This window comes from Rufibacter sp. XAAS-G3-1 (genome assembly GCF_013623775.1).
Classification (GTDB): domain Bacteria; phylum Bacteroidota; class Bacteroidia; order Cytophagales; family Hymenobacteraceae; genus Nibribacter.
Genome location: NZ_JABFAM010000003.1, coordinates 57,672 through 173,014, shown reverse-complemented (window position 1 = coordinate 173,014; position 115,343 = coordinate 57,672). Strand labels below are relative to the sequence as shown.

Annotated in this window: 101 protein-coding genes and 1 pseudogene (2 of these 102 cut by a window edge); 64 read left to right on the top strand and 38 right to left on the bottom strand. The window is 50.6% G+C overall.

The genetic code is table 11. The annotated features are described in order from the left end of the window. The 10 genes from HHO50_RS01600 to HHO50_RS01555 form a co-directional block, all read left to right on the top strand. Nucleotides 1-363, top strand: partial view of an NAD-dependent epimerase/dehydratase family protein gene (locus HHO50_RS01600; protein WP_181304258.1) — the final stretch only. Its footprint begins 591 nt before the window's first position; 363 of the gene's 954 nt are visible here — the last part of the coding sequence; the start codon falls outside the window, past its left edge; its stop codon occupies nt 361-363. Next, nucleotides 330-1,304 carry a glycosyltransferase family A protein gene (locus HHO50_RS01595; protein WP_181304257.1) on the top strand — a complete coding sequence of 325 codons (975 nt, stop codon included), beginning with the start codon at nt 330-332 and terminating at the stop codon, nt 1,302-1,304. The genes HHO50_RS01600 and HHO50_RS01595 overlap by 34 nt, the downstream gene beginning before the upstream one ends. A gap of 39 nt (nt 1,305-1,343) precedes the next feature. Next, nucleotides 1,344-2,528, top strand: coding sequence for a glycosyltransferase family 4 protein (locus HHO50_RS01590; RefSeq protein WP_181304256.1), 1,185 nt, complete (start codon nt 1,344-1,346; stop codon nt 2,526-2,528). A 194-nt stretch (nt 2,529-2,722) separates the two neighbouring features. Further along, entirely contained in the window at nt 2,723-3,499 is a 777-nt protein-coding gene (locus tag HHO50_RS01585; RefSeq protein WP_255478559.1) for a glycosyltransferase family 25 protein, read from the top strand. Between the two features lie 135 nt (nt 3,500-3,634). After that, the gene (locus HHO50_RS01580) at nt 3,635-4,894 is read left to right on the top strand and encodes a glycosyltransferase (RefSeq protein WP_181304254.1); all 1,260 of its coding nucleotides are present in this window, start codon (nt 3,635-3,637) and stop codon (nt 4,892-4,894) included. Nucleotides 4,895-5,154: 260 nt separating this feature from the next. Then, the gene (locus tag HHO50_RS01575; protein ID WP_181304253.1) at nt 5,155-6,393 is read left to right on the top strand and encodes a glycosyltransferase; all 1,239 of its coding nucleotides are present in this window, start codon (nt 5,155-5,157) and stop codon (nt 6,391-6,393) included. 60 nt (nt 6,394-6,453) lie between these two features. Continuing rightward, a complete protein-coding gene (locus HHO50_RS01570) occupies nt 6,454-7,584 on the top strand; it encodes a glycosyltransferase family 4 protein (RefSeq protein ID WP_181304252.1) in 1,131 nt (376 codons plus the stop codon). Between the two features lie 112 nt (nt 7,585-7,696). Further along, the gene (locus tag HHO50_RS01565; RefSeq protein WP_181304251.1) at nt 7,697-8,503 is read left to right on the top strand and encodes a glycosyltransferase family 25 protein; all 807 of its coding nucleotides are present in this window, start codon (nt 7,697-7,699) and stop codon (nt 8,501-8,503) included. Between the two features lie 598 nt (nt 8,504-9,101). Beyond that, nucleotides 9,102-9,890, top strand: coding sequence for a glycosyltransferase family 25 protein (locus HHO50_RS01560; protein WP_181304250.1), 789 nt, complete (start codon nt 9,102-9,104; stop codon nt 9,888-9,890). Nucleotides 9,891-9,968: 78 nt separating this feature from the next. After that, on the top strand, nt 9,969-11,033 hold the full coding sequence (locus tag HHO50_RS01555) for a glycosyltransferase family 4 protein (RefSeq protein WP_181304249.1): 1,065 nt from the start codon (nt 9,969-9,971) through the stop codon (nt 11,031-11,033). On the opposite strand, the gene HHO50_RS01550 is transcribed toward HHO50_RS01555, so the two are convergent. Continuing rightward, nucleotides 10,985-12,313, bottom strand: coding sequence for a hypothetical protein (locus HHO50_RS01550; RefSeq protein ID WP_181304248.1), 1,329 nt, complete (start codon nt 12,311-12,313; stop codon nt 10,985-10,987). The genes HHO50_RS01555 and HHO50_RS01550 overlap by 49 nt on opposite strands. A 17-nt stretch (nt 12,314-12,330) precedes the next feature. After that, nucleotides 12,331-13,599 carry a tetratricopeptide repeat protein gene (locus tag HHO50_RS01545; protein WP_181304247.1) on the bottom strand — a complete coding sequence of 423 codons (1,269 nt, stop codon included), beginning with the start codon at nt 13,597-13,599 and terminating at the stop codon, nt 12,331-12,333. Nucleotides 13,600-13,806: 207 nt separating this feature from the next. Here HHO50_RS01545 and HHO50_RS01540 point away from each other — a divergent pair, with 207 nt between their 5' ends. The 10 genes from HHO50_RS01540 (at nt 13,807) to HHO50_RS01495 (ending at nt 26,663) form a co-directional block, all read left to right on the top strand. Next, nucleotides 13,807-14,721 (top strand): aminopeptidase, encoded by a 915-nt coding sequence (locus HHO50_RS01540; RefSeq protein ID WP_181304246.1) that lies wholly within the window; start codon nt 13,807-13,809, stop codon nt 14,719-14,721. 273 nt (nt 14,722-14,994) lie between these two features. After that, nucleotides 14,995-17,241, top strand: a complete 2,247-nt coding sequence (locus tag HHO50_RS01535; protein WP_181304245.1) for a sodium-translocating pyrophosphatase — start codon at nt 14,995-14,997, stop codon at nt 17,239-17,241. Between the two features lie 112 nt (nt 17,242-17,353). After that, nucleotides 17,354-17,893, top strand: coding sequence for a hypoxanthine phosphoribosyltransferase (hpt, locus tag HHO50_RS01530; RefSeq protein WP_181304244.1), 540 nt, complete (start codon nt 17,354-17,356; stop codon nt 17,891-17,893). Nucleotides 17,894-18,194: 301 nt separating this feature from the next. Continuing rightward, nucleotides 18,195-18,788 (top strand): adenylate kinase, encoded by a 594-nt coding sequence (locus HHO50_RS01525; protein WP_181304243.1) that lies wholly within the window; start codon nt 18,195-18,197, stop codon nt 18,786-18,788. A 141-nt stretch (nt 18,789-18,929) separates the two neighbouring features. Next, complete coding sequence (gene obgE, locus HHO50_RS01520; protein WP_181304242.1) at nt 18,930-19,925, top strand: GTPase ObgE; 996 nt, start codon at nt 18,930-18,932, stop codon at nt 19,923-19,925. Between the two features lie 577 nt (nt 19,926-20,502). Then, complete coding sequence (locus tag HHO50_RS01515) at nt 20,503-21,072, top strand: nucleotide exchange factor GrpE (RefSeq protein WP_181304241.1); 570 nt, start codon at nt 20,503-20,505, stop codon at nt 21,070-21,072. Between the two features lie 6 nt (nt 21,073-21,078). Beyond that, entirely contained in the window at nt 21,079-22,236 is a 1,158-nt protein-coding gene (gene dnaJ / locus HHO50_RS01510) for a molecular chaperone DnaJ (RefSeq protein ID WP_181304240.1), read from the top strand. A gap of 1,145 nt (nt 22,237-23,381) precedes the next feature. Continuing rightward, nucleotides 23,382-24,296, top strand: coding sequence for an ABC transporter ATP-binding protein (locus HHO50_RS01505; RefSeq protein ID WP_181304239.1), 915 nt, complete (start codon nt 23,382-23,384; stop codon nt 24,294-24,296). After that, nucleotides 24,289-25,599, top strand: coding sequence for an ABC transporter permease (locus HHO50_RS01500; RefSeq protein ID WP_181304238.1), 1,311 nt, complete (start codon nt 24,289-24,291; stop codon nt 25,597-25,599). Before HHO50_RS01505 ends, HHO50_RS01500 begins: the two co-directional genes overlap by 8 nt. A gap of 191 nt (nt 25,600-25,790) precedes the next feature. Further along, nucleotides 25,791-26,663, top strand: a complete 873-nt coding sequence (locus HHO50_RS01495) for a ChaN family lipoprotein (RefSeq protein ID WP_181304237.1) — start codon at nt 25,791-25,793, stop codon at nt 26,661-26,663. Between the two features lie 889 nt (nt 26,664-27,552). Here the strand turns inward: HHO50_RS01495 and HHO50_RS01490 are convergent. Beyond that, nucleotides 27,553-27,903 (bottom strand): iron-sulfur cluster assembly accessory protein, encoded by a 351-nt coding sequence (locus tag HHO50_RS01490; RefSeq protein WP_181304236.1) that lies wholly within the window; start codon nt 27,901-27,903, stop codon nt 27,553-27,555. A 196-nt stretch (nt 27,904-28,099) separates the two neighbouring features. Between HHO50_RS01490 and HHO50_RS01485 the strand changes: the two genes are divergently transcribed. Then, the gene (locus HHO50_RS01485) at nt 28,100-28,636 is read left to right on the top strand and encodes a hypothetical protein (RefSeq protein ID WP_181304235.1); all 537 of its coding nucleotides are present in this window, start codon (nt 28,100-28,102) and stop codon (nt 28,634-28,636) included. A gap of 17 nt (nt 28,637-28,653) precedes the next feature. Here the strand turns inward: HHO50_RS01485 and HHO50_RS01480 are convergent, their stop codons facing one another. Both HHO50_RS01480 and dinB read right to left on the bottom strand, forming a co-directional pair. After that, nucleotides 28,654-29,463 (bottom strand): bifunctional 2-polyprenyl-6-hydroxyphenol methylase/3-demethylubiquinol 3-O-methyltransferase UbiG, encoded by an 810-nt coding sequence (locus tag HHO50_RS01480; RefSeq protein ID WP_181304234.1) that lies wholly within the window; start codon nt 29,461-29,463, stop codon nt 28,654-28,656. Between the two features lie 131 nt (nt 29,464-29,594). Further along, on the bottom strand, nt 29,595-30,656 hold the full coding sequence (dinB, locus tag HHO50_RS01475; protein WP_181304233.1) for a DNA polymerase IV: 1,062 nt from the start codon (nt 30,654-30,656) through the stop codon (nt 29,595-29,597). A 269-nt stretch (nt 30,657-30,925) separates the two neighbouring features. Between dinB and HHO50_RS01470 the strand changes: the two genes are divergently transcribed. Next, nucleotides 30,926-31,525, top strand: a complete 600-nt coding sequence (locus HHO50_RS01470) for a hypothetical protein (protein ID WP_181304232.1) — start codon at nt 30,926-30,928, stop codon at nt 31,523-31,525. 96 nt (nt 31,526-31,621) lie between these two features. On the opposite strand, the gene HHO50_RS01465 is transcribed toward HHO50_RS01470, so the two are convergent. Both HHO50_RS01465 and HHO50_RS01460 read right to left on the bottom strand, forming a co-directional pair. Further along, on the bottom strand, nt 31,622-31,807 hold the full coding sequence (locus HHO50_RS01465) for a hypothetical protein (RefSeq protein ID WP_181304231.1): 186 nt from the start codon (nt 31,805-31,807) through the stop codon (nt 31,622-31,624). Nucleotides 31,808-32,118: 311 nt separating this feature from the next. Then, nucleotides 32,119-32,505 carry a hypothetical protein gene (locus HHO50_RS01460; protein ID WP_181304230.1) on the bottom strand — a complete coding sequence of 129 codons (387 nt, stop codon included), beginning with the start codon at nt 32,503-32,505 and terminating at the stop codon, nt 32,119-32,121. A 257-nt stretch (nt 32,506-32,762) separates the two neighbouring features. Between HHO50_RS01460 and HHO50_RS01455 the strand changes: the two genes are divergently transcribed. The 8 genes from HHO50_RS01455 (at nt 32,763) to HHO50_RS01420 (ending at nt 40,962) form a co-directional block, all read left to right on the top strand. Beyond that, nucleotides 32,763-35,036, top strand: coding sequence for a Tex family protein (locus HHO50_RS01455; protein ID WP_181304229.1), 2,274 nt, complete (start codon nt 32,763-32,765; stop codon nt 35,034-35,036). A 605-nt stretch (nt 35,037-35,641) separates the two neighbouring features. Then, nucleotides 35,642-36,070, top strand: a complete 429-nt coding sequence (locus HHO50_RS01450) for a hypothetical protein (RefSeq protein ID WP_181304228.1) — start codon at nt 35,642-35,644, stop codon at nt 36,068-36,070. Nucleotides 36,071-36,093: 23 nt separating this feature from the next. Next, nucleotides 36,094-36,285, top strand: coding sequence for a hypothetical protein (locus HHO50_RS01445; RefSeq protein ID WP_181304227.1), 192 nt, complete (start codon nt 36,094-36,096; stop codon nt 36,283-36,285). A 10-nt stretch (nt 36,286-36,295) separates the two neighbouring features. After that, complete coding sequence (locus HHO50_RS01440; protein WP_181304226.1) at nt 36,296-36,556, top strand: hypothetical protein; 261 nt, start codon at nt 36,296-36,298, stop codon at nt 36,554-36,556. Between the two features lie 125 nt (nt 36,557-36,681). Then, nucleotides 36,682-37,359, top strand: a complete 678-nt coding sequence (locus HHO50_RS01435; RefSeq protein ID WP_181304225.1) for a response regulator transcription factor — start codon at nt 36,682-36,684, stop codon at nt 37,357-37,359. Beyond that, entirely contained in the window at nt 37,356-38,621 is a 1,266-nt protein-coding gene (locus tag HHO50_RS01430) for a HAMP domain-containing sensor histidine kinase (protein ID WP_181304224.1), read from the top strand. The genes HHO50_RS01435 and HHO50_RS01430 overlap by 4 nt, the downstream gene beginning before the upstream one ends. Before the next feature lie 842 nt (nt 38,622-39,463). Further along, entirely contained in the window at nt 39,464-39,904 is a 441-nt protein-coding gene (locus tag HHO50_RS01425) for a hypothetical protein (protein ID WP_181304223.1), read from the top strand. Between the two features lie 161 nt (nt 39,905-40,065). Further along, entirely contained in the window at nt 40,066-40,962 is an 897-nt protein-coding gene (locus HHO50_RS01420; RefSeq protein ID WP_181304222.1) for an SdiA-regulated domain-containing protein, read from the top strand. Between the two features lie 143 nt (nt 40,963-41,105). Here HHO50_RS01420 and HHO50_RS01415 read toward each other — a convergent pair whose 3' ends face one another. Then, nucleotides 41,106-41,474: a hypothetical protein gene (locus HHO50_RS01415; RefSeq protein ID WP_181304221.1), complete on the bottom strand. Its 369-nt coding sequence runs from the start codon at nt 41,472-41,474 to the stop codon at nt 41,106-41,108. A 191-nt stretch (nt 41,475-41,665) separates the two neighbouring features. Here HHO50_RS01415 and HHO50_RS01410 point away from each other — a divergent pair. The 6 genes and pseudogenes from HHO50_RS01410 to HHO50_RS01385 all read left to right on the top strand — a co-directional run bounded on the left by HHO50_RS01410 (nt 41,666) and on the right by HHO50_RS01385 (nt 45,967). Next, a pseudogene (locus HHO50_RS01410) lies at nt 41,666-42,517 on the top strand (SPFH domain-containing protein). A gap of 3 nt (nt 42,518-42,520) precedes the next feature. Further along, entirely contained in the window at nt 42,521-42,712 is a 192-nt protein-coding gene (locus tag HHO50_RS01405; RefSeq protein WP_181304220.1) for an Arc family DNA-binding protein, read from the top strand. Between the two features lie 273 nt (nt 42,713-42,985). Then, the gene (locus HHO50_RS01400) at nt 42,986-44,311 is read left to right on the top strand and encodes an inositol-3-phosphate synthase (protein WP_181304219.1); all 1,326 of its coding nucleotides are present in this window, start codon (nt 42,986-42,988) and stop codon (nt 44,309-44,311) included. Between the two features lie 7 nt (nt 44,312-44,318). Continuing rightward, on the top strand, nt 44,319-44,777 hold the full coding sequence (locus HHO50_RS01395) for a phosphatidylglycerophosphatase A (RefSeq protein ID WP_181304218.1): 459 nt from the start codon (nt 44,319-44,321) through the stop codon (nt 44,775-44,777). Next, on the top strand, nt 44,778-45,212 hold the full coding sequence (locus tag HHO50_RS01390; RefSeq protein ID WP_181304217.1) for a GtrA family protein: 435 nt from the start codon (nt 44,778-44,780) through the stop codon (nt 45,210-45,212). Next, the gene (locus HHO50_RS01385; RefSeq protein WP_255478548.1) at nt 45,185-45,967 is read left to right on the top strand and encodes a CDP-alcohol phosphatidyltransferase family protein; all 783 of its coding nucleotides are present in this window, start codon (nt 45,185-45,187) and stop codon (nt 45,965-45,967) included. The genes HHO50_RS01390 and HHO50_RS01385 overlap by 28 nt, the downstream gene beginning before the upstream one ends. A 100-nt stretch (nt 45,968-46,067) precedes the next feature. Here HHO50_RS01385 and HHO50_RS01380 read toward each other — a convergent pair whose 3' ends face one another. The 5 genes from HHO50_RS01380 to HHO50_RS01360 form a co-directional block, all read right to left on the bottom strand. Then, on the bottom strand, nt 46,068-47,036 hold the full coding sequence (locus HHO50_RS01380) for an alkaline phosphatase family protein (protein WP_181304216.1): 969 nt from the start codon (nt 47,034-47,036) through the stop codon (nt 46,068-46,070). A gap of 29 nt (nt 47,037-47,065) precedes the next feature. After that, nucleotides 47,066-48,355 (bottom strand): exo-beta-N-acetylmuramidase NamZ domain-containing protein, encoded by a 1,290-nt coding sequence (locus HHO50_RS01375; RefSeq protein ID WP_181304215.1) that lies wholly within the window; start codon nt 48,353-48,355, stop codon nt 47,066-47,068. 100 nt (nt 48,356-48,455) lie between these two features. Continuing rightward, a complete protein-coding gene (locus HHO50_RS01370) occupies nt 48,456-50,261 on the bottom strand; it encodes a glycoside hydrolase family 3 protein (protein WP_181304214.1) in 1,806 nt (601 codons plus the stop codon). 254 nt (nt 50,262-50,515) lie between these two features. After that, nucleotides 50,516-51,307 (bottom strand): dienelactone hydrolase family protein, encoded by a 792-nt coding sequence (locus HHO50_RS01365; RefSeq protein WP_181304213.1) that lies wholly within the window; start codon nt 51,305-51,307, stop codon nt 50,516-50,518. Between the two features lie 461 nt (nt 51,308-51,768). Further along, complete coding sequence (locus HHO50_RS01360) at nt 51,769-52,227, bottom strand: DUF2059 domain-containing protein (RefSeq protein ID WP_181304212.1); 459 nt, start codon at nt 52,225-52,227, stop codon at nt 51,769-51,771. A gap of 160 nt (nt 52,228-52,387) precedes the next feature. Here HHO50_RS01360 and HHO50_RS01355 point away from each other — a divergent pair, with 160 nt between their 5' ends. From HHO50_RS01355 to HHO50_RS01325, 7 genes are all read left to right on the top strand, one after another. Further along, nucleotides 52,388-52,936 (top strand): NUDIX domain-containing protein, encoded by a 549-nt coding sequence (locus tag HHO50_RS01355; RefSeq protein ID WP_181304211.1) that lies wholly within the window; start codon nt 52,388-52,390, stop codon nt 52,934-52,936. Nucleotides 52,937-53,341: 405 nt separating this feature from the next. Beyond that, nucleotides 53,342-53,890 carry a hypothetical protein gene (locus HHO50_RS01350; RefSeq protein ID WP_181304210.1) on the top strand — a complete coding sequence of 183 codons (549 nt, stop codon included), beginning with the start codon at nt 53,342-53,344 and terminating at the stop codon, nt 53,888-53,890. 267 nt (nt 53,891-54,157) lie between these two features. Beyond that, the gene (locus HHO50_RS01345) at nt 54,158-55,183 is read left to right on the top strand and encodes an SDR family oxidoreductase (RefSeq protein ID WP_181304209.1); all 1,026 of its coding nucleotides are present in this window, start codon (nt 54,158-54,160) and stop codon (nt 55,181-55,183) included. Nucleotides 55,184-55,659: 476 nt separating this feature from the next. Continuing rightward, nucleotides 55,660-56,046, top strand: coding sequence for a CZB domain-containing protein (locus HHO50_RS01340; protein WP_181304208.1), 387 nt, complete (start codon nt 55,660-55,662; stop codon nt 56,044-56,046). Nucleotides 56,047-56,208: 162 nt separating this feature from the next. Then, on the top strand, nt 56,209-56,463 hold the full coding sequence (locus HHO50_RS01335; RefSeq protein WP_181304207.1) for a hypothetical protein: 255 nt from the start codon (nt 56,209-56,211) through the stop codon (nt 56,461-56,463). A gap of 223 nt (nt 56,464-56,686) precedes the next feature. Further along, entirely contained in the window at nt 56,687-57,619 is a 933-nt protein-coding gene (locus tag HHO50_RS01330; RefSeq protein ID WP_181304206.1) for a membrane-binding protein, read from the top strand. A 159-nt stretch (nt 57,620-57,778) separates the two neighbouring features. Further along, a complete protein-coding gene (locus tag HHO50_RS01325) occupies nt 57,779-58,708 on the top strand; it encodes a M20/M25/M40 family metallo-hydrolase (protein ID WP_181304205.1) in 930 nt (309 codons plus the stop codon). Between the two features lie 976 nt (nt 58,709-59,684). Here HHO50_RS01325 and HHO50_RS01320 read toward each other — a convergent pair. From HHO50_RS01320 to HHO50_RS01310, 3 genes are all read right to left on the bottom strand, one after another. Beyond that, nucleotides 59,685-60,602: a DUF808 domain-containing protein gene (locus HHO50_RS01320; RefSeq protein WP_181304204.1), complete on the bottom strand. Its 918-nt coding sequence runs from the start codon at nt 60,600-60,602 to the stop codon at nt 59,685-59,687. Continuing rightward, entirely contained in the window at nt 60,602-60,739 is a 138-nt protein-coding gene (locus HHO50_RS01315; RefSeq protein ID WP_181304203.1) for a hypothetical protein, read from the bottom strand. Before HHO50_RS01315 ends, HHO50_RS01320 begins: the two co-directional genes overlap by 1 nt. Nucleotides 60,740-61,231: 492 nt before the next feature. Further along, nucleotides 61,232-61,675, bottom strand: a complete 444-nt coding sequence (locus tag HHO50_RS01310; protein WP_181304202.1) for a DUF937 domain-containing protein — start codon at nt 61,673-61,675, stop codon at nt 61,232-61,234. An 857-nt stretch (nt 61,676-62,532) separates the two neighbouring features. On the opposite strand from HHO50_RS01310, the gene HHO50_RS01305 reads away from it, so the two are divergent. Both HHO50_RS01305 and HHO50_RS01300 read left to right on the top strand, forming a co-directional pair. Next, on the top strand, nt 62,533-62,925 hold the full coding sequence (locus tag HHO50_RS01305) for a hypothetical protein (protein ID WP_181304201.1): 393 nt from the start codon (nt 62,533-62,535) through the stop codon (nt 62,923-62,925). A gap of 233 nt (nt 62,926-63,158) precedes the next feature. Continuing rightward, on the top strand, nt 63,159-63,839 hold the full coding sequence (locus HHO50_RS01300; RefSeq protein WP_181304200.1) for a porin family protein: 681 nt from the start codon (nt 63,159-63,161) through the stop codon (nt 63,837-63,839). 71 nt (nt 63,840-63,910) lie between these two features. On the opposite strand, the gene HHO50_RS01295 is transcribed toward HHO50_RS01300, so the two are convergent. The 3 genes from HHO50_RS01295 to HHO50_RS01285 all read right to left on the bottom strand — a co-directional run bounded on the left by HHO50_RS01295 (nt 63,911) and on the right by HHO50_RS01285 (nt 67,507). Continuing rightward, nucleotides 63,911-64,615, bottom strand: a complete 705-nt coding sequence (locus HHO50_RS01295) for a PA2169 family four-helix-bundle protein (protein WP_181304199.1) — start codon at nt 64,613-64,615, stop codon at nt 63,911-63,913. Nucleotides 64,616-64,948: 333 nt separating this feature from the next. Further along, nucleotides 64,949-65,500: a hypothetical protein gene (locus HHO50_RS01290; RefSeq protein WP_181304198.1), complete on the bottom strand. Its 552-nt coding sequence runs from the start codon at nt 65,498-65,500 to the stop codon at nt 64,949-64,951. A 336-nt stretch (nt 65,501-65,836) separates the two neighbouring features. Further along, entirely contained in the window at nt 65,837-67,507 is a 1,671-nt protein-coding gene (locus HHO50_RS01285; RefSeq protein ID WP_181304197.1) for a M28 family metallopeptidase, read from the bottom strand. Nucleotides 67,508-67,835: 328 nt separating this feature from the next. Here HHO50_RS01285 and HHO50_RS01280 point away from each other — a divergent pair, with 328 nt between their 5' ends. Next, nucleotides 67,836-69,011, top strand: coding sequence for a glycosyl hydrolase 53 family protein (locus HHO50_RS01280; protein WP_181304196.1), 1,176 nt, complete (start codon nt 67,836-67,838; stop codon nt 69,009-69,011). A gap of 231 nt (nt 69,012-69,242) precedes the next feature. Here HHO50_RS01280 and HHO50_RS01275 read toward each other — a convergent pair whose 3' ends face one another. The 3 genes from HHO50_RS01275 to HHO50_RS01265 form a co-directional block, all read right to left on the bottom strand. Next, complete coding sequence (locus HHO50_RS01275) at nt 69,243-71,891, bottom strand: carboxypeptidase-like regulatory domain-containing protein (RefSeq protein WP_181304195.1); 2,649 nt, start codon at nt 71,889-71,891, stop codon at nt 69,243-69,245. 32 nt (nt 71,892-71,923) lie between these two features. Further along, the gene (locus HHO50_RS01270; RefSeq protein WP_181304194.1) at nt 71,924-72,757 is read right to left on the bottom strand and encodes a GLPGLI family protein; all 834 of its coding nucleotides are present in this window, start codon (nt 72,755-72,757) and stop codon (nt 71,924-71,926) included. A gap of 771 nt (nt 72,758-73,528) precedes the next feature. Next, nucleotides 73,529-75,688 (bottom strand): S9 family peptidase, encoded by a 2,160-nt coding sequence (locus tag HHO50_RS01265; RefSeq protein ID WP_181304193.1) that lies wholly within the window; start codon nt 75,686-75,688, stop codon nt 73,529-73,531. Nucleotides 75,689-75,883: 195 nt separating this feature from the next. Here HHO50_RS01265 and HHO50_RS01260 point away from each other — a divergent pair, with 195 nt between their 5' ends. The 5 genes from HHO50_RS01260 to HHO50_RS01240 all read left to right on the top strand — a co-directional run bounded on the left by HHO50_RS01260 (nt 75,884) and on the right by HHO50_RS01240 (nt 81,753). Continuing rightward, complete coding sequence (locus HHO50_RS01260; protein WP_181304192.1) at nt 75,884-76,165, top strand: ATP-dependent Clp protease adaptor ClpS; 282 nt, start codon at nt 75,884-75,886, stop codon at nt 76,163-76,165. 14 nt (nt 76,166-76,179) lie between these two features. Next, nucleotides 76,180-76,788, top strand: coding sequence for a recombination mediator RecR (gene recR / locus HHO50_RS01255; RefSeq protein WP_181304191.1), 609 nt, complete (start codon nt 76,180-76,182; stop codon nt 76,786-76,788). Nucleotides 76,789-77,264: 476 nt separating this feature from the next. Then, nucleotides 77,265-79,172 (top strand): glycosyltransferase, encoded by a 1,908-nt coding sequence (locus tag HHO50_RS01250; RefSeq protein ID WP_181304190.1) that lies wholly within the window; start codon nt 77,265-77,267, stop codon nt 79,170-79,172. Nucleotides 79,173-79,391: 219 nt separating this feature from the next. Then, nucleotides 79,392-80,615: a pyridoxal phosphate-dependent aminotransferase gene (locus HHO50_RS01245; protein ID WP_255478547.1), complete on the top strand. Its 1,224-nt coding sequence runs from the start codon at nt 79,392-79,394 to the stop codon at nt 80,613-80,615. Between the two features lie 106 nt (nt 80,616-80,721). Then, the gene (locus HHO50_RS01240) at nt 80,722-81,753 is read left to right on the top strand and encodes a bifunctional heptose 7-phosphate kinase/heptose 1-phosphate adenyltransferase (RefSeq protein ID WP_181304189.1); all 1,032 of its coding nucleotides are present in this window, start codon (nt 80,722-80,724) and stop codon (nt 81,751-81,753) included. A gap of 579 nt (nt 81,754-82,332) precedes the next feature. Here HHO50_RS01240 and hemE read toward each other — a convergent pair. Further along, nucleotides 82,333-83,364 (bottom strand): uroporphyrinogen decarboxylase, encoded by a 1,032-nt coding sequence (gene hemE, locus HHO50_RS01235; protein ID WP_181304188.1) that lies wholly within the window; start codon nt 83,362-83,364, stop codon nt 82,333-82,335. A gap of 150 nt (nt 83,365-83,514) precedes the next feature. Beyond that, nucleotides 83,515-84,132 carry a MarC family protein gene (locus HHO50_RS01230; protein WP_181304187.1) on the bottom strand — a complete coding sequence of 206 codons (618 nt, stop codon included), beginning with the start codon at nt 84,130-84,132 and terminating at the stop codon, nt 83,515-83,517. Between the two features lie 297 nt (nt 84,133-84,429). Between HHO50_RS01230 and HHO50_RS01225 the strand changes: the two genes are divergently transcribed. Genes HHO50_RS01225 through HHO50_RS01215 form a run of 3 tightly spaced genes read left to right on the top strand, consistent with a single transcriptional unit; the run spans nt 84,430 to nt 86,618 of the window. Next, a complete protein-coding gene (locus HHO50_RS01225; protein ID WP_181304186.1) occupies nt 84,430-85,557 on the top strand; it encodes a 5-(carboxyamino)imidazole ribonucleotide synthase in 1,128 nt (375 codons plus the stop codon). Beyond that, nucleotides 85,554-86,081, top strand: coding sequence for a 5-(carboxyamino)imidazole ribonucleotide mutase (gene purE / locus HHO50_RS01220; protein WP_181304185.1), 528 nt, complete (start codon nt 85,554-85,556; stop codon nt 86,079-86,081). Before HHO50_RS01225 ends, purE begins: the two co-directional genes overlap by 4 nt. Before the next feature lie 3 nt (nt 86,082-86,084). After that, complete coding sequence (locus HHO50_RS01215) at nt 86,085-86,618, top strand: GNAT family N-acetyltransferase (protein WP_181304184.1); 534 nt, start codon at nt 86,085-86,087, stop codon at nt 86,616-86,618. Nucleotides 86,619-86,683: 65 nt separating this feature from the next. On the opposite strand, the gene HHO50_RS01210 is transcribed toward HHO50_RS01215, so the two are convergent. Beyond that, complete coding sequence (locus HHO50_RS01210; RefSeq protein WP_181304183.1) at nt 86,684-87,031, bottom strand: transmembrane 220 family protein; 348 nt, start codon at nt 87,029-87,031, stop codon at nt 86,684-86,686. A 284-nt stretch (nt 87,032-87,315) separates the two neighbouring features. Between HHO50_RS01210 and HHO50_RS01205 the strand changes: the two genes are divergently transcribed. Together HHO50_RS01205 and HHO50_RS01200 are read left to right on the top strand one after the other, a co-directional pair. Further along, nucleotides 87,316-87,504: a hypothetical protein gene (locus HHO50_RS01205; RefSeq protein WP_181304182.1), complete on the top strand. Its 189-nt coding sequence runs from the start codon at nt 87,316-87,318 to the stop codon at nt 87,502-87,504. Between the two features lie 115 nt (nt 87,505-87,619). Next, nucleotides 87,620-88,195: a histidine phosphatase family protein gene (locus tag HHO50_RS01200; RefSeq protein ID WP_181304181.1), complete on the top strand. Its 576-nt coding sequence runs from the start codon at nt 87,620-87,622 to the stop codon at nt 88,193-88,195. 51 nt (nt 88,196-88,246) lie between these two features. Here HHO50_RS01200 and HHO50_RS01195 read toward each other — a convergent pair whose 3' ends face one another. Then, a complete protein-coding gene (locus HHO50_RS01195; RefSeq protein ID WP_181304180.1) occupies nt 88,247-88,867 on the bottom strand; it encodes a 3'-5' exonuclease in 621 nt (206 codons plus the stop codon). 244 nt (nt 88,868-89,111) lie between these two features. After that, nucleotides 89,112-89,354: a hypothetical protein gene (locus HHO50_RS01190; RefSeq protein WP_181304179.1), complete on the bottom strand. Its 243-nt coding sequence runs from the start codon at nt 89,352-89,354 to the stop codon at nt 89,112-89,114. A 561-nt stretch (nt 89,355-89,915) separates the two neighbouring features. Here HHO50_RS01190 and HHO50_RS01185 point away from each other — a divergent pair. The 3 genes from HHO50_RS01185 to HHO50_RS01175 all read left to right on the top strand — a co-directional run bounded on the left by HHO50_RS01185 (nt 89,916) and on the right by HHO50_RS01175 (nt 92,487). Next, nucleotides 89,916-91,157 carry a hypothetical protein gene (locus tag HHO50_RS01185; protein WP_181304178.1) on the top strand — a complete coding sequence of 414 codons (1,242 nt, stop codon included), beginning with the start codon at nt 89,916-89,918 and terminating at the stop codon, nt 91,155-91,157. A 13-nt stretch (nt 91,158-91,170) separates the two neighbouring features. Further along, nucleotides 91,171-91,674: a hypothetical protein gene (locus HHO50_RS01180; RefSeq protein ID WP_181304177.1), complete on the top strand. Its 504-nt coding sequence runs from the start codon at nt 91,171-91,173 to the stop codon at nt 91,672-91,674. A 318-nt stretch (nt 91,675-91,992) separates the two neighbouring features. Beyond that, entirely contained in the window at nt 91,993-92,487 is a 495-nt protein-coding gene (locus HHO50_RS01175) for a hypothetical protein (RefSeq protein WP_181304176.1), read from the top strand. A gap of 143 nt (nt 92,488-92,630) precedes the next feature. Here the strand turns inward: HHO50_RS01175 and dnaK are convergent, their stop codons facing one another. The 5 genes from dnaK to HHO50_RS01150 form a co-directional block, all read right to left on the bottom strand. Continuing rightward, nucleotides 92,631-94,574, bottom strand: coding sequence for a molecular chaperone DnaK (dnaK, locus tag HHO50_RS01170; RefSeq protein ID WP_181304175.1), 1,944 nt, complete (start codon nt 94,572-94,574; stop codon nt 92,631-92,633). A 419-nt stretch (nt 94,575-94,993) separates the two neighbouring features. Further along, on the bottom strand, nt 94,994-95,599 hold the full coding sequence (locus tag HHO50_RS01165; RefSeq protein ID WP_181304174.1) for a pseudouridine synthase: 606 nt from the start codon (nt 95,597-95,599) through the stop codon (nt 94,994-94,996). A gap of 96 nt (nt 95,600-95,695) precedes the next feature. After that, nucleotides 95,696-97,783 (bottom strand): VWA domain-containing protein, encoded by a 2,088-nt coding sequence (locus HHO50_RS01160; protein WP_181304173.1) that lies wholly within the window; start codon nt 97,781-97,783, stop codon nt 95,696-95,698. Between the two features lie 398 nt (nt 97,784-98,181). Next, complete coding sequence (gene fabG / locus HHO50_RS01155; protein ID WP_181304172.1) at nt 98,182-98,928, bottom strand: 3-oxoacyl-[acyl-carrier-protein] reductase; 747 nt, start codon at nt 98,926-98,928, stop codon at nt 98,182-98,184. Between the two features lie 333 nt (nt 98,929-99,261). After that, nucleotides 99,262-99,993, bottom strand: a complete 732-nt coding sequence (locus HHO50_RS01150; protein ID WP_181304171.1) for a tetratricopeptide repeat protein — start codon at nt 99,991-99,993, stop codon at nt 99,262-99,264. Nucleotides 99,994-100,325: 332 nt separating this feature from the next. Here HHO50_RS01150 and HHO50_RS01145 point away from each other — a divergent pair, with 332 nt between their 5' ends. Then, complete coding sequence (locus tag HHO50_RS01145) at nt 100,326-100,925, top strand: histidine phosphatase family protein (protein ID WP_181304170.1); 600 nt, start codon at nt 100,326-100,328, stop codon at nt 100,923-100,925. Between the two features lie 294 nt (nt 100,926-101,219). Here HHO50_RS01145 and HHO50_RS01140 read toward each other — a convergent pair whose 3' ends face one another. Next, nucleotides 101,220-102,437: an MFS transporter gene (locus HHO50_RS01140; RefSeq protein WP_219921413.1), complete on the bottom strand. Its 1,218-nt coding sequence runs from the start codon at nt 102,435-102,437 to the stop codon at nt 101,220-101,222. A gap of 123 nt (nt 102,438-102,560) precedes the next feature. Next, the gene (locus tag HHO50_RS01135) at nt 102,561-103,586 is read right to left on the bottom strand and encodes a phosphotransferase enzyme family protein (protein ID WP_181304169.1); all 1,026 of its coding nucleotides are present in this window, start codon (nt 103,584-103,586) and stop codon (nt 102,561-102,563) included. A 135-nt stretch (nt 103,587-103,721) separates the two neighbouring features. Between HHO50_RS01135 and HHO50_RS01130 the strand changes: the two genes are divergently transcribed. Beyond that, nucleotides 103,722-104,612: an SDR family oxidoreductase gene (locus tag HHO50_RS01130; RefSeq protein ID WP_181304168.1), complete on the top strand. Its 891-nt coding sequence runs from the start codon at nt 103,722-103,724 to the stop codon at nt 104,610-104,612. Nucleotides 104,613-104,884: 272 nt separating this feature from the next. On the opposite strand, the gene HHO50_RS01125 is transcribed toward HHO50_RS01130, so the two are convergent. Then, nucleotides 104,885-105,769 (bottom strand): carbohydrate kinase, encoded by an 885-nt coding sequence (locus HHO50_RS01125; protein ID WP_181304167.1) that lies wholly within the window; start codon nt 105,767-105,769, stop codon nt 104,885-104,887. A 257-nt stretch (nt 105,770-106,026) separates the two neighbouring features. On the opposite strand from HHO50_RS01125, the gene lpdA reads away from it, so the two are divergent. Together lpdA and HHO50_RS01115 are read left to right on the top strand one after the other, a co-directional pair. After that, the gene (gene lpdA, locus HHO50_RS01120; protein ID WP_181304166.1) at nt 106,027-107,421 is read left to right on the top strand and encodes a dihydrolipoyl dehydrogenase; all 1,395 of its coding nucleotides are present in this window, start codon (nt 106,027-106,029) and stop codon (nt 107,419-107,421) included. A 253-nt stretch (nt 107,422-107,674) separates the two neighbouring features. Beyond that, the gene (locus tag HHO50_RS01115; protein WP_181304165.1) at nt 107,675-110,143 is read left to right on the top strand and encodes a TonB-dependent receptor domain-containing protein; all 2,469 of its coding nucleotides are present in this window, start codon (nt 107,675-107,677) and stop codon (nt 110,141-110,143) included. A 647-nt stretch (nt 110,144-110,790) separates the two neighbouring features. Here HHO50_RS01115 and HHO50_RS01110 read toward each other — a convergent pair. Together HHO50_RS01110 and HHO50_RS01105 are read right to left on the bottom strand one after the other, a co-directional pair. Further along, nucleotides 110,791-111,093 (bottom strand): YMGG-like glycine zipper-containing protein, encoded by a 303-nt coding sequence (locus HHO50_RS01110; RefSeq protein ID WP_181304164.1) that lies wholly within the window; start codon nt 111,091-111,093, stop codon nt 110,791-110,793. A 258-nt stretch (nt 111,094-111,351) separates the two neighbouring features. After that, nucleotides 111,352-112,131: a thermonuclease family protein gene (locus HHO50_RS01105; RefSeq protein ID WP_181304163.1), complete on the bottom strand. Its 780-nt coding sequence runs from the start codon at nt 112,129-112,131 to the stop codon at nt 111,352-111,354. Nucleotides 112,132-112,488: 357 nt separating this feature from the next. Here HHO50_RS01105 and HHO50_RS01100 point away from each other — a divergent pair, with 357 nt between their 5' ends. Beyond that, nucleotides 112,489-113,799: an ammonium transporter gene (locus HHO50_RS01100; protein ID WP_181304162.1), complete on the top strand. Its 1,311-nt coding sequence runs from the start codon at nt 112,489-112,491 to the stop codon at nt 113,797-113,799. A gap of 495 nt (nt 113,800-114,294) precedes the next feature. Here the strand turns inward: HHO50_RS01100 and HHO50_RS01095 are convergent, their stop codons facing one another. Next, nucleotides 114,295-115,343 carry the 3' portion of an AAA family ATPase gene (locus HHO50_RS01095; RefSeq protein WP_181304161.1) on the bottom strand. 2,620 nt of this gene lie beyond the right edge of the window, so the window shows 1,049 of its 3,669 coding nt (coding positions 2,621-3,669); its start codon lies off the right edge, out of view — the gene reads right to left on this strand; it ends in the stop codon at nt 114,295-114,297.

Genomic DNA, 115,343 nt, shown 5'->3' with positions numbered 1-115,343 from the left:
GGTGAACCTATTCATGTCTTTGGCAATGGTTCGCATGTTCGGGATTATCTGTATGTAGATGATTTTTCCAAAGCATTGATAAATGTCATAGATCAAGGGGAGCCAGGAAAAATATACAACATAGGTTCTGGATTGGGGGTATCCATTCTAGATATAGTAAATCAGATTAACCGGGTTTTAAAAGAAGATAACACGGAGTTGTCAGTGTTGTCGCTTCCTGAACGGCCATTTGATGTGCACTTCAATGTGTTGGATATAAAAGAAATAAGTCAGCTGAATGGTTGGCAACCAGAAGTAACATTACACACCGGTATTGAAAATACTTGGAAATGGATCAAAGAATATCTGAAACAACACCGTTAGTAAGTGTGATTATGTGTGCCTATAATGGCTTGCCATACATCAAAGAAGCCGTGCAATGTATTATAGACCAAACCTACACTAAGTGGGAATTAATCATAAGTGACGACGGCTCCAATGATGGTACAAGAGAATGGCTGAAATCATTGCAGGATACCAGAATTAGGCTATTCCTTCAAGATAAGAACCTGGGTTACGTCGCTAATAAAAATTTTGCCCATCAACAAGCGCAAGGAGAGTATATTACTCAGTTGGATAATGATGATCTGTGTACAGTAGACAGGTTGGAACAACAGATTGCCATAGTCAGGCAGCAGCCAGATATAAAATTAGTCGCTACAGGATATCATAGAATAAATAATGAGGGCAAAATTTATAGTACGGAGCAGGAAGCCGGTGATCTTATTATAAATGAGTTTCCTGGAACCTACCCTTTTTGGTTCCCATCTTTGTTAGTCCATAGAGATGTATTTGCTGACATAGGATATTTTGACACTTATTTTTCCGGGCTGATGGGAGATGATATTTACTGGACTTTTAGAGCTAACGAGAAGTATCCTATATATTTTATAAAAGACCCTCTTTACGTTTACCGGAATAATCCAAACTCTATTACTAATGTATATGATAATAAGCGTAAATTAATCATAATAAAAGTAATTGATGAGTTGTTCCACCAAAGAAAAGAGAATAGAACTGATTGGTTGCAAGAAGGGAAATTAGATGCCATACAAGCTTTTGAAAACCAGCTGTTGGATAATAAATTATTTATGGCCGAACAATACAGGATTTGGGCAGCAAAAGCAATTGATAAAAATAACTGGGATTTATCTATAAAGTTATTAAAGCTATCTTTTAGTACCAACCCTTTTAATTTGAGTTGGTATCGCACTTTTAGTTATTATTTAAGGCAAATGGTTATGCCTAGAAATAAATATTCCTAATAATCACTTTTTTTAATAAACTGACTAAAGGTGCTGGCAATGAAAGTTTTATTAATATCTGATACCTTACATGCTGGAGGGGCAGAAACCTTTGTGTTGCGTTTAGCAACTAAACTGAAGGAATTTGGTATTGCAGCTGAAATTCTATCTCTTAATCCTGATGTTGAAGATAAAGCTTTAATTAGCCGGTTTCCTAATGTTATTATCCATAGGGTCTTTATAAAAGGTTTGCGATGGATAAAAAGGTTAGATAGATTATTAAGAATAGTGGGGATAGATTTTTCCTTACAGTACCAACTTACTAAAAAACAAATTCTTGAAAAGCATCTTCACTATGATGTGTATCACACGCATTTATTTCCAGTGGATCTGCTTCTTTCCAAAATTAAGGAATTGTATCCAAAAATTGTCCTTATATCAACCTTGCATGGTGATTATAATGAGTTTGAGGAACTTTGGCAGAATAGTAAGGCTCATAAAAAACTTAACTGGCCTGTTAAAGTGAATTTACTCAAAGAAAAGATAGATGCCTGGGTGTATATTTCACAACAGCAATATGAATTATTTAGTAAGGGATATTTGCTTCCAGATTATAAATTAGTCCAGATTTATAATGGATATGAGTCAGATATAATGCCCCTTTCACGTCAGAGAGTGCATGGTAAAAATGAATTAACCTTTATTATGGTTGCTAGGGGTATTCAGCCAAAAGGATGGGAATATTTAATAAAGGCATTCAATAGATTACCAGGCAATCATAAGTTAGTTCTTGTAGGGAAGGGTGACTTTCTTGAGAATTTGAGTAATGTGTATAGTGAGAATAGAAGAATAGAGTTTATAGGTTTTCATCCTAATCCAGTAGAGTTAATCAATGAAGCCGATGTTTTTGTTTTCCCTAGCGTTTATAAAGCTGAATCACTTCCTACGGTTATAATAGAGGCTTTGTACTGCGGATTGCCTGTTATTAGTACAAGAATTGGAGAAGTTTCGGAGATGCTCAAAGGAAATGAGGCGGGTGAGCTTGCTGGAATCTTGATTGAACAGGATGATCAAACAATTATTGATGACTTAGTAGAGGCAATGAGCCTTTATGTTCATGATATTGGAGTATGGCAGTATCATGCTAGTTTGACACGTCATGCTTTTGAAAAGTTTAACATGAAGTCTTGTGCCAAACGGTATATAAATTTATATGAAGCTCACCTCGTGAGTGATATTGGTTGATTTTTCTTGTCTAAGCGTTTTGTTGTTATTCTAATGAATTGTTAATGCTTGCACCTGATTCATTAATAATTATTTTATAGGTATAATAAGGGATTATATTCTATATTTTAGAATAAATTGTAATCTCTATTGTTAGGAATTTAATAGTATACTTTAGTATAATATTTTTGTTGTGTTTAATACTGTCTATTGTGATGAAAGTTTTTTTGATTAATTTAGATCGTTCTCCAGATCGGCTTCACTTTATGAAGCAGCAATTAGATAGTTTAAATCTGCCCTTTGAACGGATATCTGCCGTAGATGGTAAGAATTTAGATATGGGTAAATTAACCGAGTTCGCAGATCCATCAAGGGTTGAGGAGTGGAAAGATCTGTTAACTCCTAATGCTATCGCTTGTTCTTTGTCCCATCATCAGATATACAAGAAGATGGTAGAAGAAGATATTGAGATGGCTCTTATATTAGAAGATGATGTTGTGCTTGATGCCAATTTCCCTTTTGTGTTAGATCAGATTGAAAAAAATGGCTTAAATAATACTGATGTTTTTTTGGTCTATTTTCATGGCGATAAGAAATTGTTTAGTGATAATAGGGTAATTAGTATTAATGATAAGCATAAGTTCTACGCAGCTAAGTCGGTTTGGGGAGCATATGCTGCAGGAGGGTATATCATAAGAAAGGATGTAGCTAAGAAGCTATCTGAGTTTGTTTTTCCAGTAAAATTTACTGCTGACAGTTGGGGGGTTTTTCACAGGGATGGAGCCATCAATGGTCTATGGGCGTTATTGCCTTTATTAACATCGTCCGCCAATTTTGGTAGTGATATTGGATATACTAAAATTAGTGGTTTAATTAGATATATTGAAAAAATGCCTTTTTCTCCTTTTCGTAAAATTCTTAATTTTATCAAGAAAAGACTTAAGAAGAAGTCTCTAGCTTACGAAATTGTTCCAGAAGATCCAGAATGGTAGTGAATAATAAAAACCCTTTTATTATTTATTTTACAGGAGTTCTGTATGTATTCACTGGATCTTTAGAAGATTACCAGTTGCGATATTTTCTAATGAAAGTAGTAAAGCAAGGAGTAGTTTCATTCCTCAAAACACATGGTTGATAATAAAAAGAGGAATATTCTCCTGATCATCCCGGCTTTGGGGTTCGGGGGGGCCGAGCGGGCGTTCTACTACATGAGCCGGGAGCTGGGGCGGCACTTCAACGTGGTGGAGTGCGTCTTCAACCGGGAGGAAGAGGTGGTCTTCTCCTCGGGCAATGAGCTCATCAGCCTGGACGTGCCCGGCGGCGGCAACCTCTTCAGCAAGCTCTACTATTTCCTGCTCAGGTGCTGGAAGGTCAGGAAGATCAAGCAGCGGTACCGGATAGACGCCACCGTGAGCCACCTGGAGGGAGCCGACTACGTCAACGTGCTCTCAGGGGGCAAAGGAAGGGTCTATCTGTGCATTCAAGGCTCCAAATCACATGATAAGCATATCAGCGGCTTTGTGGGCTGGATAAGGAAGAAGATACTGATTCCTAGGCTTTATAATTTAGCAGACCGAGTGGTGTGTGTAAGCCAGCAAATAACGGAAGAACTGAAGCATGACTTTGGCATTGATGCCACTAAGTTAGAGGTAATTTATAACGCCTGTGACCTGGAGATGATCGCAGCCTCAATCCAGGAAGAAATAAGGCCTGAGTACAAGAGCATTCTAGCCAATCATAAGGTGATCGTAACCACGGGACGGCTCCATGAGCAGAAATGCCAAGAGCCTTTGCTGGATATTATGGTTGAATTAAAGAATCAGATAAATTGTAAGCTGTTTATCTTAGGCGACGGCCCAAAACGTGATGGGCTTTTAGCAAGGGCAAAAGAACTGAAACTGCGTTTTCACCATCCTTGGGGAAATAGCCCCATTACGGCTGAGTACGATGTTTACTTTCTGGGTTTCCAGAAGAATCCATTCAAATATATTTCCCATGGCACCCTGTTCGTCTTGCCGTCCTCATGGGAAGGATTCTCGCTTGCCCTTGTAGAGGCCATGGCGTGCGGCCTGCCCGTGGTCAGCACCGATTGCCCTACTGGCCCCAGGGAGGCAATCGCGCCGGGCACTGCCAACAACCAGAACCTGTCCCAGGCGGAGAAAGCGGAGTTTGGTTTCCTGATGCCCTTGCTGAACAAGACCGGCGAGGAGCAAGGCGCAAGCGTCAGGGAATGGGCGGCGCTGCTGCAGGCCCTGCTGGCGGATGAGCAGACCCGCGGGGAATACAAGCAAAAGTCCCTGCGGCGGGCCCAGGAGTTTTCGCCCGGTAAAATCTACGGCCAGTGGCTTGAGGTCTTAAATCTTGAAGTTCCTCCAGAAAGAATTTAAGCGTGTAAGTGCTTGTTTAAATTTGAGGTTTGCAGCGCGAAGAAGAAATTTAAACAAGCTCTAAGGACGTGTCTGCCATGGATATAATAAGCATGGATACAGAATACTTTCTATTATTTTGTCCACCTGAAAGGATATTGTGGGAAAAATAGAAAAGCAACTGGATAACCGTAATTACCGTTCGCCACTAAGATCCTTTCAGGTGGACAGAGAGCAGATAGTTTGTATTAATTTAGTCTTGCTACTTGGTAGACGTATAGATGAGTAAGAATAGAAGGAATATTCTCCTGATCATCCCGGCTTTGGGGTTCGGGGGGGCTGAGCGGGCGTTCTACTACATGAGCCGGGAGCTGGGGCGGCACTTCAACGTGGTGGAGTGCGTCTTCAACCGGGAGGAAGAGGTGGTCTTCTCCTCGGGCAATGAGCTCATCAGCCTGGACGTGCCCGGCGGCGGCAACCTCTTCAGCAAGCTCTACTATTTCCTGCTCAGGTGCTGGAAGGTCAGGAAGATCAAGCAGCGGTACCGGATAGACGCCACCGTGAGCCACCTGGAGGGAGCCGACTACGTCAACGTGCTCTCAGGGGGCAAAGGAAGGGTCTATCTGTGCATTCAAGGCTCCAAATCACATGATAAGCATATCAGCGGCTTTGTGGGCTGGATAAGGAAGAAGATACTGATTCCTAGGCTTTATAATTTAGCAGACCGAGTGGTGTGTGTAAGCCAGCAAATAACGGAAGAACTGAAGCATGACTTTGGCATTGATGCCACTAAGTTAGAGGTAATTTATAACGCCTGTGACCTGGAGATGATCGCAGCCTCAATCCAGGAAGAAATAAGGCCTGAGTACAAGAGCATTCTAGCCAATCATAAGGTGATCGTAACCACGGGACGGCTCCATGAGCAGAAATGCCAAGAGCCTTTGCTGGATATTATGGTTGAATTAAAGAATCAGATAAATTGTAAGCTGTTTATCTTAGGCGACGGCCCAAAACGTGATGGGCTTTTAGCAAGGGCAAAAGAACTGAAACTGCGTTTTCACCATCCTTGGGGAAATAGCCCCATTACGGCTGAGTACGATGTTTACTTTCTGGGTTTCCAGAAGAATCCATTCAAATATATTTCCCATGGCACCCTGTTCGTCTTGCCGTCCTCATGGGAAGGATTCTCGCTTGCCCTTGTAGAGGCCATGGCGTGCGGCCTGCCCGTGGTCAGCACCGATTGCCCTACTGGCCCCAGGGAGGCAATCGCGCCGGGCACTGCCAACAACCAGAACCTGTCCCAGGCGGAGAAAGCGGAGTTTGGTTTCCTGATGCCCTTGCTGAACAAGACCGGCGAGGAGCAAGGCGCAAGCGTCAGGGAATGGGCGGCGCTGCTGCAGGCCCTGCTGGCGGATGAGCAGACCCGCGGGGAATACAAGCAAAAGTCCCTGCGGCGGGCCCAGGAGTTTTCGCCCGGTAAAATCTACGGCCAGTGGCTTGAGGTTATTCGCCAAGAGTAAATCCTATAAGATGAATGTTGAATTAGAGTTTAATAATTACACCTATATAATAGCGTAGCTTTGCAACCGGAAGTAGATACTATTCTTATCATTGATAATTCAGTTGCCGTTACGGGAGCTATAAATGCTAGTCTAAATGCCAGTTTTAATCTGAAACGAGATTTTAACTTTATTTATATACTTCCCAAAAATACTGCCGCCGCTAAACTAGTTCAGGAGAAAGGGTTTAAACTATACACCTTACCTCTTATTGAAATTAGCAAGAGGCCCAAAAGTTTGCTTTTATACCTTCCCTATTTATTTATCAACGCTTTAAAAGTAAAGAAGATAGCAAAGCAAAACCAGGTAAGAATTATTCACATGAATGATTTCTATAACTTGACTGGCATCATTGCTAAAATTTTAGGGGCTAGAGTACGTCTAATTACACATGTGCGGTTTATGCCCCAAAGATTTATGCCAGCTTTGTCAAAGGTTTGGTCGGTTCTTAATTTAAATTATGCCGATGAAATTATTTGTGTTTCTGGAGCAGTTAAATCTTACTTCAGGGATTCAGCTAAAATTAGGATTATTCCTGATCCTGTTCCCCAGTTAGAAAAACACGCCGAAAAGGAAGTCAAGGTGGAGACTCGGGAAATTGAATTTTTATATTTAAGTAACTTTATACCCGGGAAGGGTCAAGATTTTGCATTGCAAGCTTTCAGCAGGGCTTATGGGATAAATAAGAATCTCAGGTTGCTGTTTGCCGGAGGTGATATGGGACTAGAAAAGAACAAGCAGTTCAGGCAGCAGTTGGAAGAGAAAATAGCCCGTTTAGGCCTTTCTGGCGTTGTTCGTTTTGAATCCTTTATCACCGATGTGGAGAAAAAAATAAAAGAAGCTGACATTGTCCTCAATTTTTCTGAGTCAGAATCCTTTTCCTTAACCTGCCTAGATGCATTGTTTTATGGTACGCCTCTGATTGCAACAGATTGTGGGGGGCCAGCAGAATTATTCGAAAATGGTATTTCAGGTATTCTGGTGCCGAATAAGAATGTTGATGCCATGGCTGAAGCTATGGTGACCTTAGCTTCAAACTTTGAACTAAGACGTGCATTCTCCCGAAACGGTAAATTGTACGTAAGGCGAAAGTTCAATCCCCAAAATACGTATTTAAATATGGCGGAAGTTTACAAAAGAATAGCCCATTAGGCCATTCAATTGTATGCGGCTACCAAACTTATAAAATAAAGCTTTAAGCTTCAGTAATGCATATTTGGTGAGTTGAGTAGGAAATTTATTTTTTGATTATAGTTACATACTTATGAAAGTTCTTGTTATCAGCTTAGCCCGAGCGATAGAAAGAAGGCAATTTATGGCAAAACAACTTCAGCGGTTAAACCTTGATTTTGAAATCATAGATGCTGTTGATTATCAGAACTTATCTGAAGCTGAATTTAATAATCTGTCAGATCAAGAAGCGGTAAATTCAAATCCTTTTCTGACAAAGGGAGCAATAGCCTGTGCCTTATCACATGTAAAAGTATATCAGAAAATTGTTGATGAAAAATTAGAAAAGGCATTAGTGCTTGAAGATGATGCAATATTGCCTGAGAATATACAAATGTTACTGCACAATATTGAAAATGAAATACTTGAAGATGAAGTGATATCATTGAATTACTATAGCCACCCAAATAAAACTATAGAACTAAGTAAGCATGGTGCCATGCAACTTAATAAAGAAGAGCAATTGGTGTATCCTGTGGACTTGAAACAAGTGGTATCTGCAATGGCTTATGTCATTACACATGATGTAGCAAAGAAAATGAGTGAAAAGCTTTTGCCTATCTCCATACAAGCTGATCATTGGAGCTATCACTTTGACAAAGGCGCTTTTAATTCTTTCAGGTGCTTGTACCCAGTGGTAGTTTATCCTGCCATTTTCAGGAGTACAATAGATTATACTTCTGGTAAATCCATTTTAAGTAAGCTTGCTGCTTTTGTACGGGAGTATAGAGTTCCAATTCTTCTTTCTTATCTCGTACAAAGAAATGATAAGATTCAACAACAAAAATACATATCAGATTTTACTGAGGATAAGCCTTTCTGTCACACATTTTCTAATTAAAGGTAGGTATTCTAGTACAACTTATACGGTACTTGTCGGCTAGTCCTATAGCCGTTACCGTGTGTTTTCACTGGCAACAACTATCTGAAAGGTATTCAAGACGATATTTTTCTTAATGAAGTAATAGGAATAAGGTCATGTGCTCTATTTAAGAATCAGATTGAATAAAACGGGCTTCTCGAAAGTAAAGAGTTAATTAATTATTTTGTTCAGTTTGATAGTGCTTGGGGTATTGCATATATATACCTTTCTATTAGGCGAAGGAAGAAGAGGTAGTTTAAAGTGGTTTTAAGAGTTTGGGTTGGGAAGCAGTATAAGGTCAGCTAGAAAAACCTATGAGTATACTTAAAGTTTAAAGGTTCTTGTTGCGGTGTGCTGGAAATGTTATACTCCTCTTCCTCAAGAGAAGGATAGGTTTAGCAACAGTCTCTATGTAAAAGCTAATGTGCTAACCAGCATGTCCTGCCCTAGTGAGATGAAGTTCAAATGGTATTTCTTATCTTGTAAATTATCGTAGTTGTTTTTTGTTGACTTTATGCAAAGCTAACGTGCTAAAAACAACATGATTTAATTACTGGCATTAAAATTAAGCATGACAATGAAGGCTTTTGTGATTAACCTTGAAAGGGTTGCAGATAGGAAGAGATACATGTCTGAGCAATTGAGTTTGCAGAATATCGAACATGAGTTTATTAGGGCAACTGACTATAAGGAAATTGCTGAAACTGATTTAGACCAACTGTGTGAACCAAATAAATTAAATCAGCCATTTTTCACAAGAGGGGCTTTGGCATGTGCGCTTTCTCATTTAGAAGCTTATAAGCGTATTGTTGAAGAAGGATTGGATGTGGCTTTAGTTTTGGAAGATGATGTTGAGTTAGGTAAAGATTTTAAATTATTACTTGCCAAAGTTGAGAAAGAAATTGGGCAGGATGAGATTATATCGTTTATTTACTTTATGCATAGTGGCCAGCATTCCTTTCTTAGTAATGTAAATAGCAAAAAGATTGATAGCCAATATGGCTTATTTTACCCAGTTGACATTGAAGGTGTTGAGTGTGCTATGGCTTATGTAATCACTAGGAATGTTGCAGAAAAAATGCTAAAGGTTAACTACCCTGTATTTGGGCCTGCAGATTATTGGGGAGGCTTTTATACTAGGAATGCTTTTTCAAGTTTTAGATGCGTATTTCCTTTTCCTGTTGGTGTTGCTCCGTTTAGGACTACAATAGATTACGCAAACTCTAAATCGTTGAAAAGTAAACTCGCAGCTATTGTTCGGAGGTACAAGTTTCCCGCATTATACTCTTACCTTCTTAAACGAGATAAGAAATTACTTGAGCAAAAGTCATTCTCTTTTAGCGATGATCCGCCATTCTTAAAATGATCTGGTCTGTAACTGAGTACTTGAAAAGTAAGGTTTATATTTATTCTACTTTGTTTTAGGTAGATAACTCGTTTTGTAATGAAAGTTATTTTTGTAGTTCCTTATCCTTTGGGAAAGGCACCATCACAACGATTCAGATTTGAACAATATTTACATTATTTAGATGATATAAGTTGGAATTATGAATTTGCCCCTTTCTTAGATGACAAAACATGGGGTATCTTATACAAGCCAGGGCATTCTGGGGCTAAAATCAGAGGTATTTTAAAAGGCTTTTTTAAAAGGTTCCTTTTAGTTTTTTCAACACTAAGTTACGATTTTGTTTTCATTCATCGTGAAGCTACTCCAATAGGACCACCGTGGTTTGAGTGGATTATAGCCAAGGTCTTTAAAAAGAAGATTATATATGATTTTGATGATGCCATCTGGATACCGAATACCTCTGAAGCTAATAAGATAGTGGCGGGTTTAAAATGGCATCATAAAGTTGGACAGATCTGCCAGTGGGCTTATAAAGTGAGTTGTGGTAACACTTTTTTGCAGACGTATGCGAAAGCATATAATGCTAACTCTTTTGTTATTCCTACTACCATAGATACTGTTGGACATCATAATAAGTTAAAAGAGCAGGGTGATGAACCAGTGGTGATAGGTTGGACAGGGACACATTCTACTATGAAGTACCTTGAACCGCTGGTGCCGGTATTAAAAAAGCTTGAGGAAAAGTACTCTTTTATATTTTTGGTGATTTCAAACAAAGAGCCTGATTTCCATCTAAAGTCTTTAGTGTATTTACCTTGGAACAAAGAATCTGAAATTGAAGATTTGTTGAAAATGAATATTGGCGTGATGCCTTTGGTGGATGACCCTTGGGCAAACGGGAAGTGTGCGTTTAAAGCGCTCCAATACATGGCGTTAGGTATACCTGCCGTTGTCTCGCCGGTAGGAATGAATACAGAAGTAGTAGACCATGGTATCAATGGCTTTGTCTGCAATAGTCCCCAACAGTGGTATGCAGCCTTGGAAGAATCTTTGTTAAGCACTAACAAAAGGATTGAATTAGGTGAAGCGGCAAGGAAAAAGATTGAGGGTACTTATGCCGTAACAGCTAATCGCCTTAACTTTTTAGGTCTTTTCAAATGAGCTTGCATCATGTACAAAGCGGCAAGATAGAAAGGCATTAAGGGGATTTTATAGCGAACCAACGTCCCAAAGTTCCCGCTGTTAGTCCCTACTCCAAATGCAAAGACTAAAGAGAAAAGTATACAGAAGGTAAGGATAGGTTTTGAGCTTATTAGTTGTACTGTCTTCCAAAAGCCAGTTCTAAAAATAAGACGGAGCGTTAAGAATATAAACATGCTTGCCTCTAGTGCTGATAATAGCATAATAGGGTTTCTCACTTCCCACAAGAATGGGCGGTACAGTGCCACAATAATGGCTTGTGGGGCTACTGTAAGCATGCTACCTAGGCTTCCGTCAAAAGTACCTATGTTGTAAGCTGAGCCTGAGGTCACGTACTCACTAAGGTACTCGCTATTTATTTTGGTGCGTTCCCCAATTTTCTCAATATCATATCTTTCGTCTCCTGCTGTTAAGGTGGTAGCTCCTATGTAGGCTACTATTAGCCCAAAGACAATGAATATTGGCTTTGCAATGTTACGTATAAGTTTATTTTTGATTCGGTTATTGTTTTCAAGGAATACCCAAAACAGGGCTGGAGGCAAAAAAGAAAGTAAAATATATACTTTGACTGATAAAATTAGGTAGGCTGCTAGTAGGGTAAGAGTTATGGAACTGAATAATTTTTTCTTTTCAATAAAAGACATATAAAACCCATAAAACAACAGGCCTAATGCCCCAATTGTGATGGAGTCCTTCATAAAACCTGATCCCCAGAAAAAAACAGATGGAAGGAAAAAGCAAGGGACGGCTAATTGTTTATGTAAGGAAGGATAAATCTTTAAGAAGGTAGTGTATAAAGCCCAAATACCTATAAAGCTAACGGAAGCAAAGAATAGAGCTATTACGCTGTAGGTATTAAACCCAAGGATACCAAAGAAAGCGCCTATTTTGATAATGATGAATTCAGTTGGAGATTCATACCAATACATTCTAGAGGTGTACTGAATTGTTGAGGGATCATACTCTCCATTAGAAAGCAAGATTTTTATACCAACACCTGGATTGTCATAAAAAGCCTGGGTTGCGATTTTACTACTGTTGAAATAATTAAAAGTGTCACCGCCTCCATAATAGAACTGGTATATTATCCCAAGTGAAAGTGCCCCAACAATTTTTAACGTTAAGGCAGGAATAAAGTACTTCTTAGTGTATTTATTTGTGAATGTAGGCCTAAGCTGGAACGCAATTGCGTAAATAATGATCAGATAAATAGGGGTGAGTAGTAAGTCCTTTAATTCCATTTTTCTACGTTAAGCAATTACTTCACCTTCCTGTTCTTCCTCAGATAAGCTTTGGCTTCTTTCTCCGCATCAGACTTTGAGCCTGCTAATTTTATCACAGTCTCGTAGTACTGCTTTGCCTGCCGTACGTTCTTCTCTTTGTCACTGATTCTGGCCAAATTCACAAAAGAAGAGATATAATACCCTGACTCCACTTCCCCTATTTGCTCGGCAAAGCTAATGCATTGTTGGTAATAGCTTTTGGCCTTAGCGTAATCCCTGTTCCGGTACTGGTGGATGTAGGCCAAGTAAAAGCTGGCGTAACGGCCGCTGATGGCTTCGTAGCCAAACACCTTCCGGTTGATTTTGTCTAAGATTTGGGTGGAGAGTTGTTCGGCTACGCCGAAGTTCCCTTCGGTGAAGGCCATACGCGCATAGAACCGTTGGAAATACGGGTTGTCTGGGTAGGTACTGGCTAAGTACTGGGCCAAAGACATGGCCGAAGCTCCGTTTTTGGCGTCATTTGCGTAAATCTTCATCAAAAAGAACTTCGCCTCGGTGCCGGTGTAAAAGCCGTTGAACGCTACCTGCTGCAATTGTTTCAACCCCAAGTTCTTGTTTCCTTTCGGGAAGAAGTAGAGAATAGGGCGGAGGAGGGGGTAATTCTCGTGAATCCAGACGGCGTAGTAGTTGAAGAGGGCCTCGCCGAACAGGAACTCATCGCTTAGGCCATTGGCTTTTTTGCTTTTCTGGAGATAGTCCAAGGCCCGGTTACTCATGATGGCGGCTTTGCGCCAATTCTTCCGTTCGGCGTGGAGACGGGCCCCAAAACCATTGGCGGCGGAAAGAAAGAAAGCGGCTTCCAGGTTTTTGTTATCCTTATCGTATAAATCCTCAGCCAGGGTGATGGTGGTGTCCATGTAGGCCAGGAAGTAATTGTCGTAGCGGGTGTCAGTGATATTGGAAGGTACCATTTTCCACCATTGGCTCAGGCCGATGAGAAAATAGGGCATGGGGTGCTTGGGGTATCTTCGGCGCAGTGATTTGAACTGCTTTTCGGCGGTCTCAAACTTGAAATTGTACATGTTGTCTACCGCCCCGCCCAGTTCATTCATGATACTCTCGTTCAGCAGCAGCCAGCCTTTGATGTCTAGGGCCTGGGGCAACACGTCAATAGAATCCAGAAGGATGCTGGCCTGTAAGGAGTCCAGAAGTTTCTGGTCAATCTGTTGGGTGGAGTCAGGTACCTGCGCCTGCGCCCGGAAAAAGCTGAAAACTAAAACAAAGAAGAAAAGAATCTTTTTCATCAAATTCATATACTGCCTAAACTGCTATTGGCGTATTGCGGCGTAAAGGTGATAACGGTAGTAGCCCCTACAACATGCACCAGCTTGGGTAGGGTTCAATCTACGTAGAAGTACTGAGGCCGATTTTAGTTTGTTTTTCCAAAAATAAGCCAAAAACCTCCTTAATAGCTAGAAAGAAATCTGCTACTTTTGAAAAAACGCACAACTATGCAATTATTGCGCACGCTCTGCCAAATTCACGCTCCCTCTGGGAATGAAGTAAAGATGAAGGAATTTCTGCTGAACTACGTGCAGGAACATCAGGGTACCTGGAAAACCAAGCCACAGCTCATCCACGGAGAAGGATTTCAGGACTGTCTGTTACTCGTGTTCGGGCAACCGCGTACCGTCATTTTCGCGCACATGGATTCCATTGGGTTTATGGTGCGCTACGGAAAGCAACTGATCAAGATTGGCGGCCCAGTGGCAGAAACGGGCTATACACTGGTAGGGGAGGACAGGCAGGGAAAGATTGCGTGTACGCTGGTGGCCGATGAAGAGGAACGAGAGCTGAGCTATGACTTTGCACGGGAGATAGAGCGGGGCACCGAGCTGGTGTTCCAGTGTGATTTCAGGGAAACAGAGGAAACAGTGCAGAGTTGTTACCTGGACAATAGATTGGGTGTCTGGAACGTGCTGCAGGTAGCCGAGACGCTGGAAGATGGGATTATTGCCTTCGGCTGCTGGGAAGAAACCGGTGGTGGCTCAGTAGGCTATCTAGCCAAATACATTCATGAAACGTTTGGCGTCACCCAAGCCCTGATTTCTGATATCACTTGGGTCACCGAAGGCGTGCAAGCGGGGCAGGGGGTGGCCATTTCCTTGAGGGATTCCTTGATTCCCCGCCGGAGCTTTGTGCAGAAGATTATCAGACTGGCGCAAGAAGCTAATATCCCGCACCAGGTAGAAGTGGAGAACGCTGGTGGCTCTGATGGGAAGGAACTGCACTACGGGAATATTCCGTGGGATTGGTGCTTTATTGGCGCTCCCGAAGACCATGTGCATTCCCCGGATGAGCTGGTGCACAAGAGTGACATTTACGCCATGGTAAGCTTGTATAAGCTCCTGATGCAGAAACTTTAAAGAAAGCTGCATAGAGTATACCGTATATTTGTTTTTTAGGGGAGAAACATTAGCTTGCAGGGAGCTTCTAAGCTGGGAGCATGTTCAAGATTCGTTTTTGAAAGCGAAAGTGGTCAGAGGAAGGTTCTGCGAAAGCTTTTTTAGAGGCGCGTAGTGGTACTACGGGACGAAAAAAAGGCGAACGCAGGTTCTTTCTATGGCCGCTTGCAGCACAAAAGGCGAAACTTAAACATGCTCTGATAATCCAAACCTAACCAAACAAAGCCTTACTCTATGCAGACAATTCTCTACGCCATTCCCGCATTCGGGCTGGTCGCCTTGTTGTACACTGCCATAAAATCGGCGTGGGTCACCAAACAAGATGCCGGCGATGAAAAGATGAGCACCATTGCCCGGTACATTGCCGAGGGAGCCATGGCTTTCCTGAAGGCCGAGTACAAGGTGCTTACCTATTTTGCCATCATCGCTTCCCTCTTTCTTTTCTATTTAGGCTACGTGGGCGAGAATTCCTCCCCCATCATTGTGCTCGCTTTTCTGATTGGGGCTGTTTTCTCGGCCCTGGCCGGCTTCATAGGCATGCGGATTGCCACCAAAGCGAACGTGCGCACGGCGCAGGCTGCCAAAACCAGTTTATCCAGAGCCCTGGATGTGTCTTTCGGCGGCGGGGCCGTGATGGGCATGGGCGTGGCCGGATTGGCCGTGTTGGGGCTTGGTTCCCTGTTCATTGCCTTCTACTATTGGTTTGTGCAACGGGTAGGGGCCAGCGCGAATAGTGAAGAGATGGAAGTGGCACTGGAGGTTCTGACCGGATTCTCCCTGGGGGCGGAAAGTATTGCCTTGTTTGCCCGGGTGGGCGGCGGGATCTATACCAAAGCCGCCGACGTAGGAGCGGACTTGGTAGGAAAAGTAGAAGCCGGCATTCCGGAAGATGACCCCAGAAATCCCGCTACCATCGCCGACAACGTGGGCGACAACGTAGGGGACGTGGCCGGAATGGGCGCCGATTTGTTCGGTTCTTACGTAGCCACCATCTTAGCCACCATGGTGTTGGGCCGGGAAATTACCGTGACGGATAACTTCGGGGGCTTGTCGCCTATCATCCTGCCCATGCTTATTGCGGGTATGGGCATTCTCTTCTCCATGATTGGGACGTTGTTTGTGCGCGTAAAAGAAGGTGGAAACGTACAGGCGGCCTTGAACATGGGCAACTGGTCATCGGTGGCGTTAACGGCCATTGCCTCTTATTTTGTCATTGACTGGCTCATGCCCGAAACCCTGAACCTGCGGGGCTATGAATTCACGTCCATGGGTATATTCTGGGCGGTAATCATTGGTCTGATTGTGGGAACGCTCATCTCCATCATTACCGAGTATTACACCGCCATGGGCAAAAAACCGGTGAATTCCATTGTGCAGCAATCCTCCACCGGAGCCGCTACCAACATTATTGCCGGGTTAAGCGTGGGCATGATGAGCACGGCCCTGCCGATTATTGTGTTAGCGGCCGGTATCGTGTTTTCCTACTCGGTGGCCGGGTTGTACGGCGTAGCCATTGCCGCTGCCGGCATGATGGCGACCACCGCCATGCAACTCGCCATTGACGCCTTCGGGCCCATTGCCGATAATGCCGGGGGTATTGCTGAGATGAGCGAATTGCCCAAAGAAGTACGTGAACGCACCGATATTCTGGATGCGGTAGGGAACACTACCGCCGCTACTGGCAAAGGATTCGCCATCGCGTCGGCGGCGCTTACCTCGCTGGCCTTGTTTGCTGCCTTCGTGGGTATTTCGGGCATCAGTACCATTGACTTGTACAAGGCACCGGTGTTAGCCGGTTTGTTTGTGGGCGGCATGATTCCGTTCGTGTTCTCGGCCTTGGCCATTAGTGCCGTGGGAAGAGCCGCCATGGCCATGGTACAGGAAGTGCGCCGTCAGTTCCGTGAGATTCCGGGTATCATGGAAGGCACGGGCAAGCCCGAGTACGACAAATGCGTGGCTATTTCTACTGAGGCAGCCCTCCGTGAGATGATGTTGCCCGGGGCCATCGCCTTGATTGTGCCTATCATCATTGGATTCGGCTTACGCGGGGTGTTTGAGGAAGTATCCAGCGCGGAGATTCTGGGAGGCGTCTTGGCCGGGGTCACCGTGTCTGGGGTGCTGATGGCGCTCTTTCAATCCAATGCCGGAGGCGCCTGGGACAATGCCAAGAAGTCGTTCGAGAAAGGGGTGATGATTGGGGGCGTCATGGAATACAAAGGCTCAGACCCGCACAAAGCTTCGGTAACCGGTGACACGGTGGGTGACCCTTTCAAAGACACCTCGGGCCCGTCTATGAACATCTTAATCAAACTCATGTCCATTGTGTCGCTGGTGATTGCCCCGCACATTGCCGTGCGCGAAACCACCCCTCCGGCCCCGGAAACCCGCCCAGATTTGGAGAGTTTTAGGAAAAACAGCCAGGAAACCGAGGCAGCCACTATCGCGCAGTACCAACAACCTGCTGCGCAGAGCAATCGTTAAGGAAAACAGCCGCGTCACAGCACCAGCGTCGCCCTTTTCCGTAGAAAAGGGCGACTTCCTTTTAATTTAGGGCAGTTTTGCGCAAATTTGATGCTTCTTATTTCCAACGCAGATGCACCAGCCACCGGTAACAATCCTAGACAAGCAGTTCAGTATCTATCTTCCAGAACGCAAAATCCTTCAGAGTGTGGAGATTTTGGCGGCCCGGCTAAGCCATGACTACCAGGGAAAGCAACCCCTGTTTCTATCGGTGCTGAACGGTTCTTTCATGTTCGCCTCAGACTTGATGAAGGAGATAAGCATTGACTGTGAGATTTCCTTTATCCGGCTCTCTTCCTACGCCGACATGCAAAGCACGGGCAAGGTCAAGGAGATCATTGGGCTCAAGGAGGAAATCAAAGGCCGGCACGTGGTTATTCTGGAAGATATTGTGGACACCGGGCACACCATTGCCGGTCTGTTGCCGCAGCTGCACGCCAAAGAACCGGCCTCCGTAGAGATTGCCACGCTGCTGCTCAAACCCGACAGCCTGCAGCACCGGATAGAGATTAAATATGCGGCGCTGTCCATCGCCAATGATTTTGTGGTGGGCTATGGGTTAGACTACAACGGATTGGGCCGTAACCTGCGCGACATCTACAAGGTGCTGTAGTTTTTGAGCGAACCTGTTTTTAAGAGCATGTTTAAATTTCATCTTTGCGCTGCAAACGGCCATAAAAAGAACCTGCGGAAGCCTTTTTCTCGCACCGTAGCGCTGCTACGTGGCTCAAAAAACGCTTCCGCAGAACCTTTCTCTGGTCATTTTCGCCTGCAAACCTCAAATTTAATCAAGCTCTAACTTGTTTTTGGGAAAACAGCCTCAAAACGGCTTGGCCGGAATGGTACCCGTCTCTTAAAAACTGTCATTATCAAGATTTTATTGCTACTTTTGTTTTCTCACTATTTCACTACTCATGCTGAACATCGTACTCTTCGGTCCTCCAGGGGCAGGCAAAGGCACGCAGAGCCAGAAATTGATCCAACAATACGGACTCATTCACCTTTCTACCGGTGACTTGCTGCGCTCCGAGATTTCTCAGGGAACAGAGCTGGGCCTGAAGGCGAAAGGACTCATGGACGCCGGGCTTCTGGTGCCCGATGAAGTGGTGATTGGCATGATTGAATCCAAGATTGCCGATAACCGGGCCGCGGCCGGTTTTATCTTTGACGGATTTCCGCGTACCGTTCCGCAGGCCGAGGCCCTGGACCAATTGCTGGAAAAATACGACCAGGGCATTACGTGCATGATTGCCCTGCAGGTGAACGAAGAAGAATTGGTGAAGCGTCTGTTGCTCCGGGGCCAGACCTCGGGCCGCCCAGATGACGCAGATGAGGTTCTCATCCAGAAACGGGTGCAGGAATATAACTCCAAAACCACGCCGGTGGCCAACTACTACGCGCAGCAGAACAAGTTTTACGCCGTAGACGGCATTGGCGAAATTGAGGAGATTTTCGCAAAAAGCTGCGAAATCATCAGTGCCTGCCAACTTGCCTTAAACAACAAATAACCGTCTCTGCCAAGGCGTTGGGGAGATGACTCCCGTGAACCACCACCCCGCAAAGGCGTACTTTTCATAGAATTACCTTTGAAGCATTCTCCCCGGGGAATGCTTCCTTGTTACCATCGCATTCACTTTACTTTTATTACTGTGTCATCATCTAACTTCATCGACTACGTTAAAATCTGCTGCCGGTCTGGGCACGGAGGAGGCGGTTCAGCCCACCTGCACCGCGACAAGAAAACTGCCCACGGCGGGCCCGACGGCGGTGACGGAGGCCGGGGAGGGCACATCATTCTCAAAGGCAATTCCCAGCTCTGGACGCTGCTGCACTTGCAGTACCAAAAACACGTGATCGCTGAAAACGGCGGCTACGGCGGGCCCAGCCACTCCAGCGGCGCTTACGGCAAAGACATTGTGCTGGAAGTTCCTATAGGAACTATTGCCAGAGACGCCGAAACCGGTGAGGTAAAAGCCGAGATCACCGAAGACGGACAGCTGGCGATTATCACCCCCGGTGGCCGCGGCGGCCTGGGGAACGCCCATTTCAAGTCGTCCACCAACCAGACCCCCCTCTATGCCCAACCCGGTGAGCCCGGGCGCGAAGAGTGGGCAATCCTGGAGCTCAAGCTGCTGGCCGATGTAGGGCTGGTAGGATTCCCCAACGCCGGTAAATCAACCTTGCTATCAGTAGTGTCGGCGGCTACGCCGAAGATTGCCAACTACCCGTTCACCACGCTGGTGCCCAACCTGGGCGTAGTCGCGTACCGCGATTACAAGTCCTTTGTGATGGCCGATATTCCCGGCATTATTGAAGGGGCGTCAGAGGGCAAAGGCTTAGGCATCCGGTTCCTGAAACACATTGAGCGCAACTCCATCCTGCTGTTCATGATCTCCGTAGAAAGCCCAGACATTGCCGCCGAATACGAGATTTTGGTAAATGAACTTCGGACGTATAACCCTGAGCTACTGCACAAACAGCGCCTGCTCGCCATCACCAAAACCGACCTCATAGACGATGAACTGGAAGCCGAGATGCGGGCCACCCTGCCCACCGACCTGCCCACCATCTTCATCTCCAGCCTCACCCAGAAAAACATCATGCCCCTCAAAGACATGATCTGGAAGGCGTTGAATACCGCGTAGTTTTTGGAAATGAGCCATAAACCAGCAATGCGTGGTTTCGCTGCGGGGCAGCGAGGGTAGTCAGAGGCTACCCAGCACGGTAGGCACGAGTCAGAGACTCGCGCCAGCGAGTGTTGTAGGAGACCTCACAGGTTTTTAAAACCTGTGAGGTCTGTTTCTTCCCATCCCACGCATATCCGTTTCCAGCCTCCCGGGTGAGCGCCTTGAGATCTGCGGGGCGGGCGTAGCCCGGCAGCCAAGGCTTTAGCCGAAGGCAGCGGAACTCACGGCGCGAGGGCGGGAAGGCGGGGCCTCGCGGCCGTGAGCGCTTACCGTTCAAGATGAAACAACAAAGCGCATAAACCCACGCAAAAGGCAGTTACTCCCAGGCATCAGCAGAAATCAAAAAACGCCTATTTTTCCAAAATCAGCCCAAAAACAAACTACCCTTCCCTGTCATACCCCTGACACAAACAGAACCAACCCATTCCCGTTTTCGCCTAAAAATGCCAGAATGACATAAAAACGGGTTTGGCAAAGTAGTTGCCTCTAGTCAGGCACCCAGAAAAGAAGTAAAATCTGTAAGGATAAAAGATATATGAGTACAGCAGCTGAACAAAATCCTCAAGAACAAGAGAACCTCCAGCCTGAAAACGCCGAGGCGACAGAATCTACGGCAGCTGAGCAGCCAGAACAGCAGACGGCAGAGGCTACCGCCGCTTCCGCTGAAGGCGGTTCCTCAGAAGCCGATGAACTGCGGGACAAATACCTGCGCCTGCACGCCGAGTTTGACAACTTCAGACGCCGCACGTCCAAAGAGCGCCTGGAACTGTTCAAAACCGCCAATCAGGAATTGATGGTGGCCTTGATTCCGGTGCTGGATGACTTGGAGCGTGCGCAGGCGGCCATGAAAGACGCACAAGATGTAAACGCCGTGCGCGAAGGCGTGGAGCTGATTTTCAGCAAGTTCCTGGGCCTTCTGCAACAGAAAGGCTTAAAGCCCATGGAGGCCGTGGGCCAGCCGTTTGACGCCGAGGTGCACGAAGCCATCACGCAGATTCCGGCCCCTTCAGACGACATGAAGGGGAAAGTGATTGACCAAGTAGAGAAAGGATATTACCTCAATGACAAAGTGGTTCGCTTTGCCAAGGTGGTGATTGGAGCATAAGAAGCCATGGCAACCAAAAGAGATTATTACGAAGTACTGGGCGTAGCCAAAGGGGCCACGGCGGATGAGATCAAGAAAGCGTACCGCAAGATCGCGATCAAATTCCACCCCGATAAGAACCCCGATGACCCTACCGCCGAGGACAAGTTCAAGGAAGCGGCCGAGGCGTACGAGGTCTTGAGCGATGAGCAGAAACGCCAGCGCTATGACCAGTTTGGGCACCAAGGCGTGAACGGCGGCGGCTACGGCGGCGGAGGTGGCATGAACATGGAAGACATCTTCTCCCAGTTCGGTGACATCTTCGGCGGTGGCGGAGGTGGCGGCTTCGAAAGCTTCTTCGGAGGGAGCGGACAACGTGGCGGCAAACGCATGCGCAAAGGCAGTAACCTGCGCATCAAGCTCAAGCTGAACCTGGAAGAGGTAGCCAAAGGCGTTGAGAAGAAAATCAAGGTGAAACGCTACGAGGCCTGTAACGTCTGCGACGGAAACGGCTCCAAAAACGGCACAGCCCTGAATACCTGCGGTACCTGCCAAGGCCAAGGCCAGGTGAAACGCGTGGTGAACACCATGCTGGGCCAGATGGTATCGGCCAGTACGTGCCCTACCTGCCATGGCGAAGGCAAGACCGTAAGCCAGAAGTGTGACGCCTGCCACGGCGAAGGCCGTCAGCTCCAGGAAGAGGTGATCTCCATCAACGTCCCGGCCGGCGTAGCCGATGGCATGCAGCTCTCCATGGGCGGCAAAGGAAACGTGCCGGAACGCGGCGGTATTCCCGGTGATTTATTGATCCAGATTGAGGAAGAGCAACACCCCACCCTGCGCCGCGACGGCAGCAACGTCATGTTTGAGCAGTACGTGAGCTTCGTGGACGCTACCCTGGGAGCCAGCGTAGAAGTGCCCACCATTGAAGGCAAGGTGAAGATCAAGATTGATCCAGGCACCCAGTCCGGCAAAATCCTGCGCCTGCGCGGCAAAGGTATTCCGGACATCAACGGCTACACCAAAGGCGACCAACTCATCCACATCAACGTCTGGACACCAAAGAACGTGAACCCCGAGGAACGCCAGATGCTGGAACGCCTGCGCGAGTCCCAGAACTTTGTGCCCAACCCCGGCAAAAACGAAAAAGGCTTCTTCGAGAAAATGAAGGAGTACTTTCAATAAGATAGTTCTGAGTCTTGAGTCCAGAGTTCTGAGTCAAGAAGATATGTGCAACGCCTGCTTTTCAACTGAAGAGCGGGCGTTGTTGTTTTGGGGCTGTTTTTAGGAAAATTGCCTTAAAACGGGTACCCACCCTGGGAATATTCTTATTAGCCATTCTCCCCCGCTCTTTCGGAGTTCCACTCCGGAAGCACTCGGTTGGGGAGTTCTACTCCCCTTCTTTTGCCCGTGGCTCCCGGCGGGGTAGAACTCCGCAGCAGGCAGGTTCAGGAGTGGAACTCCCCAACAGCGACATCAGCAAAAGTTTCCCTAAAGATGAACTCCTGGGAGCGGAATTCTTCCATAAGTTATTCTTCTAACGCTTGACTTCCACCCGTCTGCAGGACGATGAAGGCATGGCAAGAGAACAAGCAGCAATAAGCTAATCTGCGCCTTCCCCAGCGGAGGGCCGCTTGCGTAGCCCGAAGCGAGAGGAAGCGCAAGCAGCGGTGGTTCCAACGGCAATGGCGCAAGCTCCCTATGAAGCGAAAGGCTTTTACCAGGTGGTACCAACCGAAGCTCCGCCTGTCTGAGTGGCAGCGAGTTCGGGGCTTCTTGATTCTTTTGGTTAGGTTGAACAGCAAGCACCAACCTGACAAACCTATCAGGGAGAGTGCTGAGTCCAGAGTTCTGAGTCAGGGGTAAGAAATATAGTAGTTCTGGAAAAGGAATAATCAACTAAACTGAACACTCGCTCGCCTCTGGCGAGTGTGGGTTACCTGCGGCCTCTGGCCGTTTCCTGTACATATTGTGATGTATTCGCAAAACGGCGGGGACGCCGGAAGAAGCCCACAGAGTTTTGTATTAAGGCTCAGAATCGGCTTGTCCGTTCAGCTTACCCGTTTCGCCAATCAGGAGATTGGCCGTCCACTACGTGCGTAGAGCGCTGCCGCTAACTCTACGCACAACGAAAAATGGTAAGGGATAACTTTCGAGATTGAAGGGCAGTCTTGATAGTTGGAGAGAACCCCAACAACGGCAAAAAGCAACTGGAACTACTCCGTTTAAGGCCTCCTTTCCAGAAACTAGCCCCAAAACAGCCCGGCAACCAACTTGCAAACCGAGGCGCTTTCGCTTAGCTTTAACCCAACTAACCAACTGCTATTCCCTTGCAACCCATTCTTCAGATACAGGGCGTGAGCAAGCGCTACGAGGCGCACCAAGCCCTGGACAAGGTCTCGTTTGACGTGCCCAAAGGTAGCATCTTCGGGCTGCTGGGGCCAAACGGGGCCGGTAAAACGTCACTTATTCGCATTATCACCCAGATAACCGCTCCAGATGAGGGGCGGGTGCTGTTTGAAGGCCAGCCGTTGCAGCCGCATCATATAAAAGAGATTGGGTACCTGCCCGAGGAACGGGGCCTGTACAAGAAGATGAAAGTGGGGGAGCAGTTGGTGTACCTGGCCCGGCTTAGAGGCATGGACAAGGCAGACGCTACCCAGCGCATCAAAACCTGGGCCGAAAGGTTGGATTTAAAGGCTTGGCTCAACAAGAACGTAGAAGATCTTTCTAAGGGAATGCAGCAGAAAGTGCAGTTCATTGCCACCGTGCTGCATGAGCCCAAACTGCTGATTCTGGACGAACCTTTCTCGGGCTTTGACCCGGTGAATGCCAACATCATCAGAGATGAAATCCTGAAGCTGCGGGAGCAGGGCTGTACGGTCATCTTTTCCACGCACCGCATGGAGTCTGTGGAGCAGATGTGCGATTACATTGCCATGATCAACCGCTCCCGGAAAGTAATGGAAGGTAGCCTGAAGGAAGTGAAAGCCAGGTACCGAAGCCACACCTACCACGTGGAGGGCACCGGAAGGCTGCTGGTTATGTCGCCCGATTTCAAAGTGCTGGCCCAAGCCCAGCACGGGAGCCAGTTTGAGGCTGAGATTCAGTTAGAGCCGCAGGTGGGCCCCAATCAACTGCTCCGGTACCTGACAGACCGGGTGGAGGTGCACAATTTCCGGGAGAAGGTGCCCAGTATCAATGACATTTTCATTCAAACCGTAACCCAAGAAGCGCATGGATAAGATCTGGCTAGTGTTTCAGCGCGAATATTTAGTGCGCGTGCGCAAGAAAAGCTTTATTGTGATGACCATTCTGGGGCCGCTCCTAATGGCATTGGTCATGGTGGTGCCCATTTGGTTGGCCACCATGTCTGACGATACCAAGGTGGTACAGGTGCTGGATGAGAGCGGCTACCTCAAAGGGAAACTTGCCTCCACCCATGAACTGAAGTTTGTGAACGTGCCGGGCCCAATAGAACTAGCCAAGCAGATTTACCTGAATTCCGAAGATGCCGCTTTGCTGCACATTCCTGAAATTGCTCTGGAAAAGCCCCAGGGCATTCAGCTGTACTCCCAGAAGAGCACTAGCCTTTCCATGAAAACTGCGCTAGAAAGACAGATCAGGCAAGAACTGGAAGAAGTGAAATTTGCTAATTCCGGAATAAACCAAGAAGTGCTGGACAAGATCAGAACCCCGGTGAACATCCGGACGGTGAACCTGAGTGCCGAAGGGGAGAAAAGCAGTGATGTGGGGGTGAACACGGGTGTAGGGTTTATGGGGGCTTTTTTGGTGTATCTGTTCATCTTCATCTACGGAGCCCAGATCATGCGCGGCGTGATAGAAGAGAAAACCAGCCGCATTCTGGAAGTGATGGTGTCTTCGGTGAAGCCGTTCCAACTCATGGCCGGGAAGATATTGGGCATCGCGGCCGTAGGGTTGACTCAGTTTCTCTTGTGGATCATTCTCACCTCAGCCATCTCTACCGGCGTAGCCTCCAGGTTTGACATGGATCGGTTCTCAGATCAACAGATAGGACAAACCATGCAAGGCCTGGAGACCGATAGTGATGTGCAGCAAGCCCAGGAAATCCATGAACTTTTCAGTGCCACCCAGAACCTTAACTTTCCGTTATTGATTGGCTCCTTCCTCTTTTACTTCTTAGGCGGATACCTGTTGTATGGGGCCTTGTTCGGGGCAGTAGGCGCGGCGGTAGACAGTGAAACCGATAGCCAGCAGTTTATGCTGCCCATTACAGTGCCGCTCATCTTATCTTTTATAGTGGCCCAGACCATCATCGTGAAGAATCCTAACGGGCCGGTGGCGTTCTGGATGTCTATGGTGCCGTTCACCTCGCCAGTGGTCATGATGCTGCGCATGCCCTTCGGGGTGCCCACCTGGGAGTTGCTGCTGTCTATGTTTTTGCTGATTGCAGGATTCATTGGCACCATTTGGGTGGCGGCCCGTATCTACCGCGTGGGTATCTTGATGTACGGCAAAAAAGTCAATTACCGCGAACTCTCAAAATGGCTGTTCTACAAAGGCTGAGGTGGTTTTTAGTTGCCAGTTTTTAGTCGCTAGTTGTCAGTTGTTGGTGAGGAAATATATGGTTGTTACAAGTTGGCCTTTCTTTATTCGCCCGTAGGGTGTTTTCTGCGTGTTTTCAGAAAAACAAACCAAAAACCCCCTAAAAACTGACAACTAACAACTGACAACTAAAAACTAGCAACCTCTAAAGCATGAAAAAGGTATTGTTCCTGTGGCTGTCTGTCCTGTTCCTGAGCTCCTTCACTATGGATAAACCTGCTTATCGTCTTTTCCGGGGCAGCGGCAAATCGTTGACCTACGAGAAGATGTTGAAAGACCTGGCCGCGGCCGATGTGGTGTTCTTTGGGGAACAGCACAACGACCCCATCGCGCACTGGCTCCAATTGGAACTCACCAAAGACCTTCATCGCCTGCACGGCAAGCAACTGGTTCTGGGAGCCGAGATGTGGGAAACCGACACCCAGGCTGCGGTAGATTCCTTTCTCCTGGGGCAACTGGAAGAACCCAAATTCATGGAAGTGAGCCGTGCCTGGCCCAACTACGCCACCGACTACAAGCCTACGCTCACGTTCGCTAGGGCCAATGGTATAAAAGTGATTGCTACTAACGCACCTCGCCGGTCGGCCCGCATTGTGGCCCGCGAGAGCTTGACAGGGTTGGAGGCCCTACCCGTCCAAGAGAAGCAATGGCTGGCCCTACTGCCCATCACTGTTGACCTGGAACTACCTTCTTACAAACGGATGCTGGGCATGTTCGGCGATGCCCACGGCACCTCGGCAGCTTCAGCCCAGATTGTGGAAGCACAGGCCTTGAAGGATGCTACCATGGCCCACTTCATCAGCAAGAACCTACAAAAGGGGCAGCACCTGCTCCATCTCAACGGCGCTTACCACTCAGACCACCACGAAGGAATTATCTGGTACCTCCGCCGTCTCCGCCCCGAGTTGAACGTCATGACCATTACTACCGTCATGCAGCCGCAATTAGAAAACTTGGATAAAGACCATGACAAACGGGCTGATGTGGTGTTGGTGGTGCCAGAAACCATGACCAGAACCTATTAGGCGGCTTGTTCTTATAGTTCTTCCTGACACTTACCACCCCGCCCTCCGGGTAGTTAGGAGGGGAGTTGTTCTGCTAGGCGTAGATCAGCAGGTGTAAACATCCCCCTTCGCCCATCCCAAAAGTCTAAAACAAAGAAGCTCGATCTCTAATCGTCCCCTTTGAGGGGGTAGGAGGATGATTACTCCTGCTGATGATGGCGTTCCCTGTTCCTTACACCTGCTGTTTAGCATTGAACGAAAGCTTCTTGCCTCTTCTTCCGCCTTTCTCATCCCCCTCCCCCCTTCAAAGCTAATCTTGTTGGGGAACTTTTACTAACGTTGCTGTTCGGGATTTCCAATCCCGAACCACTCGGTCGGGGATTTATTAATCCCCTTCGCGCCAGTTGGGTAGATACGGGGATTGATAAATCCCCGACCGAGTCCTTTCAGATTGATAAATCCGAAAGAGCGGGAAGGGTAGAAAGCACCTTTTCTTTCATTAAAATTAAAATGGCTACTGTTTTTTCCCCACAAGATGAGCCTTCAAAGGGGGACGGAATGCGTACAAAATCCGGTGGGGTAGGGTGAGCTTCAAAGGGGGAGTATCTGCTTTAGAAGGGTAAATACTGGAGGTAGAGTTCAGCCAATATTCTCTTCTACTTTCCCCTGTCCAGTCTTCCCCGAGCGCGCCTCGCTTTTGGCCCTGAACAGACCTCAGCTAAGAGAAGAGGACTTCTCAGGCCGAAAGGGCAGTGCGAGAGGGGAAGACGGGGCCCCGCGGCCGTGAGCGCACGGAGGGAAGCTATGAAAAGAGCCGTTCATAAATCAACAGACCAACCGCGCCACGCCAGCAAAAGACACAAAAAAAGGCCTGCTTCAAAAGCAGGCCTTTTCAAAAAAGAAGGAAATGTTAGGCAGAGAAAGAGCTTCCGCAACCGCAGGTGCTCTTCGCTTGTGGGTTATTGAAAACGAATCCGCGGGCGTTCAGGCCGTCCTGGAAATCTACTTCCATCCCCATCACATACATTCCGTGTTTTTTATCCATAATGAGTTGAACACCGTCCAACTCATAGATCTCATCAGAGTCTTTTGGTTTGTCAAAGCCTAGCAAATACGACATGCCAGAGCAGCCGCCGCCTTGTACACCAATCCGTAAACCGTATTCTGCCGGTACGTTTTTATCTTTCATGATCACCTTCACCTCTTGCAGAGCCAGCGGAGTAAGGGATATAGGGGCTTTTTTTAGAGTTGTGCTTTCCATAGTAAGTGGTTTTTGCGTAGCAAAGATACTAAAATACAGACTGCTTGTAAAGGACAGCGCTATACTATGAGTAACCAAGAAAGCGGGAAAATGATTCAGGGGCAACCGCATCAAATTTTTAGCGATATTTACTTTGCCAAAAACGTTTAGGCTACTGCGCCAAAAGAAATAGCCGCAGAGCAACTACCTTCAAGTTATGACCACAGACACTTCTTCCATTGTACTTTTAGTTTTACTGAGTTCTATACCTGCCTTCATCATCGGCGGAGCCATGTATCTGCTGACCCAGAAGTACCTGGAGCGCGATTACCGGAAAAGAGTGCTGGAAATCAGGCTGAAAAACAGCGAGACCATTCTGCCCATCAGGTTGCAGGCCTATGAGCGCATTATTTTGTTTTTGGAACGCATCACGCCCAGCAATCTACTGATTAGGGTTAGTCCCTCCGGCTTAACCGCTGCCGACTTTCAGGCGCAACTGCTGCAGGAGATTCGGGCGGAGTACACGCATAATCTCTCACAGCAATTGTATATGAGCGAGGTGGCATGGCAGCAGGTGAGAAAAGCCAAAGAAGACGTGGTTTCCATGATCAACCAGAACTACCAAAGCCTGCAGGACAAGAGCAGAGGTACTGAACTGGCGAAACGGGTGCTGGAAAATGTGTTGCACAATGAGGTAGATCCTACGGTGCAAGCCGTTCAGTTCCTGAAGCGCGAGTTACACGAAATATTTTAGCCCTTTTGTGACTGGTGCTATGGCTGCGGCTTTACCATTTTCACGCTGTACATGATGGGGAGTTTCTCTTCTAAACCATTGATCCGCCAGAAGCCGTCTGGGCCTTGCTCCAGGTTGGCAAAGCAATTGTAGTAGGAGTAAGGCAGCTCCTGGAAATCCACTAATTGTAAGTTCTGATGCAGCAAGGCGGTGAAGACTTCGCTCAGCGCATGGTTCCAGGAGTATTCTGTGTAGTGAATGGGGGCGTCATGGTCTGTGTAAGTGCCGGTAGACTCTTCTATGATGGGGCCGCCGTTGTTAAAATAAGAATACTGCACGCAGGTAAAGTGGTTGTCAAACATCCAGATGGCCGGATGGAATTCCGCTAAAAAGAAGGTGCCACCCGGCTTCAGGAAATGCGCCACTACCTGGGCCCATTTCTCCATATCTGGCAGCCAGCCAATAACTCCGTAGGAAGTGAAAACAATGTCAAACTGGCCTTCCAGGTGCTGCGGTAAATCATAGACGTTGCAGCAGATAAATTCCGCTTCCAGCCCAAGTTCCTCATTCAGTTGCCGCGCCAACGTGATGGCCTCATCAGAAAGGTCTACGCCGGTTGCTTTGGCTCCCAGCCGCGCCCAGGAGAGCGTGTCCTGCCCGAAATGGCATTGCAGGTGCAGCAGTTTTTTGCCACTTACCTTGCCTAACGCCTCCAGTTCCAAAGGATTAAGGCTGTTTTTGCCTTGTTTAAAGGAATTCAGGTCATAAAACGCCGAGTCTTTGTGCACGCCGGTGCGCAGGTTCCAGGCCAGGCGATTGATCTCAAAATAGTCTACAGAGGCATCCATTTCGTTTTCGGTTTGTTTTAAGGAAAATAGGCAAAAAACGGAAGAAATGGTAGCCGCTGGATTATGGAAGCTAAGAAATTGCGACGGCACCAAGCTGATGAGAACGCAGTGAGCTGAAATCAAACAACTACCTAAAAAGGAAAAGATAGCTGCCCCATTTGGTGCTTCCCGTAGTTCAGGTTAGAGACGGTGATGCCCAGCAGTCTAACGGGTTTGGTAGGCAGAAATGGGGTGCGTAAGAGATCTGAGGCGATGTCTAAAATAACTTCCTCGGCCCTGACGGAAGAGTAGAAGGTTTTGCTGCGGGTGTTCAAAGTGAAGTCGTGGTACTTGAGTTTGAGGGTGATGGTTTTGCCCGAGGCTTCCAGCCGATGCAGGTCATAGGCCACTTCCTCGGCCAGGCGCTGCAGTTCCGGCAGCATTTCGTCCTCGGTTTCCAGGTCTTCCATGAAGGTGCGTTCTGAGCCGATGCTCTTTCTGATGCGGTTGGGCTCTACGGGACGTTCGTCCTGGGCGCGGGCAATCTGGTAGAAGTAGGAACCTGATTTCCCGAAGTGTCGGCGCAAGTCTATCTCGGAACGGTTTTTCAGATCGGCCCCGGTATGGATGCCCAACTGTTTCATCTTGGCGGCAGTTACGTCACCAATACCGTAGAACTTCTCAATGGGCAACGCTTCCACAAAGGCCTCGGCATCATTTGGCAGCACCACCGTAAGGCCATCGGGCTTGTTTTGGCCTGAGGCTACTTTCGCCAGGAACTTGTTGAAAGATACGCCCGCTGAGGCAGTCAAATGGGTTTCCTGTAGAATTTCGTACTTTATGCGCTGGGCGATGAACATGGCAGACTTCAGCCCGAATTTGTTTTGGGTGACATCCAGGTAGGCCTCGTCCAGAGAAAGCGGTTCCACCAGATCGGTATAGCGAAGGAAAATCTCCCTGATCTGCCGTGAAACCTGTTTGTACACTTCAAAACGGGTAGGCACCATGATCAGGTGCGGACATTTCCGGAGGGCCACCTGCGAAGACATGGCCGAGAAAACCCCATAATGCCGCGCCTCATAGCTGGCCGCCGCCACCACACCCCGCGCCTTACTGCCACCCACGGCCACAGGCTTTCCGCGCAGCGCCGGGTTGTCGCGCTGCTCAACGGAGGCGAAGAAAGCGTCCATGTCTATGTGAATGATTTTGCGCACTAAGCCAGGTTTGGGGCACGAGGGAAGCTGGAACAAAGAATAGTACCTTCTTTCTCTGTTTGAGGCAAGCCGCCCGTGGATGTAGAATTATTTTGTCCTGATTTACAACCGGAAACGAATTAGGGGGCTGTTGTCATAAAATGATTCGTGAACTTGCGCCGTTACTCTACCGTACTGCGAAGTTAACTTATGAAACCTTCCTAGACTAAGCGTGAACGTAGGTTCTCCCTTTTTATGCGTTAAACCAAATCCATTTAATATCTCTCACTATGAAAATCAAATCTTTACTGTCTCTTGTTGTTTGCGGTGTGGCTAGCCAATTGATGGTAAGCTGTTCCTCTTCAAACCAGTACTTTGACTTTAGCACCCCGGCTACTACCTATCATAAAGCGGTACCTACGCCCACCCAAACTACCCCAACGGTAGAAAGCGCCAACACAGAAGCTGTGGTGGTAACCCAGGCCGAACCAGAGAAAGCAGTGACGCCGTTGGCTTCTAAAAAAGCGCAACCAGCCCCGGTAATGGAAGCCAGTGCCGCTAAACCGGTAGTTTCCAGAGAAGTGGCCCGTACGGCTCCTTTAACCTCGGCGGCGGTTGCCTCTGCGTTGGAATCCAACGCAGACGTGAAGACGCTGGCCAACGAGTTGGCATCGGCTAAAAGCAAGAAAGACGTGAAGATGGCTGCCAAGAAAATCGTGCGCGAAGCCAAAGCCGTGAAAAAAGCCAATGCCCTGAACCAGTACATTAAGATTGGTTTAATTCTATTGGTGGCAGGGCTCTTGGTGAGCGCCATAGGACTAGGCACGCTTGGATACATTGCAGCCATTGTTGGTTTGGTGTTTATTTTATTGGGTATTCTGGAAATGTAGTCTCCCAATTAATATGTAAACGAAGAGGCACCGTCTAACCAGACGGTGCCTCTTCGTTTTAGGTCAGTTTTCAAGAAAGTAACCCTAAAACAGGATTCAGTCATCGTGCCGGTTTACGTAGTACAAAATGTACCCGAAGAGGGTAATGGCTACCCGTATGGCCCAACCCATTGGCCTTCCCCAATTGTCTACCCACAAAAGCAGAAAGTGATTCGCCCCGAAGGAGGCAACCAGCAGCGAAACCAAACCTACCAGAAAGATGAGCAAACCTAGGAATTTCATAAACAAGAGGCGTTTAGGTGCGTGAGAAAAGTGAATATAAGAGCATGTTTAAATTTCATCTTTGCGCTGCAAATGACCATAAAAAGAACCTGCAGAAGCGTTTTTTGGTCATTTTCGCCTGCAAACCTGAAATTTAAACAAGCTCTAAGAAAGATGCCTTTTACAGCCTCATTCCATAAACTTCCTGTAAAAAACTTTTAAAGCAAGAGCTATAAAGAGAAGCGGGCACCGTTTAGGGGCTGCTTTCATAAAAACAGCCTCTAAACGGTGCCCTCTGCAAATTCAACATGCTCTAAGCTCAGACAGACTTCTTAATTGCTGTATTCCTGCGGAACCCCACCGGCGTTGCCCTGCTGCGGAATTCCCATTTTCTTTTCGCGCTGCTGTTGGTACTGCTGGAACTGCGTCACGGAGAGCACGTTCTTCAGCGACTCCAAGCGGGTAGAACTGATAAGATCCATGGTGGCTTTGAGCTGGCGCGGGTTGTTTTTGTGGTCTTTCTTCGCTTGCTCCAGTTGCTGGATGCTGGTCAGGTTAATGGCTTTTACCTTGGCGGCTTGGGCCGCGTTCAATTTCAGGTGCTGGGTCATGGTGGCGGTCATGGTTTGGGCACGGGCCTCGGGCGTTACGGCTGTCGTTTGAGCCTGGCTCACAAGGGTGGTAAAGACCAGGGCCAGCAAAAAGATAATCCTCTTCATATACGTAATGGTGTAAATTCTTTCAAAAACGGGATTCCCGCATCGGCTTCAGAAACCGAAAGCAGATGAATCAGTTCCGGTAGACCAGCGGCAAAGATACAAATACCGGGCCAGCTTCAAGGGAAGGAATAGAGGATAAAAGCAGGGGTTGGCGTGCGGTGTTTCCGCTAATTTACCCTTATCTTTGAAGTCCCTACGCTGCGGTTAAACGCAGAAAAGGATAAAAAAGAGAGTCTTTTCCAGAACGATTATTTAGCATGCCAGAAAACCATTTCAAGAAGATTGCGGGGGAGCTGCAAGTAAACCAGAAACAAGTAGAAGCCACGGTTGCGTTGCTGGACGAGGGGGCCACCGTACCCTTCATAGCCCGGTACCGGAAAGAAGTCACCGGTAGTTTGGACGAGGTGGCCATTGCCGCCATCCGCGACCGCGTAGAACAACTCCGCGACCTGGACAAGCGCCGCGAAAGCATCCTGAAATCCTTAACCGACCAGCAGAAACTCACCCCAGAGCTGGAGGCCCAGGTACTGGCCGCCGAAACCATGGCCGTGCTGGAGGACATTTACCTGCCCTACAAACCAAAACGCCGCACCAAGGCCACCATCGCCCGCGAGAAAGGTTTAGAGCCGCTGGCGCAGAAGCTGTTTGAGCAAGCCAACCTGGACGTTGCCTCTGAGGCCGCCGCGTTCGTGAGCGAAGAGAAAGAAGTAAAATCCACGGAGGAAGCCCTGGCCGGGGCCCGTGACATCATGGCCGAGTGGATCAACGAGAACCCCGAGGCTCGCGCCAGCATCCGGAACCTGTTTGAGAAGAAAGGCGTGTTTAAAGCCCGCGTGATTCCGGGCAAGGAAGAGGAAGGCCAGAAATACAAAGACTACTTTGAGTGGGACGAGCCCATCGAGAAAGCTCCCTCGCACCGCATCTTGGCTATGCGCCGCGGCGAGAAGGAGATGGTCTTGATGCTGGATGCCCAACCCGAGGAAGAAGCCGCTCTAAATATTTTGGAAGACCAGTTTGTGACCGGCCGCAACGCCGCCGCCGAGCAGGTGAAACTAGCCATCAAGGAAAGCTACAAGCGCATGCTGCGCCTGAACATGGAAACCGAGGTGCGCCTTTCTTCCAAGAAACGCGCCGATGAAGAAGCGATCCGGGTTTTCGCGGATAACCTGAGACCCATGCTCTTGTCGGCACCGCTGGGCCAGAAACGGGTGCTGGCCATTGACCCGGGTTTCAGAACCGGTTGTAAAGTGGTCGCGCTGGATGAGCAAGGCAAACTCCTGCATTACGAAGCCATTTTCCCGCACAACGGCGCGCACCAGGCCACCACGGCCGGACAACAGGTGATGGTGATGTGCCACAAATACCAGATTGAAGCCATTGCCATAGGTAACGGAACCGCCAGCCGCGAGACCGAAACCTTCGTGCGTGGCCTCGGCTTACCCAACACCATTGCCGTGGTGATGGTGAACGAAAGCGGTGCCTCCATCTACTCGGCCTCAGACGTGGCCCGCGAGGAGTTCCCCGACCAGGACATCACCGTGCGGGGAGCCGTTTCCATTGGTCGCCGCCTTATGGATCCTTTGGCGGAGTTGGTGAAACTAGACCCTAAGTCCATTGGGGTAGGGCAGTACCAGCACGATGTAGACCAGAATGCCCTCAAGCACAGTCTGGACGATGTGGTGATGAGCTGCGTGAACGCCGTAGGCGTGGAAGTGAACACCGCCAGCAAGCAACTCCTGACCTACGTGTCTGGCTTAGGGCCGCAGTTGGCGCAAAACATTGTGGACTACCGCAACCAGAACGGGCCGTTCAAAACCCGTAACGAACTGCGCAAAGTAGCCCGCTTAGGCGATAAAGCCTTTGAACAAGCGGCTGGTTTCTTGCGCATCAGAGGCGGCAAGCACCCGCTGGATGCCAGTGCCGTGCACCCGGAGCGCTATGCGTTGGTGGAGCAAATGGCGAAAGACGTAAACGCCACCGTGGAAGACCTGCTCAGAAACGCCGACCTCCGCAAGAAAATCGACCTGAAGAAGTATGTGTCTGATACCGTTGGTTTGCCCACGCTGCAAGACATTTTAAGCGAGTTGGCCAAACCCGGCCGTGACCCGCGCGAAAGTTACGAGGCCTTCAGCTTCACCGAAGGCGTGAACGAAATCAAAGACCTACGGCAGGGCATGAAACTGCCGGGCATCATCACCAACATCACCGCCTTCGGGGCGTTCGTGGATATTGGGGTGCACCAGGACGGCTTGGTACACGTGAGCCATTTGTCTGACCGTTTCGTGAGCAATCCGCATGAAGTGGTGAAAGTAGGGCAGAAGGTGGAAGTGACCGTGCTGGAAGTAGAAGTGAGCCGCAAACGCATCGCGCTTTCCATGAAAGGTGATCCGCAGGCCGCCACCGCCAGACCAAGCCGCGGCAATGACCGCAAAGCTGGCAACAACACCGGCAGTGGCAGCAAACGTGAAGCGCCGGTGGAGGAAGAAGACATGGCTACCAAACTGAACAAGCTGAAGAGCATGTTCCGGTAAGAATATCCGGTAAGTAACTATCTTTCCGCAGAAACGCATCACCCTCAGTTTCTCTTTCTGCGAGAGAAGCTGAGGCTTCTGCGTTTTGAGGCTGTTTTGCGAAAAAAAGCCTCAAAACGCAGAAGCCTGTGAAGTCTCCAAGATCTTGTTGTGCGTAGAGTTAGCGAGAGCGCTCTACGCACCCTTGGACAGCCAATCTCCTGATTGGCGCAGACGCTCGCAGGTTTAAAGACGCTACGAGGTCTTGTGGAGCAGGCGGCATCACGAAAGCAGCTGGTTAGAAAGTACTGGCGCGGGACTCCGGCCTCGTGACAAAGGAGGAGGCGAGTCTCCACGCTCGCCGGGAACCACCAGCAGGTTTGCGTAACAGCAGGAATAAGGAATTGAATTGGTGAATACGCTATGTAACTCCAGTTTCCTGCCCAAATTCCTGCATTCTTACTAAAACCGTCAAAATATTACCCCTGTCCAATTTATTTATTGGTTCACTCCAAAACCTGATTCCCGTAAAGAAGGTTAATACAATGATGCAGGTAGCTTCTCGTTTCTAGGGTGAATCTGGAAAAGACGGCAGAAAATGGAAGCGCAACAAAGACCAAGGAACCATGGAGACCGAATCCTATTTACAACTGGAAACTGACCGGCTACACTCTGCTCTGGTGCTGCACTGGAAAGGGTTTGTGCCCAGTGACGTGTACCGGGACGGACTCATGGAAGCGATCCAGGTTTCCAGAAGGGCGGGTTTGCAGGGCTGGATCATGGACATGAAGCACATGAAAGTGATTAGGCAGACCGATCAGGAATGGACAATTGGTGCCTGGTTTCCGCAGTTCCAGATGTTGGGGGTGAAGCGCTTAGCCTTTGTGGTGTCTGAAGATATCTTCAACCAGATGGCCGTCAGTAGCATGGTGGCCACCCTTCGGCCCAAGTTCCACGCCGAGGTGGAGTATTTCCAGGAATTGCCCGCGGCGCAGCGGTGGGCGCAGGAAAGTAGGGGCGGCCTTAGCGATTTAGACCTGTTTTCCGTAAAATAGCCGCAAAACAACTTTCCCATTTAATGAACATCAAGAAAAAAGTAAACGCGATTCTTCCGCTGGAGGGCGGCCGGTTTGTGGCCTTGGGCGTATTTGTGAAAGCCGCCGAGCAAGCCCGTTGGTCAGACAATGAGATCCAGTCGGTGATTGATGAGGTGGTGGAGGCCGAGGAAGCCGACGCCCTTTCCATCCTGCAATCCTACACCACCACTTAATTCAGTTGCCATGCCCCTGAGTTCAAAACTGGAAGCCAAACTGAGCAAGCCCTTCGCCCCGGACAGCCGCATTGATGACACCTTCGCCGGCAATGACCTCACCTTCATCACAGACAAGCAAGGCTACGCGGTCACGCTGTTCATCGGGAAACGCAAACCAGACGGCAGCATCACCGGCGAGCGCTACGTGCGCCACCTTACATTTGAGGCCGATGGCATTACCCTCAAATCCAGCCACTGGGACGCCAAAGGCAAAGTGACGCGCTTCTGATTTGAGCGTGTTTCTGCTAAAACAGCCTTAAAACGGGAGAGGCAACATCGGCCGCGGCCGCCCAACAGACCCTTCCCAATTCTTTCCAGATTTCTGGTGTTACTTGCCAGAAACCACCACCTGCCATGAAAATACTGGTCATAGAAGATGAACCGCAAATGCTGGAAACCCTGGTGCACTCGCTGCAGCAGGAAAAGTATCTGGTGGAAACCGCCTCAGATTATGACAGCGCGCTGGAAAAAGTGACGGTGTACGCCTATGACTGCATTCTGCTGGACATCAACCTGCCCGGCGGCAGCGGCCTTTCGTTGCTGGAGGAGCTGAAGAAACAGCAGAAATCTGATGGCGTGATCATCGTCTCGGCCCGGAACTCCGTGGATGATAAAATACAGGGGCTGGAGTTAGGCGCTGATGACTATTTGCCTAAACCGTTCCACATGGCCGAGCTGCACGCCCGCGTGAAATCTGTGCTGCGTCGGCGCAAGTTTGAGGGCCAAAATCTACAAATCCTCCAGAACCTGCAGATTGATTTGGACAAACACCTGGCTTGGGTGAACGGGCAGGAGATGGTGCTCAACCGCAAAGAGTTTGACATTCTGCTGTACCTGGTCACGAACAAAGACCGGCTGGTGAGCAAAACGGCCCTGGCCGAGCACGTCTGGGGCGACTACATTGACCAAGCCGACAATTACGAGTTCATCTACTCCCAGATCAAAAACCTGCGCAAGAAACTGAAAGACCACGGCGCCCAGGTAGAGATTCAGGCCATCTACGGCATCGGGTACAAACTGGTCACGGCATGAAACTGCTCAACCACGCCACCGCCTACCTGGCCGGGCTGCTGCTGCTGGTCATCTCCCTGTGGGCGGGGCTTTTCTACGTGAACATGCTAGACGAAATCTATGACAGCATAGATGACGGCCTGGGAAACCAGAAGATCCTGGTCATGCAGAAGGCCGCGCAAGACAGCACCGTGCTGCGGCAGCGCGAGTTTGAGGCCGGTTATTTCAGGGTGCGGGAGATTCCGTTCACGCTGGCCATCCACCGCAAAGACCAGTACCGTGACACGCTCATGTTCATGCAGAACGAGCAGGATTTTGAGCCCGTACGCCTGCTTACCACCGTTTTCCGGCACAAAGGCCGCTACTATGAACTGAGCCTGATTACCTCCATGGTAGAGGAAGACGACCTCATTGAGGATTTGCTGTACTCGCTGCTTTGGCTGTATCTGGGGCTCATAGCCAGTATTCTGGTGCTCAACAATCTGCTCCTGAAAAGAATCTGGCGGCCCTTCTACCACATTCTGCAGCGCCTGCAGCACTTTAAGCTGGATGACCCCCAACCCGTGCCGGTGCAGCCCACCAACATTGAAGAATTTCAGCTCCTGAACCAAACCGTGGAAAAGCTGCTGCAGCAAAACGTGGCGGTGTACCAGAACCAGAAAGTTTTCATTGAGAATGCCGCGCACGAACTGCAGACCCCGCTGGCCATCAGCCTGAACAAGCTGGAACTGCTCGCCGAAAGCCAGCCGCTGCACGAAAACCAACTCCTGCAGATTGGCACCGTCATGGAAAACCTGGAGCGCCTCACCCGCCTGAACAAATCATTGCTGCTGCTCTCCAAGATTGAGAACCGCCAGTTCGCCCAGGAAGCAGACGTGGAGCTTTCCACGCTTTTGCAGAAGTCCCTGGCAGATTTCGAGGAGCAACTCGCCTTCAAAGACATTACCGTGGAGTTGCAGTTGGAACAGGAGGTCACCCTCCGCATGAACCCCGATCTGGCCACCATGCTGGTGCTGAACCTGCTTAAAAATGCCCTCGTGCACAACGTGCCCGGCGGATTCCTGCGCATCCAGCTTTCCGTTTCGGGCTTGGTTTTTGAAAACTCCGGCAAAACCGACCAGCCACTCAACCAGGAACAGGTGTTCACGCGGTTCTTCAAAGACGATTCCTCCACCGCCTCCACCGGCCTGGGCCTGCCCATCGTGAAAGCCATCTGCGACCTCTACGGCTTCAAGGTTCAATACGATTTCCGGCAAGGGCACACCTTTACGGTAACTTTCTAAACCGCTGGTTGTCGTAAGTTCTACCTCTGGCTAAAATATCTGCTTATTGCCGAAAGCTCTTCCGTTTTTGACCTACTTTCGCAGAAAATAGGTCAAAAACGGAACTTGAGCCGTGTTTGCGCCAGCAGAAGTGTCCTTCTGTAAATCCAACTTTAGAAGATGTACCATTATTGAATGATTGGCGCGCCAGAACCCACACCCGCCCCTCCGAGGAGGGGAATACGCCTTTGCAGGGGATAGCAATGCGTAGTTCGGCAGGTGTAAACATCGCCCTTCGCCCCCTTCAAAGGGGGAGTATCTGCTTTAGAGGACAGAAGTACCAAACTGATAGATATAGAGTCTGCTCCTTTCCCCCGTTCCAGTCTTCCCCGAGCGCGCCTCGCTTTTGGCCATAGACAGGCAGAAGCTAAGAGCAATAGACCTCCCAGGCCGAAAGGGCAGTGCGAGAGGGGAAGACGGGGCCCCGCGGCCGTGAGCGCATACCGCCAGAGATGAAACAATACAGCACTTGCACCCACCAAACGAACAGACAAGCCGAGGGAACAGCATAAGGCATGCACATACCCACGCATGAAGCGGCCAATCCAAGGGAACAGCATATTCCGTGCACCCACCAATACCTCTGCAACAAGCAGACAAGCCAAGAGAGCAGCATAAGTGCATCTGCTAATCTCCCCAATAAAGTCAACTCCAAAATTGCCAAAGCACACCACCCGTTTTTAGCTTTCTTTTCGGAAAACAGCTTAAAAAAGGTTCTCATTTTTTTTCTGCATTCCCAATTGTTTCCTGTTTTGAGCCCGAGCTTTGGGTATAAATAAACTGAAGAACGAAAGGATATAGCTATGAAAACGACCTTATTGATCATTGCCATGGCCACTGGCACGCTCTGGAGCTGCGGCCAACGGATCACGGCGGGCCAACTGCCTTCGCTGGTACAGAATTCGGTACAGGTGAAATTTCCGCAGGCAGAAAGGATTGACTGGGAGAAAGAGGGGCAGCATTTTGAGGCGGAGTTTGTGGTGGCGGGCGTGGAACACACTGTCTTGTTAGATTCTGTGGGGCACGTGCTCATGCAGAAGCAGGACATCACCGCCGCCCAATTGCCCCCGGCGGTATCTGTTGCGCTCAAGAGAGATTTTCAGGCCTATCTGATGGATGACCTGGAGCAAGTGGAGAAACAGGGGCAGGTGTATTACCAGATAGAACTGGAGAACAACAACGAAGACCTCAAGAGAGTCTACGCTTCCAACGGCACTGTTGTCAACACCAGATTCTGGGATTGATTTCGGCCTGGTGACAGAACAGAAGGTGGCTGTTTTAGGCCGTTTTTCTACAAAACAGGCTAAATACAGAAACAAAGCAGCCAGGATAATAGGACTGCCTCAGGGAACCGGAGGAAAAGATTTTCTCTCAATTTACAGAAACTAACTTAAGACGTACCCCTATGAAACGCTTTCAAGTAATGCTAACCAGCTTGTTTTTAACCTTTTCGGTGCTGGCCTGCGACAGCGGCAATGCCCAGGCCAGGGAAGATGACAAACCCAAAAAAAATAAAAAGCATAAAACGGTAGAGGCGGCGTCTCCGGCGGTGCAGGTAAACCAGAAATGGGAAGTGCCCGAGATCCTCCGGGAAGTGTCGGGGATCGCGTTTCTGGGCAACGGCAAATTCGCCTGCGTGCAGGACGAGGCGGGCGTGATCTTCATCTATGACACAGGCAAAAAGTTCATAGAGCGGCAGATCACCTTCGGGGCGGCCGGCGACTATGAAGGCATTGCCCTGGCGGGGAACACGGCCTACGTAGTGCGCAGCGACGGGCATCTGTTTGAGGTAGCCAACTGGCTGTCTGAGGGGCCGATGATCAAAGAGTATCCTACGTCGCTCACCGAAGCCCATAACGTGGAAGGCCTGACCTTTGATGCCAAGCACCAGCGTCTGTTGCTGGCCATCAAAGGCGAGGAAGCCAACGGCACAGACTACAAAGGCGTGTATGCGTTTGATCTGGCTTCCAAAACCTTATCGGCGCAGCCTATTTTCAAGCTGAGCCTGAAAGATCCGCAATTGCCCCAGACCCAGAAGAAAACCTTGAGCAAGGTGTGGCAACCGTCAGAGATCGCCATCCATCCGGTAACCGGCGACATTTACCTGCTGGAGGCCTCTAACCCGCAGCTGTTTCTCCTCAACCCAGACGGGAGCATCAAGAAACGGCACAAGCTGAGCGACGCGGCTTTCTACAAACCAGAGGGCATTGCGTTCAGCCCATCGGGCGAGTTGTTCATCTCCAATGAGGGCAAGAAAAACCCGGGCAATATCCTGCAGGTCAACCTAACCGAGGCAAGATAATCCCAGGGCCGCTATCCGGCCTCCACGTTCAGGATAGTTTCCTCCCGTGAAAAGCAGTTCTCCTGTTTTGGGCGCGTTTTCTAAAAAACCGGCTTAAAACAGGAGAACTGCTTTTTAAAGATACTTCGTTTCTGGCGTTTGTACTAGTGCCTGTTGGCAACGCTGGGCGCTGGGGTCATACGGGTTAAAATGGCATGGCCGGTAATCAGAAGCCCTATCATAAAGTGGGGCTCCCAAACGTAATCATGGAAAAAGAAAAGCCAGGGCGAGAGCGTGAGCAGCAGGCCAATGGCCAGGTCACTCATCAGGTGCGCCGGCATGGGGAGCACTCTCACGGCTCCGGTTTCATTGCGCGTCATCAGCGCCTGAACGAGAATCAAGGCACCTATCCCCATGGGAAGGTAACTTTCCACGCCTCCTCTGTAAAAGCCAAACAGCCATGGCGATGCAATCAATAGCACCGCAATAAGATAATCCATGATGCCATGGACACTGGTGGGAATAATGCGCATAACAACCTCCTTTTTTAAACCATTGAACAACTCCTTTTTATACGCACCTCAAGCAAGATGGCTGTTTGCGTTTTTACTGATTTTCAAAGGTTTAGAATGAGGTAAATACTATTAAGAGAAGTTGGTTTCTGGTTCTCGGTTTCTTTTCATACTTTAGATGATATCATAATGATATTAAAACGAATAAGCCTATGAAAGCCGAAAAATCGTATCACCCTATCTCTGGGTACACCATCCTGATTCTCTTGCTGCTCCTCCTCGCCGCGGCCGGGGCTTGTGCCTATTACATTGGAGCAGAAATCATTGGGCCGTTCTCTTTGGTGTTCATCTTCTTCTGCAAGGGCTTTAAGATTGTGAACCCTAATGAATCACGGGTGCTCACGCTGTTGGGGAATACACCGGCACCATCAAGCAGAACGGTTTCTTTTGGGTGAACCCTTTCCTGGTGTCTAAGAACATCTCTTTGCGGGCCCGTAACCTGGACACCAACCCCATCAAGGTGAATGACAAACTGGGTAACCCCATCATGATTGGCGTGGTGCTGGTGTGGCGCGTGGAAGAAACCTTTAAGGCCGCTTTTGAAGTAGACAACTACGAGAATTTTGTGAAGGTGCAGAGCGAGTCGGCCATCCGGAAATTGGCGGGCATTTACCCGTATGACAACTTCGAGGATGAAAGCGAGATCTCTTTGCGCGGCAGCAGCCAGGAGGTGAACGATGAATTGGAACGGGAACTGATGGAGCGCCTGGCCATTGCCGGTATTCACGTGCTGGAAGCCAGAATCAGTTACCTGGCCTACGCCCAGGAAATTGCCAGCGCCATGTTGCAGCGCCAGCAGGCCACGGCCATTGTAGCGGCCCGTTCCAAAATTGTGGAAGGCGCCGTGGGCATGGTAGAAATGGCCCTGCACCAACTAAACGACAAACGCCTGGTAGACTTGGACGAAGAGCGCAAAGCCGCCATGGTCACCAATTTTAATGGTGGTGCTCTGCTCAGACAGAAGCGTACACCCCGTAGTAAACGCCGGAACCTTACACCACTAGCCAATGGCCGAAAAAAAATCGTTCGCGCTGCGCATGAATGCTGAGATGATGAAAGCCGTAGAGAAATGGGCCGCAGATGAGTTTAGAAGCACCAACGGCCAGTTGGAGTGGATTGTGCAGGAAGCCTTGAAAAAATCGGGCCGCTTGCCTTCCTCCAGTCAAAGTTCGGCAGAGCCAGAGGCGCAAAAAGACTAACCTGTGGCCTGGTTTTTCAGTAGAAGGCCCAAAAAGCTAAGTTCATGCTCTCAAACCGCTCCATGCGTCACTCCCGGCATTAGATTATCTCAGAGAATAAATTTCTAAAGCCTACTTTTGTCCAGAATAGGCCTTGGTTACTTCTAATATAGTAGAAATACCGGAAGAAATAGGGTAATTACTTAAGCAGGTTTGTAGGAAAATAGATAACTTAAGCCTTAGTTTTGGTTTTAATAAAGAGAACCTCATCAACAAGTCAAATAAAATAGAACTATGGAATACGAAGTGAAACCGGCCGACGGCAGGTTAGGAATCCTAATCCCGGGTTTAGGAGCAGTGGCAACCACGTTCATTGCTGGGGTAGAAGCTGTTAAGAAAGAGTTGGCAAAGCCGGTGGGCTCTATTACCCAGATGGGGCGTATCCGGTTAGGCAAGCGCACCGAAGACCGTCACCCGCTCATCAAGGATTTCGTTCCTTTGGCCAACCTGGAAGACATCGTGTTCGGTGGCTGGGACGTGTACTCTGACAACGTGTTTGAAGCGGCGGTGAACGCGAAGGTGTTAGAGCCTGTGTTGCTGCATGCTGTGAAAGCAGAGTTGGAGAAGGTAGTGCCTATGAAAGCGGTATTTGATAAATCTTATGCCCGCAACCTGGACGGTACGCACATAAAAGAAGGTGCGAACAAGATGGAACTGGCCGAAGCCCTGATGGAAGACATCCGCAACTTCAAAGAAGAAAACGGCTGCGACCGTCTGGTGATGGTGTGGTGCGGTTCCACCGAGATTTACATAGAGGAGTCTGAGGTGCACCAATCCATTGCCGCGTTTGAAGAAGGCCTGCGCAACAGCGATCCGGCCATCGCACCAAGCATGATCTACGCGTACGCCGCCATGAAAATGGGCGTGCCTTTCGCCAACGGCGCACCAAACCTGACCGTTGATATTCCGGCCATTGTAGAGCTTGCCATGGAAAACGGCATCGCTGTTTCCGGGAAAGATTTCAAGACCGGCCAGACCTTGATGAAAACCATCCTGGCCCCAGGACTGCACGCCCGTGCGTTAGGGGTAAACGGCTGGTTCTCCTCCAACATTCTGGGTAACCGTGATGGCTACGTGCTGGACGCGCCGGAGAACTTCAAGACCAAAGAAGTTTCCAAACTGAGCGTGCTGGACGAAATCTTCAAGCCAGAGTCTAACCCAGAACTGTACGGTGATATGTACCACAAAGTGCGTATCAACTACTATCCGCCGCACGGCGATAACAAAGAAAGCTGGGACAACATTGACATCTTCGGCTGGCTGGGGTACCCCATGCAGATCAAAATCAACTTCCTGTGTCGTGACTCTATCTTGGCCGCGCCGTTGGTATTGGACTTGGCCCTGTTCACAGATCTGGCGCAACGCGCAGGCATGAGCGGCATCCAGGAATGGCTGTCTTTCTACTACAAATCCCCGCAGACCATTGAAGGTCTGCCACCGGAGCATGACATCTTCAAGCAATTGATGAAACTGCAGAACACCCTTCGCCACATGATGGGCGAGGACTTAATCACCCACCTGGGGCTGGATTACTACCAAGACCTGGTAGACACCCTATAGGGGCGGTATGATCTGGATGCATAAACTCATTTCCACCAGTCTGGGCATTGGGTACATAGGCAAGGGCGGCGGCACGGTTGCGGCGGTGGTGACCTGTCTGGTCTGGTATCTGGGGCAGAACGGTGGGAATGAGTTTCTCTCCTGGCAAATAGCGTTTACGGTGCTTATTACGGTGCTGGGCGTTTGGTCTTCAGATGAAGTGGAACCGCTTTGGGGCAAAGATGACAAGAAAGTGGTCATTGACGAGGTGGCCGGTATGTGCATTGCCTTGCTGGCCGTGCCCGTGACCGTTCCGTACCTGTTGGCCGCGCTGGTGTTGTTCCGTTTCTTTGACATCGTGAAGCCTTTCTACATCAGGCGGGCCGAACGCGTAAAAGGCGGCTGGGGCGTCATGCTGGACGATGTGCTGGCCGGGGGCTGCGCCAACCTTATTCTTCATTTAGTGATTTACCTAAAGCTGTTTTAGATGCTCACTTTCTTAAAGGCACAGACTGCCTCTGTGGGCGCCACCATCGTTGATTTTCTGGTAACCATTTTAGCGGTTGAGTTCTTCGGGAGTTGGTACGTGATGGGCACCATGCTGGGAACCGCCTCCGGCGGAGTCACCCATTTTGCCTTAAGCCGAGAGTGGGTTTTCCACGCCGAGGATTCCAGCGTGTCTATGCAGGCCATCAGATACTTTATCATCTGGAATGGCAGCCTGGTCTTGAATGCCATCGGAATTTACGTCATTACCCATTACGCGGGCATCAGTTATCTTATCTCAAAAGTGATCACCTCTGTGGTAATAGGGGTAGGCTATAATTACCTGATGCAGAAGAAGTTTGTTTTCAGAAAAGTACGACAGACAGTTAACCCTTTCCCCACGGGCACATGGAAACAACCAAAGAGATGGAGCTAGATTCTACCTACAAGAAAAAGAAAGCCCCCGGCGAAAAGGCCTGGAAAGTATTCCTGCAGCAAGGCATCTACAAAATAGTGAACCCTTTTGTGCGGCTTCTGATCAAACTTGGGTTTACCCCCAACGCCGTTACTACCACGGGGTTCATCATGAACGTGGGCGTGGCGGTCATCTTTGTGGTAGGCGGCGAAAGCGAGAACCGCAATGATTTTTCTTACGTGGGCTGGGCCGGGTTCCTGATCATGATGGCCGGTCTCTTTGACATGCTGGACGGGCAGGTGGCCCGCATGGGTAAAATGGGGTCTACCTTCGGGGCTTTGTTTGACTCGGTGCTGGATAGGTACAGTGAGTTGGTGATGTTCCTGGGGATCTGCTATTACTTAATGGCGCACAACTATTTCCTCAGTTCGCTTTTCGCCTTCATTGCCATGATTGGTTCTATGATGGTGAGTTACACCAGGGCGCGTGCCGAAGGTTTGGGCGTGGAATGCAAAGGCGGCTTTTTTCAGCGTCCCGAGCGGGTGGTGTTGATTGCCTTGGCGGGTATGTTCTGCGGGCTTACGGCGGCCATTCTGGGCGGTGATTTCAAATTGTATGTGCCAGGCATTCCCTTCCACATCTTTGAAACCATGTCTGTCTTCACCATTCCTATTACGGTGCTAGCTGTTTTTACCAATGTCACCGCCGTTACCCGTTTAATGCAGGCCCGGCATGCCATTGAGCTAAAAGAGAGAAACCAGGGGTTACACCAGTAAACGTGATTCTGTTTCCTGGCTTTGCCGAAGGTTTCAGCAAAGCGGATAATATAAAAGGTGTTTTGGGGCTGTTTTCTAGAAAATAGCCCCAAAACACCTTTTATTTTCTGGCCGTAGAGGTTGTCTTGAATAACTCCAGCATGGGTTCGCCTTCCTGGTTAGGCAGTTTAAAACCCAAAAGCTCTGCCGTGGTAGCGGCCACGTCTACCTGCGAACGCTCCCTGGTGGCCCGCGTCCCCGCCTTCACATCGGGCCCCAGCGCCAGCAGGCTGATGTGCCGACAGCCCTCACATTTATCGCCGTGGTTCTCAAAGCGGTTGCCTTCATGGCGGCCATGGTCATTGGTCACCAATAAGGTGGTGGTGTTCTTGTAATGCGGGTTCTTTTGCAGCCAGTTCCAGAAATCATAAACCAGGCGGTCACTCTGCCTGATGGCTTTTATATACCCGTTCCAGTTGCCCGCGTGGGCCTCTGAGTCTGGTTCGCGGAGGTTGATGAGCACCAGTTTAGGTTTGTGCCTGGCCAGTACTTGCTTGCTGATCCGGATAGTGGTGGTGTCATCGCGGTAACCGGTTCCCAACCCTTTGATGCCGCAATTCACCGAGGGCGCGAAAGCCGCGGCCGGGCTAGTGCTGTTGGTGCGGGCCAGAATTTCCAGTTTGTCTTTGCTGGTGATCACCCAGGCCGCTTTGGCGGGAGCCCCGGTGTGCTGGCGGTAGTAATGGAAGATAGACGGTTGGCCAGGAAGTTCACTGCCGTCATTCTCTATCATCTGGTGGTGCCCGGTGGTCAATGCCACGTGCCCGGGGTTTGTCAACGTAACCCCTTTGTTGTAAAACTGAGGATGGAAAACTCCCTTAGCGGCCAGATGCTTAGCCATGCGCGGAATGTTGCTGAACGTAGGATCTCCCCAGGAGTCTGAATACCGCACGCCGTCAATCACCAGAATCACCACGTTTTTGGTAGCATACTTCCGGGGCTGCTCTGGAATGGAAGCAGGAGGTTGAAGACTGCTTGAAAATAGATGAGTGCATAAGAACAGAAATGGCAGAACGATGAAGTTGATCATGGATGCTTCATAGGTTTGTGTTCTGCCTACTACGGATACAGCAGGTATTTTGCTCTAACTTGATTGAAATAAGTGAGTTCATCGGCCCAGGCCGAGATAATCTCTTTAGGAGCATCGCCGGCCTGTAAGCGTTGGCGGGTGACATCGGTTTTCCAGAGGCCATCCAGGCGGCTGTTTTTCCACTCCAATTGGGTGGGGTACAACGTCTTGAGCGCATGGATAATGTACACCGAGGCCTTCGCCGATTCAAACTTGTTTCTGTCTGTGACAACCGCCTGCGCCCCGTAACAAGTCTGCCCCACAAACTTGGGCGGATAAATCCGAATCCCGTCCACCACACTGTCTGGTTTGAATTGGATGGGTTTGAACGTGACGCCGGGGAGCCTGTAGCTGTTCAGTTGCTGCGCCAGTTTCTCGCCGTTTATCCAGGGCGCGCCAATAAACTCAAAAGCCTGCATGGTGCCGCGCCCCTCAGAGACATTGGTGCCTTCCAGAATGCAGGTGCCGGGATACAGCGTAGCCGTGGTCAGATTGATCATGTTAGGCGAGGGCTTGATCCAGGGCAACCCGGTTTGGTCAAACCATTGGCCCCGGGTGTAATTCCGCATGGGAATTACTTTTAGCTCCGCTTGGGGAAGTTTTTTGGCGGCGCGTTCGCCGTTGAACATGCGGGCCAGTTCGCCTACGGTCATGCCGTGCGTGATAGGCAGAAAGTTGGGGCCGGTAACGGGTTGTTTCGCGTTTTTGCCCACGGCTCCGTCCACGTACGCCCCGGTAATGGGGTTAGGCCGGTCTAGCACGATCATTAATTTTTTGTTCTCGGCGGCGGCTTCCAGCACGGCCGTCATGGTGGCGATGTAAGTATAATAGCGCGCCCCTACGTCCTGAATATCGAAAATGAGTACGTCTACATCTTTCAGCATCTCGGGCGTAGGTTTCCTTACGTTTCCGTAGAGCGAGATGACTTTAAGGCCGGTTTTCTTGTCCACGTCATCAGACACGTGGGTATCGGCCTCGCCCCGTATGCCGTGCTCGGGGCTGAGCAGCTTCACCACTTTCACGTCTGGGCGGGCGTGCAGCAGATCCACAATATGGCTTTTGTCTGGCATTACGCCCGTGTGGTTGGTAAGAATGGCTACGCGGCGGTTCTGGAGCAAAGGCAGGAACTCGGGCGTGACCAGCTGTTCAATCCCAATGACTACCCGGTGGGCCGGGGCAGCAGATTTGTTTGTTTTTGGTGACTGCGCAAGTACGGTGGTCTGCCACAGGAAAAGTGCAAGCAACAGATAGCAGGTGCGGAAGGAGAGACGTATCTTCATGCTGCCAAGATAGCGAAAGATGGGGAGCAGGCCCATAGGAGGCGTTGCGGTTTTATCGCTAATTTTCTTAAAACAGCCTTAAAACAGAACCAGTTGGCTGCTACAAACCATCTCCGTAGCGGAAATGCTGGTTTACGGTGACCGGTAACTTGCCCTGCGGGGTTAGATCGCCCAGAATCATTTTGGCCGCCGCGGCCTGAACCGCGGGCAACTGCTGGTAGCCCACAATGAGCGCGGTGGCCTGGTGGATGTCTGGCAGCCGGTTAAGGGTATAGGGGTTGTCAAAAAGCACCACCACGCACCTCTTCTTCCTAACCAGTTCGTTTACCAGTGCGCGTTCTTCTGGGGTGAAGCCCAGGCTGTTGCTGGGCCTGATGCTGGGGCCGTAAATACTGATCAGCAGAAGATCGTAGTTCAGTAACTCCTTCCTAAGCTTCTCTATGTCTTTCTTATTGGAGCGGCGCGGCAGAAAGAAATCCTGAGTGGTAAGCTTTTCTTTGATTTTCTTCTGAAAGAAAGTGGTTTTGGTGCCGCCCACCGCCAGACTGGCTACTTTCCGGCGTTTTCGGTCTTCCAGCGGAATCTGATTGCGCTTGTTCTGCAGCAGCGTGAGCGAACCTTCGGCCAGCCGTCGGAGCATTTCATGGGCGTGGGGGGCGTGCAGATCTTGGTACAGGTTCTCAATTTTGATAGGCTGATAGTTGTGCAACCCAAGCCAGTACTTGGCGGCCAATATCTTTTTGCAGCTTCGGTCAATGTCTTGCTGGCTCAACCGGCCTTGCTTAATCGCGGCTTTGATGGCCTCCAGCGCTTTGGGCACGCTCACCAACCGTTCCACCACGTCATTACCCGCTTCCAGCGCCATGACTTCGGCTTCGCCGGGTTTAAAGTATTTGGTTACGCCTTTCATCACCATGGCATCAGTAAAGATGAGGCCAGCGTAGCCGAATTCCTGCTTCAGGATGCCGGTTACAATGGGTTTAGAGAGCGAGGCCGGTAAATTGGCGGTGGAGTCCAGTTTGGGCAAGTGAATGTGCCCCACCATAATACCACCCACCCCGCTCTGGATCAAATGCCGGAACGGGTGCAGTTCCAGCGAGTCCAGGCGTTCACGGCCGTACGAGATCACGGGCAAGTCATAGTGCGAATCTACCTCGGTGTCGCCGTGGCCGGGAAAATGTTTGGCGGTGGCAATGATGCCGTTGTCCTGCATGCCCAGCATCTGGGCCAGGCTTTTGGAGCTCACATCGTCTTTATTTTCGCCGAAGGCGCGGTAACTGATGACAGGGTTGTTGGCATTGTTGTTCACGTCTACCACCGGCGCGAAGTTGACGTGCATGCCCAGCCGTTTGAACTCAAAGGCCATCTCGGCCCCCATCTGGTAAATAAGGCTGTCGTTGTTGATGGCTCCCAGAAGCATGGGCAAGGGGTACTGCATGGCGCTGTCCATGCGCATGCCAATGCCGTTCTCAGCGTCCATGCCAATCCAGAGCGGAATCTTGGAGGCGGCCTGTAAGCGGTTGGTCATCTTGGCTTGCCGCACCGGCCCGCCCTGGAAGAAGATAAGTCCGCCCACTTTGTAGCGCCTGATGAGCATGCGTACGTCTTCTTCGTGCTGCGGCCCTTGGTTGGAGAACACCTCAATCATCATCAACTGCGTGATGCGCTCCTCTGGGGTCATGCGGCGGAAAACTGAGTCTACCCATTTGTTTTTCCGGTTGAGGGTGGTGATGAGTTCGTTGGGGTATTTGATGGTGTCTTCCGGCGAGATGGGTTGGGGCTTGAACACCACGGTTTCCTCAGCATGCGGATTCTTCTTTTTACACGCGGCAAAGGCCAGACTAGCCAACAGAAGCAGCAGACCATAGGTAAGCAGAGAAAATCTTTGCGTAGGAGCTATAGACATAGTAAGACGGCGAGATGAGTTCCAGTGCCTGGAGGGATTGGCACCTTTCAGAAGCCTTTACCTTACGGTATCTTTTAGCAAGGGTTAACACTACGCAGGCAAAGGGTACCTTTCTCTACGCAAGTAAGCTGAGGAAGATATTGGGATTTTATTTAAAAGTCCAAGCTCCCGGAATAATCAGATATAAACCAAAAACGCCGTGGCAGGAGATAAGTCCTGCCACGGCGTTTTTGGTGCTTTGGTCTGTTTTAGGCTTACTTTTTGAAAATCTCGGCGAAAAACTGTTGCATGTCTGCCCAGGAGCGGCGGTCTGCGGCGGCGTTGTAGGCCGCGCCTTTGGAGATATCAGTACCAGCGTCTGGGTTGGTGAAGGAGTGCACCGCGCCGCTGTGCGCCACGAACTGGTAGTCTACCTTGGCATCATTCATTTCTTTGAAGAAACCGTCCAGTTCGGTTTTGGGCACGAAGGGGTCAATGGCACCGTGCTCTACCAGTACTTTTGCTTTGATGTTGTGGGCATCGGCAACGTTGGGGGTACCCAAGCCGCCGTGAAAACTCACCACCCCGGCTACATCGGCTCCACTGCGGGCCAGTTCCAGCACGGTGGTACCGCCGAAGCAATAACCAATGGCGGCCACTTTAGCCGCATCTACGTTGGTTTGTTTTTTCAACTGGGTTAGGGCGGCATTCACCCGTTGGCGCAGCAACGGAACGTTGTTCTTGTATTTTCCGGCTTCGGCCCCCATTGCCTCTGGGGTTTTAGGCCTTACCCCTTTGCCGTAGATATCGGCGGCGAAGGCCACGTAGCCCATCTTGGCCAGTTGCTCACATCTTTGTTTGGTGTAGTCGCTGATGCCGTTCCATTCATGCACCACTAGTACGCCCGGAAGTTTCCCTTTCTTGGAGGCATCATAGGCCAGGTATCCTTCTAAAGTAGTGGAGCCTTCCTTGTACTCTACCAACTGTGTTTTAATTTGTTGGGCTTGCGTAGCAAGGTGTGCCACAAAGGCGAGAAAGAAGAGAATGGCAATGGAAAGTTTTTTCATGAGTAGACAGTGGTTTAGGTTCAAAAGCATCAGATGCTCCTGCACTCCGTTGAGTATAAAAAAGAGCCGCTAAAAATAACAGTTCCAATGGCTGGAGGTAAAGCCAACCACTGAGCATCCCTTCTTTTTCTCTGTCATCCTGAAAGGATCTTGGTGGCGAACGGCAGAGGCACTAACCAGAAGACCATCTAGCTTGCCCACTAGATCCTTCCAGGATGCCAAAAGGTGTGTTTCAATTTGTCTTCCTACTTAGCTTCTGTTTCAACTCTGTAAAAAGGTTCTCCAACAGAAAACCTTTTTTGTGGCAGAAACCCTTGAGACGGAATCTAGCCTGTTTTCAGAGAAAGAGTGTAAAAACAACCTGCTAGAGGCGAGCGGGTGTGGCTATCATAACAAAATGCCCTCCCAGAAATACGAGAGGGCATTTTGTTTAAAGAAACCAGACAGGCGATTGATGTAGCTTAATTATTGCCTTGCATTTTCTGCTGAATGGCCTGCTGTAACTCCATCATGTGCGGCTCTACTTTGGCCTGGCCAATCTGGGCGCTTTTCATGGTGATGGTAGATTGCTTGGATGCCAGTTTTTTACCGGTAGGCGTCAGGTAAAAGGCATTCATGTCTTTCAGTTCCTTCTCAGAGAACTCGGCCATGTACAACTTGATCATATCGTCTTTGACGGCATCCCAGTTCATGTATTTAGAGAAAAACGCCCTGACCTCTACCTCTGCGGCTTTCATGGCCGGTACCTGTTCCATTTGCATGGTCAGCATCTGCTGGAGATTGTCGTCAATGGCTTTGGGGCTGCCCATGGTAATGAGCAAGGTTTCGGCGGCTTTGTAGTGACTGCTCTGGGTCTGCGCCATGGCACTGCCTACTGAAACCAACAGCAGTAGAACCCATAGAGAGAATAATTTTTTCATTTTAAAAGATTAATTTGTCTCATAAATACGAAATACGCCGCAGAATAGCCAGCGTATTGGCCTATTTATTTGAGGCATTCCATCTTATAAACCGGTGTCGCGCTCATCCGTACCATGGGGATAGAGCCTAACACAAACTAGCTCCTAGCCAAACCTACAAATGAAAATAACCAAGAAAGAAACCGCTTACCAAGGGCATTACCGGCTGCAGGTGTTTACGGTAGAAGACAAAGGGCAGGAATTCAAGCGCGAAGTATTCCAGACCGGCCAGGCCGCGGCGGCGTTGGTGTATGACACACAGAAGCAGAAATTCATCTTCGCCAAGCAGTTTAGGCCAGCCGTAGAGCAAGACATGGTGGAAGCCGTGGCGGGCATGCTGGACAGCGAAGACGAAAAACCCGAGGCCGCCATTACCCGCGAGATTGGGGAGGAGATTGGCTATGCCGTAGACCGTTTACAGCACATCTATGAATTTTACCCCTCGCCGGGCGCTTTCGCTGAGAAACTTTACCTTTTCTACGCCGAAGTAAGCAGGAAAACAGGGGAAGGCGGCGGCAAAGACGATGAAAACGAAGACATCAAAACCCTGGAGCTAACCCCCGACCAACTGGCCACCCATACCTTTGTAGACGGGAAAACCCTGCTGGCCGCAGAGTGGGCCAAAGCGCATCTACTACCTAAGTTATTGAACCAGAAGAACGGCGAATAAAGGATGAAGTAATTGGTCAGCAATAACTATCTCTTCTCCTTGTCCGCCTGGAAGGATCTTGTGGGCGAACTGGAAAAGCAGTGAATAAACCCAATTGCCCTTCGCCACCGAGATCCTTCCAGAAGGACAAAATGGATAGCTTGATTTGGCCTACTACCTGTTTTAAGGCTGTTTACTGGAAAATAGCCCTAAAACAGGGTTGGAAAAGCAGAGGGCCTTCTGCCTGAACGCAGGGAGAAGGCCCTCTGCCGTATGGGGAGACCTATGTCCGTTTGCTCATAAACAGCCAGTGAGGCAGCTTTGTAAAGTCCTTCCTTGTAAAAGCAGTCAGAAATTAACTCTCGTGGTTTCCTCCCGTAAACAGGGACACAAGTTTATTGTACTCACTTAAAACCTGACCATACTATGGAAGAGCAGAATAAAGACCGGGGCACGCCACCCATGAGTGGCGATGGAAGCAATAACAGCCAGGACGGAAACCGCGGAGAGGGCACTTTCGCCGATCACAACTACGGTACCAAAGCCGAAGGGGGCAACACCGCCAACTATGATGCCGATGGCGATTTAGACATCAACGATGCCGGTGGCAACCTGGACAAAGGGCAGGCCCATGACGATGTGAACGGCGGCGGTGACGTGTTAGGCAGACGCGGCGGCGGCTATGGTGAAGCCCAGGGAATAGGCAAAACCCCCTCCGAAGACAAAAGCCAGACAAAGCATGACGCTGAAAGCGACAAAGACACCGGTTATGGAACCCACGCTGGTGGTCTCAGCGACAGCCACAGCGGCTTCAAAGGAAACCACAACGGCAACGACGGAACCGGCGGGGGCCGCAGCAGCGGACACGCAGGCCACGGCGGAGACCCAGATGACCACAAATATTCGCCCAATGAAGGTGGAAAAGATCAGAACAATGATCCAGATGTAGCGGGTCGTGGTGCCAGAACCAATTAAGGAAACCTGGTTTATGTGAACAGAAGGCCTGTCTCTTACCAAGGGGCGGGCCTTCTGTTTTGGGGCTATTTTCTCAAAAAGAAGCCGTAAACCGGCGCAGGAGTCACAGACAGCGCAGAAAAGATTTCCTGCGTAAAAGGCAGCGAGCCGCTTATAGTCCAGAACCTGCTGGCGCTCGTACAAAAGTGGGGCGCTAGTCTCAAACCAGCACTGGGCCAACCAATAAACATAGCCGCCTCTACCTAACAAAACCCAAATAAGAAAACCATGGAAGACAACACAAAGAAGACGCTTTTACTGGCCGGGGCCGCCGGTTTGGGAGCATTATTGGCGGTACGCACTTTCACCAACAGGAAGCGCGAATTCTCCTTCACAGACCGCACCGTCCTGATCACGGGCGGAAGCCGCGGGCTGGGGCTGGTCTTGGCCCGCATGTTTGCCGAGCAGGGCGCCAACATTGCCATCTGTTCCCGTACCCAACACCAGTTAGACGCTGCCAAGGCAGAACTGGAGGCCGGTGGAGCCACGGTTTTGGCGTTTAATTGTGATGTGCGTGACCGGGGGCAGGTGAAAGCCATGATCCAGGAGATCAAAGAGCGGGTAGGGCCGGTAGAGGTGCTCATCAACAACGCAGGCATCATTACGGCCGGGCCGCTGGAGGAAATGCGGGTAGAGGATTTTGAGGAAGCCATGCGGGTGCATTACTGGGCAGCATTGTACACCATGTTGGAAGTCCTCCCCGAAATGAAAGCCCGTGGCGAAGGCCGCATCGTGAACATTGCCTCAGTGGGGGGCAAGGTGAGTGTGCCGCATCTGGTGCCGTACAGCGGCAGTAAGTTTGCGCTGGTAGGCATGTCAGAGGGGTTCAGGTCTGAGTTGCTGAAGGACGGCGTCTATGTCACCACCATCAATCCGGGGCTCATGCGCACGGGCAGTGCCCGCAACGCCTTTTTAAAAGGGCAAAACAAGAAAGAGTACTCGCTTTTCTCGCTGATAGATGCCAATCCCATGATCTCCCTGGCCGCCGACAGGGCCGCAAGAGAAATCATAGATGCCTGCCGCTACGGGAAATCAGAAGTGACGCTGGGTTTGAACGCCAAATTCATCAGTACCCTGCATGGGCTTTTCCCCGGGGCCACCGCCGATTTAATGGGGCTGGTGCACCTGTTCTTACCCGGGCCGGGCGGAATTGGGTCTGAAGCCGTGCGCGGCTACGAAAGCGAGACCGAACTAACCCAATCGGCCCTGAACGCCCCCAACCAGAAAGCGGCCCGGGAGAACAATGAAATGTAACCTCACCTGAGTAACGATGGAAAGAGTAGGCCCGGGCACGCTTATTCCTTAGGATTCAAGTGCTGACGTTCCGCACTCCTGCCGGTGGTTCCCGGCCAGCCCGGGGATTCGCTTCATTCTTTGGTCACGAGACTAAAGTCTCGCGCCAGTATTGTATAACAGCCTGCTTCCGCGATGCCGCCCGTTCCAAAGACCTCGCAGCGTCTTTTGACCTGCAAGCGTCTGCGCCGATGGATCGCCAGCCAGGAGATTGGCTTTCCATACGGGCGTAGCGCGCGCTAACTCTACGCCCAACAATAGTATGGTTCCTGCTGCTTAGTTGGTCGTTTTCAGGGAATATTTCCGAAAACGGCCCTAAAACAGGAACCTGACGGATGGCTGTTCTGGTTGTTCTTTTTGTTTAGTTGGTGAAAAACGGGCCAGAAACGTAGCTTTGCGGACACATCTGGGGTTGGGTTCGGCTTTGAGTAGAAAACATGAATAGGAAAGAACAGGACGATTACTTTGAGAGCATAGGCAAGCTTGATTTTGAGCAAGCGCGTATCAAGCACGTCCTGTTCAAATCAAAGCTCAGGGCTTTGCTGTACGGGGCCAACATTGACACCGAACCGGTGATCTCCACTACTGAATGCTCTTTGGGCAAATGGATCTATGGGGTAGCCATGCCCCGCATTGGCCACTTGGCAGAAGTAAAAGAACTGGAAAAAGTACACAATGAGATGCATGTCATTGCGCGGCGTCTGTGGCAGGAGTACCAGCAGGGGCAGCAGGAGGAAGCGCTGAAGGAACTGCCCCAGATAGAAGCTACGGCCCAAAAACTCCTGCACTTGTTAGATGTAATTGAGCGAAAATCACTGGGCTAACCTTCTGGCAGCTCTGGGGCTAAGCGGCTGTTAGTATGTCCTATTCTTTGTACCCGGTTGGCTGACCTTGGTTTAGCAGGAACCTTTTGCCCCGGCAGTAGTAAAGAAGTAAGAGCCCCTGCCTAATGGAGGGGGACAGACGTTTTACTTAACACTACCCATATGCCAGACAAAATAAACGATCCAGCCAACTCAGAAGAAACAAATAAATCGGCCACCGAAATGAACCAGGGCAGACAGTCTGAGCACCAGCGCCAGGACATAAGCGACCATGACAGCTACAGACGCAACGTCACCGGCTATGATTCCACCAAACAGGACGAGAACTTCTCGGGCACAGAGAAAACCGGGGGCGGAAATACCATTGATGAGCGCGATCCTAATGATGGGGATGCCAATCAGGAAAATAACTACTAACCAACTTGCAAAAAGCCTTTAGAGCCTGGTTCTAAAGGCTTTTTTGTGTTCATTCCGGAACTAAAAAAATATTTTCAAATCCCCTTTCTTACGCAGGGTTTTAGGGCTGTTTTTCCTAAAACTGGCAGAAAACTTGCTACTAGAATAGTACGCAATGATTTAACACCAGAAACGTTGAATCTGTACGCGTGTACTTCTGTTATAAAACTACATGAAAAAGCATATGAAAAAGGTTCTTTTATCAGTACTTACCGGTCTGTTTCTGACCGGTGCTTCGGTGGCAACACCGTCTGTGGCTGAAACAAAAGCCGGAGCCGCCGCCATCTATGCAGCGCCAGCGCCGGTAGGGGCCAGAGATATAATCACTGAGATTATTGACGTGGTAGGGCTGAAGCCCCGGTTTGAGGTGCGCGCTGCCAACGTTCCTAACGCCGCGGCCGTGATCATGAACGGCCAGCGCTACATACTTTACAACGAGAAATTCGTGAATTCCCTGAATACCGCGCTTAGAACCGACTGGGCCGGTATCAGCATACTCGCCCACGAAATTGGGCACCACCTCAACGGGCACACGCTCTCCAAAGGCGGCAGCAACCTGCAAGACGAATTGGAGGCCGATGAGTTCTCTGGGTTTGTGCTGCGTAAAATGGGGGCCAGCCTAAGCGAAGCCCAGGCGGCCATCAAAGCCTTAGCTGAGGAAGATGATTCGTACACGCACCCGGGCAAAAGTTCCCGTCTTACGGCCATCAGCAAAGGCTGGCGCAATGCGCAGGATCAGATTCTGGCCAGTGCCAAAGCCGGTACGCCTAACCGCACAGTGGCAGGCATCAGCCGTCCGGTTGCGTCTCAGGGAACGGTAGCGGCCAGCACGGCAAGCAGACGTACTTCGGTTTCCAGCAGAATGCCCGCGCAGCAACTCATGCGGCAGGTAAAACTGCAGGGTGCCCCGCAAGAGCGTATCTACGTTACCACCTCTTTTAACCTGGTGCGCGAAACCGCCACCGGAATGGAAGTGATTGGCAAGTTGCAGAAAACCAAAAGCAGCCAGTTTCCTTACGTGCTGGAAAGCCGTTACTTCTCTTACCTGTTCGTGAGTACAGACGGATTGCTCCTGGACGAAGAAGGAAGACGCGTAGGCGTGTTAACCACCACCTAAGCAGTTCCCCTTACCATATACTGCCGCCACCTTCTTCTGGAGGGTGGCGGTTTTTTATGTCAAAGCCTGTTTATGGCCCCATTTCTTGAAAGTAAGGCAAAAACGGGGAGAAGAAAGGCAAGCTTGGGCAGGATTCCAATTTTTCCGTACCTTTTGGACATGAACCTATCCCGCTCGCTCTCCACTTTTCTGTTGGCCTCGGCCAGTGTTGGCACGCTTAGCCTTACCTCTTGTGCCCAGGACGTTTACCAGCAACCCAAACAGAGCCAGGCCCTACGTGACGTTGAAATCTTGGCCGCCGATTCCATGGGCGGAAGATTGCCTAATACCCCGGGCCACGCCAAGGCCCAGCAATACCTGCTGCAACGGTTCAAAAGCATCGGCCTGAGACCGGTGGGAGCCCAGTACCAGCATTCCTTCACCTTTACCCAGCGCAACAGCACTACCCCACAGCCGGGGGTAAACCTGGTGGGCCTGATCCAGGGAAAATCAGAGAAAGTGATTGTGGTCTCGGCGCACTATGACCACGTGGGTACCCGCAACGGAAAAATCTACAACGGGGCCGATGACGATGCCTCGGGCATAGGGGCTATTCTGGCATTGGCCACGCACTTCCAGAAACAGAAGCCGCAGCATACCCTGGTGTTTGTCGCGTTTGATGCCGAAGAGCAGGGGCTACAGGGTTCCAAAGCCTTTGTGGCCAACCTGCCGTTTGCCAAGGAGCGCATCCTCCTGAACGTAAACCTGGACATGGTCAGCATCTCAGAGAAAAACGAACTCTATGCCGCTGGCACGTACCATCACCCAGCATTTAAGCCGTTGCTGGAGCAGGTGAAAGTGCCCGAAGGCTTTAACCTGCGCTTTGGGCATGACCGCCCCGAGCAAGGCCCTGACGACTGGACAAAGCAGTCTGACCACGGCAGCTTCCACGCGGCCCAGATTCCGTTTATTTACTTCGGGGTGGAAGATCACCCGCACTACCATCAGGAAACCGATGAGTTCAAGAACATCCACCAGGCGTTCTACCTCAAAGCGGTAGAGACTATTCTACAGGCGGTGCAGGTGCTAGACAAGCAGTTGCCTATGTAACGCGGGCTGGCTGATTCAACTTTCTACGTGTTTTAACGGGGGGAATCTGGAAGCCCTTTTACAGATTAGCAATGTTTGCTTCTGATCTGTAAAAGGGCTCTTTGATTACCTCTCTATTGGTTCCTTTCTGCGTTTTGGCTTCTGCTTGGAATTCGCTTCTTTGGGGAGATTAGCAGGTGCACGTCGTTTGCCGACACCTTGGCATGGATGCAAGTGCACGCAATATGCTGCCCCCTCGGATTGTCTGCTTTTTGCGTGGGTGCAAGTGCAGTATTGTTTCATCTCTGGCGGTATGCGCTCACGGCCGCGGGGCCCCGTCTTCCCCTCTCGCACTGCCCTTTCGGCCTGAGAAGATATTCGCTCATAGCGTCTGCCTGTCCAGGGCCAAAAGCGAGGCGCGCTCGGGGAAGACTGGAACTGGGAAAGGAGCAGAAGCTATATCTATCAGTTCAGTACTTCTGTCCTCTAAAGCAGATACTCCCCCTTTGAAGGCTTATCTGGTAGGGAAAAACAAGAAGTGCTTCCCCTAATGCGTTTTTGGGTCGTTTTGGGGAAAATAGGCCGGAAACGCATCAACCGCTCTTTCGGAGTTCCACTCCGGAAGCTGGCTGCTGGGAAGTTCTACTCCCCTTCTTCTGCAACACCTGCCCGTGGTTCCCGGCGGAGTAGAACTCCCGAACAGCAAAGAAAGGTTTTTCCTACAAGATGAGCTTTGAAGGGGGTAGGGGGATGGTTACACACGCAGGTTCACGTATTCCTATCCCCTGCAAAGGCGTATTCCCCTCCTGGGAGGGGTAGGGATGGGTTTTGGTTCTCTACCCATCTCCTTCTAAAGCGAAGCTGGAAACTTGAACTATAGGGAATGAAACGGAAGAAGAGAGCGCTTGCCATGCTGGGGCAAACCTCCTCTTCTTCCGTTTCTATGCAGTTTTTTGAAAAGAGCCAATAAGTGCACGTTCTTCCTAGGCCCTAAGCATTAAAAGAACGTGCGTACGGCTACTATAATTTTTTCAATGATGGCACCCAAAACCAATCCTCCCAGGCCACAGGCTAAGGCTTTCGCAAACCAGGCCAGAATGGGAATGTGGGCGAGAGAGTGTTCCAGGTCATGCAGGGCGTGGCTGGTGAAGGGAATGCCGTGCGCAATGATTTCGGCCCCAACCCACAGCATGGCGGCGGTGCCAACATAGCCTAGTATTTTCAGGAAATGCGGCATAAACGTGACAATACCGACTCCTATTTTCCTGACTTGCGGGTGATGGTTTGCTTTGGCCATGTGCACCCCAATATCATCGGCTTTTACAATGAGGCCCACAAACCCGTAAACGGCCAGCGTGATAAACACCGCCACGGCCAGCATGACCACAATCTGCGACATCAAGGGTTGTTCCGCCACCGTGGAGTACGTGATAGCCACAATCTCAGCAGAAAGAATTAGATCTGTCCGGACGGCCCCTTGCACCCTTTCCTTCTCCAGTTCTTCGGGCGTGATCACCTTCACCTTTTCCGCCGCGCTGTCATGGGCATCATCATGATGTTTGCTGAACATGGAATGGACTTTCTCATAGCCTTCAAAGCACAGGTAAGCCCCGCCCATCATTAAAATAGGGGTAATGGCCCAAGGGGCGAAGAAACCCAGCAGGAGGGCGGCCGGACTCAGTAAAAGCACCTTGTTGATGAGCGATTTTTTGGCGATCTGGTAAATGATGGAAAGCTCGCGGGAAGGGTCTAGCCCTACTACATACTTGGGCGTAACGGCGGTGTCATCAATCACAATGCCAGACACTTTGCCGGTGGTTTTTGCCACCTGCGCGGGAACATCGTCCAGGCTGGCCGCGCTTACTTTTACCAGGGCAGAAATATCATCTAATAACGCAAGAAGTCCAGAGGCCATTAGTTGTCTCCTTTTTTAAGTGGCTGATGTATTTCTAGGCTCATTTTCTGTAAATTGGTTTCATTTTGACGGCCTGCTTCCCGCCACAGCATCTCCAAAGGAGGGCAGGTGTTTTGTTTCATTTCCTGGTTTGGCATCTTCCTGGTTTAAAAGCGGTGTACGTGCACCGTAATGGGTTATGTGGGGCTTGGCTAACTCTACGCAAATCCTGAAAATCCTTCGGGTGAGCAGACTGGTAGTCTTTGGTGCTGGCAGTCAAAGGAAACGGTTTGTTTGCGTTACCACAACTTGCCCCAAAGAAACTTACCCTTCGCTAAACGCAAGTGCTCCAGTATACCTGAGACACAGCGTTTGTCAGGCGGTAATATTACGAATATAGTTGTTTATGTAAACACAAAATCTGACGGCGTACCGGTGTTCAGACATCCGGAATGAACAGGAATAGATAAGTGCTTCTCTAAAAGAACCAAGTCTCAAGAGGGAGAGCAGCCTGTAAAGAAAACGAACCACTGGAGAATAGCCCTTTAAAAGCCGTTCTCCAGTGGCTCATCTGACCGCTCCACATTCAAGAAGGCGGCGGTGGCTGCCTAAATTCAGAATAAGGAGACAGGCCGGTGTTTTTGCCTTGTTTATTTGAAAAGACCGCCTAAACCGCCTAAGTTTCCTAAGCCGCCTCCGCCTAACTTTGAGAGCGTTTGAGTGATGGTATTTGGGGTAATGCTGTGGTCGTTGGGGTCTGTTGCCTTGTGGGCGAAACTCTGGAGTAAACCGGGCAGCGCGGCCGCTATGGCACCCGTTGCCGCCGGAGGCAGCCCAAACTTACTCCCCAAACTGCTGACCACGCTGCCCACAATAGCAGACGTAACAGGACTGCCAGATGACATGCCTCCCTGCAACATGGCCATTAAACCGCCTATGCCGCCCTGGGTGGCCGCCTGACCGGCCAAGCCATTCGTGACCTGGTGCGCTATTTCAGTGTGCACGGCATCTGCCTGGCCGGCGGGTATAGCTGAGGCAACCTGTGGGTTATTGCCCAGGTGTTGTTTTACAAGGCCTAAGATTTGATCAAACATACGTTCTGTCGTTTACTGAATAAAGGTTGATGCTCAATAAACGGGTGAGATTAAAAATTGTTAGTAATGCTGATGCCCTGCTCTCTGAACTCAGAGCTTGTTTACATTTCATCTTTGCGCTGCAAACGCCCATAGCAAGAACCTGCGTTCGCGGTTGCGTCGCACCGTAGCACTGCTTAGCCCCTCAAAAAGCGCTTCCGCAGAACCTTTCTCTGGTCATTTTCGCCTGCAAGCTTGAAATTTAAACAAACTCTCAGGTGAAGGCGGCTCTTCTCTGCTGCCTTGGGCGTTTTCTGTTTGCAGGCAATAAACTGATCCCTTTCCACCCATTCCAAGTCTGAACAGCTCCGGAATTCATTCATCACTGGCGCAAGTACCCGCTCATTCCCGTTGTCGTCAGAAGACCTTCCCGTTTCCCGCTTGTTTTCGCAAAAATAACCTAAAAACGGGCCTCAGCAGACGCTTGCCCCAAGAGAGGCGCTGTTTTTCGTTCCGGTCAGGCTATACAATGCAGGTGCTCTCTAAGGAAACGGTGTACTTAACATAAGTGCCTGTTTTTGACACATTTGATGAAGTTGCAGTATAAAGGGAACTCTATGTTGAAGGCTAATTATTCACTTTAAATTGAATAGGCCTTGTTCTGGCCTGCGAGGTGCTACGGGAGACTTAATTGATATAATTTGTACAATTTGAAGGTGTATAACCATATAAAATATAAACCGTTTAAGACATACCACTTAAAACGATGTTTCACCAACAACGAAAGCATGGTTAAGAATCAAACGTATGGGCTACTTCTATTAATGATTTCCCCTTTTCTAAAAGAAATATCAGGGTCAACCACACCCGCTCCGGCTATGCCAGTGATAGAACACCGGCCTATGGCCATGAGCGCTCCTGTGAAGGCCGCAGAAGAGGTGCATATCAAGGTAGATGCCTCTGTGTACTTCCCGGTAGAAGAGCAGACCGACGAAGATCCGCTGATCACCGCCGACGGCTCTAAAATAAACGAGCAGAACCCCAGGCAACACCGCTGGCTGGCCCTTTCCCGAAACCTGTTATCTCGCTGGGGCGGCAAGATTGCGTACGGTGACTCAGTGAAAGTAGAAGGGATTTCCCCGCAGTTAGATGGCGTTTACGTGGTGAGAGATGCCATGCACCACCGTATCAAAAACCGGGTTGATATTCTGGTTGGCCCCAATGATAAAATCATGGGCTATTGGGAGGGAGTAAAACTCATTAAACTATAGAATAACCCGTTGTTAAAACAGAGAAGCCCCTGCTGTAAATGCAGGGGCTTCTCTGTTTTAAAGGGGATTGTAAAATTTTACAAAAATTATTTTGTTGTAAATCAATCAGTTGAAATAATGTTGATCTGGGTTTTGCTTCTCGTATCTGCCGAACAGGGTGTTTTTGGCACGGTTTTTCCATTTAGGCAGATACAAGCCCCAAGAAAGGGCTGAAAGCTGAAAACTCAAGAGACATGAAAAAGACATTACTTATAGTGGTGGTTCTGCTGGCAGGACTTCTTCACGAAGGCTTCGCACAAGATGGCGGCGGGGTAAGACTTGGAATCAAAGGCGGTTACAGCGTGGCCGGATGGCAGGGCGAAACCGTCAAGAGTTTCGGGGATTTACTGGAGTACACCAATGGAAGTGTGCAGACCAGAATGCGGCAGGGCTTTCACGCCGGGGCTTACCTGAGCATCCCCATGGGCACCGGGTTTGAGTTTGAACCCGGCATTCAGTACTCGCAGAAAGGAATGGTGCTGGAAGGGCGCGTACCCGGCAATGCGGCTGAGTTTGCCAATGCCAAAGTAACCCTAACCAACAAAGCAGAATACATTGATATTCCGTTGCTGGCCAAAGTGTACATAGGAGAAGGGTTCAATCTGTTTGCCGGCCCGCAGGTGTCATTGCTGCTCTCTAACAAGGTAAACGTAAATGCCGGGGCCTTCGGGTTCTCTGCCTACAACAATGACTTTGAGTGGCAGAACAGCCAGCGGAAAGTAGATTTGGGCATGTCAGCGGGGGCTGGTTACCAGTTCCAGAATGGGTTGAACATTGGCGGAAGCTATGACATGGGCCTCACTACCATAAACGCCAACGCCAATTACAAATCGTACAACCACGGCTTCAAAGGCTCGGTTGGCTTCAGATTCTAAAGAGAATTAAAGTTGTAGTGAATGTGTTATAGGATGGGAAAAACGGCGGACATTGTCCGCCGTTTTTTTTGTTACCGGTTTCCCTTCTGGCTTCTATTGTCGCCAATGTTGCCGGCACGTTGCCTTACCGCTCCTACTATGCCTTTGGTGATGTTTCCTACACTAGACATCAAACGGTCAGCCGAAATTCTTCTGGTGGCTAAGCCGTAAATCAAGGCTGCGCCAGCGGCTCCGGCGGCCACATACAACACCGTTTTCCAGGTTTGGGCAGGGGTGGAAGTAACAGCGGTAGCGGCGGTAAGGCCGGTTGGCGCAGATTCTTCATACCCGGCGGCTTCCCAAAGTTGGTGCAGGTAAGTCAGTACATCGGTAGAGGCTTCGCGCTGGCGCAGAATGGTGCCGCGTACCTCAGCGGGTAACTCATGGTCAAGGGCATCACGGTAGGCTTTCTGGGCCCATTCTTCGCCGTAGATGCAGGAACCCAGAATGGCTTCCTCGTTGCTGCCCGTAATGGCGGCTTTGAAGTCCATCCACTGGCGGTAAAGTTTTCCTTTGGCCGTGGTATCACGCTCGGGGGTTCCGCCGTGTTGTTGGATGATTTGGTTCAGTTCATTGGCAAAGGCCAGGCGTTGCTGGGAAAAACGGCGGTACGCATCTTGCCGAAGTGAATCAGTGCTTTCTCTGGCGGCACGCTCGTAGCCTTCCAGACCATCATGGACAAATTCATTTAGTTCCTTCAGAACCTGTACGACTTTTTGTTTCTCGTTCGTTGACATACGTTCGGTTTTAGTTTATAATCACTTATGAACGTGAACCGCCGTGTCAGGTTTAGGAAAAGTACGGAGACGGTTTGTCAAAGAAAAAAGCCGATGGCTTCCAACTGTTTTAGCCCAGATTTCTGAAAAGTAGGGGTAAAACGATTGCTGTCTCAAAAGCCTCTATGGCGCAGATGAAGTTTTCCCGTGCCAAGCGGTAAAATCCCGCCCCGCACCAACAACTGTTTCTGGCTTGATTCTTGGAAAACAGCCCAGAAACAGTGAACACCTCCTGGCGCCAGCGTCCGCTTGGGTCAGAAATCAATGGGTGGAAGAGGTAAACACTGTTGGGTATTAGTTTACTTCAAATTGCATGGGCAGGTTGAACGAGAGCTGCCGGCGTTTGCTTCGGCCGTTTAGATCTGTGAGGAAGGCGTTCAGTTTGTCCTGGTACTCCAGGTGGTAATCTTCGTGGAGGTGCTTTTTGATGAGCATCATGGTGCGCAGAACCAGGCGGGCCGTGGCTACATAAAAGCCCTTGTAAATGCTCTCAAATTGGCCGGTGAAGTTCTCAAAGATGAGATCAAGCAAATAGAGATGAAGCTCTACTTCACCCTTCCGGTCTTTGGTGATGCGCTGGTAACGGGCAATCTCCTGCGTCGCTTTTTTCAGCCCTCGGCCTAAGGCCTTGCTCAGGGATCTTCCTGAAACCGTGAACAGAATGTCATGGATGGTTTCTGAACTGCGCTCAATAAGGGTTTCCAGCGTTACGTCTTCCAGTAACTCAAAGGCCAGCGTGTCATAGGCTTCCGCGTCTTTCCGGACTAACCGGAGAAGCAGGGCTTCCTTCTCTTTCTCACTCAGTTTCTTCAACGCCTGCTTGAAGTCAGCGGATGGGACGGGCATGGTGTAATTTAAGAATTAAGAATCGGGAATTAAGAATTGGCACTCCTGGAGTTATCAAAATTACGGTTTTATGCCCAGAACCTACGCAAAGCTTCAGGTAATCAACTGGGAACAGGCCCACCCCAGCATGGCCACCCTTGGCCAATCCGTTTTAGGCCTACTTTGGCGAAAACACCGTTGAAACCGCAAATGCCGCTTTTCTAAGGATTTGTGCAGATGTGTGCGCTCAAGCCTGGGCTTTGCAAAAAAAAAGAGAGGCCGCCTCCAACAAACGAAGCGGCCTCTCTTTCACGTTTTAGGCCTGATTTCGTAAAAACAGGCCGAAAAGGGTTTCTGTTACTTCATGTAGGTGTCACGCACGGCTTTGAACTCAGAGCCGGGTTTCCAATTAGGCCAGACGTTGGAGAAAGCAAGGCGTTTTCCTACCTGGTATAGCAAATTCAAATCGGCCACGCCCCCGTCCATTTTGAAAGCGTCGTTTACCTGGTCATTGGGTTTGTGGTAGATGTTGGCGGTGAAGTTGTCCAGCAGCTTTTTGCCTTCGGCTTTGCCGAGTTCCACGTGGTCAATGCCCATGCCGGTGAACAGGGCCGGAATGCCTTCTTTCGCGAAGTTGAAATGGTCTGAGCGGTAGTACAGACCTGCCTCGGGGTTGGGCTCCCTGGCAATGTAGCGGCCTGCTTTCTGGGCTTCCTCCGCGAGGATCTCTTCCAGTTCAGACTGGCCCAGGCCAATCAGGACGATGTCTTTGGTGGCCCCAAACGGGTTGAGCATGTCCATGTTGAGGTTGGCGACGGTTTTCTCCTTCGGGAAGACCGGGTTCTGGGCGTAGTGCGCCGAGCCCAGCAAACCCTGCTCTTCGGCCGTCACGGAAAGAAACACGATGGTTCTGTCTGGCTTTTGCGCCTGGGCCTTGAACGCCTTGGCTACGGCCAACAGACCGGCGGTACCACTGGCGTTGTCGGCGGCGCCGTTGTAGATGCTGTCGTTCTGGTCATTCTTTTTGCCGATGCCCAGGTGATCCCAGTGCGCGGAATACACGATGGCTTCGTCGGGACGTTTGCTGCCGGTAATCTTCGCGATGAAGTTATACGATTTGTCATGCCGGATCTTGGCTTGCAGGGACGTGCTCACCGTCTGGCCCAAGGCATACGGCGTAAAACCGGGTTTGGCGGCCCGCTGCAATTCTGACTGGTACTGCTTGCCCGCGGCGGCGAACAGCTTTTCGGCTACGGGGGTAGTAATCCAGCCTTCCATGGCGCAGTGGTACGCCTGCTGGCCTTCAGAAGCCAGGTAAAACTTGGAGGTGTTCCAGTTGTTCTGCACCACCTGAAACCCGTAGCCGGCCGGTTCTGTGGCGTGCACAATGAGGCAGCCTCTGGCTCCTTGGCGCGCGGCTTCCTCTAGTTTGTATGTCCAGCGGCCGTAATACGTCATGGTTCGGCCTTTGAAGAACGTAGTGTCTGAAGAGTAGAAACCCGGGTCACTCACCAGTACCACCACTACTTTGTCTTTCACATCCAGCCCCGCGTAGTCGTTCCAGTTGTACTCTGGGGCCACTATCCCGAAACCGGCAAACACCAGTTCGCTGTCTTTGATAGACACGTTTTCTTGGGTGCGCCGCGCCCAGATTACGTAGTCTTCCAGCCCTTTCAGTTCCATGGATTGCTTGCCTTTCACCGTCATGGTAGGGGCGGGCGAGGAGGTGATTTCCACCATGGGCACTTCCTGCAGAAAGCTATCGCCGTTGCCGGGTTCCAGGCCCAGTGCTTTGGCTTCTTTCTCCAGATACGCCAGCGTCTTTTTCTCGCCGTTGGTGAAGGGCTTGCGGCCTTCCATGTCATCAGCCGCCAAGGCGGTCACATATTGGCGGTAACTTTCCCGGGTGACAGCGCCGGGAACTTCTGACACAGAGGCGGCGGCTTCTTTCTTGCTGCTGCTAGACTGGCATGCGGAAAGTATGCCTAAACTGAGCGGAATAGCCCAGAGGTGAGTACGGTTGAACATAGGTGAGTGGTTTGTAGATGAGGTGGCCGAAAATAGGGGAGTTCTTTTGGAAAAAGAAGCTGTTGGAAAAAGATATAGCAGATAGAGTGCTTCTCAAGCCTTCAATCGTGAATCCACGAAGCAGAATACTTCCTATTTCGAGGCCCTTTCCTGAAAAACAAGCCTAAAATTGTATTCTTTGCAACGCCTTTCAAGCGGCTTTCAGCGTTTCAGAACGATGTTGAACGGCTGGCAAATACTCATCGGTTTACTTACTGAATACGTTATCTTCGTGTACCTACTTCTCTTTTTTATGACGTGTGCAACCTTTCCTCAACAATTGAAATCTGTGTGGCTGCGACTCTGTTTGGCGGCCATGGTGGTGTTTACAGGGTGTCAGGAAGACGATGCGCCGGTGCCCCAGGAACCTGCTGCCGTCCCCGATTTCAGTTTCTACTTTGGGGCCGATTTGTCTTACGTGAACCAGATTCTGGATCAGGGCGGTGTGTACAAGAACCAGGGGCAGGTGCAGAGTCCGTATAAGATTTTCAAAGACCGCGGCACGAATCTGGTGCGGTTCAGGCTCTGGCATACGCCCACCTGGACCCAGCAGGTGTACGGCCCGGCGGGTACCGCGGAGTACGGCAACCTGGCCGACGTGGAGAAAGGAATTCGGTTGGCCAAAGAACAGGGGCCCCACATGCTCCTCGACTTCCATTACTCAGACACCTGGGCAGACCCCGGCAAGCAGGACGTACCGGTGGCTTGGGCAGGAATTCGGGAGGTGGCGGTGTTGAAAGATTCGGTGTACGGCTACACCAAGCGCACGCTCACGTACCTGCACAGCAGAGGCCTGCTGCCTGAACTGGTGCAACTTGGCAATGAAACCAACGGCGGCATGCTCTACACCGCGGCTCCGGCGGGCTTTCCCATCGCGCCCATTGCGCAGCCCGAACGCCTGGGCGAGGTGATCAACAGCGCCATTAAAGCGGTGCGGGAAGTCTCCGCCTCGGCTGGCCGAAAGACCAAGATTCTGTTGCACGTGGCAGACCCGCAGCACGTGGAGTACTGGTTCACCAAGGTGATGGGACAGGGCGGCGTCTCGGACTTTGATCTGATCGGGTTTTCGTACTACCCGTTGTGGCACCCCGCCGTGCCCTTGGCGCAACTATCAAACCAGATAGCCGCCTGGAAAACCAAGTTCAGGAAAGACGTGCTGCTGCTGGAAACCGCTTACCCCTGGACAACCCAGTGGAACGATACCTACAGCAACCTCCTGGGCGGACAAACCCCATTGCAGGGTTTTCCTTACACCCAGGAAGGGCAGCTGAACTTTCTAAAGGCGCTCACCCAGGAAGTGAAAGACGGCGGCGGCCAAGGAGTGGTGTACTGGGAACCCGCCTGGATCACCTCCAACCTGAAAGACCTGTGGGGCACCGGCTCACCCTGGGAGAACGCCGCCCTTTTTGACTTCAACGGAAATGCACTTATGGGCTTTGATTACATGCGGGCCACGTACAAATAGTTAGCCGTTTTGGCCTGTTTTTGGAAAAGGAGCATTAAAACGGTTGTGCAACCGGTTGGCTTAGGTTCGTTTACAAGTACACCTGCTGTTTTTAGCTCATTTTCCTAAAAGGAACCTAAAAACGAGCGGCGGCTTGCCCCCAAGTAATCGCTTTAAAGGGCAGTTAAGCAGAGACGCTAAACAGATTCAAGGAGTGCTTTTTACTACCAATGATTTAGGTTGGAGAATCACTTAAAAGGCAAACCTTATGCTAGCCATGCATTGGGTGGGCCTGAGACGGTAGCTGTTTTGCACGCTGGTAAAGCTGTCTATATTCACGTTCATGAACGCTGTGGTATTGAAGATGTTGGCCCATCTTATCTCCAAATCAATCTTACGTTTACTAAAAGTGAGCCTATAGACAGCATCTGCGAAATAGTATTTCTGCCTGGCATTGCCCGCCCCCGTGTTTAGGTAGGCATTTGCCTGTAAACCCAGGTAATGATTACCACTGGGGTGAAAACTCAGGTCTAGCGCATGCTCCTGCAGTTGTAAAGCGCTGGTACCTTCCCCGCTTATCACAGACTTCATGACGGCAAAGTTGGCGGTGTAGTTGACAGAAAACCATTCCAGCGGCTTTGTGTTTAGTTCCGCACGCAAAGAGTAATAGCGGTTCAGGACATCAACGGTCTGTTCATTTAACCGCTGCTTTCGGCTGCTGCTAGACAGGTTGGCCCCAAGCCGCACGGTAGTCTTAAGGTCACTCAGGAATTTGCTTCCCTGCCAGGTCAAGGTTTGGGTAAGCATGGTGTTTTCCTGAACAAACCCGTTAATGACTACCGCCCCGTTCTCATCTAAGGAGTGTTGGTAAAGGATGTTGCTCTCAGAAGAGTTGTAGGTATAAACAACGTTTGAGAAAAGAGAGGTAAGGGCGTTCCGGTAGGTTAAGCCGAGCACATGGCTTCTGATCTGCCGTTCTTCAAGCGGGGCGTTGTTTCTCTGAAGTGTCCTGTAATCTCTGAGTAGGTAATCGCTGGTAAGCTCTTCCATGGACCTGAAGACATTGGCTAACCGGAAAGTGGCGGTCGCCTTCCACAGGGGAGTAATGTCAAAACGGGCCGCCAGACTGGGCTCTGCGGTAAACTTGTCAGCTGGTGCTTTTCTGGGGTGTAGCTGGTCTTCAAGCCTGAACTGCCTGTAATGAAGCGGTAAACTGGCACTGATGCTCCAACGCCCCGCTTTGTACTCGGCCTCAGAGGCCATGAAATATTTGCTTCGTTGCCATTTTAGCTGGTTTGTAGCCACACTTTCCCTGTGCTCCTCAGCCTCATGCCGAATCCCAAGTAGGTCAGAACTCAGATCCTGACGCTCCACCGCAATTCCAATCTCAGGGGTGATCGACCAGTTACCCAAGGCCTTGGTTATACTTGCCGCATGATAGGAGAAAAAAGTAGAGCGATGCAGTTGCTGCTCCGCCTCGTCCATTGGCTTCCCTTCTGGCATAAGTTCCCCAAATTGACCCGGAACCACATTCAGTTGCTCCTGCAACTTGCTCAAACTTAGCACCGACGTTAACGTTACAAGTTGCTTTCCCAGGGGCTGAATCGCCTGCAATCTGTTGGAAACCGAATAAGTGGGATTCGTCATTTCCTGGGCCAATGGAGAGCCATTGCTTACAATACTCCCCGTTCGGGAATCCCAACTACCCTTTACGTGGAACCGGTTCTCCAGAAACTTACTGGGGGTATTCTTGTGCAGGGTAACGCTGGTCTCTGCTGTGCTGAAAAACAACCTGTTGTTGATGGACTCCACCAAAGCCAAAGTGTCATCGGGCAGGAAGAAAGTACTGCGGGTTTCCCCGATTTGCCGCTGATAATCGTTCAGGTATGACATATTCACCCGTATTTGCAGGTCTTGGCTGAGTTTCTGGAGGTAATTTGCGCTTACAAGGTGGCTGTTGTTGAAAAGGTGCCTTTCTTCAGAGAAGCGCGGCGGCGACAATTCTCTTATTCTGAGTATCTCCTGATTACCTCCTTCCTGTTCAGCCTGTTCCTCAAGGTCATTAGGTGTCAAGGTTTTCAAGTCTTTGGCCACATCATGCCCGGCATTGTTTGCCTGGTAAGACAGCAGTACCTGGCGGTTTTTAGTGAACAGCATGGGCGTTAAGTTCACATCCCAAACAGCGGTCGGTATCCCCATTCCAATCTTGGCGACGCCGGTGGTGGTCAGGTTCTCTTTGAGGCTGATATTCAAGGAGGTACTGTAGGAATTGACCAGGCTATCCAGAATCTTAACCGGCTGGTGGTTTTCCAGCACCTGAACAGAGGTCACCGCTTGAGGCGGCAGGTTGTTGCTGGCTAGATTGTACCGCCCTTTCAACAAATCTAAGCCTTCAATATAGAACTTCTGAATGGGCTTGCCTTCATACAGGATTCTCCCGTTGCTTTCCACCTCAATGCCTGGCATCTTCCGCAGGACATCGGCGATGGACCGGTCTTTGGCATCTGTGAAAGCGCCCACCAGGTAGCTAAGGGTGTCATTACTGCGGGTTATGGGGGCGGCCTTGACCGTTACCTCTTTCAACTCGATGGCTTGGCTAGTTAGCGTAAAGGTTAATTTCTGACTCTTGTTGACTAGTACCAGACGCTGCCTGCCGTAACCCAAGGATTGCGCCTCTACGGCAAGACTATCAAGGTCTGCATCTACCTCAATGGAGAAAGTGCCGTCGCTGGCGGTGTGGCCAAAAGCAAGGGTCAGGTTTTCATGCAGGGGCATCACCACCACGCTCACCCATTCCAGTGTTTTCCCCTCAGAATCCGTTACAATTCCTGATAGTTTCACCTGACCTTGGGCTGTACAGGTGAATCCCAAAAGGCCGAACAGGAACAATAGTCTAATCATGTACAACAGGTTCTAGCCGAGGCTCGTGCTAACTATTTTGTCAACTCAATAGGGTTGTTCTTTTTCTTGGCGTTCTGCTCTGCCCTTTTCAAAGCCTCAGGGTCACTGATGGTTACCATTCCGCTGAGGCGGGCCGCCATATTCTCACTGAAATCTTTCTGCCCTTTGACTAAGTCTTTTTTGGTGGTAGCTATGAGTTTTTTATTGGGGAACTGGAGGGTTTGCGGAGCAGCGGGTTTAAGGCTGGTCAACTCAAAGGAGTAGTGGTTTTTGGTGTCACTTATTTTCACAATAAGCCCCGGAAGGCCGTTGAACTTGTAGGGCCCTTCGCTAATGGGCACCTCATTGGTGAACCATGCCTCATAGTTGCGGCCCTCATAAGTAGTGGTTGCCTTTTGGCAGGCATACCCTGCCACTTCGGCCTTTTCTTTGGTGGTCTGCCATTTGAATACCTGCAGCGGCTCTGTGTAGGTATAATCACTTACCTCAACTTTGTCAATAACCGTGATAGACCCTTTGGGGTAGTTCTTGTAAACTTCATAATTGAAGGCGGTTCTAGGGAGTACGGATGCGTTCAAACCCACTTTGCTAAGGTGCTTTATTCCACCTTTGCCCTCCATGTCGGCTACCACAGAATCAAGTAGGTATCGGCCAAGGCTGTGGAACTTTGAGAAATTATCCCCTACAAAGAGCAGCATTTCCTCTTTTAATATTTTCTTGTTATCTGTTGAATCTGGCTGATAGCTCAAGCTGTAGGTTACCTTAAGTTTAAGGTTATCAGAACTCTTTGGTACGGGAGGTTTGCTTTGGGCATTAGCGGCCTGAAAGACAAACAGGAACAGTAGGAGAAGGTAGGCGTTGCGCATTATTTTTAGGTTAGAAGTTAAAAAACACAGAAAGTTAGATGGTGTAGGTGCCTACTTTAAGCGTTAGGAAGCGGCTGTTTACTCCCTTAGAACCTGTTTGGCGGTTTCCCATTACCAGATAGTTGAAGCGCTTTCTTGGGTGCAAGCAGTCGCTTACCGTTTTGGGTTATTTTTAGGAAAACGAGCCAGAAACAGCAGGTGTACTTGTAAAGGGGCACAAGCATTCTGGTTACACTGCCGTTTTAAGGCTCCTTTTCTTAAAACTGCCCTAAAACTTGTAACAGCTTCTTTCTTTGCTGAAAGTAAAAGTTAGACCAGTGCTTTTGTTGCTACCGAAGGCAAGATAGGTCATTCATTTTCTTTGGTTAAGAGTTTAACAAAAGATTAACTTTTAAAGAACAGCCACTTTTAGAAACAAGGCAATGATGTAAAGTAAAATTAAAAAGGGCGAGTCTTTCTAACCGCTGAGTTCTGTTTAGGGACTGTTTCTCGAAAAGCGGCCCCAAAATAGATCTCAGTGTTGGATGAATTATGGAAGTCTGAGATTTACAGATATATAGAACAGGCAGAGTAAGGTTTTGCGAAAGCTTGTCTTGGGCCGCTTAGCTAGCATTTAACCCAGATCAAGGTTTAGGGGCAACTGAAGATAGTATCCCAAAAGGCTTAAGGAACACTGGTAACTCAATGTCCTCCAAAACAGGAAAGGCCGCCCCAAGAGGCAGCCTTTCTGTTTTAAGGGTGTTTTCTGAAAAACACGCCCTAAACGCACCTCTATTTCAGATGTTCGTCAAAGTACTCCGTCACCTTTCTGTACAGGTGCACCCGGTCTTTGCCGCCCACGTTGTGCGGGTGGCCGGGGTACACGAAGTAGTCCAGCAACACGCCTTCATCTACGGCTTTTTTCAGGAAGGCCTGGCTGTGCTGCCATACCACTACATCATCAACGGTGCCGTGAATCATGAGCAGCTTGCCTTTCAGGTTTTTGACGTGGTTCAGCAAATTGGCTTGCTCGTAGCCCTGTGGGTTTTCCTGGGGCGTGTCCATGTAGCGTTCGGTGTACATGATTTCATAGAGCCGCCAGTCAATGACCGGGCCTCCGGCTACGCCTACCTTGAAGATACCGGGTTGTTTGAGCATAAGCGAGGTGGTCATAAAACCGCCGTAGCTCCAGCCGTGCACGCCCAGGCGGTTCGCGTCTACGTAGGGCAGGCTTTTCAGGTAATCCACGCCTTTCATCTGGTCACTGACTTCGGCCACGCCTGCCTGCCGGAAGATGGCTTGTTCAAAGGCACGTCCTCTATCGGTGGAGCCGCGGTTGTCCAGCGTAAACACGATGTAGCCTTTCTGGGCCATCAATTGCATCCAAAGGTTAGAACCACCCAGCCAGCTGTTATTGACCATTTGGGCGTGCGGGCCACCGTACACGTACACTACCACCGGGTACTTTTTCTTCTCGTCAAAATTGGGTGGGGTAATCATGCGGCAGTACAGGTCAGTAGTACCGTCTTCGGCTTTGATGGGGAAGAGGGTGGTTTCGCCTAGGCTGTAGTCTTGCAGCGGGTTTGGGGCTACTAACAGCGTACGGGCCACTTTCCCGGCATCGGTGTCCAGAATACGGATGGTGCGCGGGGTCACGGGGCTGCTGTAGTTGTCAATGAAGTACTGGCCGGTAGAACTGAAGCTGATGTTGTGCACGCCGCTGCCCTGGGTCAGTCTGCCGGTGCGGGCGGTGCTGAGTTCGGCGGCGTAGAAATGGCGCGCCAACGGACTTTCGGCGGTGCCCGTGTAGTACACTTCGCGACCCGTTTTGTCAAAACCCACTACATCTGTCACCACCCATTCGCCTTTGGTGAGCTGCCGGATGAGTTGGCCGCTGGTGTGGTACAGGTACAGGTGGTCAAAGCCGTCGCGCTCGCTCATCCAGACAAACTGGTCGGGCTTGCCGGGCACGAAGTACATAGGGTGCTCGGGTTCCACCCATTTGTCGTTCTGCTCCTCAAACAAGGTTTTCACGAAGGCACCGGTAACGGCATCATACTGGTTTAGCCGCATGTGGTTCTGGGCGCGGTTCACCACGGCCAGGTAAAGGAATTTCTCGTCGGGGCTCCAGGTCAGGTTAGTGAGGTACTGTTCGGCGGGTTCGCCGGTTTTCAGGAACACGGTTTTGCCCGAGGCCACGTGGTACACACCTACGGTTACATGGTGGCTTTTGCCGCCCGCCATGGGGTATTTGATGTTGTTCAGTTTAGCGGGAACCTGGCTCACGTCTACCAGCGGGTAATCGGTCACCATGGTCTGATCCATGCGGTAATAGGCCAGGTTGTTGCCGCTGGGGCTCCAGAACGTGCCCTTCGTAATCCCAAACTCAGAGCGGTGCGCGGCCTGTCCGTTCACAATGACCGGGTTGGTTTCCTGCGTGATTTGTTTGTTTTCGGCCCCCGGCTGGGAGATAAACAGGTTCTGGGCTTTGGTGAAGGCGGCGCGCTGGTGGTTGGGCGCAAAGTCTACGTTCTCGGCGGCGGCATCCAGTTTGTACCACAGTTGGCCGGTTTTGGTCTGTAGGTTGTACCGGAACAAATTACCGCGCTGGTTAAGGACGAGTTCATTGCTGTTCAGCCACTCCAGGCCGTTTAGCCCGGTTAAATTGGCTCCGCCGATTTTTGTCAAAGCAGTACTTACCTCCGCGGAAGTTAAAATGGGGCGCGCACTTTCTCTCGCGGAGCCGCGCAGCAATTGGTCATTTTTGTCATTGACGTAGCTGTAATCATTGGTGCCGGGCACCCAGGTGAGTTGGCGCAGGTTGGCAGGAAGAAGGCTGGGATTGCGGAAAGTGTCTTCCATGGTCAGCAGCTTCTGTTGGGCAAAGGTGTGGAGGGAAGACAGAAGCGACAGCCAGAGCAGGGCGACCAAGGCAGTTTGTTTTTGAGTCATTTTCTTAAAATTAAGCGGAAAACCCAGCCCGCCAGACATTGGTAAGCGTAGGGTTGAATAAGGGCTATTCTAGCAAAAATAAGGCTAAACTAGCTATTTTTCAGGAACAAGGGGTGCTTTTTGACTGTTTTACTTTTGCTGAGACCCACGCAGAGGAGGCTTCCTAAACTCATGTTAATTGCTTAATTTTGCGGTATGGACATTCTAACTGAAATTCTGGAGCAGGAAGACGTGCTGTTGTTGGAGGAAACCACCGATGTGCGCGAGCTGGTGGTGTACAACGATGACTTTAATACGTTTGAGCACGTGATTAACACCCTGGTGCAGGTCTGCCGCCACACGCAGGAACAGGCCGAGCAATGTACCATGTTAATCCACTACAAAGGGAAGTGCACCGTAAAGCTGGGCACCTTCACCGAGCTGGAAATCATGTGCACCGCCATCCATGACCGGGGTATCTCAGCGGATATCGTTTAACCCTGAACTAACGGATGAATTTCCCTTCCAAGCTGATTGAGAATGCGGTGGAGGAGTTGGCGAAGTTACCGGGCATAGGCAAGAAAACTGCCCTGCGTCTGGTATTGCACCTGCTCAAAGCCGAAACCGAAGATACCAAACAACTTTCTGAGGCCTTGCTGCGCATGCGCACGGGTATCAGGTACTGCAAAACCTGCCATAATATCTCAGACCAGGAGGTGTGCGGCATCTGTTCCAACCCGCTCCGCGACCGTGGTCTGCTGTGCGTGGTGAGTGACATGCGAGATGTGATTGCGATTGAGAACACGTCCCAATACAAAGGCGTGTACCACGTGCTGGGTGGCGTGATTTCGCCGCTGGAAGGCGTAGGGCCGTCAGATTTGCATATCCAATCCTTGGTAGAACGTCTGCCAAACTCCGGCGTGAAAGAGATTATTCTGGCCCTGAGCCCCACCATGGAAGGCGATACCACCGCCTTTTACCTGACCCGCAAACTGAAGGAATACCCGGCCCGTATTTCCAGCATTGCCAGAGGCATTCCGGTGGGCGGCGAGTTGGAGTACACCGATGAGATTACCTTGGGCCGCAGTATCCTAGACCGTACCGCCTACAGTCAAAGTTAGGTTTATCGCTTCTTTTAAAGAAAACAGGCCAGAAACGGCCACCAGAGCAGGAACACAGGTTCCTGCTTTTTTATGAACCTGTTTAGCGGTTTCCATTTTGTTACGGGCGCAAGCGGACGCTTGCGCGTTTTAGGTTCGTTTTCCGCAAAACAGGCCCAAAACGCGCGAAACACCGTCCCCGCTCTTTCGGAGTGGAACTCCGAAAGCATTCGGTCGGGGAGTTCCACTCCCCTTCTTTTGCCCGTGGCTCCCGGCGGGGTGGTACTCCCGAACAGCGACATCAGCAAAAGTTTCCTTACTAGAAGAGCCTGGGAGGGGTGGGTTGAGTAGGGCTCTACGGTTGTTCAGCTTTTTTAAATCGCAACTTGGGTTAAATAGGCTTTTAAAAATTCTGCACGGGTTCTATGTTTATAGAAGTTTTCTGAACTTACCAGCGTACTACCTGCTCACATCTTCTACCACCCAGCCCGCCCTGCTTGAAAGACCTTTCCGTCATTATTGTCAATTACAACGTCAGCTATTTTCTGGAGCAATGCCTGCTTTCGGTTAGAAAGGCGGTAAAGGGCTTGCAGGCAGAGGTGTTTGTGGTGGACAATAACTCGGTAGACGGGTCAGTGGAGATGGTGCAGCGGCGGTTTCCCGAGGTCATCCTGCTGGCCAACCAGGAGAATCTGGGGTTTTCCAAAGCCAATAACCAGGCTATCCGGCAGGCGCAGGGCAAGTATGTACTACTCCTGAACCCTGACACGGTGGTGGAGGAAGATACCTTCCTGAAATGTTTTCAGTTCATGGAGGCGCACCCCGCTGCCGGTGCGTTGGGCGTGAAAATGATGGACGGGGCCGGTAAGTTCCTGCCCGAATCCAAGCGCGGGCTTCCCACGCCGTGGGTGGCTTTTTGCAAGGTGTTCGGGCTGTCTGCTATGTTCCCTACTTCTTCGGTGTTTAACCGCTACCATCTGGGGCACTTGCCGGTTGACGAGGTTCACAAAATTGATATTCTGGCCGGAGCCTTTATGTTCATGCGAACCGAGGCCTTGGCGAAAGTAGGCCTGCTGGACGAGAACTTCTTCATGTACGGCGAAGACATTGACCTTTCTTACCGCATCAAGCAGGGCGGTTTTGAGGTGTACTACTTCCCTGAGACCCGCATCATCCACTACAAAGGCGAAAGCACCCGCAAAACCAGTGTGAACTACGTGTTCATGTTCTACCGCGCCATGCGGATCTTCGCCGAGAAACACTTCAGCGGACGGCAGGCCCGGCTGTACTCGTTCCTGATCAGGCTGGCCATTTACCTGCGGGCGGCTATGGCCATTCTCTTCAGAGGACTTCAGCAAGTGACTCCTCTTTTGCTGGATGGGCTGTGTCTGGCGTTGGGAGCAGTAATAGGGGAGAAGGTAGTGCCAGACCCGTTGCCCTTGGACGTATCTACCATGTGGGCGTCTTACCTGGGCGTGTGGCTGGGGAGTGCTTTTTTCAGTGGGGCCTATGACAAACCTTTCCGGCTTTACCGACTGGTAAAAGGCATGTTGTGGGGCAGCATCCTACTCATGGCGTTCTCCAGCATTGTGGCCATTGTAGGTGATACCAATAAGAAACATTTACTAGTGGCGGTGCTGGTTGGGTTAGTAGGAATGGCACTTTGGCGTCTGGTCTGGCATTACTGGCAATACGGGCATTGGCGACTTGGCGAACCCAAGGCCAAGCGCATTGCAGTGGTGGGCAGCGGCAAAGAAGTGAAAAGGGCGTCTTACCTGTTACGTCAGGCCGGGGCGCAGGAACCATTGGCGCGTCTGGAACCGCAGCATACCCCCGCAGATTTAAAGCAGATGCAGGAAGTGATTGAGATTTACAAAATCAACGAGCTGATTTTCTGCGGCAAAGACCTGGCTGTTTCACAGATTATTGAGTGGATGGTGCAGATTCATAACAGTGCCGTTGAATTCAAAATTCTGCCCGAAAACAGTGCTTACATCATCGGGTCTTCCTCTAAAGATGCCCGCGGCGACTATTATGCCCTGCACATTGAAGTAAATTTGCTGAACCCGTACCACCGCCGGAACAAAGTAATTTTGAACTCGCTGGTAAGCGCAGTATTGCTGGTGCTGTCTCCGTTTCTTATTTGGCGCATCAAAGGCAAAAAACAGTTCCTGAAAAATTGCCTGGGAAACTTGGTAGGCCTTTACCAATGGGTAGGATTGAAAGCGACTTCGTCTTCAGAATCCAAACCCACCATTCTCTCGCCCGTTGATAAAGTTTCGGGTAGACGTGTCAGTCCGGCGGCGGCGCGGCAGATGGAAGTGGTCTATGCCAAAGACTATACGCCTTATACAGACTTACTTATCTTGGCGCGGAATATCTCCCATCTGGGCAGACCTGCCTAGAAAAACAAAACTCTTTCCAGCAAGACAAGTAGAAGAGGCAGGTAGGCTTTTGCTTCCGATAAATTACTGAGTAGCTACTAATTGCGTTAAAAAGAGATAGGTTGCTAGATTCTTCGCGAGTTTACTAAGCATTTTGCTATTATTGTGCAGGATTATTGAAACATCCTCTACTTTGCTGTAAAAACGGCAAAAGCCGCTATTTTTGATCTCATACTATATATGTCTTCCCAAGAGATGATGACTTCCGAACAAACCGTATTGTCAGACCGCATTACCTCCCTTTCTGAGTCCCAGACCATTGCCATGGCTAAAAAAGCCCGTGAACTGGCCGCCAAAGGAGTAGATGTGATTAATTTAAGCTTCGGGGAACCCGATTTCCAGACCCCGCAGTACATCAAAGACGCCGCCAAAAAAGCCATTGATGATGGCTACACCTTCTATACGCCGGTAGCGGGCTATCCTGAACTGCGCAAAGCCATTGTGGAAAAGCTGCGCCGCGACAACGGCCTGGAGTACGGCCCAGAAAACATTGTGGTGTCTACGGGCGCCAAACAGTCCATCGCCAACGCGGTCATGTGTCTGGTAAACCCCGGCGACGAGGTGATTATTATCTCTCCGTACTGGGTGAGCTATGAAGAAGTAGTGAAACTGGCCGAGGGGATTCCGGTGCCGGTGCGCGGCTCTTTGGAGAATGATTTCAAAATCACGGCCCAGCAACTGGAGGAGGCCATTACGCCCAACACCAAACTGGTGATGTATTCTTCGCCCTGCAACCCAACGGGTTCTGTGTTCACCAAAGACGAGCTGGCTGCTTTTGCCGCCATTCTGGAAAAACACCCCCAAATCCACGTCATCGCCGACGAAATCTACGAGTACATCAACTTCACCGGCGAGCATTACAGCCTGGCCCGCTTTGAGTCCATCAAAGACCGCGTTGTGACCGTGAACGGCTTCTCCAAAGGCTACGCCATGACCGGCTGGCGCGTGGGCTACATTGCCGCCCATAAAAACATTGCCGATGCCTGCGATAAAATGCAGAGCCAGATTACCAGCGGTACCTGCTCCATTGCCCAGAAAGCCGCGCAAGCCGCGCTGGAAGGCGGCAGAGCCTCTGCTGAGGAAATGAGTGCGTCTTACCTGCGCCGCCGTGACCTGGTGTTGGGCTTGATGAACGACATTCCGGGTATCAAGACGTATGTGCCGCAGGGAGCTTTCTATATCTTCCCAGACGTGAGCGCTTTCTTCGGGAAATCTGCCGGCGACCTTAAAATAGAAAACGCGAACGACCTGGCCATGTACCTGCTCAATGATGCCCACGTGTCGTTGGTAGAAGGCGGAGCCTTCGGGGCACCAGAGTGTATCCGGTTCTCTTTTGCCGCCTCAGACGCTAAATTGATAGAAGCCTTGGAGCGTATTAAGGCTAGTTTGGCAAAACTAAGCTAAAAACGGGTTTCAAGATTTCTTGCTACTTTTGCCTCACATTGGATAAAGTACCCTTAAAACCGGTGCTTTATCCAATGTTTTGTTTTCAACCTATACCTTCTCCTGAATGTCCCTTCAGCACACGATTTCTGCCCTGTTTCAGCGTTTCAGCCAACTGCGGGTGTTGGTGGTGGGCGATGTCATGATTGACGCCTATCTATGGGGAAAATCAACCCGGCTGTCGCCCGAGGCCCCGGTTCCCATCGTGAACCGCCTCAAGATAGAGCAGCGCCTGGGCGGAGCCGCCAACGTGGCCCTGAACGTGCAAAGCCTGGGGGCCACCCCGCTGCTTTGCTCCGTAGTAGGCGATGACCCAGACGGAAAAGCCCTGCTCCAGTTATTGCAGGAACAAGGCCAGACGGCCGAAGGCATTGTGCTAAGTGCTGAGCGGCCCACCACTGTCAAACAGCGCATCATCTCCGGCGGCCAACAGTTGCTCCGGATAGATTCCGAAGTAGAAACCGACCTCTCCGTAAGCGAGCGCGAAGCATTGGTGCAACGCTTCAAGGTACTTTTGCAGACTGCCCACGTGGTGATCTTTGAGGATTACGACAAAGGCGTTTTAAGTACCCAAGTGATTGCCGAACTGCTAACCTTGTCCAAAGCAGCCGGTATTCCCACGGTCATCGACCCCAAGAAGAAGAATTTCCTGTCTTACAAGGGTAGCACGCTCTTCAAACCCAACCTCAAAGAACTCAAAGAAGGGCTGAAAGTAGACTTCGCCGATGCTAATCTGAACGCCTTTGAAGCGGCCGTGAACCAATTGCAGGAAACCATGGAACTGGAGAACGTACTGGTCACCCTCTCTGAACGCGGCGTCTTCTGCCAGGCAACTGATCAAACCAGAACCTACCTGGACGCCTACATCCGTACCATCTCAGACGTTTCCGGGGCCGGAGACACCGTGGTCAGCATTGCCGCCCTGAGTCTGGCCGCCGGTTTGCCGCTTCCAGCCTTGGCAGAATTAGCAAACCTGGGCGGAGGATTGGTCTGTGAACACGTAGGCGTGGTGCCCATTGACAAGGAACAACTGAAACAGGAGGCCGTTCAGTCCAAAGTGCTGCAGAACGAACTGGCTTCTTTTGAGGTGAAAGCTTAATTGGCGAGGAGCGTTTTAGGGCTGTTTTGAGGAAAAGAGCTCAGAAAGCATTTCATACCCGTGTCAACTCCGTAATGCCGCCCGCTCAAAAGACCTCGTAGTGTCTTTCAGACCTGCGAATGTCTGTGCCGATGGCTTTGGAATACGTGAATCTACTTATGTAACCTTGCTGTTTGGGAGTTCTACTCCCGAACCTGTCTGCTGCGGAGTTCCACTCCGCCGGGAGCCGCGGGCAAAAAAAGGGGAGTGGAACTCCCCGGCAGGTTGCTTCCGGAGTGGAACTCCGGAAGAGCGGTTAGATTTTCCGGGATTTTCATAAACTAAATAGTCACTCATTTTCTCTTCCCGGTCTGTGCCCCGACAGGACGGAAGAAAAGTGTCCAAGTCTGCAATTGATATACTTTGGCTTGTCAGGGGACAAGCCAAGGAAAGGACTTCCTTTTTCCCTACAATATTAGCTTCAAAGGGGGGAGTTCCTGCTTAGCTTAGATTCCTTTTTCCCGATATAAAAACGGCCTCCTGTGACTTACTACAAGAGGCCGTTTTTACGTCGGTTTTCCAAAAAGAGGCTTGAAACGCTTACCGGTGGCTATACTCTTTCACTGTCTGGATAAAGCATTTCACTTTCTCCGGGTCTGTGTCTGGGTACACGCCGTGGCCTAGGTTAGCAATGTGCCGGTTTGGCCCGAAGGCTTCCAGCATCTTGATGGTTTCGCGTTTTACGCCGGCAAAATCGTTGTAAAGCGCGCAGGGGTCTAAGTTGCCTTGCAGGGTTTTGTGGGGGCCAACGGCGGCGCGGGCGTCTTTCACGTCCATGTTCCAGTCCAAGCCAATTACCTGGCAGTCTAGTTGGGCAAAATCTGAGAGGGAGAAGAAAGCACCTTTGGCGAAAACCGTGACCGGAACCCCTCGAATGGCCTGGCAAATCTCTGCTATGTAGCGATAAGAGAATTCCTTGTAATGCGCCGGGGGCAAAATACCCGCCCAGGAATCAAAGATCTGGATGAGGTTTGCACCCGCTTCTACCTGCGCTTTTAAGTAAGCAATGGTGGTATCGGTGATTTTGCGGAGCAACTGGTGCGACAACTCAGGGGCTTCGTACAGCATTTTACGGGCTTTGGAGAACGTCTTGGAGCCGCTGCCTTCCACCATGTAGGCGAAGATCGTCCACGGTGCCCCCGCAAACCCAATCAAGGGCACGCGGCCGTTCAGTTCACGCTTGGTGACTTTGATGGCCTCCAACACGTAGTTCAGGTGCTCGTAAGGATCAGCCACGCGTATGTTTTCAACATCGGCAGCGGTTTTGATGGTGTTGGGGAACAAGGGCCCGCGTTTTTCTATCATTTCATAGGTGCAGCCCATGGCTTCGGGCACCACCAGAATATCGGAGAAAATAATGGCGGCATCTACGTCCAGCAAATCCACCGGCTGAATGGTGACCTCGGCGGCCAGTTCAGGGGTTTCCACCAGTTCCTTGAAGCCGGAGAGACGTTCCCGCACGGCGCGGTATTCCGGTAAAATGCGGCCTGCCTGGCGCATGAGCCACACAGGAGTTCGTTCAGTAGGCTGCCCCATGGCGGCCCGTAGGAGCAAGTCGTTCTTTAATTGCATAGCGCAAAGATAAAGCATAATAATGAGTCCTGAGTTCTGAGTCTGTAGTTCTGAGTCAGAATACGTGTAAGGAGCGGTTAAAGATGATTCCTGTTTTTAGGCTGGTTTTGTAAAATCAGCTTAAAAGCGGCTTTTTTGGGAGGTGACTGGTTATTTGAACAGAGCCAGCAGGGCCGTGACAATAAAGCTGACGCCTAATGATAACACAATGAAGCCCATGATTTTGGAAAGTGCCGCCAGGCCAGCTTTCCCCATGAAGATCATCAGCCGGGGCGAAAAAAGCAGGATGATGTAACTCACCAGACCTAACAAGATGATCGCCAGTACCATCAGGCCCATGTCAAGGTAGGTGAGGGATTTGGTGAAAAGACTGATGACTACCGCAATAGATCCCGGGCCAGAGAGCAGAGGCATGGCCAGCGGAGTGAAGGAGATGTCTTGTTTCTCCACCCCTTCGGCCACTACGTCTTTGGAGATTTTCTTGCCATCTTCGGCTTTAGGATTGAGGAGATCTAAGCCCGCCCGCATGATCATGATGCCCCCGGCAATACGTAAATCATGGATTCTGAGTCCGAAAAAGTCTAATACCGCCTGACCGGCCAGAAAGAACACGGTCAAAATCAGGATCATGTAAATACAGGCGCGTAATGCCTGCTGGTTCCGGCGGGCTGGGGAGTCGTCATGCGTGAGCGTGAGAAACACCGGCATGGCCCCAAACGGGTTTACCACCGAGAACAAAGCAGAGAAAGTGGCGAGTAGAATTTCCATTGCCGCCAATAATACGGAAATTCAGGAAATTACCAGCCATAAGCCAAGCAGCAGGAAACCAGATTGTCTGTTTCCTGCTCTGCCGCAGACGCTGCAAACGCCCCTCTTCCCTTGCCACCAGCGTGCGAGTTTGTGCGTCCGGTTTTTGCGGGCCGCGTGTTTTTGAAAGAAAATGACCTTCTTGCGGCTCCAAAATTTGTAGCTTACCCGCATAAGGGTGAGATTTGGCGTTTCAACGGAACCAGAAATTCCCGTTGGAAAAGCAGTTACCTTTTACCCTGATTTTCCGGTTTTAAGATGAATACTATCAAATTAGGCATATTGGGCGGCGGACAACTAGGCCGTATGTTGTTGCAGGCGGGCCTGGATTTCAACCTCTATACCCTGGTGCTGGATCCCGATGAACATGCGCCTTGTCGGCATCTCTGCGAAGAGTTTGTACACGGTGATTTCAAAGACTATGACACGGTGTACGCCTTCGGGAAACGCTGCACGCACGTAACCATTGAGATTGAGCATGTGAACGTAGATGCGCTGTTTGCTTTGGAGAAGGAGGGCATTCAGGTGTATCCGAAACCCGCTTCGCTGCAGACTATTCAAGACAAAGGTTTGCAGAAAGAGTTCTTCCGGAAAAACAGCATTCCCACCTCAGCTTTCAGGCTGTTGCAAGATTCCGCTGAATTAGAGGCCAACCAAGATTTCCTGCCTGCTTTCCAGAAACTCCGCCGCGGCGGATATGACGGCAACGGCGTCACCAGACTTTCATCAGCCGATGATTTCCAGAAAGCCTTCCAGGCACCCACCGTGCTGGAAAAGCTGGTGGAGTTTGAAACAGAAATCTCCGTCATCTGCGCCCGAAACGTGCGGGGGGAGGTAAAGGCTTTTCCGGTAGTAGAGCAAGTGATGCACCTTGAGCACAACCTGGTAGATTACCTGCTGGCCCCGGCCCAGATTGCCTACAAGTTGCAACGCATGGCCATTGAGATTGCCACGCACGTCACTACCGGGCTGGACATTGTGGGCCTTTTGGCCGTAGAAATGTTTGTGACCCGTGACGGGCAGATTCTGGTGAACGAGGTAGCCCCGCGTCCGCACAACAGCGGCCACCACACCATGAAAGCCAACGCCACCTCACAGTTTGAGCAGCATCTGCGGGCTATTTTAGGGTTGCCTTTGGGCGATACCGAGCCGCATTGTCCGGCCATTTTGGTAAACCTCTTAGGCGAAGCGGGGTATTCCGGTGAAGCCGTGTACCAAGGGCTGGAAGCCGTATTGCAGGAACCCGGCGTGCACATCCATCTATACGGGAAAAAGTTTACCCGTCCTTTCCGGAAAATGGGCCATTTAACGGTGCTGGCCCCCACCATTGAAGAAGTAAAACAGAAAGCAGATATCATCAAGAACCGCTTAAAAATCATTGCATGAGTCCATCTCCTGAGCAAAACACGGCCTTAGTAGGCATTATCATGGGCAGCCAGTCAGACCTGAAAGTAATGTCGGGCGCCGCCGATATTCTGGAACAACTGAACATTCCCTTTGAAGTCACCATTGTCTCGGCGCACCGCACGCCGCACCGCATGCTGGAGTACGCCGAAGGTGCCCGTAAGAAAGGCTTGAAAGTAATCATTGCCGGAGCCGGTGGAGCCGCTCATTTGCCCGGCATGGTGGCCGCCCTCACCACACTGCCTGTGATTGGGGTGCCCGTAAAATCCAGCAACTCCATTGACGGCTGGGACTCTGTTCTGTCTATCCTGCAAATGCCTTCGGGGGTGCCCGTGGCCACGGTAGCGTTGAACGGAGCCACCAACGCCGGTTTGCTCGCCGCCCAGATTTTGGGAACCACCAACGCCGTAGTAGCCGATGCCCTGGAGAAACACCGCACCACCCAACGCGACAAAGTGATGCGCTCGGTAGAGCAACTCCGCCGCGGCGACATTGAAATGGACTAGCCGTTGCTTTCCTTTCAGCCTATAGCCAGTACTGCCACGCCCGAGTTCTCTCAGGCGTGGGCTTTGTATGAAGAAGCGTTTCCAGAGGAAGAGCGGCGAAGTTTGGCGCAGCAGCAGAAGCTACTGGAGAACCCCGCTTACCAGTTTTTATTTATCTCCAGCGAAGGGGTTTTCCGGGGCTTTTTCGGGATTTGGCACTTAACTGGGTTTACCTTTCTGGAGCATTTCGCCGTTGCGCCTGCCGTCAGGGGAGAAGGCATAGGCAGGAAAGCCCTTGAAGCAGTTGTAAAAGCAACCCCGTTGCCGTTCATTTTGGAAGCGGAACCGCCCTTAACGGAGGTGGCCAAACGCCGGATCAGCTTTTATGAGCGGGCTGGGTTCTGGGTAAATGATTTTGAGTACCGGCAACCACCGTATGGCGCAGAAAAGCCTTGGGTGAAGTTGCTGCTCCTGTCATACCCCCATGTGCTGGGCATGCCTGGTCTGGAAGAAATCAAAACGCAATTGTACCGGCAGGTCTACCAACAGGCCGTTTAAAGGCTGTTTTTCTGAAAAGAAAGGAAAAGCGTCTGCCCCAAACTTTCCTGAAAGCCCTAAAACGTCTACGCTCTGTAGCGCCATTCAAGGATAAAACAGTAGACCATGACCAGGGCGCAAATGCTGAGGCCCAATGACTCACGGGCTTCCTCAATGGCGGGCGAGTGTTCCATGCCTTGAATAACGCCGTGGTACACCGGCGGCCAGAGCAAAAAGGCCCCGACGGCGTACCCCAGAAAAGCCAGCGCGTAGACCCATCTATACAATTTCCGCTGGTACGCCAGAAAGCAAAGCACCGCCGCCGCCAGATAAACCACTACCCAAATGGCTTGGTCAGGGTCGTTCAATTGCACTACGGCAAACAAAACGAACATCAGCATAAACACGAGCAGAAGTACACGACGGAGTCTCATAAGGTTCTAAGAGGTTGACTAGGGTTTGCTTTTGTAAGTAAAAATAGGCAGAATAAGGTTTCCCGGAAGCGTTTTTTGAACCGCGTGACAATGCCACAGGAGAGAAAAAGGCGTCCGGAGGTTCTTGTCCAGGGCGTTTGCAGCGCAAAGGATAACGTTTAAACATGCTCTGGGAACAGGGTTCTGAAAATCTTCACTAACGTATTCTCTTCCTGAGAAGGTACAAAGGCAACTCTTTTTCTTTCTAAAAGTATCTTCAAAGAAGGCTTTCCAAATCAATCTCTATGAAGATACTTTTCCGCCTGTATGTATTTGCTGCACTGGTTCTCTTGCTTTCTGGGTGTTACAAAATAAAGGGCAGCTACGGAGGCCCCCAAAGTTTTGAGCCGCAGCCCCGGGCGTTAGGGGCCAATGACGTGCCGTGCCCCACCGGCATCACGCTTGACGAGCAGGGTACTGTCAACATGACCTAGTCTGGTTTCGCCCACGGCCAAGCGTGGCTTCCTCCCACACTATTAAGCCTGTATAGCGAAAAGCAAGAGAAAACGGGAGTAACCGCTTTCTCTTGCTTTTCGCTATACAGAAGAAATGAAACCAGATACTCCCCACATTTACCTCATCCGGCACGCCCGGCCTATCATCAACCAAAAGGGCTTTTTTACGAAGGCGCAGGCCCAGCACTATCTGCAGGAGTACAATGTGGCCGAGGTGGAACAGGTTATTGAGCGGAGTGAGCATCTGCCCACGGATCAAATCAAAAGAGTGTTTTGCAGTACCTTGCCCCGCGCGAAGGCTACGGCCTTGCTGTTGTTTGGGCCAGACGTAGAGCTGATAGAAGATGCCACCTTTAAAGAATTTGAGAACCGCATCTGGGGATTGCCGGTGGGCAAGTTTCCGCTTAAATGGTGGCAGGTAACCTCCCGGGTTTTGTGGCTGCTGGGCTTAAACCAGAAAGACATTGAGAGTTTCAAACAAGCCAAAGCCCGCGCTTCCCAAGCCGCCCAGCACCTGATCAAAGAAGCCGAGGAAACCGGAATTGCCGTACTGGTGGCGCACGGTTTCCTGAATGAATTCATCAAACGAGCCCTCAAAAAGAAAGGCTGGAAAGTAGTGTTAGACGGAGGCCGGGGGTACGTTGGTGTGACTCAACTGGAGAAAAGCTAAACATGCGTTTTAAGCCCCTTTTTCAGAAAGTAGGCCCAAAACGCATGTTTTCTAATACGGGAATGGCTTCTTCTTTTTAGGCTCTTTTTTCACCGAAGAAGCAGAATAGCCTCCCTCGTACAGCTTACCGAAATTGATTTTCAGCTTCTCAGGGAAATCTTCTACTTGGCGGCAGTTGGTGTGTTCCAGGGCCCTGAGCGTTAATTCTGCGCAGGCATAGGAATCAGCGGCGGCGCGGTGGTGTTTGAACTGGATGCCGTGGCGGTTACAGAGCGACTTCAAGTCATACTGCGGTAGCCCTTGCCACACCTGCTTGGAGAACTGCACACTACACGCGTACTGCAATTCTGGGAAAGGTAGCCGGTAGGTGTTCAGGGTAGCCCGAAGCACGCTCATGTCAAAGCTGGCGTTATGGGCAATCACTAGTTGGTTCTGTAGCATGGGCCTTAACTCTTGCCACACCTGGTCAAACGCCGGGCTGTTCTTGACATCCTGCGGCTTAATGCCGTGGATGCTGATGTTCATGCCGTTGAAGTAGGGGTAAGATTTCGGCTTGATCAGCCATGCTTCCGTTCCCACAATCTGTCCCTTCTGCACAAACGTCAAGCCAATCTCACAGGGGCTGTCCCGCTCTGGGGTGGCCGTCTCAAAATCCAGGGTAATAAAATCCATGCGCTCGTCCTTCTTTGCGTTGCAGCTGCAAGGTACAACCGTTTTAGCCGAGGACGTTTACATTTGGCCAGGAAACTCCTTAGAATTGAGGATACTTGCGGTGTAAGCAAGTATCAGGTGCAGGAAGTGGAAAGGAAGCTGGATTAAGATGGAAGAGAGGGCAGGAGAACGTAAGTAGGCTTTTGAGAGAGAAATAAAAAAGCCACTCTTTGTAGAGTGGCCTTAGGGTGCTGGTGTTGGACAGCTATTTAAGTCCAATTGGATTGGAAACCTTCTTGAAATCCAGATCCAGATAATCCGCAGCAAGCAAGGCCTCTTCTAGCGGTTTATGCCCTTCTTGTTTGATGGGGTATAAACACCCTTCCTCGTCCAATAACGCTACGGGGCTAACCTCAGGTAGCACCTTCAGGGTGTCTTTTGCTAGTACCAATGTTTCCTCTTCTAAAAAGGCGGGGGTACCGTTTCGGGAATAGATCGCGTAATGCATAAAATTTGCCGTAAGCTTCTTTTACGGGAGTTGCAAATGGTTGGTTTGGCCCGCAACACTTTGGTTTACCCGATCTTTCCTTCTTGCACAAACGCCACGCCAATCTCACACGGGCTGTCCCGCTCTGGGGTGGCCGTCTCAAAATCCAGGGTGATGAAGTTGAGGAGTATCTTTACTGGCCTTCCTTTTATTCTTACAATGAGGCTGTTTAGTGTTTTTTGCTTGTTTTCATAAAAGTAGCCTCAAAACAACTTACCAACCAAGGCTTGCGGCAGTGTGCCAATAAACTCCCTGTTTTGGGTTGTTTTTAAAGAAGTAGCCTGTAAACGCTGACCCCAGCAGACACTTGCACCAAGAGAATGGCTTTAAAAGCCGATCCACGGAAAACCCTAAATGGGTTAAATATATAAACAGATTAGTAGAGTGTTAACTTCGTTACAAAATGGCTTTTTTGCGAGTATCAATATCTTGCTTGTGCCTTTTAAAGCTTCAGGTAACACTCTAGAGCTTCTCTGCCGCTAATTATTTCATGTTACCGATTAAGCCAAAGTTTCCTTCTTCATGGTCCAACGGGACTTCGGCTACCGGGACGTGCCCCAGGACTTCACCGGTTTGGTCTTCTACACCAACTTGGGCGGGGAGTTCGTTAACGGCTACTACTACTACTACTACGTGCGGGGAAAGATTAGCAAGATGGCCAGGAAGGGAAGTGCCGGAAGTGTATCTCCGAGCCAAGCCCGGTCTAGCTGCTTTTCTGTGCCACTGGAGCAACATAGTGGTTGGGTGTGCGTGGGGGACAACTGCTCCTATAAATACACCAATACCACCTATGTAAATCTCTGCGATTATACAGAGGAGACGGAACCGGACACTGATGATGGCGGCGGCTACGGCGGCGAGACCACTGATGGCGGCGGAGGGGACGGGGATTCAGAGCCACCAAGCAATGATGAGCTGGAGAACGCAATTTACGAAAAACCATTTGCGCTGCTTCCGGACGTGCCCTGTGCCATTGTCCAGCAGTGGGTGGCTCTGGCCAAGTTCACAGTTGGCCTTGCCCAGCAGCAGAAGGTGGGGGGTATTGTTACTCAAAATTCGTATCCATCATTTAGTATTGATATACCTGCTAGCACAGCTTATTTATCCAAAGTCTTAGACATTGACAACGCCTATAGCTCGGTGGTGAACATGGACTATTTCGGGGTGAGGGTGAACACACTCCCCATGATCAATGGGCAGCGGGCTACGGCAGAGCAGTTTCTTAACCTAATTAGAATAAACATCAATAACTTTGTGGATACTGAAAACTCTGAGTTTACACCTTATAACCACTACAACGTGGATGACAGGGCTCTCTGGTCTTCCAACAACCCTTTGGGTGCTATTGTAAGTATAGACATCTGGGGTCCTAGGAACGGCTCAGTTATCGTATCGAATTACAACTCCAACAGTTGGACGTTCTCCACTCTAAAAGACCCGTTTAATGGTGTTCATCCTGTTAGCGGCAATAGAGAGTTCGGATTCACAACTAATACAGACGGCAGCTATACCTTTTATACTAGAGGAGTAGACAGGCTTTCTGATGCTATCATCACTGGCTCACAGATAGTCGGTGGAATCCCTTTTAATCAAGCTGATGAACTGTGGACATCTTTCCAAAATAGAATAAAATTGTATGTAAACAATCATAGTGGCAATGCATCAAACAGCATTACTGAAACGTATCGGCCGGATTGGTCAGCTCTTAAAGACGTAGTTGACGGCAAAAAACCATTAAGCACTCTTTCAACTGATTGCAAGTAAAAGCTTATAACATATGAAGGTTATAAAAAGGTTTTTTGATGCAAGTTTGATAGTAATAGTAATAGTAAACATACTAACCCTTGTGCTTACTCTTCCATATGGAGGAATAACAAGGGGAATATACTTTAGTGTTCTTACGGACCGACCTGAATTCTCACATCTTAATTACAGTATATTAGTCTCTATCAATATCGTATCTACTATTTTGGTTATTCTTGGGACAATTTTGCCTTTGGTAGTTGTTTTCATAAAGACTTCTATGAAAAGGAAATTAATAATTTGCTTGGCACTGATACCTATCTTGTTCTTGATAGTTAGGATTTTAGCTTTTCCAGAGCCAGACTCTTTTAAACAAACATCAATGGGAGAATACCAAATAAAGACTTACGAATGGAAGACCAGACACGGAAGAAAGGTTAAAAGCTGGAAAAGTGAAAAGCCGTATAGCGCCTATAAGCACAATGAAAGAATAAAATGGATTCTAATTGAAAACAACATTAAGCACCTTATCAAATGACTGTCAGTAGCAAAACCAAATTTGTGTTGATTTGGGTAATATTTGGCCTATTTGTTATACCTATTCTTAATGCAGGTCTACTATTGTAATAAAATTAGCATTCGAACTGGAATATTACAGTAACCTCAATTTTAGGTTCCGAAGGTCTGGTATTTATTGGTGCGGATAATCTTTGGAAGTCTTTTCAAAATGGGATACAAAATTATGTAAACAGTCACCAAGGCACTGCAAGCAAAAACGATCCTCAGGTTTATCGTCCAGATTGGGCCAAAGTCAAGGACGTAGTAGATGGCAAGAAACCTTTAAGTACCTTATCGAATGACTGTAACTAAAAGAAAAAGCATGTGGCCTTACTTGCTAAGTAGATTTATCGCAATATTAATATTGGTTTTCCCTGTTTGCACAGGGGTATTTGTAGTGATATCTTTAGAAATATTTGATGCAAGCGATCAATACAGTAATAATTTTAGCCATGGCTTTTATTTGTGGGGAATGACTTTCTTTTATGGTACATGGTCTTTTCTGCTATTTGTTATGTTGCCTTATCTCCTAGTCTATATCTATACATCTCTAAATAAATTAAATGTATTTTTTAAGCTCTTCACTTTCCTTATGTTACTCTTCACTTTCCTTATGTTACTCAATCTAATGGGAATTGTTGTTCCAGAGGGTTCTGTAATTGATTTTTTAGGTTCAACTCCTTATCCAAGGGTATGGATTCTATATTTTTTATTAACCATCACGCTCTGTCCTCTATGCAACATAGCCTTAGACAGGATAGTCGGAAACAGAGCATTGGCAGGAAAGAGCTAAATATCATTCCAGAGATCCAGAATTATAAGGCTCTCTGGAATGCCTAAAGGAAGAAGATTATCTGGCATTTATAGATGCTTATCATTCAACAAAAAAGCCTCACCGCAACGCGGTGAGGCTTTCCTCAACTAAACCTATATTAATTATTTTACTTCTTCGTAATCTACGTCCGTCACGTTGTCAGCACCGCCGCTGGATTGCTGCTGGGTTCCGTCCGCGCTTCCGCCGCCTGGCTGTCCGCCACCGAATCCGGCGTCAGGGCCTGGTTGTCCAGCTCCGCCGGTGGCCGCGTACATCTCCTGAGAGGCCGCCTGCCACGCGTTGTTGATGCTTTCCATGGCGCTGTCAATCGCGCCCAGGTCTTTGGACTCATGCGCTTTTTTCAGGTCAGCCAGAGCTGCTTCAATGGCAGTTTTGTTTCCGGCAGAAAGTTTCTCGCCGTACTCTTTCAGCTGCTTCTCGGTCTGGAAGATCATAGAGTCCGCCTGGTTCACTTTCTCTACCTGCTCTTTCGCAATGCGATCCGCCTCGGCGTTCGCCTCCGCCTCTTTGCGCATGCGCTCAATCTCCTGCTCAGACAAACCGGAAGAAGCTTCAATACGGATTTTCTGCTCCTTGTTGGTTCCTTTGTCTTTGGCAGACACGTGCAGGATACCGTTGGCGTCAATGTCAAACGTTACCTCTATCTGCGGAACCCCACGCGGTGCCGGTGGAATATCTGACAAGTGGAACCTTCCGATGGTGCGGTTGTCGCGGGCCATAGGGCGCTCACCCTGCAACACGTGGATCTCCACGCTTGGCTGGTTGTCAGAAGCGGTGGAGAAGGTCTCAGACTTCTTGGTCGGGATAGTGGTGTTGGACTCAATCAGTTTGGTCATCACGCCGCCCATGGTCTCAATGCCCAAGGAAAGCGGAGTTACGTCTAATAACAGAACGTCTTTCACCTCGCCGGTCAAGACACCACCCTGGATCGCGGCGCCAATGGCCACCACCTCATCTGGGTTCACCCCCTTAGATGGTTTCTTGCCGAAGAACTTCTCTACTTCCTCCTGGATTCTTGGGATACGGGTAGAACCACCCACCAAGATCACCTCGTCAATGTCACTTGGCTGCAAACCAGCGTCTTGCAAGGCCTTGCGAACCGGCTCCATGGAACGACGGATCAAAGAATCTGCCAATTGCTCAAATTTGGCCCGCGTTAATTTACGCACCAAGTGCTTAGGGCCTGTCTGGGTAGCCGTGATGTACGGCAGGTTGATTTCGGTCTCAGAAGAAGACGAGAGCTCGATTTTCGCTTTCTCAGCCGCTTCTTTCAAACGCTGCAACGCCATTGGGTCAGTGCGCAAGTCCATGCTTTCTTCCGCTTTGAACTCATCGGCTAACCAGGCAATGATTACTTGGTCAAAGTCATCACCACCTAAGTGCGTGTCACCGTTGGTAGACAATACTTCAAACACACCGTCGCCTAATTCCAGCACCGAGATATCGAAAGTACCACCACCTAAGTCGTATACCGCTATTTTCTGGTCAGCGTGTTTTTTATCCAAGCCGTACGCCAAGGCCGCGGCGGTAGGCTCGTTGATGATCCGTTTCACTTCCAAACCGGCAATCTGCCCGGCTTCTTTGGTGGCCTGACGTTGCGCGTCGTTGAAGTAGGCCGGCACGGTGATTACCGCCTCGGTCACGGAAGTGCCCAGGTAATCTTCCGCGGTCTGCTTCATTTTCTGCAACACCATGGCAGAAAGCTCCTGCGGCGTGTATTCGCGGTCGCCAATTTTCACGCGCACGGTGTTGTTGCTGCCAGACTGCACGTTATAAGACACATGCTGGGTTTCGTCTTTTACTTCAGAGTAGCCGCGGCCCATGAAACGCTTGATGGACGCGATGGTATTTTGTGGGTTGGTGATAGCTTGACGCTTGGCAGGATCTCCTACTTTACGCTCACCGTTCCCGTTGTCCAGGAAAGCCACGATGGACGGAGTAGTCCGACGGCCCTCGCTGTTCGGAATCACCACCGGTTCGTTCCCCTCCATTACGGCCACGCAAGAGTTGGTAGTTCCTAAGTCAATGCCTATGATTTTTCCCATTGCTATAGTTTTATTTTAAGTAGTTCCTGATTTAACTTGTTTTGCTTCTTAGTAACAAGACATGTGCCAAGGCCTAAATTCATGCCATTTGTGACACAATGTCATTTCTGGCAAAAGCCCAAAGTTTCTATATACGAACAATTGGCGGAGGGTGTCAGGTAAGAATGCGTTTTTGGCTTGTTTTTAGGGAAACAGGTCAGAAACGTAGTGGCGTTACCCTGTAACGCCGTGGTTCTACGCAGCGTCACAGGGTCAAGTACTTGATTGCCGTCCTATGCAAATGAGCGCTAGTTCTTGCCTTGGGAGAGAGTATTTTAAAGAAGAGACAGTTGTCGTTTCATGGAGACACGTCGTGTAGGTGCCACAATGCTACGGTTCCGTTTCTAAGCTGTTTTCCGGAAAACGGGCCGAAAAAGAACTTACCGTTTTTTATAAGGGCGTTGGAAGGTATTTATCGGTTTGGCCAGTCCTTTCAGCTGTTTTACTTCTTCGGGTGTCAACGCTCTAAATTCACCGGGCGGTAGCGAGTCCAATTTCAGAGTTCCGATGGCCACGCGCACCAGCCGGAGGGTAGGGTAGCCCACCGCCGCCGTCATCTTACGCACCTGCCGGTTCATGCCCTGGCTTATTTTGATTTCCACCCACGTAGTTGGAATGTTCGCCCGGAACCGGATGGGCTTAGAACGTTCTCCCAGGTTCACTTCCTCTAACAGCCTGGCTTTGGCCGGGGTGGTCTTTTTGCCTTGGATCAGCACACCTCTTTCCAGCTGGTTCAGTGCCTCATGGGTGGGCGTGCCTTCCACCTGCACCCAGTACGTTTTCTCCACCTTGAACTTTGGGGCAGAGAGCCGATGCTGCAATTGTTTGTCATCGGTGAGCAGCACCAAACCTTCGCTGTCATAATCTAACCGGCCCACAGGATACACGTTGGGAATGGGCACAAAGTCTTTCAACGTGCTGCGGCCGGTTTCATCTGTGAACTGGGTGAGGACTTCAAAAGGCTTGTTGAGAAGGAAATACTGCAAAGCGTCAAGTTTAGGTAGAAACCAAAGGTACGCCTTTGGCCTGTTTTGGGCTAACTTTTAGGAAAGTGGGGTAGAAACGGCAGAAAGCCAGGAGCACTACAAACTCCCATAGAAGCGCCGCAAGGCCCACTCTGTACAGGCCAAACCCAGCAGCAGGAAATAGAACCACGGCTGCTCCAGCAAATCTTTTTCTTCCTGGTGGCTGCGCAGAACGGTTTTAAAGTTGGCCTTCAAAAGATCTTGTTCCAGTTGGGCCAGTTGGGCCGGGTAATACAACCGTGTCTCTGACCGCTCTGCAATCTGGCTTAATAAACGATGATCGGCCACGGCCAGGAGCGATTCCAGGTTCTGTTCCTGCACTATAAACTCACCGGTGTCTGTATAAGGTTGGTTTTCTACGCGGGTAGATGCGGTGTAGCGGTACACGCCCACGGGTAAGTTGCCCAGCCGCAGCCCTTCGCCGCCTTGCTCGTGCCTAAATGTATGGCGGGTCTGTTTTCCGCCTCCGTGGGTGAGGGTGAGCGAAACCGTCTGCCCGAAGATTTCCTCCTGTACGGCATTGAAGACATCGGCTTGCAAGGCCACCCCTTCTGAGGTTTCAAACTCATCTTTTACCGGGTACACGTGCAGGCGCTTCTGGTTCCGGCGGTTGGCCAGCAGCTGTACCAGGTGGGTCATCAGCTCGTCATAGATTTGCGACGAGCCGTGGTCAACGGCCTCGGTGAGGCGCCACTGCCAGCTACCGTCGGTGAGGAGCACGGCGGCAGGGGTGGGGGCCGCTGGCTTGTAGACCAGAAGCGGTTTGGTGGTTCTGACCGTGCCCACCTGCTGTTGCAGAATGACCTCGGCCGCCGGGGCAATCTGCCAGTCTCCGTAGGTTACCGCCGCGGGGGGCCAGCTTCTGATCCGGGCCTGGGCGATGGGCTCGGTAGAGAAACGGCGGAAGGTGTTGTTCAAAATAGGCTGCACCTCGTCAAACTGCGGCGAAGGTCGGCTCAGTTGTACGCCGGCCTGTAGCGCGTTAAAGGCATTGAAATCGGTTTGAGGGCCCAGAATGTAGAGCGAGGGCACGTTGGCAGCCCTTAACCGGCGAAGCCATTCTGTGCCCATCCCGCTGGTGTGGGGAATCTGGTGGAGGATAGCGGCGTCATACGGTGTTTTGAACGATGGGTTTTGGAAAGGCCCCAGCACTACCTCTACTTCCAGAAGCTGATTAGTGAGCAGCGCGCTGCGGAGGGCTTTGATGTCTGGGTGCGGAGCGGCGGCAGCCACCAAAATCTTCAGTTTCCCTTTGATTACCTCCAGGTACGCGTGCCTGCGGTTGTTCAACGTGGTGAATTCTGCGGTGAGGGGTTGCACCACCACCTGGTAGTGTTTCTTGCCTGTTTGCCCCGAGGTTACCTGAAACGAGGTTTGAACCGTTCCGCTGCGCGGCAAGGCCACGGTTTTGCGCTGTACCGTTTTGCCGTTTTCCTGCAGCAGGATAGTGGCATTTGTGCCCGTGAAGCCGTTGTGCCGTACCCGCGCCACCACTGGGAAGGAGGTGCCTGTGTAGTTGATTTTGTTGTACTGCACTTCTTCCAGTACCACATCACGCTGGGCCACGGTATCGCCTAGCGCCAATGGGTAAATGGGGGCATCATACATCTGGAACGTGGGCGTGGGGCCCTGGTTATGGATGCCGTCTGAGATGAGGACGGTGGCGGCCAGGTTCTGGTTGTGATAGGTCTGGTTTCCTTTTTCCAGTAAGGCATGCAGGTTGGTGACCGGGGCGTTGAGCGGCGTCTGCGCCAATGAGGTAACGGCGGTGTCTCCCGCCTGAAAGGTTTGATTCACCACTTCCAGCCCTTTTTCCCGGAGCCGTTCGGCCAGCGCATCTACTCTTTGCAGGGTGCGGGTTAGATCTTCTTTTTGGGTAAACAGCCCCACCGATTGGGAGTTGTCCAGCGCCAGCACTACTTTGGGTTTTACCTCCTCCTGCCTAATGCGGCGCGTGTAAGGTTCCAGCAACAGGAAACACACCAACGTCACCAGAAGGGCCCGCAAAGAAGCTAAAAACCAGCGCAGCCCCGTAGGCCAGGGGCCACCCCGGCGGTACATGAACCAGGCAACACCGATTCCTGCCGCCAGGCAAAGCAATGCATACCAGGGAGAATAAGCAGTGTAGATTTGGAGTGATGGCACAAACGGCGGGTTAAGTCACAGGATCAAGTAGCAAGATAAAAGAAGTACGCCAAATTTGAGTTGAATCTGCTCTGGTTAACTACTTTATTTCTTAACTGACCGCCAAGGCTCGTTATTGCCTTTCTCTGGTTTAGGGCTGTTTTCTGGAAAGTAGGCTAAAAGGGTAGGGGTACTCCCTTGTGGTTGCCCTTCACGGTTTGCTCGGTAACGTTAGCTGGCATCGTGGGACAGGTCGCGACCTTGTCCGTGCATCCTCTGGAAAATAGCATGGAAAATGGGCAATCACAAGAAAGGGCAACCACAAGGGAGTACCCCTACAGAAAAGAGAAAGCCAGTGTCAGTCTGTACCAACACCGGCTTTCTTTAGGAAATATTCCTAATTCTTAATTCCTAATTAATTAGGTGAGCATACCGCCGTCTACTTGCAACGTTTGTCCGGTTACGTAGGCAGACAAGTCTGAGGCCAGGAATACGGCGGCGTTGGCCACGTCCTCCGGGGAACCTCCGCGTTTCAGCGGGATAGCTTTGCGCCACTCGGCTACTACCGCGGCATCCAACTCGTCGGTCATGTCGGTCTCAATGAAGCCTGGCGCGATGGCGTTGCTGCGGATGTTCCGGGAACCCAACTCCAGGGCCACCGACTTGGTGAACCCGATGATGCCCGCTTTAGAAGCCGCGTAGTTGGCCTGTCCGGCGTTGCCTTTGATGCCCACCACACTGGTCATGTTGATGATGGAACCGTTCTTGGCGCGCATCATGTGCTTGGTGGCCGCCTTGGTCAGGTTGAAGACCGATTTCAGGTTGGTGTTGATCACGGCATCCCACTGTTCTTCGCTCATGCGCATCAGCAGACCATCTTTGGTGATACCGGCGTTGTTCACCAGTACATCCAGCTTGCCGAAGTCTTTTACCACGGCTTCCACCAGTTGCTCGGCTTGGGTGAAGTCAGCCGCATCTGAACGGTAGCCTTTGGCTTGGATGCCGTACTCGGCTAATTCCTGCTCCAGGGCCTGGCCTTTCTCCACGCTGGAGAGATAGGTGAAGGCCACGTTGGCGCCCATTGCGGCATATTTCTTCGCGATGGCCCGGCCAATGCCTTTGGAGGCGCCGGTAACTAAGGCAGTTTTTCCTTCCAATAATTTCATAGTGCTTCTTTAAAGGGCCGCCACCGGTTTGGAGACGCTCCCCGTTTCTCAACGCCAAATATACTAATTGCCCGCGGGAGCCAAAGAACCAACCCGTAGTTTTCCCTTAGAGCTGCCGTTTCTGCCTTGTTTCTGGAAAACGGCTCATAAACGGATCATCGGCCTGGTACGTGATTCACTATGGCGCAGAAGTTAGGATCTCTGAACCGTGGAAAAAGTCCGTCCCCCTTTGAAGGGGATAGGGGGATGATGACTCGTGCTGATTTAGGTGTTCCCGAGAATCATCCCCTACCCCTTCAAAGGGGAACGGATCTTGAACATGGAAAAAATAACTTACTTACAGAAGCGGCTTAGCAGGTTATTGGCCTCGGCAGACCCCAGTTCAAAGGCCCTTTGCCAATCTTGGCAGGCACTTTTTCGGTTTCTGAGGGTGTGTTTCAGCACGCCGCGGTTATAGTAGGCCTGCACCATGGCGGGGTCTAGTTGGATGGCTTTGTCGTAGTCTTCCATGGCGGGGGGGTATTGCTTTTGGCGCATGCGTAAGTTGGCGCGGTTAAGGTAAGCCACCGCGTAATCTTCCTGTAGCGTGATGGCCTGCGTGAAATCCTGGACGGCGCCTTTTGTGTCTTTCAGGCGGGCTCGGTTGAGGGCCCGGTTGTTATAGGCTTTGGCGTAGTTGGGCTGGTACGTAATGGCGTAGTTATAATCCTCAATGGCTTGTTTGTACTGGCCCCGGTTCTGCTTGATGTCGCCCCTGAATTTGTAGGACTCGGCATCTGTGGGCAGCAGAATAATGGCTTGGGAGAAATCGGCGTAGGCGCCGTCAAAGTCATCCATCTCGTACTTGGCTACGCCCCGCAGGCGGTACAAACTGCCGTCATTGGGCTTTTTGGCGATAGCGGCATCATATTCCCGTACGGCCCCAATGTAATCGTCTTTGCTGGCCCGCTCCAAGCCCTCGCGGTAATGGGTTTTGGCGGTTTTGCAGCCGCCCGCCGCCAACAGGAGCAGCAGGGCAAAGAGGTAGATACGGGGTAGGGAGTGGGTGGTAAGAAGCACGGGCATAAAGAATATTTAATTCTGCTACATACTCTTTTCAGTGAATATAGTTATACACACATATTGCAGGCATTCGCTGAAAGCCGTCAAATAGAAGAACGTTTTAGGCCTTAAAATCATATAAATGCCTAAAAACAGCGGAGCTAACGGCTGCGAACGGCTGAATTTTAAGGTGTAGCGAAAATTAGAAAGAAAAAGCTACCTTCGGTTTTAAGAGCAGGTTTACACTTTGGCTTCGTAAGCGAAGATTACTAAAGTGAGGTTCTGCGGATAGGTTTCCTCCAGGGCCGTTTGTAGCACGAAAGAGAAGTTTAAACCTGCTCTAAACCTGCTTTTCTATGAAAACGACGTTAAGATATTGTCTGCTGTTCTCTTGTTTGCTGTGTTTGGGGGGCTTGTTCAGTTGCTCGGCCCAGAACGCTTCGGCCAGAAAGAAAGCCCCTGGAACTTCTGCCAAAGCCGCTGCCGCTGAAACGGTGGTGTACGTGGTTCGGCACGCCGAAAAAGCGGCCTCCAGCGGTGCCATGACCGATGACCCCGCCTTGTCTGAAGCTGGTCAGAAACGGGCCGTGGCCCTGCGGGAGAGGTTGGCAAACGAACCCATCACCGGACTTCTGGCCACCCACTACCAGCGTACGCAGCAGTCGTTACAGCCTCTGGCCCAGGCAAAGGGACTTGCCGTACAGACCTACAATCCCTCAGATTACCTGGGCCTGGCCCAGAACATCAAAGAAAACTACGCTGGAAAGACGGTGGTGGTAGCCGGTCATTCCAACACGGTACTTTATGTGATAGAAGCCTTGGGCGGCAAGAAGCCTTTCGCCCAGGTGGCTGACCACCAATATGATTACCTGTTCAAAGTAACCCTCCGCAACGGAAAAGAAACGCTGGTAGAGGTACAGCAGTACGGCGCACCATCCGTGGCTCCGGCCAACTAATTACCCGCTAGCGTCTAAACAGAACTAAAGTGGAACTATTGGTATTTGCGGGCTGGACGCTTGTTTGTATCGCCTTCGTTTTCTTCCTGAAATCCAGAAAAGAGGCGGGAAACTCGTTTTCCGCAGAGAACGGCTTCCTCAGTTCTGGAGATGAGGGTGGACGTAACGGTGGCAATTGCGGCGGAGACGGGGTAGGGTGTGATTAGAAGCCTTCCATACAAAGAGAATGCGCTGGGAAAAGTGCTTCCGTTTTAGGCCTGTTTTACACAAAATAGCCTTAAAACGAAAAAGAGACTAGGTGCTTGACACCTCCGCCGGAGTTGCGGAAGGACGCATGAACAGTAAATGTACCGCCAGCGCCAGCGAAGACAAGATCAGGCCCACGGCCACCACGCCGTTCCACTTCCAGAGGTGCCAGGCGTGACTGGCGATGAACGTGCCGGAAGCGCCGCCCACAAAGTACGTGACCATATACACCGTGTTCAGGCGGTTGCGGGCCTCGGGCAAGAGCGAGAAGATAAAGGTCTGGTTTGAGATGTGGGTGGCCTGCACGCCTAAATCCATCAAGATCACCCCAATCACCAACCCAAAAATGCTGCTCCCCGAAAATCCGAATACCACAAAGGAAAGCACCAGCAGGCCTATGGTTATGCTCGTTACCATGAACCCGTTGCCTTTGTCGCTGAGGCGGCCCATAAAGCTGGCGGCCAAAGCCCCGGCGGCACCCACTAACCCAAACAGACCCGCCACGTCACTGCCCGCGTTGAAAGGCGGTTCTTCCAGCAGGAACACCAGTGTTGTCCAGAACGCCCCGAAGCATGCGTAACACAAGGCCCCGCGCAACGAAACCAAGCGCAGCATAGGCTGATCGCGGATGAGGTGGAGCAGTGACTTCATCAGGTTTTTATAGGTGCCTTTGAAATGGGGGTGCACCTCTGGCAACAGGAAATACAGTGCCGCCCAGAGCACCAGCATCATGCCCGCGGCTATGTAAAACATGGCTCGCCAGCCCCAGTGCGCGCCCACGTAGCCGCTAATAGTTCTGGACAACAGAATACCAATGAGCAAACCACTCATCACAAAACCCACCGTGCGGCCCCGGGCCTCGGGCTTGGCCAGGTGCGCCGCCATGGGCACCAGCAGCTGCGGCACCACCGAGGTAGCCCCAATCAGGAAACTGGCCACCATCAACGACTCAATGTTCACCGCGAACGCCGCCAGCAGCAACGCAATGATAATGGCCGCAAAGTCAACCATGATCAACCGTTTGCGGCGCAGCATATCGCCCAGCGGAATAATGAACAGCATTCCCACAGCGTACCCTATCTGCGTGAGCATGGCCAAACTGCCCGCCGATGCCTCAGAGACATGAAAAGTGGCTGAGATCTTGCCCAGCAAGGGCTGGTTGTAATACAGGTTAGCCACTACCATGCCCGTGGCGATGGTCATGACCCAGAGGTTGAGCTTGGTAAGTTCAGGGAGTGCGGGGGACGAAGAAGTGGCAGTAGTCATAGGGGGTAAAAGGCCGGTAATAGGAAGGGGAGCCTCCTGCGGCGGACATTCAAACTGCGAGTATACGGTTCTTCTTTCCGTTTGTCTATTTGAACTTAAATACTTTCGCTTTCCCCATTGAATTCAGGAACCGAAGGAAGGCTCTGTTTTAGGGCCGTTGCCCCAGGAACGCTCAAGTATCTGCCTGATGAACGTCATGCGCATCTTTAGGTGCGGGTTCTGCAGCAAAGGATAGAATTGGTCATGCGTGGTATAAAAGCCCAGGTAAAAAAGCCAGAAACCGAGCCCCAGGTACGGAATGGCCGCCAGTTCTTCCTCAGAAACCGGACGGAACTCACGGTAAGCTTCCACCAGAACTGCGAAAGCGGCATCAGCGGTTTCTTGGGGCATTTTCCCGAAATGCACGTCCAGGCACAGGTGTTGCCAGAAAGTCATGAGGTCGTTCACCAACCAGCCATGTCCAAAGAAATCGAAGTCAAAGAGCGTGAGCTTCCCGTCGCCCTCAAAGTGGAAGTTGTTGGGAAAGAAGTCGAAGTGGCAGTAGCCGGTTGAAAAGGAACTGGTGTGGAGTTTCGCTAAATGGGCTTGCACTTTTTGGGTTGCTTCCTGCAGCCAGGCGTATTCTTCCTGATTTTCAGAAAACGCCCCTTTTACGGCTTCCAAGGGCTGGAACAGAGTGGTCTCCAAATTGATGTTCCAACGCTGGTTTCTCAGTTTGATAGTGGAGGAGACATGGTGAAACTTCGCCATCTGGTGGCCCAGGAGTTGCAATTGCTTTTTGTTGAACACCGCTACTGAACGGCCGGGCGCATACGTGAACAACACCGCATGCCTTGTTCCTTCCGCCGCCGGTAATGCCTGGATAAACTTCCCAGACCTATCGGCCACTGGATAAGACACGGACACATCGGCCGCCTTCAACGCCGTCAGTAACTCTGTCTCTGCCTCAATCTGGGAAAGATCTCTGTGCGAAGAACGGTACACGCGCAAAATAAAGCGTTCATCTGGGGCAGTGATCAAATACGTATCGCCTACGCCTCTGGCCAGGAACTGGCAGTGCGCAGAACCAAGGGCGTAGGTTTCCGTCACAAAAGATGCGAGGGCAGGAGCGCTTAGGGTAGAGTAGGAGGTGGCGAAGAGGTGGGGCATGGCGCAATGATAGCAGAAAATACTCTGCCTGGTTTTCCTTTGAGGGCGAAATAGACAGTTTTGTAGCGGTTTGCCCCTTAACCCTTTGCCAATCCTCTCGTTTCAAATTGAAGGTAAACACAACTACTTGAAACTATGAGCCAAGAACAAAACAAGCAGCAAGACCCAACAGAACAGTACGACAGGCCGCCCTTCCAGCCGCAGGAACAGGACGTGCCCGGCACCGAGGCGGAGTTGACCCCCAAAGCCGACCATGGGGAAGAGTCTTATAAAGGCTGCGGGAAACTGACCGGCCGCAAAGCCATCATCACCGGCGGCGATTCGGGGATTGGCCGGGCCGTGGCCATTGCCTTCGCGCGGGAAGGGGCCGATGTGCTGATTTCGTACCTCAACGAGGAGGAAGATGCCCGGGAAACCGCCCGCTACGTAGAGGAAGCCGGCCGGAAAGCCGTGCTGGTACCCGGCGACATCAGCGACGAGGCGCACTGCAAAGCCATTGTGCAGCGGGCGGTGGACGAGTTTGGGCAGATTGATATTCTGGTGAACAACGCCGCTTTCCAGATGGCCCGGCAATCTTTGCAGGAAATCCCCTCAGAGGAATTTGACCGCACCTTCAAGACCAACATCTACGCCATGTTCTACCTGTGCAAAGCCGCCGAGCCGCACATGAAACCGGGCAGCACCATTGTGAACACTACCTCAGTGAACGCCTATAAACCAACCCCTACGTTGCTGGCGTACGCGGCCACCAAAGGCGCCATCCAGAACTTCACCGCCAACCTGGCACAGATGCTGGCCGAAAAGGGCATTCGGGTGAACTGCGTGGCCCCGGGCCCCATCTGGACGCCGTTGATCCCGTCTACCATGCCCGCTGAAGAAGTGAAATCCTTCGGGCAGGATGTTCCGCTCAAACGCCCCGGCCAACCGGCCGAGCTTGCCGCCATCTATGTGCTGTTGGCCTCGCAAGACTCCAGCTACATGACCGGTTCTACCGTGCAGGTAACCGGTGGTACGCCTACGATTTAGGGCTGATTTTTGGAAAACACATCAAAAACAAAAGCGCTCCTTCAGATTTAGGCTGAAGGAGCGCTTCTGTTTTGAGCAGGTTTTTTCAAAAAGGGCCATGAAACGACATTCATTTAGAGGAAATCCGCGCCATAGGAAATATCTTTTTGAACCCTTCATCACCTTTTGTCATCCTGAAAGGATCTTGTGGGCGAACGGTAATAGCGTTCAATAAAAGCCTATTTAGTTTGCCCACAAGATCTTTCCAAGATGACAGAGAGGGGGAACCAGCGCTACTCAATTCCTAAGACGTTCTTTATTTCAGCCGGATAGGCGGGGATGGGCCCTCTTTGGGAGGCCACGTAGCCGCCAAGTTTATTGGCTGTGACCGCCGCGTTGGCCGCAGTTTCCCCGTTCAGGTACTGAAACACGAAGGCCGCGCTGAACGCATCTCCCGCGCCAACGGTGTCTACCACCGTCACCGGTTGGGCGGGTGAGAAAGACAGTTGGCCCTGTTCATAGATGTAGCACCCTGTGGCCCCCGCTGTGATGATAATCACCTGCGTGTTGTATTCCTCGGCGGTTCTTCTGGCGAAGGCTTCGGTTTCCAGTTTCTGGCCGTACAGCATAGCGGAAAGCACCGTGACCTCTTCGTCGTTTAACTTCAGGATGGTGCAAAGCGGGAGCGATTCCTGAATGATTTCCTGGGTGTAAGAATCCTTGCGCAGGTTCACATCATAAAACACGTGGGTGAAGGTTTGCAGTTCCGTGATCTGCCGCAGGGTTTCCCGGGATTGGGGGGTTCGCTGCGCCAGCGTCCCGAAGTACAGTACGTCATAGGTAACTGCCCACACATCCTCGGGGTTTTCCGGCAGTTGAATGTAATCATAGGCCACCTCCTTGATGATGGTGTAATCGGGCTGTCCTTGCTGTAACGTTACCGGCACCGTGCCGGTGGGGTGGTCGTGGTCAAATTGAATTAAAGTGGTCTGCACGCCCAAGGCTTCTATCTTTTCCAGCGCCTGTTGGCCCAGGTCATCCTTGCCTACCGCCGAAAAAATATAAGACTCGGCGCCGCACTGGGCCAGGTGGGCGGCAAAGTTCAGGGGAGCGCCCCCCAGGTAATGTTCCCCTTCAATAATGTCAAACAAGATTTCGCCAAAGGATAAAACTTTCATAGGGCAGAGGTTTAAGACGTGAGCGCGAAGAGAAACAGTTTAAAGTATAGCGGGGCCACGGGAAGATAGTTGCACGGGACTTGCTTTGCGGCCGAAAAGGTGCAAAACAAACCCAAAACAGCTTTTCTGCAGTAAGAGAACAGCCGTTTTGGGCCTGTTTTGGTGAAATAAGCCTGAAAACGCTCTTCTTTTTAGAAACTTGGCAAAAGCCCGATTATGATGTAGCTTTGCCTGTACATAACCTTACATCCAGACACATGGCATCAAAATATGATTTGATAGTGGTGGGAAGCGGCCCCGGTGGTTACGTGGCCGCCATCCGCGCATCACAATTAGGTATGAAAGTGGGCGTGGTAGAGAAAGCTGAGTTGGGCGGAATTTGCCTGAACTGGGGCTGTATCCCTACCAAAGCCTTGCTGAAAAGCGCCCAGGTATTTGAGTACATTCAGCATGCCAAAGACTACGGAATCAACGTAGGCGAATACAGTGCTGATTTTGGGGCGGTAGTAGCCCGCAGCCGGGGCGTGGCCCAGGGCATGAGCAAAGGCATCCAGTTCCTGTTCCGCAAAAACAAAATTGACCATATCGCCGGTTATGGCAAACTGAAAGGCCAAGGCCAGGTAGAAGTGACTTCTGAAGACGGCAAAGCCGAAACCTACGAAGCTGCGCATATTATTCTGGCTACCGGTGCCCGCTCGCGCGAGTTGCCCAACCTGCCCATTGACGGCAAGAAAATCATTGGCTACCGGCAGGCCATGGTGTTGGAAAACCAGCCTAAGAGAATGGTGGTGGTGGGTTCCGGGGCCATAGGCATTGAGTTTGCCTACTTCTACAACGCCATGGGTACTGAGGTAACCGTGGTGGAGTTCCTGCCTAACATTGTGCCGGTAGAGGATGAGGAAATCTCCAAGCAACTGGAGAAGTCTTTCAAGAAGGCCGGTATCAACGTGATGACCAGCTCAGAAGTGCAGAGCGTGGACACCAGCGGCGAAGGCTGTGTGGTGAAAATCAAAACCGCCAAAGGCGAGGAAACCCTGGAAGCCGATGTGGTGCTTTCTGCCGTGGGCATCCAAACCAACCTGGAGAACCTGGGGCTGGAGGAACTGGGCGTAGGCGTAGAGCGCGGCCGTGTCTTGACGGATGATTTCTACCGCACCAACGTGCCCGGCGTGTACGCCATCGGTGACATCGTGAAAGGGCCTGCTTTGGCGCACGTGGCTTCCGCCGAAGGCATCATTTGCGTGGAGGCTATTGCTGGTCACCACCCAGAGCCATTGGACTATAAAAACATCCCGGGCTGTACGTACTGCTACCCAGAGATTGCGTCGGTGGGCTACACCGAGAAAGAGTGCCGTGAACTGGGCCGCGAAATCAAGGTGGGCAAGTTCCCCTTCTCGGCCTCTGGGAAAGCCAGCGCCGGCGGAAACAAAGACGGTTTTGTGAAAGTGATCTTTGACGCCAAATACGGCGAGTTCCTGGGAGCGCACATGATTGGCGCGAACGTAACTGAGATGATTGCCGAGATTGTGGTAGCCCGTAAGCTGGAAACCACCGGCCATGAGATCATCAAAGCCGTGCACCCGCACCCTACCATGTCTGAAGCCATCATGGAAGCCGCCGCCGCCGCGTACGGTGAGGTCATCCACTTGTAGTAAACTCTTACCTATAATTTTACAAAGGCCCGGGCTCTGCCTGGGCCTTTTTGTTTTAGGGCAGTTACGTCAAAAACAGGCTTAAAACAGAAACCGCTTTCGGTGGTTCTAAGAAAAATAATCAGGTGCATTTAAACCTTCCATAGAAAGAAGACTCTAATAAGTTCAGGTTTTCTGACACTAATGCTGTTGGTGACCGTTTCTACTAAAAGATAATTATTTCAGTACGCGTACCCCATACTTCTTCTTCTGCATGAAACATATTCTCTCGTTCTTTCTCATTTTCTATTGTACTTCGCTCCTCTGCACTACGGCTTTTGGCCAAGGTAAAATCACCGGAAAACTACAAGATGCCACCACCAAACAACCGGTGGGCTACGCCACGGCCGCGCTTCTTTCTGGCCGCGATTCTGCCATTGTGGCCAGTGCGTTGGTAGACGGCGATGGCTCTTTTGTGGTGGCTCCGGTGGCCGCAGGCCGTTACCATCTGAAAATCTCCTTTGTGGGATACGCTACCCGCGTGGTGCCTAACATTCAGGTGACCGCCGCGGCTCCTAACGTGAATCTGGGGGTGATTGCGCTACGGTCGGCGAGTACGCTGTTGAAGGCCGTAGAGGTAGTGGGGCAACGGGAACAGGTAGAATATGGACTGGATAGAAGAGTGTACAACGTGGGGCAGGATTTGTCTACGGTGGGCGGTACGGCGGTAGATGTGATGCAGAACGTGCCCTCCGTGACGGTAGACCAGGAAGGAACGGTAAGCATGCGCGGTACCTCTAACATCACTATTCTCATTGACGGCAAACCTTCGGCTTTGAGCGGGCTGGGGCTGGATCAGATTCCGGCCAGCACCATTGAGCGGGTAGAGGTGATCACCAACCCGTCGTCAAAATATGACCCCAGCGGCACGGGCGGCGTTTTGAACATCATTTTGAAAAAAGAGAAGCAAAAGGGGCTGAACGGAGTGGCATCGGCGAACGCCGGAATTGGAAACCGGTACAACACCTCGCTTAACCTCAATTACCGTTTCGGGAAACTCAACCTGTTTACGAACTATGATTTCCGGCAGGACAACCGCCAGGGAAAAGGCAGTCAGTTCAGGAGCAATTATTTCCAGACCGAAGCGGGCGCCGATACCACCTCGTTTCAGGAACAGAACTCTGAGAACTCCAATGAGCGGGGGAACCATAACGTGCGTTTCGGGGCCGATTACCAGCTAACCGAAAACCAAAGCTTGACCGGGTCTGTGCTGTACCGGTACGGCTACCGCGAGAATGAGGGGAACATCAATTACAGGTTCCTGGATGAAAACCGAAGCCTGAACAGTTCTTCTCTCAGAAACACCACCGGCGACGAGACCAGCCGGCTTTTTGAGTACACGCTGGGCTACCGGAAAACCTTCGCGAAACCCGGCCAGGAGTTAACCGCCGATGCCGTATTCAACGTGGAAGAAGAAAGCGGTGAAGACGATTTCCGGCAGATGTATTATGATGCCGAGGGCGGCGTTCTCACAGACAGGAATTTATTGCAGGCGAATGACGTGCTGGAAAAGGAACGCGAGTTCTCCTTGCAGGTAGACTATGTGCATCCGTTTGCCGAGAAAGGCAAATGGGAAGCCGGTTACCGCAGCACCTTTGAACGCAGCGATGAAGATGTGCAAGCCGCCGATTTTGACAATGCATCAAGTCTTTTTGTCAACAGCATTGGCCGCACCAACCACTTTGTGTATGACGAATGGGTGCATGCCGTGTACGGCAACTACGGCAACGCGCTGGATAAATTCAGTTACCAGGTGGGTGCCCGGTTAGAGCAAACCAACATTGTCACAGACCAGATTACCCAGAAGCAAAGAAACAAACAGAATTACCTGAACCTGTTTCCCAGCCTGTTCCTGACCTATGAGTTTTCTGAGGAGCAGAAAGTGCAGACCTCGTACAGCCGCCGCATTGACCGGCCCTGGACGGGCCAGTTGAACCCCTTCCGGGATATTTCTGACCCTTTGAACATACGGGTGGGCAACCCCTACCTTCGGCCGGAGTTTATTGACTCTTATGAACTGAATTACCTGCATTTCTGGAAGCAGACCACCGCCACGGCGGGACTTTTCTACCGCAGAATGACCGATGTGGTGCAAAGCATCAGAGATCCGTTTGTGAATGAGGAAGGAGAAAACGCCACGTTGACCACCTTTGAGAACATTGCCTCTGGCGTTTCCTACGGGGTGGAATTGACCGGCACGGCCAACCTGGCCCGTTGGTGGCGGCTCAATGTGAACCTCTCTGGGTTCAACTACAAGATCAACGCAACCGAGCAAGGGCTTCCCACCAACAGCCGCCTAAGCTGGACTAGCCGCCTGAATTCCAACTTCACGCTGCCGTTTAAGACCGAGGTACAGCTTTCTGTAAACTACCGTTCCCCTACGGTTACCTTGCAGGGCGAGCGCTCTTCGTTTTTCACCACCAGCCTGAGTGCCCGCAAAGAGATTCTGGGGGGCAAAGGAAATATCATTGTAAGGGTGCAGGATCTGTTCAACACCATGGAGTTTAACTCTTACACCTTCATTGAAAACCAGTTTGAGGAAACCAGCCGTTACAAGCCGCAGAGCCAGTTGGTGTTTGTGGGTTTCAGCTACCGTTTCGGAAATACGGCCCAGAAACGGGAACGCGACGAGAAAGAGAATGACCTACCAGCCGGGCCAGAACGGGAAGGCGAGCAGTATTAACCGGTTGCCCGTCCCCGGATAAAGGGAACGGCACCTCCATTATTCGTGTGTTTTCCAGAAAACAGCCCTAAAACGGATCTTTCAAGTCTAAAGGCTTATATAGGCAGAGGCTAGTACCCCTGGTGGTTCCTTTCTGCGCATGAGCGTCTGTTTTATCTCTGGCTTCTTAGGAGAGATTCCCCTCCTCGGAGCTAATCTTGTAGGGAAGTTTTAAAAAGTTGCTGTTCGGGATTTCCAATCCCCGACCGAGTGCTTTCGGATTGATAAATCCGAAAGGCGGGAAGGGAAGAAAGCGCCTTTTCTTTCATTGAAATGGCTACTGTTTTTTCCCTACCAGATGAGTTCTTGGGGGCATAGGGGTGGGTACAGCGCATTTCCCTGTCCTTGGCTTGTCCCCTGGCAAGCCAAAATCCATGGATTGCAGGCTGAGACGCCTCCCCGGCCTGTCGGGGCACAGGCCGGGGAGGCGGGTATTGATTCTCTTTCCTTCCGCAGCAGCCGTTTTAGGCCCCTTTTTGGGAAATCGGCTTAAAATCATAAGACAGGTACAGCTGTTAAACTGCGGTAAGGATAACCAAACCAGCTTTTAAGCAAAAAGGCGGCTTCTCTCTCAAGAAGCCGCCTTTTCTGTGCTTAATAATGAAGGGTTAGTCGTTATTTTTCTTGGCGTACTGTTCGTAGCGTTTAGGGTCTTTCTTTTTGTCTTTCTTCCGCCCAATGGCTCCACCGGCTACCGTACCAGCGGCAGCACCAATCACAGCGCCTTTTCCACCTCCCAGGATAGCACCGGTAGCAGCACCACCGGCACCCCCAATCACGGCGCCTTTGGCTTTCTTACTCCAGCCTTTCTTTTCTTTTTTTACTTCCTGCGCTTGTGCTTCATGTGTTACACTACCGCCCAACACAACAACAGAGCACAACATGACCAAAGATATCTTCAGATTTTTCATAATCTTTATTTGGTTGATGTATTTGGATTTTACGAGGTAGTGATGCGGTTGTTTTGGATGATTTAGAAGAATATGATTGTATTAAAGGAATATGCAGGTGTTTTGGTGTATCCAAAGGCGCGGGCGGGCTTGCGGACATGGTACTGCGCACCGCTTTATATAGAAGGCTCCCAAATAGAAGGCTCCCAAACCCATTTTCGGCCTGTTTTTACAATATGGAGGCAGAAACGGGTAAGGCTCTGTAGGGTTTGGGCTTGGCTACTTTGAACAGACCTTACAAGCAGTTCGGTCTTTGCGGGCTTGCGCCAGAGAAACCGTTCCTGTGCTGCTTTTGCATTGCTGAAAAAGGTGGCAGTTCTGGTCTAGGTGGTAGGTTTTGGCGCTTTTGCTTTCGCAGAGATAAGCCTTTCCGCTCTTGGAGGAGACAGTGGCCGCAGACGTAGCAGCGGTTTTGGCCGAAGTACCTGTTGTCTTCTTAGATTCTGTAGATGAGGCCGTGCCCGAAGCCGCGCCACCTCTGTTTTTCCGGTAATCCCAGGGAGCCACGGGCGAAGGCTGAGTCCACAAACCCCGTTTTTCGGCCCGGGCCTCTGCTTCCAAACGGGCTAATTCTGCATCTTTGGAGTACGCGGTGTAATGCCAGGCAAAGCCGTTCTTCACCAGTTCATAGTTCAGGTTGCGGCCATCAGGCAAGATAATCTCGCCCACGGTGCGGCCATAACGGTCAATATCATGCACCACCAAGCCCACATTCTTGCCGAAGACCAGGTCAGAGGTGAATTCGCGGGCCCGGGTACCAAAATCCTGGTTTTTTTCGGGGCAATCTACGCCCTGTAAGCGCACGCGCAACGGTTTGCCGTCTTTCAGCAACTCAATGGTGTCGCCGTCTTTGATGGCGATGACCTTGTACTGGTTTTCGGCGGGGGCTTCCTCTTTCACCTGATCTTGTGAGTAATCCCGGCTCTGCTGGCAACTGACGCTGAAGAAGAGCAAAGCCAGCCAAATCCTGAAGGAAAGAAGGTTTCTAATGGGTTGCATGGGCATGAACGTCTGGGGTTTAGGGCAGCCTCTACCAGCATACGATGTAAACCAGCAGGTGATGTGAGATGAAAAAGGAAGCAAAGTTGAAAAATAATCTGGTGAGGGCAATTTGATTTAGGGAAGCTGATTTTTGCAAAAAAGTAAAATCAAAGCCCATGATTTTGTGAATCTAGTATCTATTGGCTTTGAGAGCAATTATAAATTTAGGGTTTAAAATAAGTGTATTATGAATTTACTAAAGATATAGATCAAGTGGTGTAATCAGTGTAATCATGTGTTTTAATTAATGAAAACTTTTTAACAATTTAAGAGCTCCAATACAACTAAACATCCACAAAACTACTTGGTTCTTCTATGCACACCAGACTCTCCAAGATCCCGTTTATCTTATTAGTCATTGCGGTAGTCCTCACCTTTATATTTCCCTCGGTACCCAGCGGTAAGGCAGTGGAAGGGTTGAATCAGGCAGATACGGCCTGGATGCTGACCGCCACCGCTCTGGTTTTGATCATGACGCCAGGCCTTGCCTTCTTCTATGGAGGCATGGTGAACCGAAGAAACGTGATTTCCACCATGTTGCAGAGTTTCATCTGTATGGCTATGATCTCAGTAATCTGGGTGATTTTCGGCTTTAGTCTGGCCTTTGGCGAATCGGTGGGAGGCTTCATTGGGAACCCCGCCACGTTCTTCATGATGCGGAACGTGCTGGACGGTGCCCCGTGGGAGTTGGCGCCTACCATTCCGTTAGCTTTATTTGCCATGTTTCAGCTGAAGTTCGCCATCATCACCCCGGCGCTTATCACGGGGGCTTTCGCCGAGCGGATTCGGTTTACTTCTTACACCGTGTTTGTGTTGCTGTTTTTCATCTTCATTTACGCTCCCTTGGCGCACGCCACCTGGCACCCGCAGGGATTATTGTTCAATCTGGGCGTGCTGGATTTTGCGGGCGGTACCGTGGTGCACATGTCAGCGGGTTGGGCAGCCCTGGCCTCGGCCATTTTCCTGAAGAGGCGTCATGAAGCAAGTCATTCACCCGCCTATATCACCTTTGTACTGATAGGAACCGGATTGCTGTGGTTTGGGTGGTTCGGGTTCAATGCCGGGTCTGCCATGGGGGCCAATTCCTTAGCTGCCACCGCGCTAGCCACTACTATGACCGCCTCAGCAGCAGCGGCCCTGGCCTGGATTTTCTTTGATGCCGTGAAAGGCCGCAAGCCAAGCGCCATGGGGACCTGTATTGGCGCGGTAGTTGGGTTAGTAGCAATTACCCCGGCCGCTGGTTTTGTCACCCTGCCGCACTCCATCGCCATTGGCGTTATTTCCTCGGTCATCAGTAACCTGTTGGTGGACTTCCGTTCCCGCACCAGCATAGATGACACCTTAGACGTGTTTCCGTGCCACGGCGTAGGCGGTATGGTGGGCATGTTGCTGACCGGCGTTTTCGCCAGCAAAGGCGTGAACTCGGCCATTCCAGACCAAGGTCTTATTTTTGGCGAAACCAAGTTGTTTTTGGTACAGTTAGGCGCTATGGTAGGCGTTTCCATCTATGCCTTTGTAGGTTCCTGGATTCTACTGAAAGTGACCAATTTGATTGCTCCTTTGCGGGTTTCTACAGAAGAAGAACAACTAGGCCTAGACTTGTCGCAGCATGACGAGAAAATGTAGCTAGTAGTAGCAAGTAGTGCGTATCACATAGCACGATAAAACAGGAAAGGCTCCCAAATTCATGGGAGCCTTTCCTGTTTTTAGAGCTTGTTTAAATTTGAGGTTTGCCGGCGAAAACGGCCAGAGAAAGGTTCTGCGGAAGCGTTTTGGAGCCGCGTAGCAGCGCTACGGTGCAAGAAAAAGGAGAATGCAGGTTCTTTTTATGGTCGTTTGCAGCGCAAAGATGAAATTTAAACAAGCTCTTAGGTAGGTTTTAGAAAAAGAGACGAAAAACCCTCTGTAACTGGCGCGAGTCTCCAGACCTGTGACATGGGGTGAGGGGAGTCTCCAAGCTCCCGATTCTTAGCATATTTCACGCAATCCGGTTCATGGTTCCCGGCGAGTCTGGAGACTCGCAACATAAGATAGATCGTGTTGGGATGAACAATGCTATTACACTTATTCAAAAGACCTCGTAGTGCCTGGAAGACCTGCGAGCGTCTATGCCAGTCCGCTTTACACCTCCATCCCCACGGTACTCACCACCCGTATTTTGCTGTGGCCACCGGCCTGCTTCTCCACCACAATCTGCGTGCTGATGCGTTCTTTCAGGGCTTCTACGTGCGAGATAATGCCAATCATCTTGCCGCTGGCCTGCAGGTTGTCCAGTGCATCCATGGCGACGTCCAGCGTTTCTGCGTCCAGTGTCCCGAAGCCTTCGTCAATGAAGAGGGAATGAATCTGGGCTTTGTGGCTGGCCAAATCAGATAACCCGAGGGCCAGGGCTAAACTCACCAGAAAGCTTTCGCCGCCGGAAAGGGAGTTGACGGAGCGGACGGCATCGCCTTGGTAGGTGTCCAGAATCTGCAGTTCCAGCTCGTTCTCGGTACTTTTTAAGATGCGGTAGCGGTCGTTGAGGCGGTGCAGGTGGCGGTTGCCTAAGTCTACCAGCCGGGCCAGGGTGAGGCTTTGGGCGTACTTGCTGAATTTCTTGCCGTCGGCGGAGCCGATGAGGCGCGCCAAGCGGTCCCAACGTTCTGCTTCGCCTTTCTGCACGTCTAGTTGTTGGGTGAGTTGCACGTGTTTCTCCCGCAAAGCAGCGTCTTGCTGTAACTGCATCTCTAAGCGGGCAATCTGCGCGAGGTGTTGGTTTTTCTCTTCTTCCAGGGCACTGATGAGCGGTTGCAGTTCTTCCAGCGTCAGTTCTGTGAGGTGACGTTCTTTCTCTGATTGGTACTCCGCGCGGGTTTGCTGCAGGCTGTGCTCCAGTTCGGTGAGGGTCTTTTGCAGTTGCTCCTGCTCTTGGCGCAGGCGTCTGGCTTCAACTTCGGGGAGGAGTTGGGCCTGCAATTCCGTTAGAGATGCGTAGCCTAGCGGCTGAATCTTTTGCAGAAGCGCTGTTTCCAGTTCAGCTTGCATCTGTTCGTTTGCCTGCTGCTCTTTCTGCTTTTCTGATAACCGATGTTGGAGCAAGTTCAGCTGTTCCTGTTCTCGTTGCAAGGCAGCATCGGCAGATTGCAGAGCTTGGGCAGCCTGCTGTACTGCTTGTTGCAGGCGCAGTTTCT

What these genes read in the sequence shown, in the direction of transcription:
- HHO50_RS01305 (WP_181304201.1), top strand. Translation starts at nt 62,533, where the DNA reads ATGCCAGTGATAGAACACCGGCCTATGGCCATGAGCGCTCCTGTGAAG.
- HHO50_RS01515 (WP_181304241.1), top strand. Translation starts at nt 20,503, where the DNA reads ATGAGTACAGCAGCTGAACAAAATCCTCAAGAACAAGAGAACCTCCAG.
- HHO50_RS01355 (WP_181304211.1), top strand. Translation starts at nt 52,388, where the DNA reads ATGAAAATAACCAAGAAAGAAACCGCTTACCAAGGGCATTACCGGCTG.
- HHO50_RS01240 (WP_181304189.1), top strand. Translation starts at nt 80,722, where the DNA reads ATGTCCCTTCAGCACACGATTTCTGCCCTGTTTCAGCGTTTCAGCCAA.
- HHO50_RS01190 (WP_181304179.1), bottom strand. Translation starts at nt 89,354, where the DNA reads ATGCATTACGCGATCTATTCCCGAAACGGTACCCCCGCCTTTTTAGAA.
- HHO50_RS01195 (WP_181304180.1), bottom strand. Translation starts at nt 88,867, where the DNA reads ATGGATTTTATTACCCTGGATTTTGAGACGGCCACCCCAGAGCGGGAC.
- HHO50_RS01145 (WP_181304170.1), top strand. Translation starts at nt 100,326, where the DNA reads ATGAAAACGACGTTAAGATATTGTCTGCTGTTCTCTTGTTTGCTGTGT.
- HHO50_RS01150 (WP_181304171.1), bottom strand. Translation starts at nt 99,993, where the DNA reads ATGCCCGTGCTTCTTACCACCCACTCCCTACCCCGTATCTACCTCTTT.
- HHO50_RS01320 (WP_181304204.1), bottom strand. Translation starts at nt 60,602, where the DNA reads ATGGCCTCTGGACTTCTTGCGTTATTAGATGATATTTCTGCCCTGGTA.
- HHO50_RS01105 (WP_181304163.1), bottom strand. Translation starts at nt 112,131, where the DNA reads ATGCAACCCATTAGAAACCTTCTTTCCTTCAGGATTTGGCTGGCTTTG.
- HHO50_RS01560 (WP_181304250.1), top strand. Translation starts at nt 9,102, where the DNA reads ATGAAGGCTTTTGTGATTAACCTTGAAAGGGTTGCAGATAGGAAGAGA.
- dnaJ (WP_181304240.1), top strand. Translation starts at nt 21,079, where the DNA reads ATGGCAACCAAAAGAGATTATTACGAAGTACTGGGCGTAGCCAAAGGG.
- HHO50_RS01575 (WP_181304253.1), top strand. Translation starts at nt 5,155, where the DNA reads ATGAGTAAGAATAGAAGGAATATTCTCCTGATCATCCCGGCTTTGGGG.
- HHO50_RS01415 (WP_181304221.1), bottom strand. Translation starts at nt 41,474, where the DNA reads ATGCGCATTATTCCCACCAGTGTCCATGGCATCATGGATTATCTTATT.
- HHO50_RS01135 (WP_181304169.1), bottom strand. Translation starts at nt 103,586, where the DNA reads ATGCCCCACCTCTTCGCCACCTCCTACTCTACCCTAAGCGCTCCTGCC.
- HHO50_RS01330 (WP_181304206.1), top strand. Translation starts at nt 56,687, where the DNA reads ATGAAAAAGGTTCTTTTATCAGTACTTACCGGTCTGTTTCTGACCGGT.
- HHO50_RS01115 (WP_181304165.1), top strand. Translation starts at nt 107,675, where the DNA reads ATGAAACATATTCTCTCGTTCTTTCTCATTTTCTATTGTACTTCGCTC.
- HHO50_RS01535 (WP_181304245.1), top strand. Translation starts at nt 14,995, where the DNA reads ATGCAGACAATTCTCTACGCCATTCCCGCATTCGGGCTGGTCGCCTTG.
- lpdA (WP_181304166.1), top strand. Translation starts at nt 106,027, where the DNA reads ATGGCATCAAAATATGATTTGATAGTGGTGGGAAGCGGCCCCGGTGGT.
- HHO50_RS01200 (WP_181304181.1), top strand. Translation starts at nt 87,620, where the DNA reads ATGAAACCAGATACTCCCCACATTTACCTCATCCGGCACGCCCGGCCT.
- HHO50_RS01445 (WP_181304227.1), top strand. Translation starts at nt 36,094, where the DNA reads ATGAACATCAAGAAAAAAGTAAACGCGATTCTTCCGCTGGAGGGCGGC.
- HHO50_RS01350 (WP_181304210.1), top strand. Translation starts at nt 53,342, where the DNA reads ATGGAAGAGCAGAATAAAGACCGGGGCACGCCACCCATGAGTGGCGAT.
- HHO50_RS01175 (WP_181304176.1), top strand. Translation starts at nt 91,993, where the DNA reads ATGACTGTAACTAAAAGAAAAAGCATGTGGCCTTACTTGCTAAGTAGA.
- HHO50_RS01140 (WP_219921413.1), bottom strand. Translation starts at nt 102,437, where the DNA reads ATGACTACTGCCACTTCTTCGTCCCCCGCACTCCCTGAACTTACCAAG.
- HHO50_RS01555 (WP_181304249.1), top strand. Translation starts at nt 9,969, where the DNA reads ATGAAAGTTATTTTTGTAGTTCCTTATCCTTTGGGAAAGGCACCATCA.
- HHO50_RS01205 (WP_181304182.1), top strand. Translation starts at nt 87,316, where the DNA reads ATGAAGATACTTTTCCGCCTGTATGTATTTGCTGCACTGGTTCTCTTG.
- recR (WP_181304191.1), top strand. Translation starts at nt 76,180, where the DNA reads ATGAATTTCCCTTCCAAGCTGATTGAGAATGCGGTGGAGGAGTTGGCG.
- HHO50_RS01390 (WP_181304217.1), top strand. Translation starts at nt 44,778, where the DNA reads ATGCTCACTTTCTTAAAGGCACAGACTGCCTCTGTGGGCGCCACCATC.
- HHO50_RS01460 (WP_181304230.1), bottom strand. Translation starts at nt 32,505, where the DNA reads ATGAAGAGGATTATCTTTTTGCTGGCCCTGGTCTTTACCACCCTTGTG.
- HHO50_RS01335 (WP_181304207.1), top strand. Translation starts at nt 56,209, where the DNA reads ATGCCAGACAAAATAAACGATCCAGCCAACTCAGAAGAAACAAATAAA.
- HHO50_RS01110 (WP_181304164.1), bottom strand. Translation starts at nt 111,093, where the DNA reads ATGAAAAATCTGAAGATATCTTTGGTCATGTTGTGCTCTGTTGTTGTG.
- HHO50_RS01130 (WP_181304168.1), top strand. Translation starts at nt 103,722, where the DNA reads ATGAGCCAAGAACAAAACAAGCAGCAAGACCCAACAGAACAGTACGAC.
- HHO50_RS01210 (WP_181304183.1), bottom strand. Translation starts at nt 87,031, where the DNA reads ATGAGACTCCGTCGTGTACTTCTGCTCGTGTTTATGCTGATGTTCGTT.
- HHO50_RS01455 (WP_181304229.1), top strand. Translation starts at nt 32,763, where the DNA reads ATGCCAGAAAACCATTTCAAGAAGATTGCGGGGGAGCTGCAAGTAAAC.
- HHO50_RS01375 (WP_181304215.1), bottom strand. Translation starts at nt 48,355, where the DNA reads ATGAAGATACGTCTCTCCTTCCGCACCTGCTATCTGTTGCTTGCACTT.
- HHO50_RS01245 (WP_255478547.1), top strand. Translation starts at nt 79,392, where the DNA reads ATGTCTTCCCAAGAGATGATGACTTCCGAACAAACCGTATTGTCAGAC.
- HHO50_RS01425 (WP_181304223.1), top strand. Translation starts at nt 39,464, where the DNA reads ATGAAAACGACCTTATTGATCATTGCCATGGCCACTGGCACGCTCTGG.
- HHO50_RS01260 (WP_181304192.1), top strand. Translation starts at nt 75,884, where the DNA reads ATGGACATTCTAACTGAAATTCTGGAGCAGGAAGACGTGCTGTTGTTG.
- HHO50_RS01545 (WP_181304247.1), bottom strand. Translation starts at nt 13,599, where the DNA reads ATGAAAAAGATTCTTTTCTTCTTTGTTTTAGTTTTCAGCTTTTTCCGG.
- HHO50_RS01370 (WP_181304214.1), bottom strand. Translation starts at nt 50,261, where the DNA reads ATGTCTATAGCTCCTACGCAAAGATTTTCTCTGCTTACCTATGGTCTG.
- HHO50_RS01405 (WP_181304220.1), top strand. Translation starts at nt 42,521, where the DNA reads ATGGCCGAAAAAAAATCGTTCGCGCTGCGCATGAATGCTGAGATGATG.
- HHO50_RS01225 (WP_181304186.1), top strand. Translation starts at nt 84,430, where the DNA reads ATGAATACTATCAAATTAGGCATATTGGGCGGCGGACAACTAGGCCGT.
- HHO50_RS01340 (WP_181304208.1), top strand. Translation starts at nt 55,660, where the DNA reads ATGAATAGGAAAGAACAGGACGATTACTTTGAGAGCATAGGCAAGCTT.
- HHO50_RS01495 (WP_181304237.1), top strand. Translation starts at nt 25,791, where the DNA reads ATGAAAAAGGTATTGTTCCTGTGGCTGTCTGTCCTGTTCCTGAGCTCC.
- HHO50_RS01485 (WP_181304235.1), top strand. Translation starts at nt 28,100, where the DNA reads ATGACCACAGACACTTCTTCCATTGTACTTTTAGTTTTACTGAGTTCT.
- HHO50_RS01565 (WP_181304251.1), top strand. Translation starts at nt 7,697, where the DNA reads ATGAAAGTTCTTGTTATCAGCTTAGCCCGAGCGATAGAAAGAAGGCAA.
- HHO50_RS01315 (WP_181304203.1), bottom strand. Translation starts at nt 60,739, where the DNA reads ATGCCAAACCAGGAAATGAAACAAAACACCTGCCCTCCTTTGGAGATG.
- HHO50_RS01380 (WP_181304216.1), bottom strand. Translation starts at nt 47,036, where the DNA reads ATGATCAACTTCATCGTTCTGCCATTTCTGTTCTTATGCACTCATCTA.
- HHO50_RS01400 (WP_181304219.1), top strand. Translation starts at nt 42,986, where the DNA reads ATGGAATACGAAGTGAAACCGGCCGACGGCAGGTTAGGAATCCTAATC.
- HHO50_RS01325 (WP_181304205.1), top strand. Translation starts at nt 57,779, where the DNA reads ATGAACCTATCCCGCTCGCTCTCCACTTTTCTGTTGGCCTCGGCCAGT.
- HHO50_RS01450 (WP_181304228.1), top strand. Translation starts at nt 35,642, where the DNA reads ATGGAGACCGAATCCTATTTACAACTGGAAACTGACCGGCTACACTCT.
- HHO50_RS01430 (WP_181304224.1), top strand. Translation starts at nt 37,356, where the DNA reads ATGAAACTGCTCAACCACGCCACCGCCTACCTGGCCGGGCTGCTGCTG.
- hpt (WP_181304244.1), top strand. Translation starts at nt 17,354, where the DNA reads ATGCACCAGCCACCGGTAACAATCCTAGACAAGCAGTTCAGTATCTAT.
- HHO50_RS01525 (WP_181304243.1), top strand. Translation starts at nt 18,195, where the DNA reads ATGCTGAACATCGTACTCTTCGGTCCTCCAGGGGCAGGCAAAGGCACG.
- purE (WP_181304185.1), top strand. Translation starts at nt 85,554, where the DNA reads ATGAGTCCATCTCCTGAGCAAAACACGGCCTTAGTAGGCATTATCATG.
- HHO50_RS01435 (WP_181304225.1), top strand. Translation starts at nt 36,682, where the DNA reads ATGAAAATACTGGTCATAGAAGATGAACCGCAAATGCTGGAAACCCTG.
- HHO50_RS01490 (WP_181304236.1), bottom strand. Translation starts at nt 27,903, where the DNA reads ATGGAAAGCACAACTCTAAAAAAAGCCCCTATATCCCTTACTCCGCTG.
- dnaK (WP_181304175.1), bottom strand. Translation starts at nt 94,574, where the DNA reads ATGGGAAAAATCATAGGCATTGACTTAGGAACTACCAACTCTTGCGTG.
- HHO50_RS01180 (WP_181304177.1), top strand. Translation starts at nt 91,171, where the DNA reads ATGAAGGTTATAAAAAGGTTTTTTGATGCAAGTTTGATAGTAATAGTA.
- HHO50_RS01480 (WP_181304234.1), bottom strand. Translation starts at nt 29,463, where the DNA reads ATGGATGCCTCTGTAGACTATTTTGAGATCAATCGCCTGGCCTGGAAC.
- HHO50_RS01300 (WP_181304200.1), top strand. Translation starts at nt 63,159, where the DNA reads ATGAAAAAGACATTACTTATAGTGGTGGTTCTGCTGGCAGGACTTCTT.
- HHO50_RS01365 (WP_181304213.1), bottom strand. Translation starts at nt 51,307, where the DNA reads ATGAAAAAACTTTCCATTGCCATTCTCTTCTTTCTCGCCTTTGTGGCA.
- HHO50_RS01270 (WP_181304194.1), bottom strand. Translation starts at nt 72,757, where the DNA reads ATGCGCAACGCCTACCTTCTCCTACTGTTCCTGTTTGTCTTTCAGGCC.
- hemE (WP_181304188.1), bottom strand. Translation starts at nt 83,364, where the DNA reads ATGCAATTAAAGAACGACTTGCTCCTACGGGCCGCCATGGGGCAGCCT.
- HHO50_RS01470 (WP_181304232.1), top strand. Translation starts at nt 30,926, where the DNA reads ATGAAAATCAAATCTTTACTGTCTCTTGTTGTTTGCGGTGTGGCTAGC.
- HHO50_RS01295 (WP_181304199.1), bottom strand. Translation starts at nt 64,615, where the DNA reads ATGTCAACGAACGAGAAACAAAAAGTCGTACAGGTTCTGAAGGAACTA.
- HHO50_RS01440 (WP_181304226.1), top strand. Translation starts at nt 36,296, where the DNA reads ATGCCCCTGAGTTCAAAACTGGAAGCCAAACTGAGCAAGCCCTTCGCC.
- HHO50_RS01345 (WP_181304209.1), top strand. Translation starts at nt 54,158, where the DNA reads ATGGAAGACAACACAAAGAAGACGCTTTTACTGGCCGGGGCCGCCGGT.
- HHO50_RS01395 (WP_181304218.1), top strand. Translation starts at nt 44,319, where the DNA reads ATGATCTGGATGCATAAACTCATTTCCACCAGTCTGGGCATTGGGTAC.
- HHO50_RS01465 (WP_181304231.1), bottom strand. Translation starts at nt 31,807, where the DNA reads ATGAAATTCCTAGGTTTGCTCATCTTTCTGGTAGGTTTGGTTTCGCTG.
- HHO50_RS01275 (WP_181304195.1), bottom strand. Translation starts at nt 71,891, where the DNA reads ATGATTAGACTATTGTTCCTGTTCGGCCTTTTGGGATTCACCTGTACA.
- HHO50_RS01420 (WP_181304222.1), top strand. Translation starts at nt 40,066, where the DNA reads ATGAAACGCTTTCAAGTAATGCTAACCAGCTTGTTTTTAACCTTTTCG.
- HHO50_RS01585 (WP_255478559.1), top strand. Translation starts at nt 2,723, where the DNA reads ATGAAAGTTTTTTTGATTAATTTAGATCGTTCTCCAGATCGGCTTCAC.
- HHO50_RS01310 (WP_181304202.1), bottom strand. Translation starts at nt 61,675, where the DNA reads ATGTTTGATCAAATCTTAGGCCTTGTAAAACAACACCTGGGCAATAAC.
- HHO50_RS01230 (WP_181304187.1), bottom strand. Translation starts at nt 84,132, where the DNA reads ATGGAAATTCTACTCGCCACTTTCTCTGCTTTGTTCTCGGTGGTAAAC.
- HHO50_RS01580 (WP_181304254.1), top strand. Translation starts at nt 3,635, where the DNA reads ATGGTTGATAATAAAAAGAGGAATATTCTCCTGATCATCCCGGCTTTG.
- fabG (WP_181304172.1), bottom strand. Translation starts at nt 98,928, where the DNA reads ATGAAATTATTGGAAGGAAAAACTGCCTTAGTTACCGGCGCCTCCAAA.
- HHO50_RS01550 (WP_181304248.1), bottom strand. Translation starts at nt 12,313, where the DNA reads ATGGAATTAAAGGACTTACTACTCACCCCTATTTATCTGATCATTATT.
- HHO50_RS01265 (WP_181304193.1), bottom strand. Translation starts at nt 75,688, where the DNA reads ATGACTCAAAAACAAACTGCCTTGGTCGCCCTGCTCTGGCTGTCGCTT.
- HHO50_RS01540 (WP_181304246.1), top strand. Translation starts at nt 13,807, where the DNA reads ATGCAATTATTGCGCACGCTCTGCCAAATTCACGCTCCCTCTGGGAAT.
- HHO50_RS01385 (WP_255478548.1), top strand. Translation starts at nt 45,185, where the DNA reads ATGGAAACAACCAAAGAGATGGAGCTAGATTCTACCTACAAGAAAAAG.
- HHO50_RS01595 (WP_181304257.1), top strand. Translation starts at nt 330, where the DNA reads ATGGATCAAAGAATATCTGAAACAACACCGTTAGTAAGTGTGATTATG.
- HHO50_RS01185 (WP_181304178.1), top strand. Translation starts at nt 89,916, where the DNA reads ATGGTCCAACGGGACTTCGGCTACCGGGACGTGCCCCAGGACTTCACC.
- HHO50_RS01290 (WP_181304198.1), bottom strand. Translation starts at nt 65,500, where the DNA reads ATGCCCGTCCCATCCGCTGACTTCAAGCAGGCGTTGAAGAAACTGAGT.
- HHO50_RS01125 (WP_181304167.1), bottom strand. Translation starts at nt 105,769, where the DNA reads ATGAAAGTTTTATCCTTTGGCGAAATCTTGTTTGACATTATTGAAGGG.
- HHO50_RS01100 (WP_181304162.1), top strand. Translation starts at nt 112,489, where the DNA reads ATGCACACCAGACTCTCCAAGATCCCGTTTATCTTATTAGTCATTGCG.
- HHO50_RS01590 (WP_181304256.1), top strand. Translation starts at nt 1,344, where the DNA reads ATGAAAGTTTTATTAATATCTGATACCTTACATGCTGGAGGGGCAGAA.
- HHO50_RS01500 (WP_181304238.1), top strand. Translation starts at nt 24,289, where the DNA reads ATGGATAAGATCTGGCTAGTGTTTCAGCGCGAATATTTAGTGCGCGTG.
- HHO50_RS01360 (WP_181304212.1), bottom strand. Translation starts at nt 52,227, where the DNA reads ATGAAAAAATTATTCTCTCTATGGGTTCTACTGCTGTTGGTTTCAGTA.
- HHO50_RS01285 (WP_181304197.1), bottom strand. Translation starts at nt 67,507, where the DNA reads ATGTTCAACCGTACTCACCTCTGGGCTATTCCGCTCAGTTTAGGCATA.